This is a genomic window from Aquimarina sp. AU119, from assembly GCF_900312735.1.
In the GTDB taxonomy this organism is placed as follows: Bacteria; Bacteroidota; Bacteroidia; order Flavobacteriales; family Flavobacteriaceae; genus Aquimarina; species Aquimarina algiphila.
Window position 1 is genome coordinate 115344 of the sequence record NZ_OMPF01000007.1, and the last position, 86588, is coordinate 201931.

Annotated in this window: 74 protein-coding genes (1 of these 74 only partly in view); 37 read left to right on the forward strand and 37 right to left on the reverse strand. The window is 32.0% G+C overall.

The genetic code is table 11. The features are described 5' to 3' along the window. The 3 genes from DK442_RS07230 to rlmB all read left to right on the forward strand — a co-directional run. On the forward strand, nt 1-405 hold the 3' portion of the coding sequence (locus DK442_RS07230) for a SusC/RagA family TonB-linked outer membrane protein (RefSeq protein WP_109435186.1). Its footprint begins 2778 nt before the window's first position; only the last 405 of its 3183 coding nucleotides appear in the window; its start codon lies beyond the left edge, outside the window; it ends in the stop codon at nt 403-405. An 11-nt stretch (nt 406-416) separates the two neighbouring features. Then, nucleotides 417-1808, forward strand: coding sequence for a SusD/RagB family nutrient-binding outer membrane lipoprotein (locus tag DK442_RS07235; protein WP_235010918.1), 1392 nt, complete (start codon nt 417-419; stop codon nt 1806-1808). A 106-nt stretch (nt 1809-1914) separates the two neighbouring features. Continuing rightward, a complete protein-coding gene (gene rlmB / locus DK442_RS07240) occupies nt 1915-2649 on the forward strand; it encodes a 23S rRNA (guanosine(2251)-2'-O)-methyltransferase RlmB (RefSeq protein WP_109435187.1) in 735 nt (244 codons plus the stop codon). An 11-nt stretch (nt 2650-2660) separates the two neighbouring features. Here the strand turns inward: rlmB and DK442_RS07245 are convergent, their stop codons facing one another. After that, nucleotides 2661-3422, reverse strand: coding sequence for a rhomboid family intramembrane serine protease (locus tag DK442_RS07245; protein ID WP_109435188.1), 762 nt, complete (start codon nt 3420-3422; stop codon nt 2661-2663). Nucleotides 3423-3585: 163 nt separating this feature from the next. On the opposite strand from DK442_RS07245, the gene DK442_RS07250 reads away from it, so the two are divergent. Beyond that, nucleotides 3586-4863, forward strand: coding sequence for a replication-associated recombination protein A (locus tag DK442_RS07250; protein WP_109435261.1), 1278 nt, complete (start codon nt 3586-3588; stop codon nt 4861-4863). Nucleotides 4864-4911: 48 nt separating this feature from the next. Here the strand turns inward: DK442_RS07250 and DK442_RS07255 are convergent, their stop codons facing one another. The 6 genes from DK442_RS07255 to radC form a co-directional block, all read right to left on the reverse strand. Continuing rightward, complete coding sequence (locus tag DK442_RS07255) at nt 4912-5706, reverse strand: hypothetical protein (protein ID WP_109435189.1); 795 nt, start codon at nt 5704-5706, stop codon at nt 4912-4914. A 5-nt stretch (nt 5707-5711) separates the two neighbouring features. After that, on the reverse strand, nt 5712-7097 hold the full coding sequence (locus DK442_RS07260; RefSeq protein WP_109435190.1) for a DUF5723 family protein: 1386 nt from the start codon (nt 7095-7097) through the stop codon (nt 5712-5714). After that, nucleotides 7094-7669, reverse strand: a complete 576-nt coding sequence (locus tag DK442_RS07265; protein ID WP_160114080.1) for a hypothetical protein — start codon at nt 7667-7669, stop codon at nt 7094-7096. The genes DK442_RS07260 and DK442_RS07265 overlap by 4 nt, the downstream gene beginning before the upstream one ends. Before the next feature lie 52 nt (nt 7670-7721). Then, entirely contained in the window at nt 7722-8408 is a 687-nt protein-coding gene (locus DK442_RS07270; protein ID WP_109435192.1) for a YjjG family noncanonical pyrimidine nucleotidase, read from the reverse strand. Beyond that, entirely contained in the window at nt 8398-9705 is a 1308-nt protein-coding gene (locus tag DK442_RS07275) for a polysaccharide deacetylase family protein (protein ID WP_109435193.1), read from the reverse strand. Before DK442_RS07275 ends, DK442_RS07270 begins: the two co-directional genes overlap by 11 nt. A 142-nt stretch (nt 9706-9847) precedes the next feature. After that, complete coding sequence (gene radC, locus DK442_RS07280) at nt 9848-10546, reverse strand: DNA repair protein RadC (protein WP_109435194.1); 699 nt, start codon at nt 10544-10546, stop codon at nt 9848-9850. A 229-nt stretch (nt 10547-10775) separates the two neighbouring features. Here radC and DK442_RS07285 point away from each other — a divergent pair, with 229 nt between their 5' ends. The 3 genes from DK442_RS07285 to DK442_RS07295 all read left to right on the forward strand — a co-directional run bounded on the left by DK442_RS07285 (nt 10776) and on the right by DK442_RS07295 (nt 12373). Further along, nucleotides 10776-11219 carry a hypothetical protein gene (locus tag DK442_RS07285; protein ID WP_109435195.1) on the forward strand — a complete coding sequence of 148 codons (444 nt, stop codon included), beginning with the start codon at nt 10776-10778 and terminating at the stop codon, nt 11217-11219. A gap of 105 nt (nt 11220-11324) precedes the next feature. Next, complete coding sequence (locus DK442_RS07290) at nt 11325-11768, forward strand: DUF1569 domain-containing protein (RefSeq protein WP_109435196.1); 444 nt, start codon at nt 11325-11327, stop codon at nt 11766-11768. A gap of 5 nt (nt 11769-11773) precedes the next feature. Beyond that, nucleotides 11774-12373, forward strand: coding sequence for an FMN-binding negative transcriptional regulator (locus tag DK442_RS07295; protein ID WP_109435197.1), 600 nt, complete (start codon nt 11774-11776; stop codon nt 12371-12373). Here DK442_RS07295 and murC read toward each other — a convergent pair. After that, a complete protein-coding gene (murC, locus tag DK442_RS07300) occupies nt 12370-13728 on the reverse strand; it encodes a UDP-N-acetylmuramate--L-alanine ligase (protein WP_109435198.1) in 1359 nt (452 codons plus the stop codon). The two genes, DK442_RS07295 and murC, sit on opposite strands and share 4 nt — an antisense overlap. Nucleotides 13729-14142: 414 nt before the next feature. Between murC and DK442_RS07305 the strand changes: the two genes are divergently transcribed. Together DK442_RS07305 and DK442_RS07310 are read left to right on the forward strand one after the other, a co-directional pair. After that, nucleotides 14143-20190: an alpha-2-macroglobulin gene (locus DK442_RS07305; RefSeq protein WP_235010919.1), complete on the forward strand. Its 6048-nt coding sequence runs from the start codon at nt 14143-14145 to the stop codon at nt 20188-20190. 74 nt (nt 20191-20264) lie between these two features. Next, nucleotides 20265-20918 carry a DUF2459 domain-containing protein gene (locus tag DK442_RS07310; RefSeq protein WP_109435200.1) on the forward strand — a complete coding sequence of 218 codons (654 nt, stop codon included), beginning with the start codon at nt 20265-20267 and terminating at the stop codon, nt 20916-20918. A 61-nt stretch (nt 20919-20979) separates the two neighbouring features. Here the strand turns inward: DK442_RS07310 and DK442_RS07315 are convergent, their stop codons facing one another. Continuing rightward, the gene (locus tag DK442_RS07315; protein WP_109435201.1) at nt 20980-21591 is read right to left on the reverse strand and encodes a fasciclin domain-containing protein; all 612 of its coding nucleotides are present in this window, start codon (nt 21589-21591) and stop codon (nt 20980-20982) included. 311 nt (nt 21592-21902) lie between these two features. Between DK442_RS07315 and DK442_RS07320 the strand changes: the two genes are divergently transcribed. Then, the gene (locus DK442_RS07320) at nt 21903-22355 is read left to right on the forward strand and encodes a carboxymuconolactone decarboxylase family protein (RefSeq protein WP_109435202.1); all 453 of its coding nucleotides are present in this window, start codon (nt 21903-21905) and stop codon (nt 22353-22355) included. A 17-nt stretch (nt 22356-22372) separates the two neighbouring features. After that, nucleotides 22373-22807, forward strand: a complete 435-nt coding sequence (locus DK442_RS07325; protein WP_109435203.1) for a DoxX family protein — start codon at nt 22373-22375, stop codon at nt 22805-22807. 151 nt (nt 22808-22958) lie between these two features. On the opposite strand, the gene obgE is transcribed toward DK442_RS07325, so the two are convergent. Next, entirely contained in the window at nt 22959-23957 is a 999-nt protein-coding gene (gene obgE, locus DK442_RS07330) for a GTPase ObgE (RefSeq protein ID WP_109435204.1), read from the reverse strand. Between the two features lie 100 nt (nt 23958-24057). Then, nucleotides 24058-25164, reverse strand: coding sequence for an adenylate kinase (locus DK442_RS07335; protein ID WP_109435205.1), 1107 nt, complete (start codon nt 25162-25164; stop codon nt 24058-24060). A gap of 166 nt (nt 25165-25330) precedes the next feature. On the opposite strand from DK442_RS07335, the gene DK442_RS07340 reads away from it, so the two are divergent. The 3 genes from DK442_RS07340 to DK442_RS07350 all read left to right on the forward strand — a co-directional run bounded on the left by DK442_RS07340 (nt 25331) and on the right by DK442_RS07350 (nt 29663). Next, a complete protein-coding gene (locus DK442_RS07340; RefSeq protein WP_109435206.1) occupies nt 25331-26491 on the forward strand; it encodes a 5-(carboxyamino)imidazole ribonucleotide synthase in 1161 nt (386 codons plus the stop codon). Between the two features lie 88 nt (nt 26492-26579). Next, nucleotides 26580-27065, forward strand: a complete 486-nt coding sequence (gene purE / locus DK442_RS07345; protein ID WP_109435207.1) for a 5-(carboxyamino)imidazole ribonucleotide mutase — start codon at nt 26580-26582, stop codon at nt 27063-27065. Nucleotides 27066-27641: 576 nt separating this feature from the next. Beyond that, a complete protein-coding gene (locus DK442_RS07350; protein WP_109435208.1) occupies nt 27642-29663 on the forward strand; it encodes a M3 family metallopeptidase in 2022 nt (673 codons plus the stop codon). Between the two features lie 72 nt (nt 29664-29735). Here DK442_RS07350 and DK442_RS07355 read toward each other — a convergent pair whose 3' ends face one another. Continuing rightward, nucleotides 29736-31904, reverse strand: a complete 2169-nt coding sequence (locus tag DK442_RS07355) for a M20/M25/M40 family metallo-hydrolase (RefSeq protein ID WP_109435209.1) — start codon at nt 31902-31904, stop codon at nt 29736-29738. 172 nt (nt 31905-32076) lie between these two features. Here DK442_RS07355 and DK442_RS07360 point away from each other — a divergent pair, with 172 nt between their 5' ends. The 10 genes from DK442_RS07360 to DK442_RS07405 all read left to right on the forward strand — a co-directional run bounded on the left by DK442_RS07360 (nt 32077) and on the right by DK442_RS07405 (nt 37476). After that, on the forward strand, nt 32077-32580 hold the full coding sequence (locus tag DK442_RS07360) for a GbsR/MarR family transcriptional regulator (protein WP_109435210.1): 504 nt from the start codon (nt 32077-32079) through the stop codon (nt 32578-32580). A gap of 90 nt (nt 32581-32670) precedes the next feature. Then, nucleotides 32671-33114, forward strand: a complete 444-nt coding sequence (locus tag DK442_RS07365) for a hypothetical protein (protein ID WP_109435211.1) — start codon at nt 32671-32673, stop codon at nt 33112-33114. A 4-nt stretch (nt 33115-33118) separates the two neighbouring features. Beyond that, nucleotides 33119-33469, forward strand: coding sequence for a hypothetical protein (locus DK442_RS07370; protein WP_109435212.1), 351 nt, complete (start codon nt 33119-33121; stop codon nt 33467-33469). 11 nt (nt 33470-33480) lie between these two features. Further along, the gene (locus tag DK442_RS07375; protein WP_109435213.1) at nt 33481-33894 is read left to right on the forward strand and encodes a hypothetical protein; all 414 of its coding nucleotides are present in this window, start codon (nt 33481-33483) and stop codon (nt 33892-33894) included. 54 nt (nt 33895-33948) lie between these two features. Beyond that, nucleotides 33949-34830, forward strand: coding sequence for a methyltransferase domain-containing protein (locus tag DK442_RS07380; protein WP_109435214.1), 882 nt, complete (start codon nt 33949-33951; stop codon nt 34828-34830). 13 nt (nt 34831-34843) lie between these two features. Beyond that, nucleotides 34844-35752, forward strand: a complete 909-nt coding sequence (locus DK442_RS07385; RefSeq protein WP_109435215.1) for a TIGR01777 family oxidoreductase — start codon at nt 34844-34846, stop codon at nt 35750-35752. Between the two features lie 8 nt (nt 35753-35760). Beyond that, nucleotides 35761-36219: an SRPBCC family protein gene (locus tag DK442_RS07390; protein WP_109435216.1), complete on the forward strand. Its 459-nt coding sequence runs from the start codon at nt 35761-35763 to the stop codon at nt 36217-36219. 128 nt (nt 36220-36347) lie between these two features. Then, nucleotides 36348-36902: a sigma-70 family RNA polymerase sigma factor gene (locus DK442_RS07395; protein ID WP_109435217.1), complete on the forward strand. Its 555-nt coding sequence runs from the start codon at nt 36348-36350 to the stop codon at nt 36900-36902. A 6-nt stretch (nt 36903-36908) separates the two neighbouring features. Next, the gene (locus DK442_RS07400) at nt 36909-37163 is read left to right on the forward strand and encodes a hypothetical protein (RefSeq protein ID WP_109435218.1); all 255 of its coding nucleotides are present in this window, start codon (nt 36909-36911) and stop codon (nt 37161-37163) included. Between the two features lie 58 nt (nt 37164-37221). Beyond that, nucleotides 37222-37476 (forward strand): hypothetical protein, encoded by a 255-nt coding sequence (locus DK442_RS07405; RefSeq protein ID WP_109435219.1) that lies wholly within the window; start codon nt 37222-37224, stop codon nt 37474-37476. On the opposite strand, the gene DK442_RS07410 is transcribed toward DK442_RS07405, so the two are convergent. Beyond that, on the reverse strand, nt 37465-38295 hold the full coding sequence (locus DK442_RS07410; RefSeq protein ID WP_143915322.1) for a hypothetical protein: 831 nt from the start codon (nt 38293-38295) through the stop codon (nt 37465-37467). The two genes, DK442_RS07405 and DK442_RS07410, sit on opposite strands and share 12 nt — an antisense overlap. Before the next feature lie 137 nt (nt 38296-38432). Between DK442_RS07410 and gcvP the strand changes: the two genes are divergently transcribed. The 6 genes from gcvP to DK442_RS07440 all read left to right on the forward strand — a co-directional run bounded on the left by gcvP (nt 38433) and on the right by DK442_RS07440 (nt 45902). After that, nucleotides 38433-41291, forward strand: coding sequence for an aminomethyl-transferring glycine dehydrogenase (gene gcvP, locus DK442_RS07415; protein WP_109435221.1), 2859 nt, complete (start codon nt 38433-38435; stop codon nt 41289-41291). 70 nt (nt 41292-41361) lie between these two features. Continuing rightward, nucleotides 41362-41727, forward strand: a complete 366-nt coding sequence (locus DK442_RS07420; RefSeq protein WP_109435222.1) for a group III truncated hemoglobin — start codon at nt 41362-41364, stop codon at nt 41725-41727. Between the two features lie 117 nt (nt 41728-41844). Next, nucleotides 41845-42903: a 3-oxoacyl-ACP synthase III family protein gene (locus DK442_RS07425; RefSeq protein WP_109435223.1), complete on the forward strand. Its 1059-nt coding sequence runs from the start codon at nt 41845-41847 to the stop codon at nt 42901-42903. 84 nt (nt 42904-42987) lie between these two features. Then, nucleotides 42988-43518 (forward strand): methyltransferase, encoded by a 531-nt coding sequence (locus DK442_RS07430; RefSeq protein WP_109435224.1) that lies wholly within the window; start codon nt 42988-42990, stop codon nt 43516-43518. Nucleotides 43519-43554: 36 nt separating this feature from the next. Continuing rightward, nucleotides 43555-44403, forward strand: coding sequence for a glycosyltransferase family 2 protein (locus DK442_RS07435; RefSeq protein WP_109435225.1), 849 nt, complete (start codon nt 43555-43557; stop codon nt 44401-44403). 92 nt (nt 44404-44495) lie between these two features. After that, nucleotides 44496-45902: a TlpA disulfide reductase family protein gene (locus tag DK442_RS07440; RefSeq protein WP_109435226.1), complete on the forward strand. Its 1407-nt coding sequence runs from the start codon at nt 44496-44498 to the stop codon at nt 45900-45902. A 102-nt stretch (nt 45903-46004) separates the two neighbouring features. Here the strand turns inward: DK442_RS07440 and pafA are convergent, their stop codons facing one another. Continuing rightward, a complete protein-coding gene (gene pafA, locus DK442_RS07445) occupies nt 46005-47642 on the reverse strand; it encodes an alkaline phosphatase PafA (protein WP_109435227.1) in 1638 nt (545 codons plus the stop codon). Nucleotides 47643-47755: 113 nt separating this feature from the next. Here pafA and DK442_RS07450 point away from each other — a divergent pair, with 113 nt between their 5' ends. Further along, the gene (locus tag DK442_RS07450; protein WP_109435228.1) at nt 47756-48493 is read left to right on the forward strand and encodes an ABC transporter permease; all 738 of its coding nucleotides are present in this window, start codon (nt 47756-47758) and stop codon (nt 48491-48493) included. Next, nucleotides 48493-49257 (forward strand): ABC transporter ATP-binding protein, encoded by a 765-nt coding sequence (locus DK442_RS07455; protein WP_109435229.1) that lies wholly within the window; start codon nt 48493-48495, stop codon nt 49255-49257. Before DK442_RS07450 ends, DK442_RS07455 begins: the two co-directional genes overlap by 1 nt. A 197-nt stretch (nt 49258-49454) precedes the next feature. Here DK442_RS07455 and DK442_RS07460 read toward each other — a convergent pair whose 3' ends face one another. The 4 genes from DK442_RS07460 to DK442_RS07475 form a co-directional block, all read right to left on the reverse strand. Next, nucleotides 49455-49973, reverse strand: a complete 519-nt coding sequence (locus tag DK442_RS07460; protein WP_109435230.1) for a flavodoxin family protein — start codon at nt 49971-49973, stop codon at nt 49455-49457. A gap of 72 nt (nt 49974-50045) precedes the next feature. Next, nucleotides 50046-50369, reverse strand: coding sequence for a helix-turn-helix domain-containing protein (locus tag DK442_RS07465; protein WP_109435231.1), 324 nt, complete (start codon nt 50367-50369; stop codon nt 50046-50048). A 58-nt stretch (nt 50370-50427) separates the two neighbouring features. Beyond that, a complete protein-coding gene (locus DK442_RS07470) occupies nt 50428-50820 on the reverse strand; it encodes a VOC family protein (protein ID WP_109435232.1) in 393 nt (130 codons plus the stop codon). 120 nt (nt 50821-50940) lie between these two features. Further along, nucleotides 50941-51867, reverse strand: coding sequence for a GyrI-like domain-containing protein (locus DK442_RS07475; RefSeq protein ID WP_109435233.1), 927 nt, complete (start codon nt 51865-51867; stop codon nt 50941-50943). 352 nt (nt 51868-52219) lie between these two features. Between DK442_RS07475 and DK442_RS07480 the strand changes: the two genes are divergently transcribed. Continuing rightward, nucleotides 52220-53224: a leucine-rich repeat domain-containing protein gene (locus tag DK442_RS07480; protein ID WP_109435234.1), complete on the forward strand. Its 1005-nt coding sequence runs from the start codon at nt 52220-52222 to the stop codon at nt 53222-53224. A 28-nt stretch (nt 53225-53252) separates the two neighbouring features. On the opposite strand, the gene DK442_RS07485 is transcribed toward DK442_RS07480, so the two are convergent. From DK442_RS07485 to DK442_RS07500, 4 genes are all read right to left on the reverse strand, one after another. After that, entirely contained in the window at nt 53253-54698 is a 1446-nt protein-coding gene (locus tag DK442_RS07485) for a DUF389 domain-containing protein (RefSeq protein ID WP_109435235.1), read from the reverse strand. Nucleotides 54699-54705: 7 nt separating this feature from the next. Then, nucleotides 54706-55785 (reverse strand): mannose-1-phosphate guanylyltransferase, encoded by a 1080-nt coding sequence (locus DK442_RS07490; protein WP_109435236.1) that lies wholly within the window; start codon nt 55783-55785, stop codon nt 54706-54708. A gap of 3 nt (nt 55786-55788) precedes the next feature. Beyond that, nucleotides 55789-56385: a SprT-like domain-containing protein gene (locus DK442_RS07495; protein WP_109435237.1), complete on the reverse strand. Its 597-nt coding sequence runs from the start codon at nt 56383-56385 to the stop codon at nt 55789-55791. Nucleotides 56386-56470: 85 nt separating this feature from the next. Next, entirely contained in the window at nt 56471-57325 is an 855-nt protein-coding gene (locus tag DK442_RS07500; RefSeq protein WP_109435238.1) for a DUF4349 domain-containing protein, read from the reverse strand. Between the two features lie 268 nt (nt 57326-57593). Between DK442_RS07500 and DK442_RS07505 the strand changes: the two genes are divergently transcribed. Together DK442_RS07505 and DK442_RS07510 are read left to right on the forward strand one after the other, a co-directional pair. Further along, nucleotides 57594-58364: a hypothetical protein gene (locus tag DK442_RS07505; protein ID WP_109435239.1), complete on the forward strand. Its 771-nt coding sequence runs from the start codon at nt 57594-57596 to the stop codon at nt 58362-58364. Further along, the gene (locus tag DK442_RS07510; RefSeq protein WP_109435240.1) at nt 58361-58831 is read left to right on the forward strand and encodes a hypothetical protein; all 471 of its coding nucleotides are present in this window, start codon (nt 58361-58363) and stop codon (nt 58829-58831) included. Before DK442_RS07505 ends, DK442_RS07510 begins: the two co-directional genes overlap by 4 nt. A 377-nt stretch (nt 58832-59208) precedes the next feature. Here DK442_RS07510 and DK442_RS07515 read toward each other — a convergent pair whose 3' ends face one another. From DK442_RS07515 to porV, 6 genes are all read right to left on the reverse strand, one after another. Continuing rightward, nucleotides 59209-59889: an SDR family oxidoreductase gene (locus tag DK442_RS07515; protein ID WP_109435241.1), complete on the reverse strand. Its 681-nt coding sequence runs from the start codon at nt 59887-59889 to the stop codon at nt 59209-59211. Between the two features lie 48 nt (nt 59890-59937). Beyond that, nucleotides 59938-60909, reverse strand: coding sequence for a M20/M25/M40 family metallo-hydrolase (locus DK442_RS07520; protein WP_109435242.1), 972 nt, complete (start codon nt 60907-60909; stop codon nt 59938-59940). A gap of 83 nt (nt 60910-60992) precedes the next feature. Beyond that, a complete protein-coding gene (locus tag DK442_RS07525) occupies nt 60993-62603 on the reverse strand; it encodes a pyruvate dehydrogenase complex dihydrolipoamide acetyltransferase (protein WP_109435243.1) in 1611 nt (536 codons plus the stop codon). Nucleotides 62604-62606: 3 nt separating this feature from the next. Continuing rightward, a complete protein-coding gene (pdhA, locus tag DK442_RS07530) occupies nt 62607-63608 on the reverse strand; it encodes a pyruvate dehydrogenase (acetyl-transferring) E1 component subunit alpha (RefSeq protein WP_109435244.1) in 1002 nt (333 codons plus the stop codon). Between the two features lie 152 nt (nt 63609-63760). After that, the gene (locus DK442_RS07535; protein WP_109435245.1) at nt 63761-64243 is read right to left on the reverse strand and encodes a cytidine deaminase; all 483 of its coding nucleotides are present in this window, start codon (nt 64241-64243) and stop codon (nt 63761-63763) included. Nucleotides 64244-64386: 143 nt separating this feature from the next. Next, nucleotides 64387-65556, reverse strand: coding sequence for a type IX secretion system outer membrane channel protein PorV (gene porV, locus DK442_RS07540; RefSeq protein WP_109435262.1), 1170 nt, complete (start codon nt 65554-65556; stop codon nt 64387-64389). A 981-nt stretch (nt 65557-66537) separates the two neighbouring features. On the opposite strand from porV, the gene gldJ reads away from it, so the two are divergent. Both gldJ and murF read left to right on the forward strand, forming a co-directional pair. After that, the gene (gene gldJ, locus DK442_RS07545; RefSeq protein ID WP_109435246.1) at nt 66538-68214 is read left to right on the forward strand and encodes a gliding motility lipoprotein GldJ; all 1677 of its coding nucleotides are present in this window, start codon (nt 66538-66540) and stop codon (nt 68212-68214) included. Nucleotides 68215-68288: 74 nt separating this feature from the next. Continuing rightward, nucleotides 68289-69566 (forward strand): UDP-N-acetylmuramoyl-tripeptide--D-alanyl-D-alanine ligase, encoded by a 1278-nt coding sequence (gene murF / locus DK442_RS07550; protein WP_109435247.1) that lies wholly within the window; start codon nt 68289-68291, stop codon nt 69564-69566. Here the strand turns inward: murF and DK442_RS07555 are convergent. The 9 genes from DK442_RS07555 to DK442_RS07595 form a co-directional block, all read right to left on the reverse strand. Then, the gene (locus tag DK442_RS07555; protein WP_109435248.1) at nt 69563-70648 is read right to left on the reverse strand and encodes a DUF2652 domain-containing protein; all 1086 of its coding nucleotides are present in this window, start codon (nt 70646-70648) and stop codon (nt 69563-69565) included. The two genes, murF and DK442_RS07555, sit on opposite strands and share 4 nt — an antisense overlap. Nucleotides 70649-71091: 443 nt before the next feature. Continuing rightward, a complete protein-coding gene (locus DK442_RS07560) occupies nt 71092-71760 on the reverse strand; it encodes a 4'-phosphopantetheinyl transferase superfamily protein (protein WP_235010920.1) in 669 nt (222 codons plus the stop codon). Nucleotides 71761-71831: 71 nt separating this feature from the next. After that, nucleotides 71832-73769 (reverse strand): alpha/beta fold hydrolase, encoded by a 1938-nt coding sequence (locus DK442_RS07565; RefSeq protein ID WP_109435250.1) that lies wholly within the window; start codon nt 73767-73769, stop codon nt 71832-71834. Between the two features lie 27 nt (nt 73770-73796). Next, complete coding sequence (locus DK442_RS07570) at nt 73797-78236, reverse strand: non-ribosomal peptide synthetase (RefSeq protein WP_109435251.1); 4440 nt, start codon at nt 78234-78236, stop codon at nt 73797-73799. A 306-nt stretch (nt 78237-78542) separates the two neighbouring features. Further along, nucleotides 78543-79511 (reverse strand): TauD/TfdA family dioxygenase, encoded by a 969-nt coding sequence (locus tag DK442_RS07575; RefSeq protein WP_109435252.1) that lies wholly within the window; start codon nt 79509-79511, stop codon nt 78543-78545. A 121-nt stretch (nt 79512-79632) separates the two neighbouring features. Further along, the gene (locus DK442_RS07580; protein WP_109435253.1) at nt 79633-81267 is read right to left on the reverse strand and encodes a cyclic peptide export ABC transporter; all 1635 of its coding nucleotides are present in this window, start codon (nt 81265-81267) and stop codon (nt 79633-79635) included. Between the two features lie 322 nt (nt 81268-81589). Next, nucleotides 81590-82318 (reverse strand): thioesterase II family protein, encoded by a 729-nt coding sequence (locus DK442_RS07585; protein ID WP_109435263.1) that lies wholly within the window; start codon nt 82316-82318, stop codon nt 81590-81592. 22 nt (nt 82319-82340) lie between these two features. Next, on the reverse strand, nt 82341-84722 hold the full coding sequence (locus DK442_RS07590) for an outer membrane beta-barrel family protein (RefSeq protein WP_109435254.1): 2382 nt from the start codon (nt 84720-84722) through the stop codon (nt 82341-82343). A 79-nt stretch (nt 84723-84801) separates the two neighbouring features. Continuing rightward, on the reverse strand, nt 84802-86588 hold a 1787-nt coding region (locus DK442_RS07595; RefSeq protein ID WP_160114081.1), incomplete at its 5' end, for a condensation domain-containing protein.

Genomic DNA, 86588 nt, shown 5'->3' on the forward strand with positions numbered 1-86588 from the left:
GATCAAAGAGGAATTACAGATTTCGTATTTGAAGGAGTTGTACAATCTACAGGTCAACCAAATACTCAGCAAGTTGCTCTAGCTGATCCTGCCGGAGGTTTAGGTGCTAACAGATGGGTTAGATATGGTTTTGGAGGAGTTGGAGAAGATAGTGTATATGATGCATCTTGGGTTCGTCTAAGAGAAGCTTCTATAAGCTATAACTTAGGAGAGAAGTTATTAAATGGTACTCCTATTACTTCTGGTTCTATTACTTTCTCTGGAAGAAACCTATGGTTAGATACTGATTACCCTGGTATCGATCCTGAAACTAACCTAACTGGAGATTCTAATGGTATTGGTCTGGAATATTTTAACCAACCAAATACTAGAAGTTATGCCGTTTCACTTAAACTTAATTTCTAAAAAAAGTAAAAATGAAAAGAATATATAAAATCAATAAGGTTTTTATTTTCATGATGGCATTAGCTTTAACGCTTACATCATGTGAATATGGTACTACAAACGAAGACCCTACCCGTCCAGGTGGTGATATTATTCCTATAAATGCGGTTATGCCAATTATGCAAACGCAATCACATAGAAATATTACAGCAGGACTAGGTCGTCTATCAGGAATTGTAATGCAACAATGGATAGGTTTTGATGCACAACAGGTAGCTTATACCAGTTATGTAATTGGTGAAACTGATACTGATAACTTTTGGGATACTGGTATCTATACAGGTTCTATGAGAGATTGTGTTGACATCATTAATAGAAGTACTGATACTGAAGGAGTAAATAGTAGAGGTGTTGCAAAAATATATCTTGCGGCTAACTTAGGTATGACTACAAACTCTTGGGGTGATGTGCCTTTCTCTGAAGCTTTTGTTGGAGAAGAAAACCTAAACCCTGCATATGATACTCAAGAGTCTATATATGCTGAAATATTCAGATTATTAAATGAAGCAGAAGCAGATTTATTAGCTACTGATGATCTTGGTTCAATTCAAGGAAGTTTAGTGACTCTTAGTAATGCTGGTTGGATAAAAGTGGCAAACGCTTTAAAAGCTCGTTACTATATCCAATTAACAAAAAGAGATCCAAATGCAGCAAATAGCGCACTTACTGCGATTGCAAATGCGATGGATAGCAATGCTGATCAAGCTCAATTTAACTTTGAGAATACTCAAAATGGTGGTAATGCTTTAGGACTTTTTGGACAAGGAAGACCAAATACTATGATCATTGATCCACAATTTGATGCATTGATGACTGGTGATCCAAGAAAACCAATATACATAGATAATTCTGGTGCAAATCCATTATTCTATGTAGATGGTGGTACAGATTTATTCTGGTCAAGATTTGATGCTCCAGGTTTATTAATGACTTATGCCGAGCAGAAATTTATTGAAGCAGAAGCTTTAGAAAGAACTGGTGGAGATGGTACTGCTGCCTTAGTTGCTGCTGTGACTGCTAATATGGAATTCATCGGTGTTGCCGCTGGAGATATTACGACATATACTGCTGGTTTAGCATTAGGAGGAACTCTTGAAGCTGATATCGAAGCTATTATTGCTGAAAAATATAAAGCTTTATATGGCAACACACCTATTGAAGTTTGGAATGACTATAAAAGAACAGGATATCCTGCTTTGACACCAAATGCAAATGGATCAAATGGATTTAACCCGTCAGGTGTAATCCCAAGACGTTGGTTGTATCCAATTTCTGAAAGGGTATCTAACCCTGGTCCTTATCAGGAAGCTATTTCTAGACAAGGAAGTCATTTATTAGATGGTGCAACTTGGGCTTTTGATTAATAAAAGTCAGACTATTAAAAATTTAAAAGAGGTTATCTTGTGGATAACCTCTTTTTTTATATATAATATTCAAAACTAATTTCTATTATATATATCTTTGATCCATATGAAAGATGAATCTCTTATTTTTGGCACTAGAGCCATTATAGAAGCAATAACTGCCAATAAAAGCATTGACAAACTATTTATTCAAAAAGGGTTGCAGGGCGAACTATCTAGAGAGCTCATGAGTTTGGTAAAAAAAAATAACATCACTTTTACCTATGTTCCTGTAGAAAAATTAAACAGGCTGACAAGAAACAATCACCAAGGTGTTGTAGCTTACATCTCCCCTATTGATTTTTATGATCTTGAAAACCTTGTAATGAATGTAATAGAATCAGGAAAAACACCTTTGTTTTTAATTCTGGATCAACTCTCTGATGTTCGTAATTTTGGTGCTATTATTAGAACAGCAGAATGCACAGGAGTCGATGGTATCATCATACAGAAAAAAGGGGGAGCTCCTGTGAATGCAGACACCATTAAAACTTCTGCTGGTGCCGTTTTTAAAATCCCAATTTGTAAAGTAGATCATATCAAAGATGCTATGTTTTATTTACAAGGATCTGGCATACAAGTAGTGGCTGCTACAGAAAAAGCAGAGTCTACTATTTATGACACAAATTTAACTATTCCTTCTGCAATTATTATGGGAAGTGAAGGAAAAGGCATATCTCCTTCAGTATTAAAATTAGTGGACCAAAGTGCAAAATTACCAATGTATGGTGACATTGCATCTTTAAACGTTTCTGTTGCTTGCGGTGTAATTCTGTACGAAGCCATTAGACAGCGCTTATAACAACTAGTCCATCATTCTACGTCTGGCGTTGGTGGTTTATTATCTCCTTCGGTTCTGGTTTTGTACTCATAAATTATTTCCACACTTTCTTCTGCATCTTCTTGTTCTATATTTTCTATAAAATTACCATGCTCATCAAAATGCCTTAGAAATTCATCTTCCTCAGGATTATAATCTTCAGATTCCCAAGTATACAATTGTTTTTTCACTACCCCTCTTTTTACAAAAAAACCTAATATAGCACCAGATATAATACCAGATAAATGGCCTTCCCATGAAATTTTGGGATCAATTGGCAACACATACATTACCATACTACCATAAATAAAAACAACAATAAAGGACAAAGCTATTAATCTAAAATGCTTTGCAATAATTCCCTTAAAGAATAAAAACCCAAAAAGCATATAAATTACTCCGCTTGCTCCAATATGATTTGCTGGCCTGCCCAATAACCATGTAAGAAAGCCTGTTAGGAACACTCCTACAAACAATACTTTCCAGGCGTTATTTTGATAAAAAAAGAACAATGCTGCTGACAATATCATTAACGGCAATGTATTATGCCATAAATGAGTAAGATCTGAATGAATAAAAGGAGAGAATATAATACCTCGCAACCCAACAACCGTTCTTGGATAAACTCCAAAATCATTAAAATTAATCCCTGATCTAACTTCAATCCAAAACACAATCCAGATTAGCAATACGAATAATAAAGGATACCCTATCACCCCGGTATTAAATCTAAAATGATCACTTTCTTCATTCATAACATCTATAATATATCAAAAAAAATTCCAAAACATCAAGTTCGGTTAAAATGGCAGTATTTTTAAACTTTAGTCTTACATCCTTAAACATATTAACTCATTTGTCTGTTGATTTATTTTCTATTTAGATTGATGGAAGCTTCGTAACTTTGTACGTATGGATATAAACAAACCTTTGGCAGAACGTATACGTCCCAAATCATTAGAAGAATACCTTAGTCAGGAACATCTAATTGGCAATGATGGGTCGTTGACTCAACAGATCAAAAAAGGACTCATTCCTTCCCTTATACTCTGGGGTCCTCCTGGAGTAGGGAAAACAACTTTGGCTAATATCATTGCAAATGAATCAGGAAGGCCTTTCTACACACTAAGTGCAATAAATAGCGGTGTAAAAGAAGTAAGAGAAGTCATTGACAAAGCAAAAAACAGTGGAGGGTTATTTACTGCCAAAAACCCTATTTTATTTATTGATGAGATTCACCGTTTTAGCAAATCTCAACAAGATTCTTTATTAGGAGCAGTAGAAAAAGGGTGGATTACTCTTATAGGTGCTACAACAGAAAACCCAAGTTTTGAGGTAATACCTGCACTCCTATCACGCTGTCAGGTATACACTCTTAATCCATTTGGGAGAGAAGAATTAGAAGCTTTGTTAAAAAGGGCAATGCGCGAGGATGAGTTTCTTAAACCTAAAAACATCAACCTTAAAGAAACGGATTCCTTACTTAGGCTAAGTGGCGGCGATGCTCGTAAACTACTTAACATCTTCGAGTTGATAATCTCAAGTCAGGATCAAGATAAAATTACAATTACGAATGATCTTGTATCAAAACTAGTTCAGCAAAACACAGTTAGATATGACAAGACTGGAGAACAGCATTATGATATTATTTCAGCATTTATCAAATCTGTTCGCGGTAGTGACCCTAATGCTTCTGTTTATTGGCTTGCGCGAATGATTGAAGGAGGAGAAGACCTTAAATTTATCGCTAGAAGGATGATTATATTAGCTTCTGAAGATATTGGAAATGCTAATCCTACAGCTTTAATCATGGCAAACAATACCTTTCAGGCAGTGAACACTATTGGATACCCAGAAGCCCGAATAATACTAAGTCAATGCGCTGTGTATTTAGCATCTTCTCCAAAAAGCAATGCTTCTTATATGGCTATTAATAAAGCACAGCAATTAGTAAAACAAACAGGAGATCTTTCTGTTCCTTTACATATACGAAACGCTCCTACTAAGCTCATGAAAGAATTAGGTTATGGAGAAGATTACAAATATGCACACGAGCATGAGAATAACTTTGTTAAACAAGAATTTTTACCAAAAGAAATTACAAATACCAAATTATATAATCCAGGAGATAACCAGCGAGAAAATGGTTTTAGAACATTTCTAAAAACAAGATGGGGAGATAAGTACAAATACTAGTTATTGAACCATAAAATACATCAAAACTACCTCTTGATCATAAATAGATTATTGCCTTGCAAAGGTATCAGTGATCAATTTATTCGTAACGGGGTTGATGCGTTCCAAAATGAAATTACCATATGCATCAAAATATCCATTTCCGCTTAAATCTCCCGCTTTCACGATATACGTTTTTCCATTTGTGGATTTAAAAAGTTTCCCTATAGCAACTTTCTCATCTTTTTGGAATAATTCAAATCCATATTCTTGCTTCTTAAAAACAAAACCTGTATCATTAAATAAATAAGTAATTTCTTCCTTTGAAACAGGAGCACTAGCTATTACTTCCTCTACCCTAGGCTCTTCTTTCTTTACTACTTCTTCTTTCGTAGGTGCATTTTCATTTTGGGCTACAATTTCTTCTTTATAACCACTATACGTATAATTTAGAGCCTCTACATCTTTAAATGCATCTCTTAAGGCTAATTGATACGCTTTTTTAAAATCTTTCTCCCTAGTGCTTCCTTCTGAAGATGAAAACACCACCTTACCACTACAATCTGTTAATTCAATAGTAAGCCTTGTAACAAAAACACCGTTTCTCTTTTTAACATCAGCTCTTAATGAAGAACAACCATTCCTTCTAAGTTCATCAGGCAAATTATCACTCTGTAAAAAGGCTTTAAACCCATATTTATTAAATAAAAACTTCGTGAGCGAATTAAGTTGATATGTATCATTACCCTTTAGAAAACCATAACTTTCAGGAACAATTATATACTTATAATCATTAATATTTTTTTGAGCATTACTGCTGAGCGTAAAAATTAAAACAAGCCCTAAAAACAAAGTACGTAACATATGTATCACATTATAATATTAAACCCCAGTTGCAAAGAAGCACCTCTTGCTTTTGCAAGATTAGTATATTCTAGTAAATTATTAGCCGAAATATAAAAATTAATTTTATCAATATGGGTAGATAATAGAAATCCTATGTTATTATATGAATAATCATCAATCGTGTATGTTAGTTTTGTTCTTAAAAAACTAAAGAAACGCTTGTAATAAAACAATGAAGCTGCGTATTGCGGTCTCTTGGGCCTAAACTGACTAAACAACTGTATTCCAAAAGCATCCAGATAAGGAGGTTGCTCTCCTTCGAGATAACAATTACATGTTCCATCATCATATTTATTAAAAGAATATTTAACTGATCCATTAAATTTTAGTGGTCGCATCGTCACATACGTTGTACTTAATGTATCCAAAGGAATAGCTTCTTCTAGTTCATCCAAAAAGTTTTCAGGATTTTGACCAGAGAATTGAATTGGAGTTTCAAAACCTTCAAACACATAATTACCCCGTGCGCGATAGGTTTCTACATCCTTATTATACACAATGACTCCTAAATCGTTCACACTACCTGTAATTGCAAGTTGTTCATTTATTTTATGAGTAAATCCTAAATCAATGCCAAGCCCTAAATTTCCTCCCAAAAGAGCTCTGCCAATCAACTTATTTGCAATTTCTTTCCCTTCCAAATCCTTAAGACCTCTATACCCAGATGTTCTAAGTGTGACATCTGCATTACTTATTACATGCTGGTAGATATTACTTCCTTGCGGCGTTTCTAACGTTGTAAAAGTTCCTTTGTTTTTGGCACTTCTAGCATGAAATATACTAGAATAAAGTTTTGCTCTTGCCCCAAAAGTCATGCTTTTATTGACTTTTTTAGTATATCCAAAATGATATACAGCAAGTAGCTCTGCAGAACCACTTATAGTAGAAAAACGAAATGACTGATTAAGGAAATCCTGATTACCTTGGTAAGCCAAAACAGCAAAATCTTTGGGAAAATACCCGATAACATCTAATTCTTGATAAATCCCTCCAGAAAAATAGATTTTCTCATTTTTTTTACTCTTCCAACCAAAACTTACAATTTCTAATTGTTGAGTAGCAGTTAGATAGTCTTTACTTGTCAATGTATTAAGTGTAGTTTCTATTTTATCATTAATATCCCTACCATCATCTGCAAAAACGTCATAAAGCGAAGCCCCTTTTAGCCCAGCATTGACATGAATTTGAGATAAAAAAGGTACTCCAAGATGATAATTAAACCTCACATCTGCTCCTGGGTTAAGCAACAAGGATTGAGGAAGATCTGTAAAATCATATAAAGTCTCTTTATTTTGAGAATACCCAAAAAGACTTAACAAGCTTATAGCAAATAATAGGATAGCTCTCATAAGTCGTAATTAAAGAAATAAGTCCCCTTAGACCTCAATTCGAGAATTCCACGCAAAGAGCTATTTAAATTCTGAACACGTATTGCAGAAATTAGTTTTGCCGTAGTTGCCAATATATTAATCGTAGCATTATCTAACGTAATTATCTGTGTAGTTACAATTGGTGTTGTACCTTCGCCGTTACCGGCATTGGCTGTAATGGTATAAGAAGGTCCTATTAAGACGTCATTATCATCCAGAAACCCAAGAGTAAATTCAAAATCCCTCTCAATTGTATTCCTGAATTCGAAAGTTAATTCTACCCGTTCCAGATTATCAACTATAAAATCAGTGCTTAGAAGATCATAATTTAATGTATCCCTAACAATAACTTCGGGCACTATAATACTTGGATCAATACCTGGATCTATAAATCGATCGGTGTCAAATCTAGAATACACAAAATCTACTTCAAAAACTGGAGTCAACACCACATCCTCTGCTTGATCAAAATCCACATCTTTTACACAAGAAGTCATGCAAGCAATCAAGCATATAATGTATAGCAATACATAGTTTTTTTTAGTCTTCATTCTGGGGCGTGTTCTTTTTTTTTTATAATTAGTTAAAATACAAATACTTACACTAAAGATAGTTTTTAATTTCTTTCAATTCAGAAACTTGAATATTCTGAAAAGGCAACTCTTCTTTGTGATAATTAAAACAGATGGTATCTAGACCCACTGCTTCAGCTCCTTTAATATCAGCTTCATAATTATCCCCTATCATAATACTGTTATCAAATTTTGCACCAGATTTCTGTATTGCTTGTTCAAAAATAAATGGATTTGGTTTTTTCACTCCTGTTTCCTCACTATTAGTAATTGTATTAAAATAATGACGTATACCCGAATTTAACAACTTCTGGTTTTGCACCTCTTCAAACCCATTGGTGATAATATGTAATTCATATTTTGGGTTTAAATATTCTAATAAATCTTGAGTACCATCGATCAAATAATTATGAAGCGGTAAGAAATTTATATAATCTTCAGATATATCATCAATTACTCCTATAGAAAAATTCTTCTCAAAGCACATAAAAGCTTCTATAAGTCTTGCTCTGCGTAACTCCTCTTTATTTACTCTTTCTTCCCTATACAATTTCCAATATTTCATATTTATTGGCTGATACGTCTTTAAAAAAATATTGATATCAATATCAATATCAAACTTCTCAAAAATCAGTTTAAACGCTAATAACGAATTCCTATCAAAGTCCCAAAGCGTATGATCCAGATCAAAAAAGATATGTTCTATTTTATTTTTCATCCTCTATATTCCAAATAAATTCTAAAATTGATTTCCAAAAAGGTTGTTGCTCAAGGTCACTAAGAGATACATTACTAAAAATCGGAATAAAAACTCCATTTACCTTTTTAACTTTTTCTATATAATCTATAATTTCTTTTTTAGCAGATAACGAATCACTGACATCATTTTTAGTCCCTAAATTCACATAGCAAAAGGAGTTTACTATTAAAGGAGTTTGTACTTCATAATCCAAATCATAAAACATAAATGGAGAACATGTTCCTGCACGAAATCCTGAATACTTAGAATACCCCATTGAATAATCCTCACCGACTTCTAATTCAATAAAATTACGATATGCTTCTGGTAATTTTATTTTAAAAAAAGAACACATTGTATACCGTAATCTCCTGTTTAAAATCGTTTCTATACGTAATTTTTCCTTTTTTAAAACCAATAAATCACAAACAGCCTCATAAGATGCTTTAAGACCTACATCCATATAATCAGCTATATGTTTAATAACGGTTTGATGTTGTGGCCTATTGTAGCCAACATTTTTTTCGTAATTAGAATAATCTCCTAATCCAAATAATACTTTAGCTTTTCTCCTTTTGTTTTTCTGAAGCTTTATTATAAAATCAAATGTATTATAAGGATCCTTTTTAAGGCCAATCAGCACTTTTATTCTATCCCCTAACTTGTCAAGTCTTAATCTCCATAAATCTCTTAAACCTCCACCTACAGATCGTAGAATACCCTTGTTTTTGTATACAAACGTTTGATGTACAGAAATGACTGGTATAATTGTAAATTTCTTTTCTTGAAACATAATATCGGGATATTTTTCAAGAAGTACTTCTTTAAATTTGTAAGACCAAATATCTACAACAGGATCGTGTAAGAAATCATGAGTATATGCAATGCTCTCTGTTGCTGGAAAACGTCCCATAGCATCCTTTACATGAGGCAGATATTCTTCATATCGAGTTAGCAAATAAAAAGTAGCAGCAAAAATATCAAATGGTAAAGCTGAGTCTTTATGTTTTACTTCAAAAAAACATTTTGTTTCTTCCCAATCAAAAACCTGTATATCAAGATCGTTTAAACCATGTTCAAAGAGTAAATCTGCACTTTGAAAATACAACTCCTTACCTAAAGGCTGTTTTCCATATGACAGTTTAGGACCTTCATGCGCTATAAAAGTTTCTATTTTGGAAGTCAAATCAACATTAAGTCCCAAAATTCGCTTGCAAATTTGTTTAAAGGTATAGGATACTCTAGGAGTAATTTTCTGTACGTGAATTAGTAACATATATTTTTTATAGAATGTTCTATTTTAATGTTCCAAACTTTTTAATATTCTTAAAAGTAAGTTTTTATTTTTCAAACTATTCTATACCTACAACAAACAGGTCCAGAAATACCCTACTTTTTATTTAATTAAAATAACACAATTATAATATTAACTCATCTGCAAAACTAAAATAACGATCTTCTGTAACAACAATATGATCTAATAATTTAATATCCAATGTTGAACCAGCTGCTTTTAATTTCTGCGTTAAGTTTTTATCAGATTGACTGGGCCGTAAAGAACCACTTGGATGGTTATGCCCAATTATTAAGCTAGTAGCTCCATATTCTAAGGCTAGTTTAAAAACAATACGTGCATCCACCAAGGTTCCTGTTTTTCCTCCTACACTAATTTGTTTTTTACGAATTACATCATTTGCATTATTTAAAAATAACACCCAAAATTCTTCGTGCTCAAGATCACCAATAATAGGTTGAAATAGATGAAAAGCATCTCTACTAGACGTGATTTTTGAAACTTTAGAAACACTTTCATCTTTTCTTCTTCTACCCAGTTCTAACCCAGCAACAATAGTTATTGCTTTTGCCTCACCAATTCCCTTAAAGCTCATCAGCTGTTTTAAAGACAATTTACCTAAAGCATTTATCTCATGATTTACACTAGCCAAAATGCGTTTACTTAATCCCACTGCACTCTCTTCTCGATTGCCCGAACCTATTAATATAGCCACAAGTTCTGCATCTGTTAATACATTCTTCCCTTTAGCGATTAATTTCTCTCTTGGACGATCATTTTCACTCCACTCCTTGATAGAAAATGAAGCATTTAATTTACTCATGTCATCAATTTAATAGTTAAAAAAAGTAGGACTATCTGTCCAAAAATATAAACTATTTATCTCAAACACAATGTATTATTGAAGAATAAATATGATAAAAACCAAGTGGTATTTTTAACAATTCTTTAGAAATTCACCCCATTTATTTGTTTGAAAATGAAAGTTTTACTATATTTGGGCACCCTTAATTGAAAAATGAACATTTTAACAACTTCAAATTAACCTATTTATGAAGAATATTTTTACTTTCGTTTTACTTCTTGCAACATTGAGTTTTTACGGGCAGGATAAGAAGATTTCGTTTCTTAATTTAGTAGGAAATAACATACAAGTGCCTAATGGTTGCCAAGCTCAATCAGAGTATGAATTGCAAGCTTGTAATGGAACATCCATAAAGTGGGATTATTATACTGATGATATGTTATCTGCAGTTTTTGATGCTACGATAAGTGCTTTTGCTGAAAGTAATGGTTCTAAAAGTGAAGTAACTTTTACTTCTTTTGGATCTCAGTTAAAAGGATATAAGTTTAAAATGGGAACTACGTTTCAGTACTTTCTATATGGTACTATTAAAGATCAACCTTTAATGATCAATTTGGGTACTCCAAAAGACATTGCAACCAATGATGATTTAGATGGTTTCTTAAGTCTTTTCTTTGATGAAGTAAGTTAAAAAACATATATATACATATTTTAACAAAGGCTAATCGTAACGATTAGCCTTTGTTTTTTTTAAATATATTATTTTTGAGTATGATCATTTTAAAAATTAAGTCCTATGAAATCTTTGTTTGAAGAATCTACTCAACATGAAATTGAAAATCGCATTCATCAATTATCTGTATCGAGTAGACCAGTTTGGGGGAAAATGAATATTTCACAGATGTTTCATCATTGTCAATTTCCTTTAAAAATTGCATTAAGAAAAGAACATCCAGAGCTTAAGCCCAACCTGTTTGCAAAATTGTTCTTCAAGAAATCAATGTACAATGATAAGCCTTGGAGGAAAAATTTGCCTACACATTCTAAACTCAAAGTTATTGAACAAAAGAATTTTGAAAAAGAAAAAGAAATACTCTTAAGCTTAGTAACCGAGTTTTCTAATCAAAAAGATAAAAAAGAATGGGATCCGCATCCCATGTTTGGAAATTTCACAAACGAACAATGGGGAAAAATGCAATACAAACACCTTGATCATCATCTTCAACAATTTAATGTATAATTACTGTGTATCCACCAAAACATCACCAAGAGTATAATATTGAAAATATTAAAAAAGTAGCCTTAGAGTATCCTTTTGCAACTTTAGTTTCTGCTAAAGAAAAAACACCTTTTGTGACACATGTTCCTTTAGTGTTCCACAATGATAAACTTGTAGGTCACATTGATAAAAATAACCCTCATGTAGAATTATTAAAAGACAATTATCCTGTCACTGCTATTTTTCAGGGACCTCAAACATATATTTCTCCCTCAATCTATACCACCAAATCATTACCGACATGGAACTACATCATTGCTCATGCCAGAGGAATTGTAAAAGAGATTAAAGACTCTGATATTATTAAAAGATCCATAGTGACAATGACCGAATACCTAGAAGCTCCGAATCATAGATTTGTTTTGGATCACAATGACGAAAGGATGGATCGTCTTATTAACTATATTCACGGTTTTGAAATTGACATACAACATTGGGAAGGGAAATTTAAATTGAGTCAGGATAAAGTTCCTGCAGATATAGAAAATGCAAAACAAGAATTAATCAAAAACAATCAAAACAATATTGAAGACTTTGTGAATCAATTATTTAAAAATCACTTCTAGTCTTCAACAAGTTGTTTTACCTCATCAAAATCTAACCCTCCATAGTTACCGCTACTCATTAATAATAATGCAGAATTGGTAAAATCTTTTTGTTTCAAATAATGTTGAAATTGTTCTGGATCGGTATAAATAACCAAATCATTACGATTAAAGGCTTGAGCTATTTGAGATTCTGAAACTTCATCTAATTGCTTGATTTTTACCGCATGTGGAGAGTAAAAGACCACAGCTTCATCAGCCGAATTTAAAGCACCTTCATACTCTTTTAAAAACTCTGCGTTTAAACTACTATACGTATGTAATTCTAAACAAGCGATCACTTTTCTATTTTGATATTGCTCTTTTACAGCTTTGGTAGTAGCACTTACTTTAGACGGGCTATGTGCAAAATCTTTATATGCGACCGCATTAGAACTTTCTGCAATTTTTTCTAATCGTTTTGAAGCTCCTTTAAAAGAAGCAATAGCTTCATAAAAATCATCTTCATCAATTCCCATATGCTGGCATATCCATTTGGCTCCAGCTAGATTACTTAAATTATGTCCTCCAAAAATTTCAATTGGCATTTCTCCTTCTGGAGTATCTAATAAAGTGTCCCCATCTTCTACTCTATACATTGGTGTAGTATATGGAAATTTACGGATTGGATTTTCTGTTAACTCGGCTAGTTTTTTTACTTCAACATCTTCTTCATTATATACTAATGCTCCTCCATTAACAATAGAGTTCATAAAAACTTTAAACTGATCAACGTAATTATCAAAAGTCGGGAATACGTTAATATGATCCCATGCAATACCACTCACTAAAGCAATATTAGGTTGGTACAAATGAAATTTTGGTCTACGATCAATCGGTGATGACAGGTATTCATCTCCTTCTAAAACTATAAAATCATTCTCATCGGTAAGGTGAACCATAGTATCAAAACCTTCTAATTGTGCTCCTACCATATAATCAACTTCTTTTTCATGATAATGCAATACATGTAAAATCATGGAGGTGATAGTTGTTTTTCCATGTGATCCTCCTATGACCACACGAGTTTTATTTTTTGATTGTTCGTATAAAAATTCTGGATATGAATAGATTTTTAGTCCTAATTCTTGTGCTTTAAGAAGCTCTGCATTATCACCCCTGGCATGCATCCCTAAAATAATTGCATCAAGATCAGAACTGATTTTCTCTGGAAACCAGCCAAATTCAGCAGGAAGTAAACCATACCGATCTAATCTCGATTTTGATGGTTCAAAAATAGTATCATCACTTCCTGTTACCTGATATCCTTTCTGATGCAAAGCAATGGCTAGGTTATGCATGGCACTTCCTCCTATTGCAATAAAATGTACTCGCATAATTAACTCTTAAATCTAAGGGTAAAGATACAATTAACAACGAGCTTATAAAATAATGAAGTCATGAAAAATAACACGTCAAAAAGACAACAAACACACACATATTAAATCTTTTCCTCATTTCTAAGCGAGGATTCCTAAACAAAACGGGGATTTCCCTCAATAGTCATTTTATATAATACTATTAACTATTTTATTAGTGGTCAAATCAGTACAACGATGATTTTTAATTTATATCAACAAAATTGTTATGGCTCATTTCAAATACGTAGCTTTATAATGTTATTTACAAATTATAAGACGTTACCAAACACAATGGCATAACACTTGTTTACGTTTGTTTAACAGCCTAAAACCATTATGATGCAAAAACATATCATCCTTATTATACTATGTATATTAAACCTATATACTATGAATAGTCAAAATGATTATCAAAATGATTGGAAAAAAGTAAAAGCTTTTGATCAACAAGGACTACCAAAATCTGCGGTAGAATTAGTAGAAGCAATATATAGTAATGCAAAAAAAGAAAATAATGATAATCAGGTCATAAAGGCTTTAATTCATAAGGCAAAATACATGCTTACTCTTGAAGAAAATGCGCAGCTTACTATTATTAAGGATTTAAAAAATGAAATTAGTCAGAGTGTATTTCCTAAACAAAATATCTTAGAAAGTATCCTTGCTAACTTATACTGGCAATATTTTCAACAAAATAGATGGAAATTTTACAACAGAACTCAAACTTCTGAAAAAGTCGATGAAGAAGATTTCAGGACCTGGGATTTAGAAACTTTATTCGCAGAAGTGCATACATATTATCAAAAATCTCTTCAGAATGGAGTATTAGCACAACAAACAGAACTAAAGAAATTTGATGAAATTTTAAGCACCTCATCTGGCTCAAAAAAATACAGACCCACGCTTTATGATTTTTTAACGCATAATGCTTTAGATTTTTACAAAACTTCTGAAACCAATATTACAAAACCGGCATATGCCTTTGCAATAGACGATAAAAAATATTTACAAGAACACACTACTTTTTCATCTTTAAAAATAGAAACCAAAGACTCTTTATCATTGCAGTTTAATGCTTTGAAATTGTTTCAAAATTTAATTCAATTTCATAAAAAAGATACAACACCTGAGGCGCTTGTCGAAGTAAACATTGAGCGTATTAATTTTATATATCAAAATGCCGTTTTTAATGATAAAGAAGCTATTCTTCTGGAGTCTCTGAAATCAGAAAAAACATTTTTCTCTTCTCACGAAGCTTCTGCTTTATATGATCATGAAATTGCAAATCTTTATAAAGAACAAGCCTCATCTTATATTCCAAAAGAAAATGAAACACATCGTTGGAAATTAAAAGAAGCTATCGATTTATGCGATGCTGTAAGCAAAAAATTCCCAGACTCAAGAGCTGCTAATAAATGTAAATCATTAAAGAGTCAAATTCTTCAATATCAGATTGATATTAAGACAGAAAAATATATTCCAATTCAGACTTCAGGTCGATTATTAATTACATATAAGAATTTAGACAAACTTTATTTTAAAGCTTTAAAAATTACTCCAAAACAGCTTAAAAACTTAAATGATTTATATCAAACAGAAGATCAAATAAAATTCTTAAGCGCATTAAAAGTTAGTAAAACATGGGAATCTGAAATATGTAACGAGTATGATTACCAAAGTCATACTACAGAGGTTTTATTACCAGAATTAGATCAAGGTTCATACTTAATTCTAGGTACTATTACAAAAGAGCTTTCTAAAGAAAGTATGTTTTCTTTTGGCTCGACTCAGATTACTAATTTAGCATTAATAGAAAATAGAACTCCACAAAAATCAATATTTCAGGTTTTAGATCGTAATAACGGGGCTCCAATCCCTAATGCAAAAATACATTTCAAAACAGATAACCAGAGAGGATATGGTAACAAGCTCGACAAAACTTTAGTAACCGATGAAAAAGGTCAAGCTTATCTAACATTAAACACCTACTATTATGATGTTAACATTACCGTATCGTATGAAAATGATAAAGCCCGATTTGAAGGGTATTACCTAAATCAAGGATATAACCCTAATCGTAATAATGAAAATATTAGCTCTACCTTTCTATTTACTGATCGTAGTATTTATAGACCTGGACAGACGGTATATTTTAAAGGGATTATGATGTCCTCTTCGGGTAAGGAAGACTTTAGCGTGCAGTCAAATCAAACCACTTTCGTAACTCTTAGAGATGTAAATAATCAAGAAGTAAAAACCCTAACTCTAAAAACAAATGATTACGGTTCTTTTAATGGAGAATTCATACTTCCTTCCTCAGGATTAACAGGTAATTATACTATTCAGACGAATAATTACCATAGTACTTCTTTCTCGGTCGAAGAATATAAACGCCCTAAATTTGAGACTAAATTTAATCCTGTTACCAAGACTTATAAAGTAAATGATTCTATCACACTTACCGGAGTAGCAACAGCTTATGCAGGAAGCTCAATTACTGATGCCAAAGTAGTATATCGTGTACATCGTAAGGTGCAATACCCTAGTTGGTGCTATTGGTACCCAAGATACTCAACACAATCACAAGAAATCACACACGGCGAAACCAAAACAAATGAAAAAGGAGAATATACGATTGATTTTGCTGCAATTCCTGATCTAAATGTATCCAAGGAAAACCTTCCTATCTTTAATTATGAAGTAACTGCAGATGTTATCGATATCAATGGAGAAACAAGAAGTTCCTCTACGATAGTTAATGTCGGTTATCATGCATTGACCGCTGCTGTAACTATTCAAAATAAAATTGACAAAACTGAAAAAGATCATAAATTCACAGTAACCACTTTAAACTTAAATAATGAACCAATTGCGGCAAAAGGAACGATCAAAGTTTTTAAACTAAAAGCTCCTTCTACACCCATACGTATTCGCCCCTGGAAATCTCCAGATTATGAAGGGTTTAAAGAAGAAGAGTTCAAAAAACTGTTTCCGCATGATGCATTTAAGAATGAACATGATTATAGACAATGGCAAAAAGGAAAAGTTGTATTAGAAAAAACATTTAATACTTCTAAGGCAGAAAAGAATGAAAAAGGAACACAACAACTTGATCTTGGTACCATCAAAAAATGGGAATCAGGTAAATACGCTGTAGAATTAAATACTAAAGATCGATTCGGACAAGAAGTAAAAGACATACAATATATTACTTTATATGACCAAGGAGATAAAAGTATTAGTGATCAGCAATTGTTTGAGATCACTACCAACAAAGCTTCATACAAAACTGGAGATGAAGCTATTGTAAAATTAAGCTCTGCCTCAAAAGATATAACCATTACAGTAGATATTGAAAAAAATTATCAAATTATCGAGACCAGACTTATCAAACTTTCTAACGGAAGTAAAACCATCAAGATTCCTATTGAAAAAGAAGATCTTGGAGGGTTCTCTGTAAGTTATAGTTACCTAAACTATAATGGTTATCAAAGTGGAGCAATCACAATTGCTGTGCCTTATGAAGCAACAGAACTTAGTATAGAAACTAAAACATTTAGAGATAAGTTACTTCCTGGTCAACAAGAGACATGGAGTTTTACTATAAAAGGACCTCAAGGAGATAAAGTAAGTGCCGAACTATTAGCAAGTATGTACGATGCATCTTTAGATCAATTTAGACCACATCAATGGTATTTCAACCCGATAAACAGACCAATATACAGAACGCAATCGAGAAGACTGGCCACAAAGGGTTTTGAAATAGAAAGTTTTAGAATAGAGAACCAAAGTAGTAACTACTTCTATTCTAGAACTCAGGGATATGACCAGCTTAACTGGTATGGCTTATATTTTGGACAACAACATTATTTTAGAAGTAGAAACAAAATGATGAAATCTGCTTCTGCCCCATCACCGATGGCCTCCATGTCCAAAAAAGAAGGAATGGCCGATGAAATTGTAGCTGAAGAAGCTGAACTCAACTCAATTGAGAATGATGATAAAGCTCTTGGGGGACTCGCACGTGAACAAAAAGAGGATTCTGTGGATGCAAAAGAAGATAAAAAAGAGCCTTCTCTGGAAGGAGTAAAGATTAGAAAAAACCTTCAGGAAACTGCTTTTTTCTTTCCAAACTTGACTACAGATGCCGAAGGTAATGTAAGTTTCAATTTTACTGCTCCAGAAGCATTAACCAAATGGAAACTACAATTATTAGCACATACCAAAGAACTCAATGCAACTACAACAACTCTGGAAGCTGTAACTCAAAAAGAATTGATGATTCTTCCTAATCCTCCAAGATTTTTGAGAGAAGGGGATAAAATTGTTTTGAGCTCTAAGATATCTAATCTAGCAACAAAAGACCTTAGCGGTGTTGTCGAATTACAATTATTCGATGCAATGACCGATACTGCAATAGATACAGAATTACAAAACAATAATGTTCGACAAGACTTTAATGTAAAAACAAAAGGAAATACCAATGTATCCTGGGAATTACAAATTCCGGATAATATACAAACAGTACAATACAAAATTATTGCTAAAGCAGGAGATTTCTCTGATGGAGAACAAAATGTATTACCTGTCTTAACTAATCGCATGCTAGTTACAGAAACACTGCCTATGTGGATTCGTTCTGATCAAACCAAAACATTCACATTAAATAAATTAAAGGATAATACTTCTAGCACATTAAAACATCATAAGCTCACATTGGAGATGACTTCTAATCCTGCATGGTATGCTGTACAGGCATTACCATATTTGATGGAATATCCTTATGAATGTTCAGAACAAACCTTTTCTAGGTATTATGCAAATACGCTGGCAAGTCACATTGCCAACTCTAACCCAAGGATTCAGGAAGTATTTAATCAATGGAAATCGACTGATGCATTATTAAGTAACTTAGAAAAAAACCAGGAATTAAAATCTCTTATGATCCAAGAGACTCCCTGGTTACGTGATGCACAAAGTGAAACAGAGCAAAAGAAGAGAATTGCATTACTGTTTGACCTTAATAAAATGAATAATGAGTTACAATCTGCTCTTAATAAATTAAAGCAATCTCAATATCCTTCTGGAGGTTTCCCTTGGTTTAAAGGAGGTCGAGAAAATCGATATATCACTCAACATATTGCCTCTGGTTTTGGACATTTAAAGAAGCTTGGCATCAAGCAATTTAATGGAGATACAAATAACATGCTACAAAATGCAGTTCGTTTTCTTGATCAAGAATTTGTTAGAGAATATGAAGAGCTTAAACGCTATTGTAAAAGGAATAAAATTGATATCAACAAAAATCACTTGAGCTACACGCAAATTCATTACCTATATATGCGAAGTTTCTTCCCCGATATTAAAAGAGCCAAAAATACTAATGAGGCTTGGACTTACTATCTGGGACAATCAGAAAAATACTGGCTAAGTCAGGGACTATATGCAAAAGGAATGCTTGCTCTTATATTACATCGTAATGACAAAAGCAATAGCGCTACTAAAATTATCCGATCTCTGGATGAGACAAGTGTTTCTAGTGAAGAATTAGGAATGTATTGGAAATCAAACACCAATAGTTGGTATTGGTATCAAGCACCTATTGAAACACAATCTCTTATGATTGAAGTCTTTGCCGAAGTCGAAACAGAACCAAAACGAACGAAAATCATTGATAATCTAAAAATATGGTTACTTAAGAATAAACAAACTAATCGATGGAAAACCACTAAAGCTACTTCTGAAGCTGTATATGCACTGTTACTCCAAGGAAGCGATTGGTTATCTGTTACCGATATGGTAGATATTGTCTTAGGTGATCAAAAAATCGATCCTTCTACTTTAGAAGACGTAAAAGTAGAAGCTGGAACCGGTTATTTTAAGACTTCGTGGAATGGAAATGAAATACAACCGAATATGGCTACGGCCAAAATCTCTAAAAAAGGGAAAGGTATTGCCTGGGGAGCTTTATACTGGCAATATTTTGAGAATCTAGATAAAATCACTCCCGCTAAAACTCCATTATCTTTAAAGAAAAAATTGTTTGTTAAGCAGAATACTGATAAAGGAGAAGAGATTACAGAAATTACTTCTAAAACCAAATTAGAATTAGGTGATTTGGTTCGGGTACGAATTGAATTGAGATCTGATCGCACTATGGAATTTGTACATATGAAAGACATGAGAGCTTCTGGTTTAGAACCCATTAATGTGATTTCACAATATAAATGGCAAGATGGTCTTGGGTATTACGAAAGTACTAAAGATGCCTCGACTAACTTTTTCTTTGACTATTTACCTAAAGGAGTGTATGTTTTTGAATATGACTTAAGAGTAAACAATAAAGGGAATTTTTCTAATGGTATTACCACAATACAAAGCATGTATGCTCCAGAATTCTCTAGTCATTCTGAAGGAGTGAGAGTAAACATTCAATAATGTAAAATTATTTTTTAAGTATTTTTATAGACCTCACAAATTGTGAGGTCTAATTATAGTATACATCCCCTAATATGAAGATCATTAAAAAAGTATTTAAATCTATAGGAGTATTTCTCGCTCTTCCGATGTTATATATTATAATATCATTAATCCTTACCTATATACCTGTAAACAAACAAGAAAACAAGAACAAAATGACACATACTGTATATCTAAACTCTAATGGTATACATCTGGAAATCATTATTGCAAAAAACGATTTAAACAAAACTATCCTAAAGGATCAGGTATACAATTCCCAAACTCGGTATTTCTCATTTGGATGGGGAGATAAAAACTTTTATGTAGAGACTCCTACCTGGGCTGATTTTACTTTTATGAACGGGTTTCAAGCATTGTTCCTTAATAGTCAAGCATTATTACATGTTACTAGATATTCTTCAGTTCAAAAAAATTGGGTGGCAATAAAAATAAATCAAGCACAATTAAAACAAATTAACCTCTATATAAGTGACACATTTCGATTAGATTTTCAAAATAAAAAAGTGCTGTTACCTGGTTTAGGCTACACCAAAAATGACGATTTCTATGAGGCTCTTGGAAACTATACTTGTCTCAACACCTGTAATAGTTGGATAAATACTGGATTAAAACAAAGTAATATGAAAGCTTGTCTATGGACTCCATATGATTTTGGATTAATGGCTATGTATAAAAACAAATAAAACGACCTTGTTTTGAATACAAAGTCGTTTCTTTTTATTTCACTAAACTGACGGGTATTTCCTATTCTTTAGGCATCATGATTGCATCTACCGTATGAATAAATCCATTAGAAGCCTCAACATTAGTAGTGATTAATCTTCCTCCATTACCACTTTCATCTATTAAGTATACCGTGCCTCCTTTTAAAGAAGCAGTAATACGAGATCCTTCAAGAGTTTTTAAAGGAATACTTCCTCCTCCTTCCTGTACCGCTTTAACAATATCTTCTTTTGAAATTACACTAGGAATGATATGATACTTTAATATTGTTGCTAAGCGTTCTTTATTTTCTGGTTTCAACAATTTCTCTGCTGACTTAGGAGGCAATTTGTCAAACGCCATATTTATCGGTGCAAAAATTGTAAATCCTCCATCTTGTGTAAATGTTTCTGTAAGCTCAGCTGTTTTAATAGCTTCTGATAACGTAGAAAACCCTTTATCTACCGATGTAAATTCAATAATAGTAGGCAATGTTTCTTCTACCTCTCCTATTTCCTTTATCTCAGAGATTTTTTGAGCTATTAATTTCCCATTTTCATCTTTTGTTACTTTATATTTCTCAGACTCATTGCATGAAACGGTTAGCACTATTATAGATAAGGCAAAAAAAGGTAATATATTTCTAATTTTCATTATAAAGAGTTTTCAGTTTTAGAGTTTTCTAACGCGACAAGTATAATTTCCTTTGGTAATCTTTGGTTAAATAAATCTTAATAAAATCCTAAATCATTGCTTCTGTTTTTTTAAACCTAAAGGCATTTCGTATCATCATTATGCCATAAATATAGTTGAGATTGCTTAGTTACATATCTAAATTTATTATCTGTAGAGCTTCTTTTAGTATTCGTTTTTATTCTGTAGATATTTAAAATTTCTTAATCAAGATTAATTTTTTAGTCTTGTCATATCCCGAATTTTGTTTTAAATACATAAAATCATATATCATGAAAAAAGACAGAATTAATATTAATAAGGTTAGTCCAAAAGCTTATGAACCAATTTTTGCTTTACATCATAATTTAACAAAGAGTTCATTAACCAATTCAGAATTTCTTTTAATACAAATACGAGGCTCACAGATAAACGGATGTGCATATTGCGTACAAATGCATATCAAAGAAGCCATTGAAAAGGGTGAAAAACAGTATAGAATTCATGCATTACCATTTTGGGAAGAATCTCCATTTTTTACAGAACAAGAAGAAATTATTCTTGCAATGACAGAACAGGTAACTAACATTTCTCTATCAGGATTAAGTGATGAATTATATCAAAAAGCTATCACAACATTTGGAGAAGAAAAAGTCGCTGATATTATAATGGCCATTTGCTGCATCAACGTGTGGAACAGAATAGGCAGAGCTACTTTATTGACTCCTGAACCCTCTCAAAGTTAATTGTAAATATGTAGTACATGAAGATTATTTATATCAAACTCTTTATAAGAGTCAGTATTGCTATAGGATTTTTATCTGCAGTGGCAGATCGCTTTGGAATGTGGCCAAAGGAAAAATCAGCTTGGGGTAATTGGAGCAGTTTTATCGAATACACCAAACTACTTAATCCATGGATTCCGGAAAATTTTATAAATTTTACTGGAATTGTAGCAACTGCTACTGAAATTATATTAGCTATATTTCTGTTAATCGGTTTTAAAACCTCTCTATCCGGAAAATTAAGCGGTTTTTTAATTCTCATTTTTGGAGTAGCAATGACCATTACCACAGGAATTAAAGCTCCTTTGGACTACTCTGTATTCTCTGCAGCAGCAGCCGGTTTTGGATTAAGCTTGATCAACGAAAAGTATCTTGAAATCGATATGTTATTCGATAAAAAAAATAGTGATTAGAGTATTAAAGTTATTTCTAATAAAAAAGGCTGATTCTTTCTTTTCGCAAAGAATCAGCCTATGATATAATATTAAAAAAAACTATTATTCTAAATTCTAAAATAAATATGACTCACTAACCATAAATAAGAACACTCAACTCATAACAAGATTAAGTATTTAACATTTGCCATAATTTATCCTTTAATTCCTGTAATCCTTGTTGAGCAACTGAAGAAATGAACAAGTAAGAAATATTAAGTTGTTCATCAAGTTCAGCTTTTAACTCTTCTTGTAACTCTTCATCAAGCATGTCACATTTAGAAACCACTAAAAGCCGTTCTTTATCTAATAAGTCGGGATTATAACGCCTTAATTCATCTAATAGAATTTCGTATTGTTTTTTGATGTCTTGAGCATCAGCAGGAACCAGAAACAATAAAGTAGAATTACGCTCAATGTGACGCAAAAAACGATGACCAATACCTTTTCCTTCTGCAGCTCCTTCAATAATACCCGGGATATCAGCCATAACAAAGGTTTGAAAATCACGATACTCTACAATACCCAAATTTGGTTTTAAGGTAGTAAACTCGTAATCCGCAATCTTAGGTTTCGCTGATGTGATTACCGACAACAATGTAGATTTCCCCGCATTAGGAAACCCTACCAAACCTACATCTGCCAATATCTTAAGTTCTAAGGTGATATTATGTTCTTGGCCTTCTATTCCTGGTTGAGCATAACGAGGAGTTTGATTTGTTGGGCTTTTAAAATGCCAGTTTCCTCGGCCTCCCATGCCTCCTTCAGCGGCTATGTATTCTTGGCCATTTACAGTAATTTCATGAATAACATTCTGGGTCTCGGTATCCCGTATTACGGTTCCTAGAGGTACATCCACATAAATATCTTCTCCATCAGCTCCTGTACTTCTACTTTTACTACCATGACCTCCATGCTCGGCTCTTAAGTGACGTTTAAATTTAAGATGATGTAATGTCCACATATTAGAATTACCACGTAAAATAATATGTCCTCCACGTCCTCCATCTCCACCATCAGGTCCTCCTTTGGTAATATACTTTTCACGGTGTAAGTGCACAGAACCTTTACCTCCGTTTCCGGAAGTCAAATGCAACTTTACATAATCTACAAAATTTCCTTCTGTCATAATTCTCTTTTCTCGTTTGTTCGGTATTTACAGTATATAGCCCGAAAAGGTAAAATTTAACTTTCCATCTATAGTAATTGTAGTTCTCTTAAACTCTGGACTACAAATTATCGATAGTTTCGCTTAAGCGAATAGTAATTTCATTTACGGCACCTACTCCATTAACTCCAAAATATTTATTTTCTTTCTGGTAGTAGTTTTTTAAAATTGCGGTCTCATCATAATATACTTTAATACGATTACGAATCACTCCTTCATCAGCATCATCTGGACGCCCTGATGTTTTTCCTCTTTCTAACAATCGTTGCACTAATACCTCATCATCGACTTCAAGGGCTACCATAGCACTCACTTCAGAACCTTTTGATGCTAATAATGACGCTAATGACTCTGCTTGAGCTTCAGTTCTGGGAAAGCCATCAAAAATAAAACCTTGAGCATCAGTATTTTTATCAACTTCGGCATTAAGCATATCAATAGTTACTTCATCTGGTACAAGTTGCCCTTTATCTATATAAGATTTGGCCAACGTACCTAGTTCTGTAGCATTTTTTATGTTATATCTAAAAACATCTCCGGTAGAAATATGCACCAGATTGTATTTCTCTTTTAAAACTTCTGCTTGTGTTCCTTTTCCTGCTCCTGGAGGGCCAAATAACACCAAATTTGTCATGTTTCTTGATTTTAGTTGATAAACTTCAGTGAGATTACGACCTAATCCATTATAATCTAATCCATATCCCACAATAAATTTGTTTGGGATTTCAATCCCTATATAATCTATAGTATTTTCTTTATGATAAGCCTCGGGTTTAAAAAACAAAGTAGCTATTTTAAGAGTAGCACAACCTTTATCTTTTAACAATGTAGTCAATACCTCTACCGTATTACCTGTATCTACAATATCTTCCAGAATGACAACCGTTCGACCTGACACATCTTCATTTAACCCAATTAATTCGTTAACTTGATGTGTAGTTTTGGTACCATCATAAGATGCCAATTTTACAAAACTAATTTCGCAATTAGAATTAAATCGCTTCAAAACCTCTGAAGCAAACATAAAAGCACCATTCAACACTGCTATAAACAAAGGGTTTTGATCTTTTAAATCTTCGTTTAATCCTATAGCCACTTTATCTATTGCAACTGCAATTTCATCCTCGCTAATAAAGGGAACAAACTCTAAGTCGTGCAGTTTTATCATGCTTTTCTGTAATTACCCTTACTTATTTTTTGATTTAAAGGCGCAAAGATAGTAATTACAAATAAGACTTATAATAGTTTAGCTATTGCATTTACCTTACAATATTATGGTTATTCCTTTTGAAAAAATTATTTTTGTCATTTTAAAGCAAATTTGAAACCCTACAATGACAAATTTTTTCTCATCGAACTTTAAGCTAGGAATATTAGGAGGCGGTCAACTAGGCAAAATGATGTTATATGAAACTCGAAAGTATGACATTAGAACTCATGTTCTTGATCCCAATCTTGATGCCCCTTGCAAAATAGCGTGTGATCATTTTCAACAAGGTAATTTAATGGATTATGAAACCGTCTATAACTTCGGAAAAAAAGTAGACATCTTAACATTTGAAATTGAAACCGTAAACTTACAAGCTTTAGTTCAACTTGAAAAAGAAGGGAAGAAAGTATATCCCAGTGCTAAAACATTAGAAAAAATACAAAATAAAGGCAGGCAAAAACTTTTTTATCAGGAACATAAAATCCCTACAGCTGCTTTTACCAGGTTTTCTAATAAAGCCCATCTTACTGAAGGAATCACCAGCAATAAAATCAAACTTCCCTTTGTATGGAAAAGTACGCAAGGTGGATATGATGGCAAAGGAGTTACAGTGGTAAAATATGGAGCAGACCTGGTAAAGTTACCTGACACAGAATGTATTGCTGAAAGTCTAATTGATTTCAAAAATGAATTAGCAGTAATTGTTGTTCGTAATGTAAGTGGCGAAATTAAAACTTATCCTGTGGTAGAAATGGAATTTCATCCAGAAGCTAATCAAGTCGAATATGTAATATGTCCTGCTAGAATAGAAGAAAAAATTGCCAGAAAAGCTGTTGAAATTGCAGAAAAAGTATCTCAGGCATTTGAACACGTAGGTGTTTTAGCTGTAGAAATGTTTCAAACCCAAGACGACCAGATTCTTGTTAATGAAGTTGCTCCCAGACCTCATAATAGTGGGCATTACAGTATAGAAGCAAGCTATACAAATCAATTTGAACAACACATAAGAGCAATCCTGAATTTACCTCTTGGAGCCACTGAAAGTAAAGTAGCTGGTATTATGGTAAATTTGGTAGGTGCCGAAGGCTATACAGGCGATGTAGTATACCAAAACATAGAGGATATCATGAAAATGAAAGGGGTGACACCACATATTTATGGTAAGAAACAAACACGCCCTTTCAGAAAAATGGGGCACGTCACTATTGTTCATCAAGACATTGATAAAGCAAGAGAAATTGCCCAAAAAGTAAAAAATACAATCAAAGTGATTAGTAACACATAATAACTTTAGGGAAATCTATTTTATCTCTAAACATAAATTGGCTTATCAAAATTAAATAATAAAGACAACAACATTAATACATATCATAATGAGCAAGGTGGGAATTATAATGGGTAGTACAAGTGACATGCCTGTAATGGAAAAAGCTATAGAAATATTACAAGGTTTTGACATTGAAGTCGAAGTAGATATCGTTTCGGCACATCGTACCCCAGAAAAACTTTTTGACTACGGCAAAAATGCACATAACCGTGGTATTAAAGTTATTATTGCTGGTGCAGGTGGCGCAGCTCACCTTCCTGGCATGGTAGCATCATTATCTCCTTTACCTGTTATAGGTGTTCCCGTTAAATCACGTAACTCTATAGACGGTTGGGATTCTGTATTATCAATTTTACAAATGCCAGGTGGAGTTCCTGTTGCTACGGTAGCATTGGATGGAGCTCTAAATGCAGGTATCTTGGCTGCTCAGATCATAGGGACAGGTGACACATGTGTTCTGGATAAGGTTTTAGTATATAAAGAAGGATTAAAACAGAAGGTAATCGAAGGAGCGAAGCAAATAAAGAAATAAAAAAAAGAGCCACTTTTCAGTGGCTCTCTTGAATATCAGGTCTCACAAAAGAATATAACAATATTTATTAACCAACTTAAATATATTACACAAAAAAATTCATTGTAAGACCATTACTCTTAAAACCTACAACAAAGGTAAAACCTTACTTTAATTACACAATAAAAGTAGTCATAAAATTTATACAATTTTCGACGAATTGCATTTTTTGTCGACGAATTGCATTTTTTGTCGTTTTTAGAACACTTTTTTGATCGAAAAAACAGACACAATCATAAAATTTCTTTAAAAAAACCTCCTTTTTGGCTCAAAATAGAAAGAAAGAGCTGCAAAAATTGCAGCCCTTTCGATATATTTGGTCTTCGTATTAAAACAATTATTAATATTCATACCCCAAATAAAAATAACATTCCATTTTAATACTTGACCATACTAATAAACCTGATCAAATCTATTAGTATAAAAATTAGTTTGGTTTAAAATCGATATAACTAAGAGACGTTCTTCGACAAAAGGTCATTTTTTTCGATATAAGAACATAAATAATTAACAACAAAAGAAATTATCAATATAACAATGAAAAATCCATTATTAAACTCGTTTGATGCAGCGCCATTTTCAGAAGTAAAATCATCACACTTTTTACCAGCTATCAAAAACGGTATTAATATCGCAAAAAAAGAAGTTGATGCCATAGTTTCTAATACAGAAAAGCCATCTTTTTCCAATACTATAGAAGCCCTTGATTATTCTGGAGAATTATTAGATAGGGTTACCAGTGTGTTTTTTAACTTAAATAGTGCTGAAACAAATGAGGAAATTCAGAAAATAGCACAAGAAGCATCTCCTTTACTTTCTGAGTTTAGTAATGATATTGCACTTAACCTTGATTTATTTAAAAAAATTGAAGTTGTTTATCAACAGAAAGATATATTACAACTCACTCCCGAACAATCTAGATTACTTGAAAAGAGGTATAAATCATTTTCAAGAAATGGAGCTAATCTTCCTGATCAAAAGAAAGAAAAGCTTAGAGAAATTGATAAAGAACTTTCTACAATAAGTTTAAAGTTTGGTGAAAATATACTTGCTGAGACTAACAAATTTGAAATGCTACTCACTAATGAGTCTGATTTAGCTGGCTTGCCTGAAGGAGCTAAAGAAGCTGCTAAAGCAATGGCAGAAGCAAAAGGCAAAGATGGCTGGTTAGTGACTCTTGATTATCCCAGCTATATTCCTTTTATAACCTACGCCGATAATCGTGAACTACGCAAAAAACTAGCTCTTGCTTTTGGTGCAAAAGGATTCCATAATGATGAGCTTGATAATCAGGAAATTGTTTTAAAAATTGTTAAGTTTAGACATGAGCGGGCTCAACTTCTTGGGTATTCTTCTCATGCAGAATATGTTCTGGAAGAAAGAATGGCAGAAACTCCTGATACTGTTTTTTCTTTTCTAAACGAAATTTTAGATAAAGCAAAACCAGCAGCAAAAAGAGAATTTAGTCAACTCGAATCATTTGCTAAAGATCTTGATGGAATTGATCAATTGCAAAAATGGGACGGCGCATATTATTCTGAAAAATTGAAACAAAAACTTTTTGATCTTGATGATGAAAAATTGAAACCATATTTCAAACTAGAAAATGTAATTGATGGTGTCTTTACAATAGCATCTAAATTATTTGGACTCCAATTTGAAGAAATCAATACTATAGATAAATATCACGAAGAAGTTAAGACCTATAACGTAACTGATCTAGAAGGCAATTTTATCGCATTATTTTACGCTGACTTTCATCCTAGACCCGGAAAACGAAATGGAGCATGGATGACTTCATATAAATCTCAAATGCGAAAAAATAATGAAAACATAAGACCACATGTTTCTATCGTTTGTAATTTTACAAAACCCACCCCAAGTAAACCTTCATTATTGACATTTAATGAAGTTACTACTTTATTTCATGAGTTTGGTCATGCTTTACATGGTATGTTAGCCAATACAACATATCCGGGATTATCAGGAACTAGTGTATATTGGGATTTTGTAGAACTGCCGAGCCAGGTAATGGAAAATTGGTGCTACGAAAAGGAAGCTCTTGAAATATTCGCCAAACATTATGAAACAGGAGAAGTTATTCCTATGGAACTGGTACAAAAAATCAAAGAATCTGCCACTTTCATGGAAGGAATGACAACACTAAGGCAACTAAGTTTTGGATTATTAGATATGTCATGGCATGCCGGAGATCCAAGTGCTATTAAAAATGTTAAAGAGCATGAGAAAAAGATTTTTGCCGAAACTTCTTTATATCCTAATGTGTCAGAAAACTGTATGAGTACTGCTTTTTCACATATTTTTCAAGGCGGTTATTCTTCTGGGTATTATTCTTATAAATGGGCTGAAGTATTAGATGCTGATGCTTTTGAATATTTTAAAGAAAACGGAATCTTTAATACTGAAATTGCTGGCAAGTTTAAGGAACATGTATTATCAAAGGGAGGAACCGAAAACCCTATGACATTATACAAACGTTTTCGTGGACAGGATCCTAAACCTGAAGCACTTTTAAAACGTGCTGGTTTGATTAAATAAAATCTTATGTCATATCGAGCGTAGTTGAAAAAGTATATTTTACCTCAACTACGCTCCTTATGACTAGTTACATTATTTCTTTATCATTTGTTTAGTATAACTCTTTGCTCCATTAAAAAGTGTCAAAAAATAAATTCCTGAAGAAAACTTAGAGGTATTGATCTGAGTAATTTTGTTCTGAAGCTTCAACTCTTGTAAAATATTACCCTTAATATCCACAACAAGAATACTACCTGATTTCCATAAATCATTATTGACAGTAACCGTGACATATTCCCCATCTACCGGATTGGGAAAAAGCTCAAGTAATGCAGTATCATCTATAAGTTTTGTCGTTGTTGAACTTCTTGCAGATGGTCCACATTCACCAATACGATTCCAACCTGTATTGGTTCTTTCATATAAACTACCCTGATACGTTACTTGATCCCCAGGTTGATAGCTAACAGAGGAGTTATATGGAGCGACCCCGGCACAAATATCTGTATTCCCTCCTCCAGAGGTTTCAGACATCTTTATATCATCAATAACAATATCTCCTTGCCAACTATTACCAGTTAACGCATTAAACCTTAATTGTACTTCACCTCCAGTATATGCATCAAGATTAACTGTTGCTATATTCCAGTTGCTTCCTTGTGACCCTGATTTACTAAAAATACTTGTCCATGTAGTCCCGCTATCAGTACTAGCTTCTACAGATAAACTTCCTACTGCACTACCTAGCATATGATATTGAAAACTTAGCGTAGCTGTTGATAGTCCCGAGAAATCAAAACATGGAGAAGTAAGTATTGCTCTCTTATTAGGAAATCCTGTTCCATTTCCTGAAGCTTCTACATAAATATATGAAGTCCCTTCTATCGCACTGCTTGGTCCTGTTCCATTAGAAGGAGTTCCATTTGAATCTATAGTCCAATTTAAGTTATCTGAAGTTGATTGTGACCAGGCTCCAATAGTACCTTCGAATCCTTGTTGATATGGAAATGCAGTAATATTAGATGTACATTGGCTACCTCCCCCACCTCCTGTGGTTACTCCATTAGATATTTCGATCAGGTATTCTAAAGCTAACTTTGCAAATTTAGCCGCATGTGTTGCATTAGGTGTGGGAGATCTATCAAACGTATCTCGTGTTGTATGGATATTTGGATTACTCTCGTTAAATGTCGCTTCAAATGGAAAAGTTACATCGTACCCTTGCTGTGCCCAACTATAATGATCAGAACAGCCATAATTACATTGTGATGTACCATAAGTAATTTTATGAGTTCCTGAAGCATTATAATAATTCATTAACTGGATAAGAAAATCATTCAAGGTATCATCATTATATGAATCTGTAGAAACATATACATCATTGGTCGAGCCTTTATAATTAGTCATATCTAATTGCATATAACTTACTACATTTACATTTCGACTTTTATAATCTTCTGCAATTTCTTTGGATCCTCTAAGTCCCACTTCTTCTGCTGCAAAAGCCATAAATTCTACAGTGCGTTTAGGCTTAAAGTCCATTGCAAATAATACTCTGGCTGCCTCTGTAATAGTTGATATCCCAGAAGCATTATCATCAGCTCCCGGAGCATTTGAATTATTATTATTTCTTGCTGTAGAATCAATATGCCCTCCAATGATGACAAATTCACCTGGCTCCTCCGTTCCGGTTATTGTCATTATAACAGATGGCATTGCTGTACTATTATGGTTTACAATGCGTACAGAAACATCGCTTCTTCCTTGCGCGAGACCTTCCCATTTTGTTTTTAAATCCAAAACAGCCTGACGAGCACTATTTGTTGTATGATACCGTGTACCATAATTCTCCAGCTCCTGAATCTGATTAGCAATATTAACATTATTCACCAAATCAAGACTTTGCCGTACCAAAGCATCTTGTGTAATAGAAAAATTGGTGCTCATCTTCTGAACCTCTCTTTTATTAATGTTTTGGATAGATTGAAGTGCAGCCTTTTCTGAGGTCTCATAAATAAACCCGGGACCATGAACTAATACTTTGTGATGTAATTCTTCTGCCGCATTAGGACTAAGCATTACTGCACTATATCCATTAGCAGAATCAATGATTTTAATGTCCTCTGGATGATTAATTTTGAGCCCTTGGGCATCTTTGGTTTGCATTGTAGCAAAAAACATGTTGCTTGCCTCTTGAGCAAAACTATGCATCATAAAAAAGCATAGCAAAAGTGTTGAAATAATTCGATTAAATTTTTTCATTATTATATGAGTTTGTGTTAGACTTATAACTTACACAAAATCAACCTTTAACAAAAATGGTATCCCCGCAAAATAATAACTGTATACACTTAAGCTTAAGTGAATTTTCATTATAAACATAAATATCTTTCAATATTTTTTGAAAGTTTAGAATTTTTCATATATTTGTACTATGAATTATGATGAAGCAAAAAACAAATTTATCTCTACTTGGGGATCTCTAGGATCCTTATGGGGAATTAATAAAGCCATGGCACAAATACACGCCTTACTATTAGTTTCACCAGAACCGATGTCCATGGAAGATATCATGGAAGAATTAAAGATTTCCAGAGGGAATACAAGCATGAATTTACGCCAATTAATGGATTGGGGAATTGTTTTCAAAGAAAACAAAATGGGAGAACGAAAAGAATATTTCACTTCTGAGAAGGATGTACAAGAGTTGGCAAGACAAATTGCTAAAGAAAGAAGTAGAAGAGAATTAAAACCAACCATCAAGATCTTAAAAGATGTTTCGAATATTGATGAAGATGGCACCGCCAAAACAAAAGAATTAATAAAGCAAACCAAAGCATTGCACGAAATGGCAGACACCCTTGACATTATGATGAATAAGGTGGTTGGTCAGGATCATAATTGGATTACAAAAGCATTGGTAAAATTAATTAAATAAAAAATAATATTCTAAAGTAAGAAGGAGGAGACTCCTTTTTATTTTCAACTATACTTTCAGTTTTTTCTGAAACTTTAAAATAATCGAAATATGAAATTCAATATCCCAATCTGGTTAATAGTTATAGGAGGAATCGGCCAAATATTTACCGCATTAATCTACCCTTATATCAGGCATAGAGTGTTTGATTGGTATAATGATGTAAAACAACTAAAACCCCTTAATCAAGAAATAGCAAAAACTTACGGAAGATACATACAGGGGCTTAATTTTTCATTTGGATTAATTGCAATTCTGATCCCATCATACTTAAAAGAACAATCACCCCTTGCAATTGCTTTAACGGGATTAATAGCAGCGTACTGGGTTGGAAAAGTAGCTACTCAAATAGCTTATTATCCCATGTATGAAATCCCGAAAAAGCAAATATTTAAAATTGGCGGATACTTTATGAATGGCCTATTTATTCTTTTTGCCCTGGTATACAGCTTATTAACTATTCACAATTGTATTGGTTTTTTTAATCACAATTAAAACTATGAACCTAAACTTAATCGCATATAGTATTTATTTACTCATAACTTTAATCATTATTATTAAAGTGGGTTCTATCTGTCATCGTAACGGAAATATTTTTATTTCTAATCTTATTCCCGATGATATAGAATATGGTATACGAATCAACAATTTACTTTTAACGGGGTATTATCTATTAAATATTGGATACGCAGTAGTTACTTTATCCAATTGGTCAACTATACTCAATCTACCTCAAATGCTAGAAATTATATCATATCATACCGCCATCATTATATGTGCTTTGGCTTCATTACATTATTTCAATCTGTTTTGGATTACAAAATTTATTAAAACTAGTAAAAAACTATAAATACAACACTTATGGAAACTTCTAAGATTTTTATCGGATATATGATTTATCTACCTATTACAATCATTCTAACCTATTTCGTTTCAAAAACACTATTCAAAAACGGAAAAACATTTATGATTGATATTTTTAAAGGTAAAGAAGATATTGCTTTGGCTACAAATCGATTATTTGAGGTTGGTTTTTATCTCTTAAACATTGGCTGGGCTCTACTAATCCTTAAAATTAATGCGTATCAATTTCAGAATACCTACCAAAACCTAGTCGAGGTTTTAAGCTCTAAAATAGGAGGTTTCTCCATTTATTTGGGCATCATGTTATTCCTTAATCTCTTTTTATTTTTCAGAGGAAGAAAAAAAGCAAATAAAAGAATGGCAATGTCATCTCAGGTATCCAGGCCTCAAGGTCCAGAAGTTCGATTATAAATTAATTAGTTCTAATCAAAGAGTATTTTTTTCACTCTGTTAAATAGCAATGTTATGAGTACACTTACCATATTACATAAACTAAAACTCAAAAGATCCGCTACCAAAGAAAAAATAATCAGGTTTTATGATGAAGCAACCGAGGATTATGAATTCTGGAGTAAAGATTTCAATATGCATTTTGGGTATTATATCCCGTTTAAAACCAGTATTTTCAAAAGAGATACTATGCTCAACGAGATGAATGGGCAGGTATTTGATCGTTTACAAGTTTCAAAACAAAACGCACTAATTGCTGACCTGGGTTGCGGAATCGGCGGGGCTATGCGATATGCACTTAGAAAATATCCTCTACTACGTATCATTGGTGTAACAGTATCTCCTTTTCAGGTTAGTGAAGGAAACAAAAGATTACAGAATATGAACGGATTGATTCTTGAAGAAAACTATACGCATACATCTTTTAAAACTAATAGCGTAAATGGTGCTTATGCTATAGAGAGCTTTTGTCATTCTGGACATAGTGCAGCAGCTTTCAAAGAAGCATATCGAATATTAAAACCAGGTGCTAAACTCGTTATTGCAGATGCATTCTTAAAAAAAAATGAAGAAGACTTATGTGTCGGAAGCAACTATTGTTATGAACAACTTTGTAAAGGATGGAGTCTAGAAGGCTTAGGAAGTATGGATAAAATAAAGCTTACTTTAGAACAGATTGGTTTCAAGAATATAGTTATAGAAGATGTTTCTGCAAGAGTAGCTCCCTCTGTACTTCATGTACCTTTTGCTATCACTGGTTTTATGTTAAAAAAACTTTTTAGAAAAGAATCATTAAAACCACAAAGCTGGAAAAACCTTAAAGGATCTTTATTTGCATTACTCTCTGGCTTGCATATGAGAAGTTTTGGGTATTACATAATCACAGCAGAAAAATAAAATTAGAAAAGAAATGAAAAAAATAGTAATCGCAGCTGGAACAGGTTTCCTTGGAGAAGTACTGGTAAGGTATTTTAAATCAAAAGCAGAAACCATTGTAATTTTAACCCGTGGAAAAAGTAAAACAGAAAATAATATTCAATTTGTGCATTGGGATGCTAAAACTATTGGAGATTGGGTAATAACACTAGAAAATGCTGATGTTCTTATTAATATGACCGGCAAATCAGTAGATTGTAGATACACTCAAAAAAATAAAGACCTCATTCTAAACTCGAGAGTAGCATCAACCGCTATCTTAGGAGAAGCTGTCAATATGTGTAAAAACCCTCCTAAAACTTGGTTAAATTCGTCTACGGCTACCATCTATCGACATTCTTTGGATAAAGAAATGAATGAAACCGATGGAGAAATTGGTAGTGGATTCTCTGTTGATGTTGCTACATCATGGGAAAAAACTTTTTTTAATCAACAAACTCTTAAGACCAGGAAAATTGCACTACGAACCTCTATTGTTTTAGGTAAAAAAGGAGGAGCTTTCCCCCCAATTCTAAGATTGACAAAAATCGGTTTAGGAGGAAAACAAGGTCCTGGGGATCAAAAACTGAGCTGGATACACGAAGTAGACTTTGCAAGAAGTGTAGAGTTTATAATAAACAATTCACATATTAAAGATGTAATCAATATTGTAGCTCCCAAACCATCAACTAACTTGGTCTTTATGAATACACTTAATAAAATTGTAAAAAACCCTATCGCAATTCCGATCCCAAAACCAATACTAGAACTGGGAGCTCGAATTATAAGGACAGATACAGAACTTATACTCAAAAGTAGAAATGTAATTCCTTCAAAACTTATAGATAATGGTTTTCAGTTTTTATATCCGGATCTCGAACTAGCTTTAATTTCTCTTACATAATACTATTTATGACAACAATACACCTTACTACTAAAATAAATGCTCCTATTGAAAAAGTGTTTGACTTGGCAAGAAGTATTGATTTTCATGTAGAATCTGCCAGCAAAACAAAAGAAAAAGCAATTTCTGGAAGAATTTCTGGATTAATAGAATTAAATGAAACCGTTACATGGAAAGGCAAACATTTTGGTTTCTATCTTAAACATCAAAGTTTAATCACAGCCTATAACTACCCCAATCACTTTACAGACCAAATGGTTAATGGGCATTTTAAAAGTTTTAGGCATCAGCATATTTTTAATACAACCTCATCAGGCACAGAGATGATTGACATAGTAGAATATAAAGTCCCTTTAGGTTTTCTGGGAAGAATTCTAAACAGTATTGCCATAAAAAATCATCTTACAAAATTCTTATTATCGCGTAATCGATCAATAAAATTACACTTAGAACGTAAGGAAATCTAAAAAATAAGACTAAGATCTTTATTTAGTATAGATTAAATAAATATTCGTATAGAGTATTCTTTCGGTAAAGCATTTATAAGATTCAACTTTTTATCCTATTTTTGGTGATCATAACAATAGAAAAGACCATGTCAACAAACACCATAGACCCCAACACATGGGTGGATAAGTACAGTGATTATCTGTTTAACTATACCATTGTTAGAGTTGATGATAAAGAAATCGCACAAGATTTAGTGCAAGAAACGTTCTTTGCCGGGCTTAAATCCATGAAAAATTTCAAAGGAGAAGCTAGTGAACGTACTTGGCTGATTTCCATTCTGAAAAGAAAAATCATTGATCATTACAGAAAAATTAATAGTAATAAAGGTAAAGCAGAGGTAAGAATTAATTATAGCACTGATTCTGAAACTGAAGGTGATTGGTTAGAAGAGAGAGTTGCTGATCCTTTTGACGGTAATGCAGAAAGCGAAATAGAAAATGATGAATTGGGTTTAGCAATACATAACTGTATGGAAAAACTACCCGAAAAACAATCCATTATTTTTAAAATGAAAACAATACAAGGTTTCGATACAGAAGCTATTTGTAATGAATTTGATATTACTGCGTCTAACCTATGGGTTATCATTCATAGAGCCCGTACGGCAATGGCCGAATGTTTAGAAAAAAATTGGTTTTAATAAAAAATGAGTAAAGAAAAGGGAATTTTAGTCAGTTGCTCAGAAGCAAATCACTTCTGTGATAAGAATCAGTATAAAGAGGCTACTTTTTGGGAAAAAGTAAAACTTAATATACACTTGATATATTGTAGAGCATGCAGAAAATATACTGCAAAAAACATGAAATTAACAAAATTAGTAAAAGATCCAAAAGTCATCAGTATTAATCGATCAGAAAAAGAATCGATGAAAGAAAGACTAAAACAAAAAATGTCTGAATAACATAAGACATATACATAAATATAATACCCCAAAATAAAAGAATTACGATAATAGTATAATGGAAAAAACTACTAGACTATTTGTATCCTGTGAAGAAGCGAAGTATATCTGTGATAAAAACCAGTATGGTGAAGCTACATTCATAGAACTTATCAAACTTAATATTAGGTTGATGTATTGTAAAATGACGAGAGCATATTCAAAGAGGAATGGAAAGCTTACTAAGGCAATGGATAAATCTAATATTCAGTCAATACCTTCTACTGACAAGGAAGTTATGAAACAAAAACTACAGGAACAATTAACCAAATAAATTCTGTAGAAGGATTACTATACCCAACCACATAATAGGAACACTTTCTACCCAAAAAGAACAATAATATTCTGATTGTTTTTTCTCTGTTCCCCATAAAAACAATAAACTAATTGTAGTTACTAAGATTGTACTTAAAATCTCTACAGAGGGAAGCAATCCTCCCTTTGTAGCCGTTAGCAACAAAAAAACGACTAGTAATATACTCCCAAAAACTTTTGTTCTTGTTATTCCGATTTTCTGTGGTACCGTTTCCAAAGTGGCCTCGTCATATTGGAGATCTCTTATTTCAAAAGGTAACATCATTACTATGATAAAAAGAAAACGCTGTACCATCTCTATCCAAAAATCCAAATTAAAACTCCCTTTTGCAAAAACTACAGGAATCATAACAGTAGTACCCGCCCAAATTAAACCAATAATGAAAATTTTCACCCCCGCAACATTCCTCAAGTTTTTCTTATTTGGAAAAACAGGTACAATATAAAGCACTGTAAGTGCAATAAGCGGGATCATATACAAAAGAATTTCGATAGAAAATTTAAATGCCAGATATGTGAATAACAAACTACTCAGAATCGTTAATACACGAATCCCCTTCATTGATTTTGTTAATCTTTTGTGATACAATTTGGATGCATTAGAATATTTCACAAAATTATAAGCAGTAACAGACCCAAAAAAGCTAAAGAAAAGAAACATGTATGCACTCGAAATACCATATTTCATTAAAGTAATCTGAACCAAAGAAACACTTGCTAAAGCAACATGTATACTACCATGGATATAAAATCTAAATATACTTTTTAAGGTTTTCACGTTATAAATTTAGGGGTATGTGTTAATAACACCCCGAAATTGGTTAAAAACTTGATACCTTATGGTTAATTTATTGTGAAATTTTTATGGTTTAAATATGTATTTTTGCGGTCTTAATCTCAACTGTTTTTTTCGCTATGAAAACTGACTCTTTTAAACTGCGCCATATTGGTCCATCAGAAAAGGATTTAGGCAATATGTTAAATACAATAAAGGTTGATTCTATGGATCAACTTATCTATGAAACTGTTCCTGATGATATTCTTCTAAAAAACCCACTCAATCTTGCTTCTGCTATGAGTGAACAAGAATATTCGGCACATATGCAAAAGCTTTCTGCAAAAAATAAAGTCTTTAAAACATATATAGGCTTAGGATATCATGAAGCATGTTTACCTGCAGTTATTCAACGTAATATCCTTGAGAATCCAGGGTGGTATACAGCTTATACTCCATATCAAGCAGAAATCGCTCAAGGTAGATTAGAAGCATTGTTAAATTATCAAACCATGATCTGTGATCTTACCGGTATGGAATTGGCTAATGCATCATTACTAGATGAGAGTACGGCAGCAGCAGAAGCCATGACAATGTTATTTGCAGTTCGATCTAGAGCACAGAAAAAAAATGAGGTTAATAAATTTTTTGTTTCCGAAGAAATACTTCCTCAAACACTTTCTTTATTAAAGACAAGAGCAATTCCTTTAGGTATAGAATTAGTAATAGGTGATCATCAACACTTTGATTTCTCTACTGATTTCTATGGTGCTATTGTGCAATATCCGGGTAAATCTGGACAAGTCTATGATTATGCCGATTTTGTGCAAAAAGCACATCAATCTGAAATTAAAGTAGCGGTTGCTGCAGATATTTTAAGTTTAGTAATGCTCAAATCACCAGGAAGTTTTGATGCTGATGTTGTAGTAGGGACTACACAACGTTTTGGAATTCCTTTAGGATATGGTGGACCACACGCTGGATTCTTTGCTACAAGAGAAGCATTTAAAAGAAATATCCCCGGTAGAATCATTGGAGTTACACAGGACTTAAATGGAAATCGAGCGTTGCGAATGGCATTACAGACCAGAGAACAACATATCAAACGAGATAAAGCTACCTCAAACATTTGTACAGCTCAAGTACTACTTGCTGTTATGGCTGGAATGTATGGAGTATATCATGGTCCAGAAGGGTTGACCTATATTGCTTCAAAAGTTAATGCAACTGTCAATACTTTAGCTAAATCTCTAGAAAATTTAGGATTTGAACAACTTAACGCAACATATTTTGATACTATACGTATAAAAGCAGATGCTAACGTAGTTAGAAAAGCTGCCGAAACCCTTGAAGTTAATTTTTTCTATCCAGACGCAAATACAGTCTCTATCTCTCTTAATGAGGCTACGACGATTGAAGATGTAAATACAATTATCAAAATTTTTGCACAAGTAACTAATAGTAAGACTATTGATAAGATAGAACAAATAGAAGATATAAATTCTATTGATCAAAACTTAAAACGTAATACCGAATTCTTAACAAACGAAGTATTTAACGCTTATCATTCTGAAACAGAATTGATGCGTTATATCAAAAAACTAGAACGTAAAGATCTTTCTTTAAATCATTCTATGATTCCGTTAGGTTCTTGTACCATGAAACTCAACGCTGCCTCAGAAATGTTGCCACTCAGTGATCCACAATGGGGTAACATTCATCCTTTTGCTCCTATAAATCAAGCTATTGGATATCAAGAGGTATTAAATAAACTTGAGGATCAACTTACAGAGATTACTGGTTTTGCAGCTACATCTTTGCAGCCTAACTCTGGTGCACAAGGAGAGTTTGCTGGTTTAATGGTCATTCGTGCTTATCATGAATCGAGAGGTGATCATCATCGTAACATATGCTTAATTCCTTCTTCTGCACATGGAACTAACCCTGCATCAGCCGTAATGGCGGGAATGAAAGTAATTGTTACCAAAGCTACCGAAGAAGGAAATATTGATGTAGAGGATCTTAGAGAAAAAGCCTTAAAACATAAGGATAACCTTGCTGCTTTAATGGTAACTTATCCTTCAACTCATGGTGTATATGAGTCAGCAATCAAAGAGATTACTAAAATTATCCATGATAATGGCGGTCAAGTATATATGGACGGAGCTAATATGAATGCCCAGGTTGGTTTAACCAACCCCGGGGCTATTGGAGCCGATGTATGTCATCTTAATTTACATAAAACATTTGCAATACCTCACGGTGGAGGTGGCCCCGGAGTTGGACCAATTTGCGTTGCCAAACAACTAGCTCCTTTTTTACCAGGTAATCCAATTATTAGTACTGGAGGAGATCAGGCCATTACTGCAATTTCTGCAGCTCCCTGGGGATCTGCATTGGCATGTTTAATATCTTATGGATACATAACCATGCTTGGAGCTGGAGGGTTAAAGCAAGCTACAGAATATGCAATCCTAAACGCAAATTATATAAAAGAAAGACTAGATGGCCATTATAGTGTGCTCTATGTAGGCGAAAAAGGAAGAGCCGCTCATGAAATGATTATTGATTGCAGGCCTTTTAAAGCCAATGGTATCGAAGTAACAGACATAGCAAAACGCCTTATGGATTATGGTTTTCATGCCCCAACAGTTTCTTTTCCTGTTGCAGGAACTATGATGATAGAGCCCACCGAAAGTGAAAGTAAGTCAGAATTAGATCGTTTTTGTGACGCAATGATCTCAATTCGTCAGGAAATAGCAGAGATCACTACAGATAACACAAATAATGTTATGAAGAATGCTCCTCATACGTTGGCAATGTTAACTGATGATAATTGGGATTTCCCATATTCAAGAGAGCAAGCAGCATATCCATTATCGTATATAGCAGAAAATAAATTTTGGCCATCTGTAAGACGTGTAGATGATGCCTATGGAGACAGAAACCTAATTTGCACCTGTACTCCTATTGAAGAATATATGGAAGCCGAAGCTTAACATTTAAGCTATACAAATTATAAAAGAGGCAACTATATAGTTGCCTCTTTTTGATTAAACTCAAAATTCTATGAAAGATATTACATCACGAAAGGATATCATATTTCTAATGGAAACATTTTACAAGGAAGCATTTGCTGATCCTATGATAGGTATTTACTTTACCGAAATCGCAAAAATCAATCTTAAAGAACATATTCCGCAGATTACAGATTTTTGGGAACAACAATTATTTAGAACAGGAGGATATAAAAAAAATGTAATTCAGATTCATAAAAACTTAGACAATCAAAAAAAAATTAAAAAAGTTCATTTTGATACTTGGTTATCACTATTTCGTAACACAGTAGATATTAATTTCGAAGGAGAAAAAGCAGAACTTATAAAAACAAGAGCGCTATCTATTGCCACAGTTATGCAACTGAAAATTGAGTAATTTATATTTATTTCTGACTTCAAAAGTAAGTTTGGGCGTTGTAAAAAATATTATGCACGCATAATAAAGTAATCCCATATGTTTACCTTACCTTGTACAACATACAATTTGGGAACGATGAATATCAAAATAACGGGCACGGGAAGCTATATCCCTAGTGAAATTGAGAAAAATGAGGATTTTGTTAATCATCAGTTTTTTAATAATGACGGCGTTCAAATCGAACATGACACTACTACAGTCATAGACAAATTCAAAAAAATCACTGGTATTGAAGAGCGTAGATATGCCTCTGCTCAACAAAATACTTCTGATTTAGCATTTCTTTCTGCCGAAAAAGCTATTGGTAATTCTGGAATTAACCCAGAAACGCTTGATTATATTATTGTAGCACATAACTTTGGAGACGTAACCAAAAATTCTGCACAAGGTGATGCCGTACCTAGTCTCGCCGCAAGAGTAAAACACAAATTAAAAATAAAAAACCCATATTGTGTTGCCTATGATGTCCTTTTTGGTTGTCCTGGGTGGATAGAAGGTGTTATACAAGCCCGATCATACATTAAAAGTGGTATGGCAAAAAAATGTCTTATCATTGGAGCAGAAACTTTATCTCGAGTTATCGATAAACATGATCGTGATTCTATGATCTATTCTGATGGATCAGGTGCTGTAATATTAGAAGACACAAAAGAATCGGGAGGGATCATATCTTCAGTTAGTGCTTCTTACACCTTTGAAGAAAGTAATTTTTTGTTCTTTGGAAAAACATATAACAACACTTCTTCAGACCATAATAAATATATCAAGATGCATGGAAGAAAAATATATGAATTTGCCTTAAACCATGTTCCTAATGCAATGAAAGCATGTCTTGACAAGACAGGTTTTAATATCTTTGATGTCAAAAAAATACTTATCCATCAAGCAAATGAAAAGATGGACGAGGCCATTGTAAAAAGGTTTTATAGCCTTTACGAACAAAAAGTCCCTGATCATATTATGCCTATGAGTATCCAAAAATTAGGAAATAGTAGTGTTGCTACAATTCCAACACTATATGACCTGATTCTAAAGGGGAAAATAAAAAATCAATCTATTCTCAAAGGAGATATCTTATTATTCGCCAGTGTTGGAGCCGGTATGAACATTAATGCTTTCCTATATCAATTTTAATCCATTGATAAAATTCTTTTAGATCTATCTCGGTAATCTATGTAATTGTCTATTTTTACAATCATAATTATTGACCTAATTATTATGTACGAAGGAACTTTTCCTCACAAACGATATCAAAAAACATTAGAATTTTTAAGAGACAATGTCCCTGCTCCCGCTACTATTTTAGATTTAGGAGTTCGAAATCCTTTTGTGGACTTCATGGAAAAGGAAGGCTATACGGTTTCAAACACTTCTGGTGAAGATTTAGACATTGACACCAAAGCTGTCCAGACTGATACCGTTGAAGTCTTAACGGCCTTTGAAATTTTTGAACATCTTATCGCCCCATTTAACGTCTTAAGAGATTGTAAAGCAGATAAGCTTGTAGCCTCCATTCCCTTAAAATTATGGTTCTCCCCTGCCTATCGAAGTAAGACCGACCCTTGGGATCGACATTATCATGAATTTGAAGACTGGCAATTTGATTGGCTTCTTGAAAAAGCCGGGTGGAAGATCATAGCCAGAGATAAATGGACACATCCTATTAAAAAAATTGGATTTCGCCCACTTTTACGATTTTTTACACCAAGGTATTATATTGTATACGCAGAAAGAATCAAAAGTAATTAGTATGCTTCTTCTATAAATTTAAATTTATACTATTTCTTGAAAACATATATTGTCATACCAGCGCATAACGAAGAACAATTCATTGCTAAAACTATTGAGTCTTTGGTATCACAATCTGTCTTACCTCAAAAAATAGTTATCGTTAATGACAACTCCACAGATACTACGGTAGATATCGTAAATAAATTTATTGATCAATACGATTTCATAAGTTTAATCGATACCAATTCTTCAGAAGAACATATGCCAGGCAGTAAAGTAATCAATGCTTTTTATCAAGGCTATAGAACACTTGACACTGATTATGATATCATTTGTAAATTTGATGCTGACTTGATTTTCCCTTCAAATTATATAGAACAAATCATAGAACTTTTTAAAAAAGATAGTAGCATAGGAATTGCAGGAGGATTTTGTTACGTCCAAAAAAATCAGGAATGGAAATTAGAAAACTTAACTAACAAAGATCATATTCGGGGAGCATTAAAAGCATATCGAAAAGCATGTTTTAAAGACATTAATGGTCTTAGACCCGCAATGGGATGGGATACCGTAGACGAATTATTAGCTCAATACCATAATTGGAAAATTAAAACAGATGCATCACTACATGTAAAACATCTAAAGCCTACCGGTAACACATATAACTCAAAATCAAAATATAAACAAGGAGAAGCTTTTTACCGTATGCGATATGGTCTTTTGATTACTTTAATAGCTTCTGTCAAATTAGCGTTACGGAAACGACAACCCAAACTCATCAAAGATTATTTGGCAGGATATTTTAAAGCTAAAAAGAAAAAGCAAACATTTCTCGTTTCACCAATTGAAGGAAAGTTTATTAGGAATCTGCGCTGGAAAAAGATGAAAAAAAAATTGATCTAGTATTATTTAAATCTTAAAGTATAGCTAACGGTTTGAAATTGACATTGTAAAATTCTTATATTCAACCCATAACTCATTCAAAATATAGACTCATGAAAATCAAATCTTTTCTTCTATCACTAGGTTGTGTACTATTTTTAGTTTCTTGCAATAAAGAAAACAAAACTGAAAAAGTAGATTATGTTCTTTTCTCAGGAACAGTAAAGAATGCCGTAGAAAATGAAATTAAAATATATGGAGATGGTAATAATTTCGGTCAAACTATAGTAATTAAAGAGGATGGTACATTTTCTGACACCTTAAAAATAGATACTAAAGGTACTTATGGTTTTATAATTGGTCAAGAACGTTCTAGTATATATTTAGATTTTGGAAATCAATTAAATTTATCAATTGATGTTAAAGAATTTGATGAAAGTATAAAATATACAGGGGCTGGCTCAGACGAAAACAACTATTTAGCAGAAAAACTTTTATTACAGGAAAGCTTTTTATCTGAAGGACCTGAAGGATATAAAAATCTATTTAGCAAAGATGCTAAAGAATTCAAAAATGAAGCATTAAAACAAGAGCAAGCTAAAAATGAACTTTTGAAAAAATTTACCAATATAAACCCCGAATTTGTCTCAATCCAAACCAGTGATAATCATTATGAATATCTATCTATGATTAATGATTTTAAAGGAAATCATGCATATTACACAAAAAAAACAGGATATAAGACTCCCGCAAGCTTCCTTGATGAATTAACAAGTTTGGATATTGATAATTCTAAAGATTTTGAATCTTCTCAAGCATACAGACGATTAGTAATGAGTGTCTTTGACAGAATCTCTAGCGAAAAAGCTGATGCAGATAGCATCCCGTTTGACAAAGCTCAAATGGAAAGCTTATCAAAGATTAAAAGTAAAAATATTAGAAATATTTTGATTAAAAATATTGCTTATCAAGTCTCTCCTAGGAATAATAACGCCGTTGAATTGTACAACATGATTATGGCAGTCTCTGATGATGAAGAGTTTAAAAGTGAATTAACACAACAATTCGAAAAAGTAAAGCAATTAGTTAAAGGAAATGAGTCTCCCGTATTTAATAATTATGAAAATTTTGCAGGCGGAACTACTTCGCTAAACGACCTTAAAGGAAAATATGTATATATCGATGTTTGGGCAACCTGGTGTGGCCCGTGTAAAGCTGAAATTCCACATCTTAAAAAAATAGAAAAAGAATTTCATAATAAAAATATCGAATTCGTTAGTATATCTATTGATAAAAAAGCACAACACGATGCTTGGAAAAAGATGGTTACAGAAAAAGAGTTAGGCGGTATTCAATTATTCGCCGACAACAATTGGTCTTCTCAATTTATTGTTGATTATGGGATACAGGGAATACCTAGATTTATTTTAATAGACCCAAACGGTAAAATTGTAAGTGCCAGTGCTCCAAGACCATCTGATGCCAAACTTCTTGATGTTTTCAAGGAATTAAAAATATAAATGAAGTTATTCTGATTAAAAATCAAGACATACTTAAAAGGCTAAATCCTATTGATAATAAGATTTAGCCTTTTACTATTACGATTGTATGTATTGATTTAATTATTCTAAAACAAATGACAATACATCTCCAGTCGCTCCATTTGGAAAAGTAATTCCTAGCAACGCAGAAATTGTTGGAGCGATGTCTGGTATATGTGTTTTTCTTGTTGTGCTCCCCTTTTTAATACCATGACCAAAAAATAATAATGGAGCATGGGTATCATAATTTAAGCCACTTCCATGAGTAGAACCGGTTTTTGAATACGAAATCGTAGCGGGGTCTAAAACAATAACCACATCTCCACTTCTTTTTTGATTATATCCTTTCTGTACCAAAGCTACAATACCAGAAGAAAACTCTCCATTTTGCAATTGACTTCTGGTAAAAACTTTGTCTATCTGATCTTCTTGTAATACAAAATGAGCTATTGCATTCTGCAATTCTTCTGACACAACATTATTTTTTGACAATGTTTTATAGTTAAAAAACACTTGATTGTTAGAAATATTTTCAATCAATCCGTCTACTTTAAACTTTTCTTTCACAAATGTCTCCACTTTGGTTTTAAAAGCATCTCTATCAAAATAGCCCGAAGGAATTTTAACCGACTGCAAGTAAGAAGGTACATGAACTGCTCCATGATCAGCTGTTAAAAAAACTGTATACTCTCCTTTACCTACTTTTGTATCTAATGCAGTAAAGAAACGTCCCAAATCCTTATCTAATCGTAAATATGTATCCTGAATTTCTTTTGAATTTACTCCAAAATTATGTCCAACATAATCTGTACTAGAAAAACTAACCGTTAGAAAATCTGTAACCTCATCAGCACCTAATTCTTCTCCCTCAATCGCTGCTATTGCAAAATCAGCCGTTAGACTATTTCCAAATGCAGATGATTTTAAAATATCATATCCAGAATTTTCATCTTTTAATTTAGCCAAGTCATAAGGGAATGTAGCTCTCTCTTTTCCTTTATACCCTCCTTCAAATTTATTTTGATCCTCACCACTTTCGGTATATGTTTTAATATCATACAATGTATTCCATACCTTAAAATAAGATTTGGCTTGACCAGAGTTATTAAATTTTTCAACCCAACCTGGTAAATCATTTCGATAGTATGTACTTGTGATCCATTTTCCTTCGTCCTTCCCTCTAAACCAATATGCCGCATTAGCAGAATGCCCTGCAGGCAAAATAGCTCCTCTGTCTTTTATTGCAATTCCTATAGTTTTTCCCTTTAACTGGGTATGTAATCTATTTTGATCGGTTACGGTGGAGGTTTTCATACGATGAGGCGACATTCTTTCCATATCACTCTCTGAACCTACTGCCTTAACTGAAGAATCACTAGCACAATACACCATCTCTTTACTAAACTTATCATACCAATGATTAGAGATTATACCATGGTTTTGCGGTGTTGTTCCTGTAAAAACAGAAGCATGGCCGGGTCCTGTATATGTAGGTACATAATTAAAATGGTTATTCTTACAATTATACCCCTCTCGAATCATACGTTTAAATCCATCTTCTCCAAATCTACCATAAAACCTTGTGATATAATCATATCGCATTTGATCTACTACAATACCAACAACAAGTTTTGGTGAACTATTAATCTTATTCTCCTGCGAATTACAAGGAATACACAGTAAGGCTAACCATGTTATTAGAAATACTTTCTTTGTCATTACTTTATAAATTTAAGTCGCTAAAGTACTATTTGTACAAATGTAAAACTTTAATAGAAGGTTAAATGCTGTAGCTATTTTTTTTTCTATTTTAGCCTTTCTAATTATGCAGCATGTTTTACTTAGACGATATTGGTCGATATTTTTTAATGTTAAAAGGAGTTTTTAGTCGAATGACTAAAGGTTCTGTGATACGAAATCTAATATTTAAAGAAATCGATGATCTCATTATTGGTTCTTTAGGTATAACTGTGTTTCTTGCATTTTTTATCGGAGCTGTTGTTGCGATTCAGACTGCACTTAATCTTACAAATCCTTTAATACCAAAAAAACTTATTGCTTTTGCTTCAAGACAATCGGTTATCCTCGAATTTGCGCCGACATTTATTTCTGTAATTATGGCCGGTAAAGTAGGTTCTTTTATCACCTCAAGCATAGGAACAATGAGAGTTACAGAACAAATTGATGCACTTGAGGTTATGGGTATTAATTCTCTTAATTACTTAATTTTCCCAAAGATCATTGCTATGCTCACCTATCCTTTTGTTATTGCAATTGCAATGTTTACAGGTATATTTGGAGCATATGTTGCTGGAGTCTATGGTGGATTTGTTTCTACATCAGATTTTTTAACTGGGCTTAGAGAAGAATTCATCCCATATCATCTTGTCTATGCATTTATTAAAACGTTTTTATACTCTTTTTTACTAGCTACAATACCATCATTTCATGGATACTACATGAAAGGTGGTGCATTAGAAGTTGGTAAAGCAAGTACTTCTGCTTTTGTATGGACTACAGTAGTTATTATTATTTCTAATTATGTACTCACACAGTTATTATTAAGCTAATGATAGAAGTTACAAACCTACATAAAGGATTTAACGGAGAGGAAATCTTAAAAGGAATCACTACTACCTTTGATCGAGGTAAAACCAATCTTATTATTGGTACCAGTGGAAGTGGAAAAACTGTTTTTTTAAAATGTCTACTTGGTCTTTTTACTCCAGAACAAGGCGCTATATGTTATGATGGCAGCACATATTCTGAACTATCCGAAGAACAACAAAGAGATTTAAGAGAACAAATGGGAATGGTTTTTCAAGGAAGTGCATTATTTGATTCTATGACAGTAGAAGAGAATGTAATGTTTCCTTTGATGATGTTTACCAAGCAGAAAAAAGATGATATGCTTGAGAGAGTTCATGAGGTTTTGAATCGAGTTAATCTTGAAAATGCAAATAACAAACTTCCTTCTGAAATTAGTGGAGGGATGCAAAAACGAGTTGCTATAGCTCGAGCTATCGTAACCAGACCAAAATATCTATTCTGTGACGAACCTAATTCTGGACTGGATCCAAGAACAGCAATTGTCATTGATAATCTCATTAAAGAAATCACAGAAGAATATGACATCACTACTGTGATTAACACTCACGATATGAACTCTGTAATGGAAATCGGAGAAAAGATTGTTTTCCTTAAAAATGGATACCTAGAATGGGAAGGTGACAAAAGCCAGATTTTCAAAACTGATAACAAAGCTGTAACCGATTTTGTATATTCATCTAACCTTTTCAAAAAAGTACGTGACGCGCAGATAAAAGGGTTATAAATTTTAAGAAAAGTAAGTCTATCTTTTTTAGTAGTAATTAGCTCTTGTCTTATTCAGAAAAGTTTTATTTTCTAACATTTCAATAAAATAGTAAATGTTTTAAAAGCTATAGTCTACAAACCTTCTAGTTTCATTCTTTTTTATTCATTCAGTATATCTTAAATAATCTTATACATAAAAAAATGTACTAAGTAATTTTATATAATTTTTATTTTTTCTTCAATAAAACTATTAAGTTTTTTTTGCAAAGATTCAGAAATTGCTCCCCCCTCTATCCAGGTATGTATATCCCCAAGATAATGCATACCTAAATAATTAGCAGATTCTATAAAAGGCATAGTGAATCCATTCTTAAGCTCTGCATCAAAACCGCAGCTTACCATACCCATTATTTTTCCTCTCAATTTTCTTCCGATCTCTTTTTCAATTTTCAAGCAGTCTGTTATTCTGTCAAAAAATATTTTCATATCACCACTCATAGCATACCAATACACAGGAGTAGCAAAAATTATAATATCATAGGCATTCACAATTTCTTTCATTAAAGGAATAAAATCATCATCAATGTTTTCTGATTCATAATCATATGCACTAATGCGTTTTGATTTTAAATCTATAACATCAAACCCTGTCCTTTCTTTAATATAAGATACAATTATATTAGTGTTTCCTTTGCTTCTCGAACTTCCCTGAATAAGCACTCCTTTTTTATTCATTTTGAATATATTTAATTAAAAAGCAAAGCTATTCTGTTTAAAGCAATTATCAAATAAGGGGTGATTTTTACCCTATAAAGTATTTCCAAATTTTGAAAGTTCTTCAAAAACTGAAGAAAGTTTGGTCCCTAAGTCAGTAATTGAATATTCGGTTCGTTTAGGAAATTCATTAAAATCCTTTTTTTGAATTAGTCCATCATCAATCATTTCCTTTAATTGTTTCGTTAATGCTCTTTTTGAAGCTTCGGGAAGGCCTTTTTGAATATCTTTAAGCCTAGTATTTCTCTTCAAAAGCTCATTGAGTATTGCGGGCTTCCATTTCCCCGAAATAACATGTAATGCCTTTTCTATAGCGCAATCACTTTTTAACGGGGTTTTTCTCTGGTATGCACTCATGTTTCAAATTTCATTCAAAAATGAAGATATAAATAAATCGTATGGATTTCGATAATTATCAATTCTTGATTGGAGTACATATCTCAATCAAAAACCCATTATTATCCTTAACATATCCAACTTTTTGTCCCCAAGGTTTAGTTATAAGTTTCTCTACTTCGATGGCACCTGCTTTAATTGCTTTTTCAAAATCAAAATCAATATTTTCTGTGGTAAATGCCAATTCTACTCCAAATGGTTTTTCTAGAAGTGAGCTTTTTATAAATCCGTCCTTAACATTAGAGTTTCCTAATTCTATTGATGCAAATGCAATTGTTGTTTCTCCAGAAATCAATTCGCTATAATCATTTTCTGGTGTTATAAATTTCTTTTTAAATCCAAATGCCTTCTCATAAAAATCAATGGTTTCAGGAACATTTTCTACATAAATAATGGTGTATGCAAATTTCATAATTTCTTTTTTATCGAGGGTATACAAAAATCTTATTATCTCATATCTCAATCCAATACAAAATGTAAAACAAAACAATGTGTTTTCTAACATATAATTGTAACACATGATATTGACACTCTACCTTTCGATCGGAATATATAAATCAACTACGCACTTATTTTCTGGGTGTTTACGGAAATCGTTATGGTAAATTTCAAATGGATTTTGTTCTGCTCTTTTATATCCGTTATTACTCATCCAAACAAACATCCCGCTCCAGGATTTTTCAAAATCATCAGGTGTAATTTCAAAACGGCCTACGATGCAACTTCCTTTTTTGATTTGAACTTTACTTATTTCCCCTTCTTCTTCAAAAGGTTCATTTGTGAGTACGCAAATACTCATACGCACTTTATCTTCTGCTGTTATTTTAAAGCTATCATGAAAAATTCTTGTCATTTTAGTCTCAGGATTATCTAATAACCTTTTTGATCTAGCCCATTTTAACATTCTCTCGAAGGCATTTTCTATTCCATCTATTCCAATATGAGTGCTACTGGCAAAATGTAATTCTGGTATTTCTTTAATTTCAATATTTGCATTCATTTTAATCCAATTTAAATGATTATTAATATTGCAAATATATTTTTCGAAGATCAGTTTTTCTTGACCATTCTTGCTTTCTACTTTACTTATCTTGCTAAATTTTCCTGGATTTAGTTTTCTAAATTCTGAAGGAGATACACTGTAAAAATTCTTAAAAGCCCTGGTAAATGCAGAATTACTATTAAAACCATATTGAAGAGAGAGCTCTGTAATACGTACTTCTTTTTTGTGCATCAGTATAGAAGCCATTTTTTCAATTCGCCTTCTTGTAATATAGGCATTAAGAGTTTCATTAACCATCGCTTTAAAGATTCTATGAAAGTGAAATGGCGAATAGTGAGCCGCATTAGCAACAGACTCTAATGATAATTCTGAGTCCAAATGATCATCAATAAATCTTAGAGCTTTGTTAACTCGATTAATATAATCTTTGCGAATCTCGTTTTCTGAAATTATCATTTATTTTTTGGTATTGTATTAATTACCATAATTAACATAAAACTCAAAGGTTTTAAAAACCTTTAAGACTAGAAATACGCATCTAATTTATTCTTTTTTTTCCTGTTGTATAGACTCTTTTTAATCTTTTAATTTATCTAAGAAAATATCATTGAGTATTTCGTCATTTTTACAATTTACTTAGGTTTTTTAATTTTAATCGTGTACAATACATATTTTTCATGTTCTTCATTTTTCATAAAGAATACCATTCGAACACATAGTAGCTATACTTATGGATAAAACCCTGAAAAAAGGGTAGTATCCAGATCTTGAAACTATCATCTTTGTCCTTAAAAATAGATACTGTTTTATGAAAAACACATGTTTTGTTAAGTACCTATCTATAGTGATGGGATTATTTTTATATGGTATTGGCGTTGCTCAAGACGATCGTTCCATATTGATAGATATCTATAAAGCAAATCAAGATAATACTTTAGGTTGGGACATTACTACAACTACCATAGAGGATTGGAAAGGTGTGACTGTAGTGCACGGAAGAGTTACCAAATTAGATTTACATAATAATAAATTAGCAAAACTCCCAGATAGTTTTGGAAACCTAACAATGCTTTCGGAATTAGTTTTATCTGATAATCAATTAACAAGGCTGCCAAATAGTTTTGGAAACCTTATCATGCTTTATAAATTATATTTAGATTATAATCCAATAATAAGCTTTCCGGATAGTTTTGGGAACCTTAAATCACTTAAAATATTAAACGCATCTAATAGGCTGCGTCTAGGCCAATTAACAAGTCTTCCTAAAAGTTTCGGAAACCCTAAAACACTTACACACTTATTTTTAAATCATAATAAATTAATAAGTCTTCCTGAAAGTTTTGGAAACCTTGTAGCGCTTGAATACCTTGATGTATCTAACAACAAATTAACTACTCTCCCAGATAGTTTTGGAAACCTTAAAGCACTTATGTCATTAAATGCATCTAATAATCAAATACCTAGTCTTCCCGATAGTATTGGAAATCTTACAGCACTTGAAGATGCTGTTTTATATTGGAATCAATTAACAAGGCTTCCTGTTAGTATTGGAAACCTTAAAGCACTTATAACATTAAGTGTATCTAATAATCAATTAGCAAGTATTCCTGATAGTATTGGAAACCTTAAAACACTTGCAGAATTGTATTTAAATGACAATAAGCTAACAAAACTGCCAGACAGTATTGAAAATCTTACGGCACTTAGAAGCGTAGATCTACAAAACAATTCCTTAGATATTTTATCTATATCACAATGCGATTTTATAAGTGGTATTTCTGATGCCGTTCTAGATACTGATGTATGTAAGTAATAATGTAATTTCCATTTACACTTCTTACTTATTCTATATGTAACGTATCAGCTTTCATTTCCTTGGTTATCCATTTTTGTAATGCATTCACCCTAATTTGATTCAGACTATCTGATACTTTAAATTTCCATCTAGGAAAAATAACCTGTACTGTATCTACTTTTAAAAAATTCGATTTCAACACTTCACCATATCCAAGTTCTGCCAGGTCTGGAAATCTGATTTTTGCATCTTTTGCAATACTACTATAAGGCATTAGATCCACAGGCACTACTTTATTTGCCTCTTTAAGTTGAGTTTCTAATCCCGCTATTTGGATTTTTAGATCTTCAATTTCATCAAGAAGTTTATCATTATCTTTTTCTAAACGATTTAATTGCTCAATAGAACGATCATAAGCTTTTGAGATCTGGTCAATCCCTCTTGATTTATTACCATTTATAGCTAATGTAAAATCACTAATACTCGAATATTTTTTAATTTCATTTTGCAAATCGCTTACTGTTGCTTCTGTGATTTCTCCATCAAAATATAGTTTTATAGATTCGTTATCATAATCATAGAAATCTTTTCGTAGATATAAGTTTTCATTAGCATCAATCTCATTTAGCATAAAAGCTTTGTAATCTCTCTTAGCATTACTCTCATTAAGAGTTACATAAAATGTATAACTTGCAGGAATCATAGCAAATATAGCTAGTAAAGAAGCAAGTTGAGCAATACGTTTTCGCTTTGCAGAATTTGCATAACGAATCATCGGAAAACGTAATAATTTTGCAACTGTAAATGTTGACAATGCTATAAATATCGCATTGATTGAAAATAAATACAAAGCACCTATGGCATATTCTAACTCCCACTCTGCTATACCATATCCTACAGTACACAAAGGAGGCATTAAAGCAGTAGCAATTGCTACTCCTGCTATAGCATTAGGCATTGTACCTTTCTTGGATTTTGCGATAATTAATGCAAGGCCTCCAGAAACTGCTACCAATACATCCAAAATAGTAGGAGCTGTTCGTGACTCTAATTCGGGAGTTAATTCTGTTAGTGGAGAAACCCAAAAATAAAGTGTAGCGGCAATTACACTTAAGCCTACCATCACTCCTAAATTGACCATAGATCTTTTTAATGTATCTATATCATTAATAGCAATAGATAGACCTACTCCTACGATAGGCCCCATTAATGGAGAAATTAACATCGCTCCAATAACCACAGCAGTAGAACTTACATTAAGACCTATAGATGCTACAAATACCGAAAAAATAAGAATCCAAGCAGTATGTCCTTTAAATGGAATATCATTTTTAACATCCTCAATTGTTTGATCTTTGTCTGTTTCTGATCGAATATCCAAAAGTTCTGAAAGAAATTGGCTTATACTTTCAAAAAGCCCTTTTGCATCTCTTTTTACTGATTCTGCCATCTCTTCCTGATCAGGAATCGGTTGGTTGGTATTCTCTTCCATAATAAATTTATCCGTATTGTTCTCCGTATTTTTCTTTTACTTTTTTAAGTACTACTTTAATATCCTGTTCTTTGCTTTTAGGGTAAATCAAGAGTACATCTTCTTTATCAACAATGATATAATCCTCTAAACCATCAACTACGACAATTTTATCGCTTGAAGTTCTAATCATATTATTAGACGCATTTACTGCCAAAACGTTAGCATTAACGACAGCATTATTTGCTTCTGTTTTATCTAGTTTATCATATAATGATCCCCAGGTACCTAAATCATTCCAATCAAATGTTGCAGGAAATACATATACATTCTCTGCTTTTTCCAAAATGGCATAATCAATAGATATATTTTCTGCTAGCGGGTAATTAGAATTGATAAAATCACCTTCTTCCTTGGTATTATACACCTGTATTCCTTTTTCAAATAATGCAGTCATTTCTTTTTGAAATCTACTAAATGCTGTTATAATGCTTTTAGCACTCCAAATAAATATTCCTGCATTCCATAAATAATTCCCAGTACTCAAGAACTGTTTTGCAGTATCATAATCTGGCTTCTCAGTAAACTGAATTACTTTTTTTCTTGCAACTTTACTTTCTTTATCATAATGAATATATCCATAGCCTGTATTAGGAAATGTTGGTTGAATCCCCAAAGTCATGAGAATATCGCTTTTAGAACAAGCTATAAAGCTTTGTTCTAAATTTGCTATAAAGGCGGTTTCATCCTCAATCCAGTGATCGCTTGGCGCTACAACCATCACTGCATCAGGATTATCTTTTTGAATTTTTAATGATGCATACAGGATACATGGTGCTGTATTACGCATCGCTGGCTCAGTAACTACCTGATTCTGTTGTACTTCTGGCAATTGTTCTAAAACCAAATCATTATAACGCTGATTAGTAAGAATAAATATATTCTCTTTTGGAATAATCTTAGTTAAACGAGAAAAAGTACGTTGAATTAAAGTTTCTCCTGTACCCAACATATCATGAAATTGTTTCGGAAATTCTGTTGTACTTACTGGCCAAAACCTAGAGCCTACTCCGCCCGCCATAAGAATAGCATAATAATTTTTGTTCATAAGTCAGTTTAATAATTCAACTTCTGCGTTTGGATTAAAAAGGTAAACTCTTCCTGTATCAAGTTCTACGCATTCATAGCGCTTTACTTTCTTATTACCTTTTTTGAAGATTTTTCCATTATATAATCGAAAAACACTTCCTAGGGGTAATTCAAAGATATAATTTTTATCATTAGCAGGATCAAATTGTTTTAATGCTAATGCTAATTTTTCATCAGTATCACTACTTGCTCTTGGGTTTTTAAAATGATTCGCTATGACAGGTAATAGCTTAGATGGAAAAATCTCTGGATTAATGTAAGGTAGCATCAATTTCTGAAAAGTATTTTTCCATTCTACACCATGAGGTTTTATGAATCTCCCATACTGTTCAAAAGCGACCAAATGAGCAATTTCATGAATTAGTGTAATGAGAAAACGATATTTATTAAGAGAGGCATTTACTGTAATCTGATGTCTTCCATCAGGCATTTTGCGGTAATCTCCATGTCTGGTAACTCGTTCATTAACGATTTTAAGATGTACATTACATTTTACAACCAAATCAAATGCCCTATCTACAGATCGTTCTGGAATATATCTCCTTAATATTTCTTTCAAGCGTATAAAATTATTAATCTTCCTTTTTGCTTTTGCAAAATACAAAATTAAGCGCACCAGAATAGTACGCTTAATTTATTATTTTTTATTTCCTTATCCACTTAAAATACACAAAAATCAAAGTTCCTAAAATTAATAATGGCCAGATATAAAATAATAGCAACGTTAGATTTTCTATGATAGACCAACCAAATGACATGCCTTGTTTTGCTTTGTCCAAGAAACCTGGGCGATACTCTGCTGGTTCTTCTTTAGGGATAATGGTCTCATAAATATCTATTTGAATTGTGCTAAAAGACACTTTATTGGTTAAATAATTTAATCTTCCTTGTGCTGACTCAATTTCTTCCTGAAGTTTACTCAGTTTTTCTTCTGCTTTTAGAATATCTTCTACTGTCTTAGCCTTGGTTCTTAAAATGTTTTCGTAACGCTGTTTTACTTCGAATTTTGTCTTTAACCGAGAAGTTATATCTACATATTCTTCTGTTACATCTACAGTAGAAATATTTTTATAATCCACAAATTCTGCCAGCCCACAAACACCATCAAGCACCACATCAAATTCATTCTGAGGAATCCTGATAGTGAAACGATTTTCTTTAGCATAATTTGTATTTGTAAATCTTTCATCAGAAATATATCCATTATGTTCTGAAGCAATCTTCTTTGCTAATATTGTTGCTTTTTCAACGCTTGCAACTTTGATTCTGCAATTCGCATTTCTGATGATTTTTATCTGATTATTTATAACATTTTTATTTTTTACTTCTATCCCTCCAACATCTTCAGTCTGATGTGTATTTAAAAGAGCAGTTTCTCCCGTTTCCTCTAATGCGATACTTTCATCATATTTGTTCTCATATTTAGAACAAGAGAAGGTCATTACTAATAGCACCACTAATCCCATTATTTTTATCAGTCTTGATTTATTCGTTTTCATTTTTATATTTTTTATATTGTTATCTGAAAACAAACTTAGAAGCTAACCAGATGAATCTATTGTAGAACACTTGTAAAGCAATTGTAAATCATTTTACAAAACACAAACACCTTATTATCAAAATCATACAATTATTACTTCTGAAGAAAAAATACTATTCGATCTCTTAAAAAAAGCAGTTGCACAACATTTTTTAACTGCAAATAACGCTTCGAGCATAGATATTGCTGAGTGGAAAGGGCAAGATATTGTCGTTTTTCAGGAAGATTTGCAAAAACATGTTAAAGCGACTATTAGCGAAAAATCATTTTATAGTTATTTCAAAAACTCCTCAGAGAAATTACCACGTGTAGATATTTTAAATCTACTTTCTAGATATTGTGGTTATATCAACTGGAATGATTTTAAAAACAATCATAATATCGATTCCAACCCTGCAAAATCCTTTACTATTCCCAAATGGTTTTGGATAGTAATTTTGGGGTTTGGTGTATTCATTTCTATCTACTTTTTAATCCCTACCAAAAGAACATTTACCTTTTGTTTTATTGATCAAGATAGAAATCAGCCTCTAACCAAAATACCTATAGATATTATCATACTAAATGATAAAGAATCTCCTTTTCATTCAAAAAGCGATAGTTTGGGTTGTTTCACCTGGAAAACAGAAGATGATTTTATTCATTTCATTATACAGTCTCCATATCATAAGACAGATACCATATATAGAATAGCTTCTTCTGACACACAAGAGGAATTACAAATCCAAACAGATGATTATGCGCTGATGTTACATTATTATGCTAACGGAAAGGTAAAAGATTGGAAAAACAGGAAAAAAGAACTATCCAGAATAATAGCAAATAACGCAACTATTTTTCAGGTTTTGCCTTATGGATTAGGTATTGAAATACATACAAAAGATGAGTTTATAAATAAATTAACTACCCCTACAAAAAGCTTAAAGAATATTGAAATTATAGAATCTCGTAGATTAAACGGACAAATTGTTAAACTTAAATTTAAAGTAAAATCATGAAACAGTTTGTGTACATCATAATATCGACATTAGTATTTGCCTGCGCTAAAGCTCCTTCAAAAGAATTAGACATGGAAGCTTCAGAAACTATTGAAGCATTAGAAGAAGATAGTCGTCCTATCATTTCAGAAAATGAAGCTTATATCATCCTAATTACACAAAAACTACAGGAATTTATTGACAAAGAAACGTTAGAAAAATCTCATCCAGACTTTAGTTCAAGAAGTAAACAAAATAGTGTGCTGTCTATTAAAGATACTAATATCAAAGAAGTTAACTTTATAGGGGCTTTTCAAACTGTTTCAGATTCTATAAAAACAGTAAAAACAGAAGTTGTCTTTGCTACTACTATAGATACAATCATCACTACTATAAAAACTTCAAACATAGAAATTGAAGGAGAACTATTAAAAACTACAAAAATTACTTTTGACACTATAGGAACTAAATCCATATCCGACTTGTAGTTAAAAAACAGAATCCGTCAAATTTATTGACGGATTCTATAACCAAACTAATTATATTAGAATTTAAGTATAACTTAAGTTATATTGACATACTCAACAATCAATAAAACTCGATATAAAAATCATTAAATGTCGTCTATTAAAAAAATATTTTGGATAAATCTATAGCACATATGGTTTATCATAACCACAACAGGTATACATATCATTCAAAATAATATTACAAGAGTTAACAGATCATTACTACAGCTTCTAATTTGAAGATTATTAAAAAACACTTAAGTTATAAAACAGAGTTTTTAAACAAAAAAGCAGATAACAGATAAAATTTACCACCAAACACTGTAAATGTAATGCAAAACTCTTTTTTCACTTTACTAAGGAGTGCTATTAGAAACCTGAAGAACTTTTCCATTATAAAAGGAGTTCCCGGTTAATGAAAAGTTTTTGATATAACTTGCCATTTCTATTGCGGTTAGAGGTGCTTGATACCCAGGAAACGCTTCTTCTAACATTTCTGTTTGAACTGCTCCAAGTGCTAAAACATTAAAAGCAATACCACTTTCTTTATATTCTTCTGCCCACAATTCACTTAATGTGATCACTGCTCCTTTACTAGAGCTATACGCAGCCAGTCCGGGAAATTTTATACTTCCTTGTATCCCTCCCATACTACTTATGGTAACCACATGACTACCTGATGTCATAAAAGGTAAAATCAAACGTGTAATTTCGGCTACTCCAAAAACATTTACCTTATATACTTCCTCAAAATCTTGTGTAGAAATTTCGCTAAAAGGTTTATGTAATAATTTACCTGCATTGTTTATCAAAACATCTACCTGTTTCCAAGTGGATGAAATATAATCTGTCATCTTTTTTAAATCCCCTGTATTACAGATATCAAAAGAAAACGAATGTATGTTTTTATGTCGCAGTTCAGCAATAGGTTTTTCGTTTCTGGATAAAGCTAAAACCTGATGTCCCTCTTCGGCAAATAATTTTGCCAGTTCGAAGCCTATACCTCTGCTAGCGCCGGTTATGATAATGTTTTTCATTCTATATGAATATACGTTATAGATTTAAAATCTGCGAGGTGTACTTAGTTAATTTAACTTAATTTCTTTATCAGTTGTATTCGCCATTTTTTCAATAACAGGAACACAATTATTAATCAGTTCTGCCATAAATTCAAAATTCATTTCAGATACTTCGTCATCTACATGGTGGTAATAGTCATAATTTGTAAAATCAAAGGTAGAAATGGTTTGGCAAGGCACCTTAAATTGTTCATAGAAAGGATAGTTATCACTTCTCCTGAACAATTGAAACTCTTTAGCTTTAGCCAGGTACCCTATCAATTCTGATCCAGCATAATCGTTTATTTTTTGAGCCATATTAGACATTTCAAACCCTGTAATATATGCTTTATAGGATTTATCATTTAAAGGCACACCTATCATTTCAAAATTAACCATGGTGTATAGGTTAATATTCTTTTCTTTTAGGACTTCAGCCAAATGTGCAGAACCCAATAGCCCTCTTTCTTCAGCTCCAAATAAAACAAAAAGGATACTTCTTTTATTATTTTTTAATTGGGCAAACTGCTTGGCTAATGAAATAACCGCACTACTACCAGCAGCATTATCATTAGCTCCATTAGCAATAGTATCACCATTAACCTCCTTACCTGTTCCTATATGATCAAAATGTGCTCCCAAAATGATGAATTCATTTGATAAAGTAACATCTGTTCCTTTAAGGTATCCTACCATATTATATGTCGCCGTTCCTTTAACATCAAAAGCATTTCTATAGGTATCAAAATAAGGAGCAATACCATATTTCTTAAACTCCCCTTCAATAAATTGAGCTGCCTTTTCTAAACCCTCACTCCCTGTATCCCGGCCACCTAACTCATCACTCGCTAAAAAATTCATAATATCTGCAACGTCTGAAACCTTGGTTTTTCCTAAACCACCATCTTCAGTTGTTTTTACTTGAGACTGAGCAGTAGTAGTTTGATTACAACTCATAAATAAGATCGCAATCAGAATGATAAAAATATTTTTCTGCATAAGAATATGTTTTTGATAAAGATAAAAAATCCCGCCTCATTTGAGACAGGATTAATTGTGAATATTATTTAAAGTATTTGAAACTATGCCAACATAGTAACCGGGTTTTCTAAATACTGTTTTAGTGTCTGTAAAAATTGAGCTCCTGTAGCTCCATCTACTGTTCTATGATCACAAGCTAAAGTAACTTTCATTGTATTACCTACTACAACCTGACCATCTTTTACTACTGGTTTTTCTACAATCGCTCCTACCGATAATATTGCAGAATTAGGCTGATTAATAATAGAAGTAAATTCCTGAATACCAAACATACCCAAGTTTGACACCGTAAAAGTACTACCACTCATTTCTTGTGGAGTTAATTTCTTATCACGAGCTCTAGTGGCCAAATCACGAACTTTAGTATCAATTTCCATGATATTCATTTGATCTGTAAAAGGTAATACAGGAACTACCAATCCATCTGGTACAGCTACTGCAACACCAACACTAATGTGTTTGTTATAGACAGTTACATCATCTTTCCATGTAGTATTTACTTGTGGATGTCTTCTTAAAGCCATCGCACATGCTTTTACCACCATATCATTAAACGATACTTTTGTATCAGGTAACTCATTAATAATTTTACGAGAAGAGATCGCATTATCCATATTTACCTCTATAGTCAAATAGTAGTGTGGTGCAGTAAATTTAGAAGCCGACAAGCTTCTTGCAATCGCTTTACGCATTTGCGAATTCTTTACCTCTTCAAAACTCTCTTCTCCTGCAGGAGTAAATGTTTGTACTATTGTTGTAGGGGTTGTTTCGTTAGTTGATACTGGAGTACTAGTAGGAGCAGAAGGCGTAAATGTTTCCACATCCTTTTTAACGATACGCCCATTCTCACCAGTTCCTTTGACCTGGGAAAGATCAATTCCTTTATCCGCTGCAATTTTCTTAGCTAAAGGAGAAGCAAATATTCTACCTCCATTAGTTGTTGCGACAGGAGCCGTTTCTGTTTTTATTTCGGGTTTTGCTTCTGTCTCAGATTTTTGATCACTACCCGTTGAACTAGCAACAGTCACTCCATCTTTTAAACCTGAAACATCTGTGCCTTCAGGCCCTATTATTGCCAACAGCACATCAACCTTTGCAGTTTGTCCTTCTTCTATACCTATATATAGTAGAGTTCCGTTATAGAAGGATTCAAACTCCATTGTAGCTTTATCTGTCTCTATTTCAGCCAAGATATCTCCTTCTTCTACAGTATCTCCAACTTTTTTCAACCAGGTTGCTACTGTTCCTTCTTCCATTGTATCACTAAGACGAGGCATAGTAATAATTTCAACTCCGTCTGGTATTGCTGTAGATTCAGACGACGTTGGAACCGCCGATTCTTCAGTGTTTTCTTCTTTTGGAGCATCAGCAGCTGGTGCTGCACTTCCATTTAACAAACCAGAAATATCTTCACCTTCTTCTCCGATAATTGCTAATAACTGATCTACTGGTGCTGTTTCTCCTTCTTGGATTCCTACATGAAGTAGTACTCCATCATAAAAAGACTCAAACTCCATTGTAGCTTTATCGGTTTCTATTTCAGCCAGGATATCTCCTTCGCTAATTGTATCTCCTTTTTTAACAAGCCACTTCGCAACAACTCCTTCTTCCATGGTGTCGCTCAATCGCGGCATATTAATTACTGTAGCCATAATCTATTGTGGTTTGTGTGATAAAAATGGATAATCATCCTGTTCATATACAACATCGTACATTACATTCTTTTCTGGGAATGGTGATTCCTCAGCAAATTTCTGACATTCCGCAACTCTATCTTTTACTCTTTTATCGATCTCAGCAACTTCTTCATCTGTAGCATATTTTTTATCTTTAATAATATCCAAAACCTGAGTTATAGGGTCTATTTTTTGATACTCTGCTACTTCTTCCTTTGTACGATATTTTTGAGCATCACTCATAGAGTGCCCTCTATATCTATATGTTTTTAATTCTAAAAATGTTGGCCCTCCTCCTGTTCGTGCTCTAGTAATAGCTTCATCCATTGCTTCAGCAACTTTTATAGGATTCATTGCATCTACAGGACCAGAAGGCATTTCATATCCTTGTCCTAGTTTCCAGATATCAGTGTGGTTTGCTGTTCTTTCTACAGAAGTACCCATAGCATATCCATTATTTTCTACACAAAACACTACTGGTAATTTCCATAGCATCGCCAAGTTAAAAGTCTCATGCAACGATCCCTGACGAGCAGCTCCATCACCAAAAAATGTAAGTGTCACTGCATCTCTTTTATGATACTTATCTGCAAATGCCAAACCAGCTCCCAAAGGTATTTGTCCTCCAACGATACCATGTCCTCCATAAAATCGATGTTCTTTTGAGAATATATGCATCGATCCTCCTAAACCTTGAGAAGTACCAGTTCCTTTACCATACAACTCTGCCATTACACGTTTTGGGTCAACACCCATACCTATAGGCTGTACATGATTACGATAAGCGGTTATCATTTTATCTTTTGTAAGATCCATTGCATGTAAGGCTCCTGCTAAAATAGCTTCTTGCCCATTGTACAAGTGTAAAAAGCCTCTTACTTTTTGTTGGATATAAACCTGAGCCAGCTTATCTTCGAACTTTCTCCAGAAAAGCATTTCTTCGTACCAATTTAGGTAAACTTCTTTAGTGATCTTTTTCATTTATAATTGTGTGCTGATGTATATATAAAAAACCAGTTTAAAAACTAGTAATTATTTAATTTTTCCTCCTTATTTATTAAGAGAACGAAAAACAAAAATAACATATTCGGAATTAAGGAGAAAGGAGTTTGCGCATAAAATCAACGAAAACGTTATAAATACGAATTATCAAAAATAAGCGGCAATAAATTAGCTAAAGAAGAAGATTTGACCACTTTTCCTGTCTCTCCCATAAAATAAATAGCTATTGGCTTGTTCTGTTTTATCTCATACTCTGCTATTGATTGCCTACAGGCACCACACGGAGGTGTTGGAGTAACCAATTGATGTTTTAAGGATTTAGCAGATAATGCCATTGTAACAATGGGAATTCCTGGATAATTAGCTCCAGCATAATATATAGCTGTACGTTCTGCGCATAATCCAGATGGATAACAAGCATTCTCTTGATTATTCCCCAAAATCACTTCGCCATTTTCTAATAACAAGGCTGCTCCTACCAGAAACTCCGAATAAGGAGCGTATGCTTTATCTCTAATCTCAAAAGATTGTTGCATCAGTTTTTGTATATCTACAGGTAATTCATCAAATGAATCATATACCTGTAGAATAGATTTTAGTTCTACCTCCTTCATCTATACTTTTGTCTTATGTTTTTTTGATCATCTAGTTCTACACCTATTAAACATCCAATAGAGCTTCACAATGTACCACAATCAAAAAAAGTATCAAACTTTACAGTTGATACTTTTTTTGATATTATTTACAATATTATGATTTAATCATAATATTCATCTCCAAAGTTAAACGAAAGACCAAAACGAAGCGTTGAATCAAGTGGACTTCTAACAGAAGATGTAGAGAATAAATATGAAATATCTAAATTGATAATATTATATTTAAAACCTGCACCTAGTGATAAAAATTTACGAGCACCTTTTTCTTCGGCTTCATTAAAGTATCCAGCTCTAAAAGCAAATACTTCTTTATACATATATTCTGCTCCCAATGACCATGTAATTTCTTTTAATTCCTCACTAAATCCATCTGGTGCATCACCAAATGAAGAAAATATAGATCCAAAAGCGCTTTTATCATTATATTCTTGATTTGCAGCTTGTTGTTCTTCTGGAGTAATAGTTCCATCACCATCCGCATCAGGATCCAGCGGAGTTGGAACAAGAAGTTTACTAAATTCTAACGATGGAGTAATTCGGTTATCTTCATTAAAGATAAAATCAAAAGAACCACCTAATCTAAAGTTTGTTGGTATAAAATTCTCTTGTCCTGCATCATCATATTTTATTTTTGGACCAATATTAGAAATTGTTGCACCTGCTCTCCATCTACCATTAAAAGAATTAAAAGCTATTTCATCACTTCGATAAAAACCTGCGATATCAACTCCAAAACTACCTGCTGCACTTGCATCGGCACCAGTACCCTGAAGTCTTAAATCAGAACGTAAATAACGTCCTGCTACCGCCATAGAGAAATGATCATCCAGTTTTAATGCATATGAAATATCTAAAGTTAGCTCATTTGGCTTTTGCACATTGGGTGCATCTGTAGGACCTTGTCTAAACTCAATATCACCTAAACTAAAATATCTAAAACTTGCCGCAACAGCACTTCTTTCATTTATACGATTAACATAATTTACATTCCCTAAAAATATATCGTTAACCAGATTACTAAGATACGGAGTATAATTAACCCCTACGCCTTGCTTATTTTTAATAAAGGCATACTTTGCAGGGTTCCACTGCTGTGAAAACGCATCTGCAGACGTTGCAACCCCCTGATCTGCAAGACCCGCTGCTCGTGCATCAGCAGCAATTAACAAAAACGGTGTGGCTGTAGTAATCGCTCTGTTCTGTTCCTGAGACCTTGTTTTTGAAGTAAAAATTGTTGCAAATACCAGGCTAAGGATTAATATTCTTTTCATATCCATTAAAATTGAGTTTGACAAATATATAGTTATTTAGTGATTAAGAATAATTGAGTTCTTAATTTTTTCAAGTTGCTGATTAATTAACGTCGAATTTAGAGATATCTTATATATCATTCAATTTTCGGTAGGTTTAATTTTAATAAAATATCTTCTTCTTCATAATCAGCAATCATCGTATTCTTTCATAAAACGATAAAAACCAACCACTTACACTTATTGTTTTAATTAAAACAAACCACTCATTATTTGTTGGTTTTATCACACTTTCAAATATCAACCAAATTCTAAGCTAAAATAACACTGTTGCACATAATTATGTATATATAACAAGATTTTTTAGCAATACATATGGTTTTTAGTTATTTATTACTGTTTAACCTTAATTTGAACATATTAACATATGAACTCATAATTCAACTACTTTTTATTTTTCATAAATATCAATGTTGTTTAAAAACGTGTAGAATAAAATTCGAATATATTTTTAATCCCAAAAAAAAAGGTATTCTGAAGTATTCACAGACATAATTATTAAAAAAAGTTGGTTGCACAGGGCTTTTTAGAGTAAAAATTAACCTTTAAACATTGGTAGGTATTCATTTTTTAAAAAAATAAAATTTTAAGAGTTTATTTTTTGCATATTTTTTTCTCTAAAACTCAGAATGAAAATTTTACTATTATTCAATTGTAAGACTATTTGTTTCAGCAAAAGCAACATCGCACATCCAACTCCTTAGTTACTGAAAACAAATTCATTACATTAAAAAACCAAAAAAGAACACAGTTCTAAATTCATTCTAACTTTCAAGTTTTATAAAAAAAATAATAATAAATTTATAAATATTGCGTTAATCCAAAGTCGTTATAAATTCATAAAAAAATGTGAATTGATAATATTTTGAAAAAATTAGGGTAATTTTAACGTTTATTATTTATATTGCAAGCCCTAATTTCTACTTTAACGAACTTAAGATTATGAGAAACGCGTTTATTTTTAAGTCGCTAATGGCACTTTCCGTTAGTGTTTTACTATTTAGTTGTTCGAAGAACAATTATGGTGACAATTCCAGAGCCACAGGTTGGAAATACAATTCCAAGGATGGTGGATTTCAGGTACAGACAAATTATAAAGAGCAAGAAACAGGACCTGGTTTAGTTTTTATAGAAGGTGGTACCTTTACTATGGGACGTGTACAGGATGATGTAATGCATGACTGGAATAATACTCCAACTCAACAGCATGTTCAATCTTTTTATATGGATGAAACAGAAGTAACTAATGTAATGTATTTGGAATACTTAGATTGGTTAAAAGGTGTTTATCCTCCTACTGAACCAAAATACAGAAACATTTACTATGGTGCTCTTCCTGATACTTTAGTTTGGAGAAACCGACTTGGGTTTAATGAAATGATGACAAATAACTATTTACGTCATCCGGCATATGCTAATTACCCTGTAGTTGGAGTAAACTGGATTCAGGCAATCGAATTTAGTAACTGGAGAACTAACCGCGTTAATGAAAGAATTCTTGAAGAAGAACAAGTTATTAAAGAAAATGCTCCTTTCGAAGATGTTTCTGCAGAAAGTACATTTGACACAGATACTTATTTAAATGCTCCTTCTCAAACATACGGAGGTAATGATGAAGCTATTCGTGGCGGAAGAGCTTCAGAAAGATATGAAAAAAACAACGACTCTACAGGTTTATACATTCAACGTAAAGATGGATTACTTTTACCTAAGTATAGACTACCGACAGAAGCAGAATGGGAATATGCTGCTTTAGGTTTAGTTGAAATTAGAAGCTATAACATCTATAGAGGTAGAAAAAAATACCCTTGGAGTGGAAAATACACTCGTTCTGGACAAAGAAGAACTAGAGGTGATCAATTAGCTAACTTTAAGCAAGGAGATGGAGATTATGGTGGTATTGCAGGATGGAGTGATGATGGTGCTGATATTACTGCCCCAGTAAAGTCTTATGACCCTAATGATTACGGATTATATGACATGGCAGGAAATGTTGCAGAATGGGTTGCTGATGTATACAGACCTATAGTAGATGATGAGTACAATGACTTTAACTACTACAGAGGAAATGTATATACTAAAAATGCTATCAATCCTGATGGAACTGTAAAAATCGTTATGACAGACTCTATAGTATATGACACCTTAAGTAATGGTAGAATCATATCTAGAGTTTTACCTGGTGGTATTTTACAGGTTCCTATCGATGATAATGAAACCTATATGAGAACTAACTTTACTGATAGTGATAACAGGAACTATCGTGATGGTGACAAGAGTTCTTCTAGATACTATGAAGGATATCAAGACGAAAATCTTCCGAACAGAAGAATGTATAATGCTCCGATTCATTATGTAGGCCCTAGTGCAGAAGATAGCACAAAAATGGATAAAAAATATGATGAATCTAGCAAAAGAACAACAATCGTTGATGATAAAGTACGTGTCTACAAAGGAGGTTCCTGGAAAGACAGAGCGTACTGGTTAGATCCAGCACAAAGAAGATTTATGCCTCAATATATGGCTACAGATTATATCGGTTTCAGAAATGCTATGTCTCGTGTTGGTACGAAAGCAAGAAAACAAAAAACACCTAGACATCAGAAACCAAGAAATTAAGATTATTTAAAGTTCGTTATAAATATTAAAGCCCTGTACAATTTTGTCAGGGCTTTTTTTAATATCAATACTTAATGACTATTGCCCAAATACATCAATTGTTTCTAGAAAGCAATACCGTATGCACTGATACTCGAAAAATTAAAAAAAAAGATATCTTCTTTGCTCTAAAAGGAGAGAATTTTAACGGAAATACATATGCTGAAAAAGCATTAGAATTAGGTGCATCCTACGCTATAGTAGATGAAAAAGAGTTCAAGACTTCTGAAAAGCACATTCTAGTAAATAATGCTTTAAAAACATTACAAGAACTAGCATCTTATCATCGAAAGTATTTAGGCATTCCCATTATTGCTCTAACTGGAAGTAATGGAAAAACAACCACAAAAGAACTCATCAACAGCGTACTCTCTTCTAGCTTCAAAACGACTGCTACGATCGGCAATCTCAATAATCATATTGGAGTCCCCCTTACTCTTTTATCAATGTCTAAAGACACGCAAATAGGGATTGTAGAAATGGGAGCAAATCATCAGGGCGAAATCGAGTTCCTCTCCTCAATTACCAGCCCAGACTATGGCTACATTACTAACATAGGAAAAGCACATCTAGAAGGTTTTGGAGGTATCGACGGTGTTTTAAAAGGTAAAACCGAGTTATACACTTATTTAAAAAATAACAACAAACTTGTCTTCCTTAATTCTGACGACAAAAAACTTCAAAATGCTTCTTTAGGCATTAATACTTATACTTTTTCTACATCTTCTAAAACCGATGTTACTATTCAATTAACAGAAACTAATCCCAACGTTAAAGCCACTTACCAAAACTTAACAATAAACAGTAATTTAGTAGGTGCTTATAACTTCACCAATATTGCAGCCGCAATAACCATTGGGCGTTATTTTGAGATAGATATTCAACTCATTAAAAATGCTATTGAGTCTTATATCCCAAAAAATAATCGCTCTCAAATTCTTGAAAAAGGAAATCACACTATTATTCTGGATGCATACAATGCAAATCCTACCAGTATGGATGCTGCAATTAGTAGTTTTACCCAACTAAATCATAGTCACAAAGTTGTATTTCTTGGCGATATGTTTGAACTTGGAGAAGCAGCAGCATTAGAACATCAAAATATTGCCGATATAATCAGTAATACAAATGTTAATGAAATATACTTAATTGGAAGTAATTTTTTTCTCACTCAATGTAAAGATCCTCGAATTAAAAAATTCAAATCTTATGAGGATTTAATGAGCAACTGGAGTTTAGAAAACAAGAAAGATGCGATCCTCATCAAGGGTTCTCGAGGAATGCAACTAGAAAGAATACTTGAGCTACTTTAGCCATTAACAGCCCCGTTTTTGACAAAGTTTTCAAGATTTTTTATTGTTGTACTCATAGATTTCCTAAAAATTCTTTTCATAAAAAGCCATAACAAGAACTTATTAAGTAATGATTTAGCCTTGGGATACAGCTCAACGGTTAATAAACATGAATTTTCGGATAGCGGTCTTATAATAAAAAAATTATAAAGAGCATCAACTGGGACATCTGTTGTACGCTCTCCATACACAATTTCATTACCATTTGCTGCTTTCGTAACTGTTGTAAAGTTCAATCGTTTTCCATCAATAACGCATACATGCTCTGTTCCCAACCGGGTAACTTCTTCAGGGTTATATTCGAATTCACTCACTCCATTCACCCAATAGTGTCTATAACTATAATTAGTAATGTACTCAAACAACTGCTGTCCAGAAATACCAAACTCTGTGGTCAAAACAACACTCGGAGCACATTTAAAATCTACCACTTCAGGAATTGCAAATGGATTAAGTTTTAATTTGGCTTTATCTATCTCAGAGAACACATACCTAATTTCTTTACCATCATATACATCACTTCCTTCTACAAAATTATACAACTTGCTTTTATAATGAACCGGAAGACCTATAAACTTTGAAACCTCACTACTTAATAAAGCATAATTATCACTTGGAACAGAATTTTTAAGTAATCTATGAGCCTCAATAACCGATTGTCCAAATGGTTTGCGTTTCTCCTGTACAGTAATAAACTGCAATTCACTACAATGTACTACAATTTTCAATTGCAGATTTGGTGCAGTAGCACAAGCATTACAAGGACAAATACGATTTTTCTCCAAAAGCTTTAGGTGACTATAAAAACCAGTAAACATAGTCTCTATCTGTGCTAAAAGTTTTTCCTGTGATGGAATCTCATTTTCTTTATAAAAAAACAAAGCATCACCCTCTACCTCGGCCAGTTTTAAATCCTGAGTATTCGCATTAATAAGAACTTCTAACAGCTCAGAAATTACGTGTTGACTATGTTCTACCTCTGTATTTTGAACAAAATATGTAAAACCTGAAATATCAGGGATAAACAATAGTGAATTTGCCATGCAGATATTTAATATACTCTAATTTACCTAATAGAAATGATGTGTGTTTTCCATATATCATTGTTCAAATCAATTTGTACCACAACACAATTATCACATCAAATATGCGATACTATACAAATCTATACAATTTAAAGAGATAGATTACACTTTTAATCGTTAGTAAATACATAAATCATCTTTCTTTAAGCTTTTTTAAACTGCATAATTCGATCCTAACACAAGTTCACACCTCTTTCATAGAATTCTTCTTTATATCGCATATTTATAGCCTGAAAAATTATCTATACTTTCAAAAGGTAGTATTAGATTCTTATTTTTGATTTGGAGTTTCTTCTGGAAATGAAAAAAACCTACACAAATTGTGTAGGTTTTTAATTTAAAGTTAGTTTAAGAGAAATACGATTCAAGGTTTTACAAAAGAAAGATTGAATATTAGAAATTCAATCTTTCAAAAACTTATTTAATACTGTAATTGGATCTATCATTTGAAGATTTAATACTAGTGGATCAATTCCATCTTTAAATGCTACATAACATTTGTATTTATTGTCTAGTTGAATTTCTTTTAAAAAGAAAATTTCTTCATCAATTATAGCTTTATCACCTATAATTTCAAAAGAATCTAAAGGAATTGAAAGTCCTATGCCATGAGCCTTTATAACAGCTTCTTTTTGTGTCCAATAATCAAAAAAAGAGCTTTCTAAATTATATGAAGAAACTACTCGTAGCCATTCTAATTTTGTCATTTGACTCTTAAAATCCTCAATATTAATACTCTGCAACATTTCAACATCTATTCCTACTTCATAAGTTTTGGTTATTGCACAAACAACTATATTTCCAGAGTGAGAGATATTAAATTTTACTTCATTTCCTTCAAAATATGGTTTATTGTAATTGGTATATCTTACATTATCTTCATCAAAAGGTATATTCATTTTTTTTAACCCTTCACCTAGAAGAACTCTTCCCAATAATGACAATTGAGTATCTTGCCACCTTCTATATTTGAAAAGTTTATTTTGAAAATCATTAGAAAAACTGGATGCCACCTCATTCATTAGGTAACGATGATTTTCTTTTGATATATATGAATAGAGAATTTGCATAATTTTATAAGACCAATGTATTTTAGTATTATTAATTCACATATAGGTATTTTAATCTTCATTTTAACAGGCTAAATAATTCCCCAATAAAATAAATATGTTACCAATAGAATATTTGAGAATAAAAGAGAAAAAACAATACTTCTATGATTTATCATTTTTATCCGAATAATAAAATACAATAAAGTAGTTACTAGCAGTATAACAAAAATTAATAGTAAGGTGAATACATAATCGAGATTTTCAGGTAAACCGAATGCTAAAACAAAATAATTTTCACTCACAACCTTTAACAAAGCTAAAACAAGATACACCAGAGCAATAATTCCTGTTATAGATGTTAAAACAATAAGAGTTCTTATAATTTTATCTGAATTAGTACTGTATCTTTTTCTTAAAAGCTTAGTTATAAATGTAAAAATAAAAACAAGCATGATACCAAGAGCTACAATCAATGGTGACAGAAAAAATAAATTAAATTGACTCAAACTATTTCCAAATTTAGAGACTCCCGAATTAATAACTACATCACCAATGAAATTAAGTTCTCCTTCTTTTTTAAAAGCTTTGGAGTCTGGGGTTTGGCTTGGGTCATTGATAAAATTCTCTACCACATTTTTACCTATCTCAGTAAATCCAGGAACATGTCCATAATTAAACCCTATAATTGGATACGCTTTTTTAAATTTTTCAGCTACTTCAAAACCATTAAAAACGGGAGTGATTGGATCATATTCTCCTGAAAAAATAAGTACTGGGAAAGATAGATTTGACAATCTTGATAAATCATGATACATTATTAGATCTTGACGATTAAGATTCCATTTATCACATACTTTAAAATCCGATTCGTAAAAAGAGACTCCTCCATCCAAACCTCTAAATTTGGAGGCGTTTTTTTGATACTCATAAATTTCATTATTCGGAAGAACCTCGTTACAACTTACACAATAGTATACTCCATAATCCATTTCAAGTAAACTTGCAAATGCAGCTACTAAGTTCCCCAAAGCATCTTCATTTCTATTCTGGAATTGATAAATTAATAATGGTATTACTTCAACCAGTTTTCTATTATATAAAGCCTGCTGAATGGCTATTTTAAAATCTTCTGAATTGTATGTAAATTTTCCCGATTCAATTAATTCTTTATCTACCGAAACCGTTATTGGATGTTTTTTTAAATCAGCAATAGTCTTATAATAGGCTTTTTCTAAATTGGGATATTGTTTATTACATTCTATATCATCTTTGCATTTTTTAAATATTTTTGAAAGACTGTGTACATAATTATCAGTATTCTTAGTGTAATAAGTAGAAATATTAGAAATCGAAGAATCTAATGATAACGTTTTTATATCATTTGGATATGTGTTAGCATAAACCTGAGCCATGTATGTTCCATAAGAAGCCCCATATACATGCCAACTATCGTAACCTAATTGTTTTTTTAATGTATTTAAGTCCCTTGAAACAGATAAACTATGGTATGATTTAATATCAATATCTCTATTTAGAAGATCTTGTTTACAAGATAATGAGGCAATTACTTTTTGCTTTTCATCTTCTTCTTTTGATTGATTTTTTGCTAAGATTCTTAAAAACTTCTCCCCTAAATCGGGACAAAGTCTAGGTTTTGAAAATCCTGTTCCTCGAATATCAAATAATATAATATCATTCTTTTCTCTTAACGGGTGATTTACCCATGACCCAATATTATTAATGCCACTTGCACCTGGGCCACCTTGAATAAATACTACTGCATCAGCATTAGTTTTATTAGATAAATTTTCTATTACGGAAATTGCTACCTTGATCATTTTACTATTTGGATCATTCCAGTTTTCAGGTACTGAAAGAAATTTCCAAGTAATTGAATCCTTATTGATTCTTGCCCAATTTCGAAAAAAAGATGTAGTATCTTCTAAAATTATATTTTGGCCATTTATGGTAAAGAAAGAAAAGAAGAATACTACAACTACTGCTATTTTTTTTACACAAAAATTCATGTTTTATTATGTTTAGATTATAAATCATTAAAAATTAAACTCTATTTCAATAGCTTTCTTTTTTTCGAATGCTAAATCAGCATCTATACTTTTTACTAAAACATTAGTGTTATCGATGACTTGATCTAATATTTTTTTATACTTTAAAACCAAAAGATCTATTGTTTCTTTTTCATATTTGTAAGTATCATAATGAATTGAACAATGCAAACATTCGTCATCTACAGAAAAATCAAATAATAGTGGTAATCTATTATATTTTGAATCTACAGGATGAGACTTTAAAATTAAATCTTCATTAACTTTAATTTTCTTATAATCAAATGTTTGATTTTGCAATACCAGTATAGCCTCAAATCTTAATGTGCTAAGTATTTCACTTGGTATATCCTGATTCCTATCTATTGCTAACAAATTCTCTTGAACTTGCTGTAACATTTCGGCTACAGATTTATTAGGATTAACTTTTGAACGCAAGGGTAAAGTTTTTACAAACATCCCCATCTGTGAATGCAACCCTGAAAACGACCTGCCAGAATTTATTGTCCCCAGACAAATATCTTCGAGTTCTTGCATTTTAAAAATCAAAATATTAAATGTTGTAATAAGAAGTGTATGAAGTGTGATTTTTTGTTTTAATGTGGTTACTTTTAATTTATCAAAAAATATCCTATCCCAATTAAAGCGATAAAAAGTCCCTGAATATTTTTCACTTTTTGGTTCTTGATCATATGAAATTAACCTTTTCCACTTGTAACCTTTTAAATGTTGTTGCCAGAACTTTTGATTAGCATTTTGGTTTTTGAGTTCTAATTCATGTTGCCAAACTACATAGTCCTTAAATTGAAAACTCAATGTTTTTTCTTTAAAACTTATTGCTTTAGTCAATGCATTGTAATAATCTACAATTTCTTTTATCAAAATTTCCAATGACCATCCATCCATTATAATATGATGAGTAACGAATGTTAATATACTTTCTTTGTTTTCTACATGAAATAAACCTACACGTAACAGTATTTTATTTTCTAAATCAAACCATTGGTTTACATAGTTTTCTAATGCTTCATGTTTTTCAGAATTTTTAATAAAAAATTCATCTATTTCAAAATTCACATCCTCCATCAAATTAATTTTTTGATGAGGATAACCTTCAAACTCTACAAAATTAGTTCTCAATAATTCATATTTGCTAATAACTTTATTGAAAGTTGTTTCTAACATTGTTTTGTCTAAGAGTCCTTCAATACTAAAGGATCTAAACATGTTATAAGCTATCGATTTTTCATCTTGAAGGCTTGCTAGCCAAATGGCATATTGAGGTAATGTTATAGGGTAATATGATCTCTCTGATATTGGGATTATAGGTTTTAAATCCTGAACCTCTTTTCCTTTTAGGAAACTTGATAACAACTCAATAGTTGGATAATCAAAAATAGTTTTTAAAGAAATTTGAAACTGTAACTCTTTCTCAATTATACCAATCAATTTTACTGCGCTTAAAGAATGTCCTCCTAGTGTAAAAAAGTTATCTGTAACCCCAATTTTATTATTAAACTTTAAAACTTCTTTATAGTATTCACATAGTTTAATTTCCAAATCGGAAGTAGGTTCTTTATACGTTTTACCAACCAACATAGGGTTTATTCCCCTTGACGTCAATGACTTTCTATCTATTTTATTATTTGGAGTTAGTGGAAATTTCTCTATTGGAACGATTATATATGGTATCATATATTCTGGTAGTTCTTTACGTAATGTTTTTATAACTTTATTACTACTAAAAGTTTTCTGACTAAGAACTACATAAGCTACCAAAATAGCTTCTTGGATTTTACTTTTCTTAGCAATAACTACTGAAGATTTTATTCCAGCTAATTGATTAAGTTTAGTTTCAATTTCACCTAACTCAATACGAAAACCTCTTATTTTTACTTGAGTATCATTACGCCCCAAAAATTCAATTTCACCATTAATATTCCATCTACCTAAATCTCCCGTATTATAGATTTTTTCATTTTTGTTGAACGGGTTCTCTGTAAATTTCTCTTGAGTTAATAATTCATTCTTAAAATACCCTTTAGCCAAGCCGTCTCCTCCTATATATATATCGCCCATTGTACCAATTGGTAGCAATTTCCTGTATTTATCAAGTATATATATACTTGTATTATGTATTGGCTTCCCTATATTAGAAGCATCCTCTGGTACAATTATTTTTTTAATACTAGACCAGATGGTTGTTTCTGTGGGACCATACATATTCCACACTTCAGCACAAGTTACGATCAATTTTTTCGCTAAAGATTCACTTAATAAATCTCCCCCACACAGTACTTTCAAATGCTTATCTCCTTTCCAATCTGCATTAAACAACATTTGAAAAAAACTAGGTGTCCCTTGTATTACAGAAGGCTTGATTTCCTCTAATTCTTTTACAATGGTTAAAGGATCTTCTAAAGTGTTTTTATCTGCAACATATAATGTTGCTCCTGAAAGCAAAGGAGTAAAGAATTCTAATATAGAAATATCAAAAGATTGAGTTGTTACAGAGTATAATAAATCCTTAGTATCTATTTTGGGAGTTTGCTGTATACTCAATAAAAAATTTAATAGTGATTGATGGCTGATTTCTACTCCTTTAGGTTTTCCTGTTGATCCAGAAGTATAAATTATATAGGCTGTATCAAAAGGTTTTACTTGTTCTATTTTATTTGCATTATTAAAATCATTAGAATTGATTATTACATCTGGGTGAATAAATCTGATTTTAGTTTTGATTGTATCTTTTAAATCACATCTTCCTACTACACACTTTACTTCACTATTTGTTATTATATATTCTAACCTTTCTTCTGGAAAGCTTGGATCTAAAGGAATATAGGCTCGCCCAGATTTAAATATTCCTATCAATATGACCACCAAACTTGCAGAACGGTCCATTAGGACAGCAATTGGTGATCGATCATCAAAATTATGTAATAGGTAATCTGCTATTCGATCAGATAAAACATCCAATTCTTTATATGTGAATGCATTAATTTTATCTCTAACTGCTATATGACTTGATTTATTTTTTACCTGAGAACAAAAAAACGATAATAATGTAGCATCTCTAGGGTAATTAAATCCTGTTTGATTAAAATTATATAATAATTGTTGCTGCTCTGTAGTAGTTATATATTGATAATCTGATAATTTTTTCTTTGTATTTAAAAGTATGCATTTTATAAGTTCTTCAAAATGTTCAATTACTTGATTAATAGAATTGTTATTAAAATAATTGATGTTATAATCAAAATCTATTTTCACATCTTCTAGCTCATCAAACTCTCTTATATATATTGCTAAGGCAACTCGTTCTGCCTGATGTGTTAAAGGAATGACTTTGGTTTTTGTATTATGAAAATGATCCGAATAATTTTGCTTTTCATAAGATAAAGTAATATTAAACAATCTGTCCTTATCTTGGAAGGCATCTAATTCTTGTATAAGTTTCCCTAATGGAAATCGCTGATGACGATAATCTTGTCGTAATTGTTGTTTTATGCTGTACACTAAATTTTCGAAAGTTTCTTCAAAATCAAGTTTCATGCGTAATGCGGAAACTCCCATAAAAAGTCCTACAGTTTTTTTAAAAATAGATTTACTTCGATTTAATACAGGTAGCCCAATAGCAAAATCTTCATTTTGATGTTTTCTGCCAAAATAAAGATATAAAATTGCTAATATGATATGGAAAGTAGAGCTTCTAGATTCTTTAGCGATATTGGAGAGTTTATCATAAACAGACCGCTTAATAATCAACTCTTTACGATTGCTTTTATTTACATTAATGGTTTCATCAATTCTTTCGAATAAACGCTCCGGAAGGTTCTTAAACTTTCCTTTCCAATATGCTTTATCTTTTTCAAATGAATCAGAATTATAATATTTCTCATCATCAATAACAAAGTCTTTATAGCTATATGGATACTGAGTTTCTATCTTACCATGTTCAATAAGTTCATTAAAATTTTTAACTAACCGTTGAAACATTAAAGATGTCCCCCAACCGTCGGTTATAATATGATGATATACCGAAAACAAGTAAAAAAGTGTATCGTGTACTTTAACCAGAATAAATTTATGTAACAATTCTTCTGCTCTAAAATCAAAAGGCTTTTTAAAGGTTTCTTGCATATAAATATTCGCCTTTTCATCTGCTTCTGCTTGGTTAGAGAAATCGACAAATCCAAGTGAGGCATTATACTTAGTCAAAGTCTTTATTCGAGTTTCTTGATGATACTGTATAAGTATACTTCGATATGCATCATGTTGATCAATAAGTGCTATATAAGCTTTATTCAAAACTTCATACGCTATATTTCCTTCGATCATTATTTTGGCTCCTATATTATAAATAGGATCGTTAGGATATAACAATTGCTCAAAACAGATATCTTGTTGTGGAAGTGTGAGTTTCATAAAATTTATTTCGTACAGTTAAATTCAATTCTATTTATGTCCCTGACATAAATAGACTCTTTTATGATAGTAGTATATGGCTTAAGGGCTATGAAACTTTAATTTAAACACCTTATGAATAAGCTAATTACCTTAGTCTTTGTCATACCCTTATATTCGATTATATTATTACAAATCGAAACATTATGTATTTATTTGAGAAGATATAAATGTTGTATTTTTTTGTATTCAGAATTTTGTGAGAAATAGATCTAAATATTAGACTATCAATCCTAACTATCATTAAATGGTTAGTGCTTGTGATAATTATGCATACATTGCGCTCATTTTCCTTACTTGGTCAGGGGGCCAATTATTAACAGAGTGTGTCCAAACTCTATTGTTAAGTAACATAAAATCGTTCGGTTGCATCTTATAAACTACATGAGAATCAAATAATTTAGCAGTTTGCTCAACATCACCACTGTCAGTATCTATTGGAGCACAATAAGATTCTCCTTCAATGTGTATATAATCTTCATAACTCAACCCATCAGCTTCATTCAATATTCCTAAATGACAAAGAATTTCATACTGATGCCTATGAAAAGCATGATCATGCACGGTGATATTATCCCAGTAGGTGAATAAAGTTTCACCAGAAATAGGTGATTTCATCGCTTTTATAGGAGCTGTCTTAACAACTACACTTCCTTGTTGAGTTTCTTTTAAAACTCTACAAACAGAGTTGCAACTCGGAAGAATTTCTTTTGCATCAAGGTGTCCTCTCCGTAATGTATTAATATCCTTAGCAGAAAGATCTTTCCCTATTATTACTTTCTCTTTTGCTAAAAGTTTTGAATAATCTGCTTTTTGATTAATCAAACTTAGAATATTTTCTCCACCTGTTATTGAGTTTTGAGTACAATGAAGACCAAAAAGCTCTAAAGGTGATCCACTGTAACCTTCAGAATGAGGCTGGATTATCTGAAACGGTCCTCTTTCATTTACAGTGACTGCTACTTCATCTATAGGTTTTCTATAATCTATCATATGTGGAACAAGTTGCATTTGAATATCGTAGGAAGATCTTAATCCATACTCATCTACTAATTCACCAAATATAGAGCTCGAATTATCAAATGGCATTGAACGAATAAGAACTAACTTATTTTGCTCTATTGAATCTTTGATTTCTGAAATATTTATTTCAGGATAACTATATATGTGAATATATTCATTATTCTCCTTACTCAATTGAGCATTAAAAACCGGAACATTATAGAAATCATTCATTTTATTAATTTTTAAATTAGTGTAATATATTTAAAGTCTTTACGATACCGAGTGATACCTTATACCTTAATCTGTGATGTCTTTATTTCAATTGTTTTGTAAGCTATATCTTGAAACCAAGTTACACCCATAGACTTTCTGTAAGCCCTATTTTATTATTTACGCTCACATCTTTTGCTATCTTTCCATAATCAAATTTAATAATACGATCTGCCACGTGGAAATATGCGTCATCATGAGTTACAGCAATAATAGTTTTTCCTTCTTCTCTTAACTTTGGAATTAATTCCTCATAGAAATACTTTCTAAAATGAGGATCCTGATCAGCTGCCCATTCATCTAAGACCAATATTGGTTTCTTCTCTAGAAGTGCAAAAATCATAGACATTCGTTTACTTTGTCCTTTGGAAAATTTTCTTCTTGCTGATTCTTCTTTATCATTTGTAACAATGTCATCCAATTGCATAATTTTTAGTAACTCTATATACTCTTCATTATTTGTTAACCTATAATTATCATAATTATGAGAAAATATATGATTGTTTGTAAAAATTGCAGTCATAGAATCTTGTAAATCATCTTTGATATTTAAATTCTCATCATCATTCAAAACAACATCTCCTCCCGTAGGTTTATACAGGCCCGTTAAAACATTAATAAATGTGCTTTTCCCAGACCCATTACCTCCTACTATAAATAAAACTTCACCTCGATTAATGGTAAGATCAATTGGTCCTAAAGCAAAGGTTTTCTCGTCATTATCATTTTCATAATCAAAACTTACATTTTTAAATTTTAAAGAAAGGAACTCGTACTCTTTTCTCTTGATTGAAGCATTATCCTCATTATCAATTCGAAAATCTTTCATGAACTTTTTTATTCTTTTGTTGGCAACCATAAATCGAGTATACATTTGCTGTAAATTGATTAAGTTATTTATCGGTCCTGAGATAAAAAGAATTACCACTACATAGGCAATAACATCTTTTCTTTCTAATAAACCCAAAGCAGGCAAGCCAAATAAAATCACTGCAATAACAACATATAGCCCATATTGACTAATCATATTGATCGATAGAAACACATAATTAATTTTAAAATCCAAACCTTCAGAATCATCCCGATTGGGGCCTAGATATTTCCCCATTATGTTTTTCCTTCTTGACACACTAAGTTTCAATTCTTTGAACCCAGAAATCAAATCGTTAACGTATTTATAATAATGTTCATTAAACGTTCGTAATTTACTTACCTCTCCAGACATAGAATTCATAACAATAAAGTAACAAATAGCTACCAAAATGATAAGGGCGAGAACAATTGCCGCAGACATAGCAGATAGCGTAAACATATAAACCACACCTAGTGTTAACATCAATAATGAACTCACAGTATGTGTTACTGTATAGGGTAAATTAGAGAATATTCGTAAATCTTCCATAGCTGTATAGAAACGTTGTGTACCAAACCTTTCAAGAGTTTCTAACGGAGCTCTTAATATTTGATTGAACAGCCTTTTTTCATTTCTATACAATATCTTAAAGGTGTATTTATTTAACTCTTTTTGGAATATCACGTTCAGTAAATAGGTATACCCAACTGCAGATAAAAACACTATAATCATATAGTCTTTTAAAAATTCTTCATTTCCGGAAAGAACATTATTAATTATATATATAATACCAAAACTCAAAATTGTATTGGGTATAGCGTATAATAATAAAAAAAGAATATCTTTTGGTTTTAATTTTAGCATGAGTTTAAATGTTTTAGTTAACGTAAAGGCCTATTTAATTTTCAGATCTATTTCTGAATTCTACATGCTCGAATCTTAAAAAACTTATTTCTCAATTTAAGCTTTGACCAATTCTATCCTGAAGATAAATTTCATAACAATAGAAAGGTATTATGTATTATGATGGCAGATTGTATAAGCAGGCATTTAAAAGCACATTAGGACAATACTATTTAATGGTTTTATTTTGCTTCTTATTAAAATAAAACAGCTTTAATTATTGTTATAGGAATCATTTATATTTAAAAAGAACCAAATTATAAAGAGATTTTATTATTGGTAACTAATTCTGAAGCACTAAAACTTCAAAGCATTTTTCTAAAACTCTTGTTATTTTTTCAGTATGATTATAAATGAAAAAATGATTTCCTTCCAAAATTTCTGAAGTAAATTTTTTAGATGTAAATGCGTTCCAATTACTAATTTTACTACTTGTCTCTTCGTCGGATCCCATTAAGGCATAAATAGGAGTTTTTAATTGAATACCTTCCTCAGAAAAATTATCTTTTTCCAATACTTCGAAATCAGCTCTCATGATAGGACTAAAAAATTTATATAATTCATCATTTTGCAATACTTCTTCTGGAACCCCTCCTAATTTTCTTAGTTCTTTTTTAAAATCATCATCCTTCATTAAGTATCTTTTAATTTTTTCTTTGGATCTATTACATTCTTTAATACCCGGTCCAGGGTTCCCTGAAACTACTAAATGACAAGGTGGATCCTCTATACTCTCCATCTTTTCTGTAACACTGAGTCCTATAGTAGCTCCCATACTATGACCATAAATTAGATAAGGTTGATTATTTCTCAAATTACTTATTTGATTAAAGTAGTCATCTATAACAGATTTCTTATTCTTAAGTAATTCTTCTCTAAATCTTTTGCCTCTTCCAGGTATCTCTAGAGGAATAAATTCGATATCAGGGTCTATCTGTTTTTTAAAAAAATCAAATGAATAACAACTCCCTCCTGCAAAATGTAATAGAAAAAGTTGGCATCTTTCTTTCATACCTTTTGAATATAACATTTTATCAATTAGCTCTTTGTCTTTCATCATCATTTCCAAAGTTTCTCTTTTTAACTCTTATTTTCTTATTTCCAAAGCTATAGGAGAGAGAAAATCTAAAAAATCTTCTACTATAGTTTTGTCCTGAAACTACTTCTACTCCGTTTATTTCAGAAATATTATTATTCTGACTTCCTGTATCGAATATATCATTAAAGTATAATGATAATTTAAGATCGTTATTAAGAAAATTTTGCCTTAGCCCAAAATCCAAACCATATCTTTCACCATTCTCATATAAACCTCCTCTATACTTAGAACTATAAAAAAAATCTAATTGTAATTTTGTTGACTTACTTAAAGAGAATCTATTTGATAAATCTACATATAATTGAACTCCATTTCTTGTTATTGCATCTATATCATTATCAATACTTCTTTTATAACCCACTATAAAAAATTGATTTTGACTTTCCCACCATGAAATTTTATTAAATGTATATATCTCACCTATCCCACCGACATAGCTATCATAATAATTACGTCTAATGATTGCTTGTATATTATTATCTGGATCTGCTGTAAATAGCACACCATAACCATCAGAAGTGATATTAAGAAATGCATTGGTTGTTAAAACTTCTTTATAGGTGTAGTTAAATTCAAATATATCTTTAAATGATGGTTGTATAAATGGATTCCCTTCAGAGAAACTATTGCTATTAGTAAACGATCGAAAAGGATTTAAATCCCTAAAACTTGGTCTTGTTATTCTTCTTCCATAATTAAAAGAAAAATTATGGTTTTCATTTTTCTCATAAGAAACATAAAATGTAGGAAATAATTTTAAATAGTCATTTTTATTCGTTTGATTTAAAGTTTTAGAAACGCCTTTAGTGATAGTATTCTCCAAACGTAAACCTATTTGCATTTGTAATTTGTCATTTATTTTTTTCGATCCCCTGACATATAGAGCTTGTATATCTTCATTATATTCAAATTCGTTAGATAGTCCTGTGTCAAGTTCTGGAGTTCCTGTAATTGTATTAAAATTTTGCAGATCGTTTTCTGTTTTTATAAAACTTAATTTCGCTCCATATGATAAATCTATCAACTTAAGAGGGTGTTCAACATCTACTTTAGCACTAAAATTATTGATCAATTGATCAGATAAGTTAATTTGAGCTTGATTAATTCTTAGAAATTCTTCGTTTGACGAAAAAGTATTAACAATAAAATCTCTCTCAAGCTTATTTTCGTAATCAAAATAATCCAAATCAACAGAAATTTTTCTTCCAAGAGTATCAATTTTAGATATCATATGGAGATTATATATATGACTATTTATCTCTCTATTATTTTTACCATTACTCCTAAATAGAGAATCAAGAGTATTAGTGTTATTGAGTATATTGGTGAGAGCTCTATCATTTCTGTCTGGTTGACTAAAATTACCTAAATACTGTATTCCAATGGATGTTTTTTTGGTTATATCGTAATCTAACAAAAGTCTACCTGACATTTGATCTTTTTGTTTCTTCACATCCAAATTAGTTTGCCAGGGACCACTTGGATATCTTGTTTCTACTGTTTCAATAGATCTTTCATTTCCTATATCACCATTTACACTAATGTTAAGTTTTATTTTATTTTTATTATATAAAAAATTATTCCTTAAAGTATAAAAATCATATTTATTCTGATTATATGCGAATGTTGTAGAGTTCTTCCAAAAATCTCCAACCCCTTTTTTGTATATGATATTTAATAAACCTCCACTTCCTGCTGCTTCGTATTTTGCTGGTGGGTTTGTAATAATTTCTATTTTTTTAATATCATCAGCAGCAATAGAATTTAGAAACTCAACTAGTGCTTCACCAGAGAGTTGTAATATTCGACCATTAATCATAACTCGCGATGCTCCTCTGCCAATCATTCCAATCCCATCATTTTCGACATTAACTCCTGGGGCAGCACTTAATGCTTCTAAGGCATTACCTCCGCTTGCTGCTACACTATTTTCTACATTGAATATTAGCCTATCCGGTTTTCGTTCTATTAATGGCTTTTTATCCTTAATGATTACTTCATCTAATTCTTCTGTTGATCGTTTTAATAAAATATCTTCTAGAATCTGATTACTTTCAAAAACCACTTCTTTTTCCCAATTTTGATACCCAAGAATACTTACTTGTAACGTATATTTCCCTTTCTCTGTTTCTAAAACGAAAGCTCCTTTTTCATCTGCTATATCATAAGTTTTGATAGTTTTTGTTGAATCTATTAATACTACATTCGCAAAAGAAACGGGACCATTTTGATCTTTTACTTGCCCACTAATTTCAATTTGCGAAAAACTGAATTGAGAAATCATGACAATAAAAAGTAAGAGCATTAATTGCTTCATAATTATAATATTATTTTGTTTGAAAGAAATTTATTATCCTATTCTAAATATTGAGGATAGTTTTACTGAATTGAAGTTGTTATGTTTTCGAGGTTAAGTTCATGGAGTCCAGAAGCTTCTTTTTGACAAAAGAAACTAAACTAACATCATATCTTATATCTTCATAGATGTATTCTGGACACAGTAATCTTATTGCTATTCCATTTTTATATAAATCACATATAAGACCAATCCCATAAACGTTACTCCAATGTTGTTCTTTATAACTAACCGATACTTCTTTGTTTAAGAGATTTTGTTCTAAAATTTTAGTTTCTTTTAAACGAAAATTAAAATACCCTTTTATACCTTTATCAATATCGGTATTGGTTGCTTTCAAAGAATCTTCTTTAATAGTTTCATAAGGAACATTTTGATATAGTCGAACTTTAAGATATTCTTCATAAATGTTATAAATATACTCTTTAAAGGTCTGGTTGGCAGGAGGAATTATTCGTAGCGGTAAAAAATTAGTAGTTACTCCTATAACTTTTGTCACACTACCTTCTTCATAGTTTTGTTCTCCTCCATTTACTGCAACCTTTTGCAAATAAGACTCTTCCCCTATTTCATTCAACAAATATTGTTGCGCTGCCAAAAACAATACTGAGACAGGTATATTTATTTCTTTTATTGTTTCCTTTATAGCATCAAATTGCTCTCCTATTATTAGTGAATGTTGAATAATATATTTTACGGATTCTTTATTTTGTATTTTGGTATCTATTAATGGTAAGGGTTCTAAATAGTCTAGCCACCATTTTCTTTGTTCTCTTCCTTGTTTAGAATATAGGAAGTTCTTTTGCCATAGAGCAAAGTCAAAATTTGAATACTCATTTTTTGGAATTTTTGGATTATCAAAATGATGCTGTAAATTTTCACTTATATGAGCAAAAGTATCTATATCTACAAGTGCGTGCGCTATACAAAATCTTAGAAAGACTTTATGTGGATCTTTTGGATCTATTACTAAAAAAAAGCGAATAAGAGGAGTTGAGTTAAAATAATCAAATGATACTTCTAAAAATGATTTAGCTTTTTTTTCTATCTTTTCAAGATTATTTTTGTCATAATTCCTGATGAGTTTTACAGCTAGTTTAATTTTTTCACTTGAAATACGATGTTGTAAAATATCATTTTCATGTTCCTCAAATTCTACACATAAAGATGGATAACAACCTAAAAAGTTAAGAATTTTCTTCTCAAATGTACTTTCTGAAAAACCTGATAAGGATATCGTATTTGATAATATAAATGCCCAAGGTCTTTTAATAAAATACTTTTGGTTTTTCGATACCTCTATACTTTTCTCTATTGTTTTAGATTGTAATATATCAAACTGGTTATCCTGATTGGATATCCTTTTAATCGTCTTAGCCATATCTTCCAATATTGGATTTTCAATAATATCAACAATTGGAAGATCGTACCCTTTCTTTTTTAAAAGAACAAACATCTGTATTGACTTTAAAGAATCCCCACCTAATTGATAGAAATTATCTTTAATACTGACCCTCTCTTTCTTTAAAACAGATTCCCAGGCAGCCACCAAAGCTTTTTCCTCATCGGTTTCTGGACCTACATATTCTCTCGCAGAACCTACAACCCCATCTGTAACCTTTGGTAAAGCCTTATAATCTACCTTGCCATTCTCTGTTAAGGGAATAGCATCCAATTTCTCATATACACTAGGAATCATATAGTCAGGCAAATCACCTTTTAATGCATCATCAATACCCATAATATCTAATACAGCTTCATCACTAACTATGTAAGCTATCAAACGAATACTACCAGAATCATCGGATTGAGAAATAACCAAAGATT

What these genes read in the sequence shown, in the direction of transcription:
- DK442_RS07350 (WP_109435208.1), top strand. Translation starts at nt 27,642, where the DNA reads ATGAAAAATCCATTATTAAACTCGTTTGATGCAGCGCCATTTTCAGAA.
- DK442_RS07440 (WP_109435226.1), top strand. Translation starts at nt 44,496, where the DNA reads ATGAAAATCAAATCTTTTCTTCTATCACTAGGTTGTGTACTATTTTTA.
- pdhA (WP_109435244.1), bottom strand. Translation starts at nt 63,608, where the DNA reads ATGAAAAAGATCACTAAAGAAGTTTACCTAAATTGGTACGAAGAAATG.
- DK442_RS07430 (WP_109435224.1), top strand. Translation starts at nt 42,988, where the DNA reads ATGTACGAAGGAACTTTTCCTCACAAACGATATCAAAAAACATTAGAA.
- gcvP (WP_109435221.1), top strand. Translation starts at nt 38,433, where the DNA reads ATGAAAACTGACTCTTTTAAACTGCGCCATATTGGTCCATCAGAAAAG.
- DK442_RS07370 (WP_109435212.1), top strand. Translation starts at nt 33,119, where the DNA reads ATGAACCTAAACTTAATCGCATATAGTATTTATTTACTCATAACTTTA.
- murC (WP_109435198.1), bottom strand. Translation starts at nt 13,728, where the DNA reads ATGCGAGTACATTTTATTGCAATAGGAGGAAGTGCCATGCATAACCTA.
- DK442_RS07380 (WP_109435214.1), top strand. Translation starts at nt 33,949, where the DNA reads ATGAGTACACTTACCATATTACATAAACTAAAACTCAAAAGATCCGCT.
- DK442_RS07555 (WP_109435248.1), bottom strand. Translation starts at nt 70,648, where the DNA reads ATGGCAAATTCACTATTGTTTATCCCTGATATTTCAGGTTTTACATAT.
- DK442_RS07475 (WP_109435233.1), bottom strand. Translation starts at nt 51,867, where the DNA reads ATGATAATTTCAGAAAACGAGATTCGCAAAGATTATATTAATCGAGTT.
- DK442_RS07385 (WP_109435215.1), top strand. Translation starts at nt 34,844, where the DNA reads ATGAAAAAAATAGTAATCGCAGCTGGAACAGGTTTCCTTGGAGAAGTA.
- DK442_RS07535 (WP_109435245.1), bottom strand. Translation starts at nt 64,243, where the DNA reads ATGAAGGAGGTAGAACTAAAATCTATTCTACAGGTATATGATTCATTT.
- DK442_RS07525 (WP_109435243.1), bottom strand. Translation starts at nt 62,603, where the DNA reads ATGGCTACAGTAATTAATATGCCGCGATTGAGCGACACCATGGAAGAA.
- DK442_RS07335 (WP_109435205.1), bottom strand. Translation starts at nt 25,164, where the DNA reads ATGATAAAACTGCACGACTTAGAGTTTGTTCCCTTTATTAGCGAGGAT.
- DK442_RS07245 (WP_109435188.1), bottom strand. Translation starts at nt 3,422, where the DNA reads ATGAATGAAGAAAGTGATCATTTTAGATTTAATACCGGGGTGATAGGG.
- purE (WP_109435207.1), top strand. Translation starts at nt 26,580, where the DNA reads ATGAGCAAGGTGGGAATTATAATGGGTAGTACAAGTGACATGCCTGTA.
- DK442_RS07270 (WP_109435192.1), bottom strand. Translation starts at nt 8,408, where the DNA reads ATGAAAAATAAAATAGAACATATCTTTTTTGATCTGGATCATACGCTT.
- DK442_RS07285 (WP_109435195.1), top strand. Translation starts at nt 10,776, where the DNA reads ATGAAGAATATTTTTACTTTCGTTTTACTTCTTGCAACATTGAGTTTT.
- DK442_RS07265 (WP_160114080.1), bottom strand. Translation starts at nt 7,669, where the DNA reads ATGAAGACTAAAAAAAACTATGTATTGCTATACATTATATGCTTGATT.
- DK442_RS07260 (WP_109435190.1), bottom strand. Translation starts at nt 7,097, where the DNA reads ATGAGAGCTATCCTATTATTTGCTATAAGCTTGTTAAGTCTTTTTGGG.
- radC (WP_109435194.1), bottom strand. Translation starts at nt 10,546, where the DNA reads ATGAGTAAATTAAATGCTTCATTTTCTATCAAGGAGTGGAGTGAAAAT.
- DK442_RS07455 (WP_109435229.1), top strand. Translation starts at nt 48,493, where the DNA reads ATGATAGAAGTTACAAACCTACATAAAGGATTTAACGGAGAGGAAATC.
- DK442_RS07580 (WP_109435253.1), bottom strand. Translation starts at nt 81,267, where the DNA reads ATGCTAAAATTAAAACCAAAAGATATTCTTTTTTTATTATTATACGCT.
- porV (WP_109435262.1), bottom strand. Translation starts at nt 65,556, where the DNA reads ATGAAAAGAATATTAATCCTTAGCCTGGTATTTGCAACAATTTTTACT.
- DK442_RS07515 (WP_109435241.1), bottom strand. Translation starts at nt 59,889, where the DNA reads ATGAAAAACATTATCATAACCGGCGCTAGCAGAGGTATAGGCTTCGAA.
- DK442_RS07560 (WP_235010920.1), bottom strand. Translation starts at nt 71,760, where the DNA reads ATGCAAATTCTCTATTCATATATATCAAAAGAAAATCATCGTTACCTA.
- DK442_RS07450 (WP_109435228.1), top strand. Translation starts at nt 47,756, where the DNA reads ATGTTTTACTTAGACGATATTGGTCGATATTTTTTAATGTTAAAAGGA.
- DK442_RS07390 (WP_109435216.1), top strand. Translation starts at nt 35,761, where the DNA reads ATGACAACAATACACCTTACTACTAAAATAAATGCTCCTATTGAAAAA.
- DK442_RS07500 (WP_109435238.1), bottom strand. Translation starts at nt 57,325, where the DNA reads ATGAAAACGAATAAATCAAGACTGATAAAAATAATGGGATTAGTGGTG.
- DK442_RS07405 (WP_109435219.1), top strand. Translation starts at nt 37,222, where the DNA reads ATGGAAAAAACTACTAGACTATTTGTATCCTGTGAAGAAGCGAAGTAT.
- DK442_RS07365 (WP_109435211.1), top strand. Translation starts at nt 32,671, where the DNA reads ATGAAATTCAATATCCCAATCTGGTTAATAGTTATAGGAGGAATCGGC.
- DK442_RS07310 (WP_109435200.1), top strand. Translation starts at nt 20,265, where the DNA reads ATGAAGATCATTAAAAAAGTATTTAAATCTATAGGAGTATTTCTCGCT.
- DK442_RS07355 (WP_109435209.1), bottom strand. Translation starts at nt 31,904, where the DNA reads ATGAAAAAATTTAATCGAATTATTTCAACACTTTTGCTATGCTTTTTT.
- DK442_RS07315 (WP_109435201.1), bottom strand. Translation starts at nt 21,591, where the DNA reads ATGAAAATTAGAAATATATTACCTTTTTTTGCCTTATCTATAATAGTG.
- DK442_RS07320 (WP_109435202.1), top strand. Translation starts at nt 21,903, where the DNA reads ATGAAAAAAGACAGAATTAATATTAATAAGGTTAGTCCAAAAGCTTAT.
- DK442_RS07565 (WP_109435250.1), bottom strand. Translation starts at nt 73,769, where the DNA reads ATGAATTTTTGTGTAAAAAAAATAGCAGTAGTTGTAGTATTCTTCTTT.
- pafA (WP_109435227.1), bottom strand. Translation starts at nt 47,642, where the DNA reads ATGACAAAGAAAGTATTTCTAATAACATGGTTAGCCTTACTGTGTATT.
- DK442_RS07340 (WP_109435206.1), top strand. Translation starts at nt 25,331, where the DNA reads ATGACAAATTTTTTCTCATCGAACTTTAAGCTAGGAATATTAGGAGGC.
- DK442_RS07400 (WP_109435218.1), top strand. Translation starts at nt 36,909, where the DNA reads ATGAGTAAAGAAAAGGGAATTTTAGTCAGTTGCTCAGAAGCAAATCAC.
- DK442_RS07575 (WP_109435252.1), bottom strand. Translation starts at nt 79,511, where the DNA reads ATGAATGATTTCTATAATGTTCCGGTTTTTAATGCTCAATTGAGTAAG.
- DK442_RS07570 (WP_109435251.1), bottom strand. Translation starts at nt 78,236, where the DNA reads ATGAAACTCACACTTCCACAACAAGATATCTGTTTTGAGCAATTGTTA.
- DK442_RS07360 (WP_109435210.1), top strand. Translation starts at nt 32,077, where the DNA reads ATGAATTATGATGAAGCAAAAAACAAATTTATCTCTACTTGGGGATCT.
- DK442_RS07590 (WP_109435254.1), bottom strand. Translation starts at nt 84,722, where the DNA reads ATGAAGCAATTAATGCTCTTACTTTTTATTGTCATGATTTCTCAATTC.
- DK442_RS07465 (WP_109435231.1), bottom strand. Translation starts at nt 50,369, where the DNA reads ATGAGTGCATACCAGAGAAAAACCCCGTTAAAAAGTGATTGCGCTATA.
- DK442_RS07460 (WP_109435230.1), bottom strand. Translation starts at nt 49,973, where the DNA reads ATGAATAAAAAAGGAGTGCTTATTCAGGGAAGTTCGAGAAGCAAAGGA.
- DK442_RS07290 (WP_109435196.1), top strand. Translation starts at nt 11,325, where the DNA reads ATGAAATCTTTGTTTGAAGAATCTACTCAACATGAAATTGAAAATCGC.
- DK442_RS07470 (WP_109435232.1), bottom strand. Translation starts at nt 50,820, where the DNA reads ATGAAATTTGCATACACCATTATTTATGTAGAAAATGTTCCTGAAACC.
- DK442_RS07425 (WP_109435223.1), top strand. Translation starts at nt 41,845, where the DNA reads ATGAATATCAAAATAACGGGCACGGGAAGCTATATCCCTAGTGAAATT.
- DK442_RS07585 (WP_109435263.1), bottom strand. Translation starts at nt 82,318, where the DNA reads ATGAAAGAAAGATGCCAACTTTTTCTATTACATTTTGCAGGAGGGAGT.
- DK442_RS07235 (WP_235010918.1), top strand. Translation starts at nt 417, where the DNA reads ATGAAAAGAATATATAAAATCAATAAGGTTTTTATTTTCATGATGGCA.
- DK442_RS07305 (WP_235010919.1), top strand. Translation starts at nt 14,143, where the DNA reads ATGAATAGTCAAAATGATTATCAAAATGATTGGAAAAAAGTAAAAGCT.
- DK442_RS07325 (WP_109435203.1), top strand. Translation starts at nt 22,373, where the DNA reads ATGAAGATTATTTATATCAAACTCTTTATAAGAGTCAGTATTGCTATA.
- gldJ (WP_109435246.1), top strand. Translation starts at nt 66,538, where the DNA reads ATGAGAAACGCGTTTATTTTTAAGTCGCTAATGGCACTTTCCGTTAGT.
- DK442_RS07485 (WP_109435235.1), bottom strand. Translation starts at nt 54,698, where the DNA reads ATGGAAGAGAATACCAACCAACCGATTCCTGATCAGGAAGAGATGGCA.
- obgE (WP_109435204.1), bottom strand. Translation starts at nt 23,957, where the DNA reads ATGACAGAAGGAAATTTTGTAGATTATGTAAAGTTGCATTTGACTTCC.
- DK442_RS07275 (WP_109435193.1), bottom strand. Translation starts at nt 9,705, where the DNA reads ATGTTACTAATTCACGTACAGAAAATTACTCCTAGAGTATCCTATACC.
- DK442_RS07490 (WP_109435236.1), bottom strand. Translation starts at nt 55,785, where the DNA reads ATGAACAAAAATTATTATGCTATTCTTATGGCGGGCGGAGTAGGCTCT.
- DK442_RS07520 (WP_109435242.1), bottom strand. Translation starts at nt 60,909, where the DNA reads ATGCAGAAAAATATTTTTATCATTCTGATTGCGATCTTATTTATGAGT.
- DK442_RS07395 (WP_109435217.1), top strand. Translation starts at nt 36,348, where the DNA reads ATGTCAACAAACACCATAGACCCCAACACATGGGTGGATAAGTACAGT.
- DK442_RS07480 (WP_109435234.1), top strand. Translation starts at nt 52,220, where the DNA reads ATGAAAAACACATGTTTTGTTAAGTACCTATCTATAGTGATGGGATTA.
- DK442_RS07375 (WP_109435213.1), top strand. Translation starts at nt 33,481, where the DNA reads ATGGAAACTTCTAAGATTTTTATCGGATATATGATTTATCTACCTATT.
- DK442_RS07510 (WP_109435240.1), top strand. Translation starts at nt 58,361, where the DNA reads ATGAAACAGTTTGTGTACATCATAATATCGACATTAGTATTTGCCTGC.
- rlmB (WP_109435187.1), top strand. Translation starts at nt 1,915, where the DNA reads ATGAAAGATGAATCTCTTATTTTTGGCACTAGAGCCATTATAGAAGCA.
- DK442_RS07420 (WP_109435222.1), top strand. Translation starts at nt 41,362, where the DNA reads ATGAAAGATATTACATCACGAAAGGATATCATATTTCTAATGGAAACA.
- murF (WP_109435247.1), top strand. Translation starts at nt 68,289, where the DNA reads ATGACTATTGCCCAAATACATCAATTGTTTCTAGAAAGCAATACCGTA.
- DK442_RS07255 (WP_109435189.1), bottom strand. Translation starts at nt 5,706, where the DNA reads ATGTTACGTACTTTGTTTTTAGGGCTTGTTTTAATTTTTACGCTCAGC.